The 107,557-nt window shown below is 59.6% G+C and carries 100 protein-coding genes, 1 tRNA gene and 1 pseudogene (1 of these 102 only partly in view); 54 read left to right on the top strand and 48 right to left on the bottom strand.

Annotation, left to right across the window (positions count from 1 at the left end):
* Positions 1 to 103 precede the first annotated feature (103 nt).
* Positions 104 to 1,216 (bottom strand): hypothetical protein, encoded by a 1,113-nt coding sequence (locus HB676_RS02650; protein ID WP_213736083.1) that lies wholly within the window; start codon positions 1,214 to 1,216, stop codon positions 104 to 106.
* 54 nt (positions 1,217 to 1,270) lie between these two features.
* A complete protein-coding gene (locus tag HB676_RS02645) occupies positions 1,271 to 2,707 on the bottom strand; it encodes an MBOAT family protein (RefSeq protein ID WP_213736082.1) in 1,437 nt (478 codons plus the stop codon).
* 302 nt (positions 2,708 to 3,009) lie between these two features.
* On the opposite strand from HB676_RS02645, the gene HB676_RS02640 reads away from it, so the two are divergent.
* Entirely contained in the window at positions 3,010 to 5,127 is a 2,118-nt protein-coding gene (locus HB676_RS02640) for a S9 family peptidase (RefSeq protein ID WP_346347237.1), read from the top strand.
* 36 nt (positions 5,128 to 5,163) lie between these two features.
* Positions 5,164 to 5,724 carry a flavin reductase family protein gene (locus tag HB676_RS02635; RefSeq protein ID WP_213736080.1) on the top strand — a complete coding sequence of 187 codons (561 nt, stop codon included), beginning with the start codon at positions 5,164 to 5,166 and terminating at the stop codon, positions 5,722 to 5,724.
* 183 nt (positions 5,725 to 5,907) lie between these two features.
* Here HB676_RS02635 and HB676_RS02630 read toward each other — a convergent pair whose 3' ends face one another.
* The 3 genes from HB676_RS02630 to HB676_RS02620 form a co-directional block, all read right to left on the bottom strand.
* Positions 5,908 to 6,627 (bottom strand): ribonuclease activity regulator RraA, encoded by a 720-nt coding sequence (locus HB676_RS02630; protein WP_213736079.1) that lies wholly within the window; start codon positions 6,625 to 6,627, stop codon positions 5,908 to 5,910.
* Positions 6,628 to 6,730: 103 nt separating this feature from the next.
* A complete protein-coding gene (gene araD / locus HB676_RS02625) occupies positions 6,731 to 8,470 on the bottom strand; it encodes an L-arabinonate dehydratase (RefSeq protein ID WP_213736078.1) in 1,740 nt (579 codons plus the stop codon).
* Between the two features lie 122 nt (positions 8,471 to 8,592).
* The gene (locus tag HB676_RS02620) at positions 8,593 to 10,608 is read right to left on the bottom strand and encodes a PAS domain S-box protein (RefSeq protein WP_213736077.1); all 2,016 of its coding nucleotides are present in this window, start codon (positions 10,606 to 10,608) and stop codon (positions 8,593 to 8,595) included.
* Between the two features lie 343 nt (positions 10,609 to 10,951).
* Here HB676_RS02620 and HB676_RS02615 point away from each other — a divergent pair, with 343 nt between their 5' ends.
* On the top strand, positions 10,952 to 11,143 hold the full coding sequence (locus HB676_RS02615) for a hypothetical protein (RefSeq protein WP_213736076.1): 192 nt from the start codon (positions 10,952 to 10,954) through the stop codon (positions 11,141 to 11,143).
* A gap of 102 nt (positions 11,144 to 11,245) precedes the next feature.
* Here the strand turns inward: HB676_RS02615 and HB676_RS02610 are convergent, their stop codons facing one another.
* Positions 11,246 to 11,878 carry a response regulator gene (locus HB676_RS02610; protein ID WP_213736075.1) on the bottom strand — a complete coding sequence of 211 codons (633 nt, stop codon included), beginning with the start codon at positions 11,876 to 11,878 and terminating at the stop codon, positions 11,246 to 11,248.
* 197 nt (positions 11,879 to 12,075) lie between these two features.
* Between HB676_RS02610 and HB676_RS02605 the strand changes: the two genes are divergently transcribed.
* A complete protein-coding gene (locus tag HB676_RS02605) occupies positions 12,076 to 12,444 on the top strand; it encodes a hypothetical protein (RefSeq protein ID WP_213736074.1) in 369 nt (122 codons plus the stop codon).
* Positions 12,445 to 12,575: 131 nt separating this feature from the next.
* Here HB676_RS02605 and HB676_RS02600 read toward each other — a convergent pair whose 3' ends face one another.
* The 3 genes from HB676_RS02600 to HB676_RS02590 form a co-directional block, all read right to left on the bottom strand.
* The gene (locus HB676_RS02600; RefSeq protein WP_213736073.1) at positions 12,576 to 12,896 is read right to left on the bottom strand and encodes a PilZ domain-containing protein; all 321 of its coding nucleotides are present in this window, start codon (positions 12,894 to 12,896) and stop codon (positions 12,576 to 12,578) included.
* 130 nt (positions 12,897 to 13,026) lie between these two features.
* Complete coding sequence (locus HB676_RS02595) at positions 13,027 to 13,263, bottom strand: hypothetical protein (protein ID WP_213736124.1); 237 nt, start codon at positions 13,261 to 13,263, stop codon at positions 13,027 to 13,029.
* Positions 13,264 to 13,420: 157 nt separating this feature from the next.
* The gene (locus HB676_RS02590) at positions 13,421 to 13,837 is read right to left on the bottom strand and encodes a response regulator (RefSeq protein ID WP_213736122.1); all 417 of its coding nucleotides are present in this window, start codon (positions 13,835 to 13,837) and stop codon (positions 13,421 to 13,423) included.
* A 637-nt stretch (positions 13,838 to 14,474) separates the two neighbouring features.
* Here HB676_RS02590 and HB676_RS02585 point away from each other — a divergent pair.
* The 4 genes from HB676_RS02585 to HB676_RS02570 all read left to right on the top strand — a co-directional run bounded on the left by HB676_RS02585 (position 14,475) and on the right by HB676_RS02570 (position 17,555).
* Positions 14,475 to 15,188: a Crp/Fnr family transcriptional regulator gene (locus HB676_RS02585; RefSeq protein ID WP_213736072.1), complete on the top strand. Its 714-nt coding sequence runs from the start codon at positions 14,475 to 14,477 to the stop codon at positions 15,186 to 15,188.
* Between the two features lie 195 nt (positions 15,189 to 15,383).
* Positions 15,384 to 15,776, top strand: a complete 393-nt coding sequence (locus tag HB676_RS02580) for a response regulator (RefSeq protein WP_213736071.1) — start codon at positions 15,384 to 15,386, stop codon at positions 15,774 to 15,776.
* 125 nt (positions 15,777 to 15,901) lie between these two features.
* Positions 15,902 to 16,150 (top strand): hypothetical protein, encoded by a 249-nt coding sequence (locus HB676_RS02575; protein ID WP_213736070.1) that lies wholly within the window; start codon positions 15,902 to 15,904, stop codon positions 16,148 to 16,150.
* 250 nt (positions 16,151 to 16,400) lie between these two features.
* Positions 16,401 to 17,555 (top strand): hypothetical protein, encoded by a 1,155-nt coding sequence (locus tag HB676_RS02570; protein ID WP_213736069.1) that lies wholly within the window; start codon positions 16,401 to 16,403, stop codon positions 17,553 to 17,555.
* A gap of 117 nt (positions 17,556 to 17,672) precedes the next feature.
* Here the strand turns inward: HB676_RS02570 and HB676_RS02565 are convergent, their stop codons facing one another.
* On the bottom strand, positions 17,673 to 17,882 hold the full coding sequence (locus HB676_RS02565) for a cold-shock protein (RefSeq protein WP_079607930.1): 210 nt from the start codon (positions 17,880 to 17,882) through the stop codon (positions 17,673 to 17,675).
* A 216-nt stretch (positions 17,883 to 18,098) separates the two neighbouring features.
* Positions 18,099 to 18,305, bottom strand: a complete 207-nt coding sequence (locus tag HB676_RS02560) for a hypothetical protein (RefSeq protein ID WP_213736068.1) — start codon at positions 18,303 to 18,305, stop codon at positions 18,099 to 18,101.
* Positions 18,306 to 18,696: 391 nt separating this feature from the next.
* Here HB676_RS02560 and HB676_RS02555 point away from each other — a divergent pair, with 391 nt between their 5' ends.
* Together HB676_RS02555 and HB676_RS02550 are read left to right on the top strand one after the other, a co-directional pair.
* Positions 18,697 to 19,356, top strand: coding sequence for a TetR/AcrR family transcriptional regulator (locus HB676_RS02555; RefSeq protein ID WP_249780011.1), 660 nt, complete (start codon positions 18,697 to 18,699; stop codon positions 19,354 to 19,356).
* A gap of 190 nt (positions 19,357 to 19,546) precedes the next feature.
* Positions 19,547 to 19,777 (top strand): hypothetical protein, encoded by a 231-nt coding sequence (locus HB676_RS02550; RefSeq protein ID WP_213736067.1) that lies wholly within the window; start codon positions 19,547 to 19,549, stop codon positions 19,775 to 19,777.
* 267 nt (positions 19,778 to 20,044) lie between these two features.
* Here HB676_RS02550 and HB676_RS02545 read toward each other — a convergent pair whose 3' ends face one another.
* On the bottom strand, positions 20,045 to 20,497 hold the full coding sequence (locus HB676_RS02545) for a MaoC family dehydratase (RefSeq protein WP_213736066.1): 453 nt from the start codon (positions 20,495 to 20,497) through the stop codon (positions 20,045 to 20,047).
* 106 nt (positions 20,498 to 20,603) lie between these two features.
* Here HB676_RS02545 and HB676_RS02540 point away from each other — a divergent pair, with 106 nt between their 5' ends.
* From HB676_RS02540 to HB676_RS02530, 3 genes are all read left to right on the top strand, one after another.
* Positions 20,604 to 21,626 (top strand): LLM class flavin-dependent oxidoreductase, encoded by a 1,023-nt coding sequence (locus HB676_RS02540; RefSeq protein WP_213736065.1) that lies wholly within the window; start codon positions 20,604 to 20,606, stop codon positions 21,624 to 21,626.
* Positions 21,627 to 21,658: 32 nt separating this feature from the next.
* Complete coding sequence (greA, locus tag HB676_RS02535; RefSeq protein WP_213736064.1) at positions 21,659 to 22,141, top strand: transcription elongation factor GreA; 483 nt, start codon at positions 21,659 to 21,661, stop codon at positions 22,139 to 22,141.
* Positions 22,142 to 22,227: 86 nt separating this feature from the next.
* Complete coding sequence (locus HB676_RS02530) at positions 22,228 to 23,118, top strand: LysR family transcriptional regulator (RefSeq protein ID WP_213736063.1); 891 nt, start codon at positions 22,228 to 22,230, stop codon at positions 23,116 to 23,118.
* Between the two features lie 62 nt (positions 23,119 to 23,180).
* Here the strand turns inward: HB676_RS02530 and HB676_RS02525 are convergent, their stop codons facing one another.
* The 3 genes from HB676_RS02525 to HB676_RS02515 form a co-directional block, all read right to left on the bottom strand.
* The gene (locus HB676_RS02525; RefSeq protein WP_213736062.1) at positions 23,181 to 23,933 is read right to left on the bottom strand and encodes an alpha/beta hydrolase; all 753 of its coding nucleotides are present in this window, start codon (positions 23,931 to 23,933) and stop codon (positions 23,181 to 23,183) included.
* A gap of 109 nt (positions 23,934 to 24,042) precedes the next feature.
* A complete protein-coding gene (locus HB676_RS02520) occupies positions 24,043 to 24,567 on the bottom strand; it encodes a hypothetical protein (protein WP_213736061.1) in 525 nt (174 codons plus the stop codon).
* 279 nt (positions 24,568 to 24,846) lie between these two features.
* Positions 24,847 to 26,355, bottom strand: a complete 1,509-nt coding sequence (locus HB676_RS02515; RefSeq protein ID WP_213736060.1) for an arylsulfatase — start codon at positions 26,353 to 26,355, stop codon at positions 24,847 to 24,849.
* Between the two features lie 300 nt (positions 26,356 to 26,655).
* Here HB676_RS02515 and HB676_RS33685 point away from each other — a divergent pair.
* Positions 26,656 to 26,810 (top strand): annotated as a pseudogene (locus HB676_RS33685) (transcription elongation factor); the annotation flags it as partial.
* A 1,324-nt stretch (positions 26,811 to 28,134) separates the two neighbouring features.
* On the opposite strand, the gene HB676_RS34020 reads toward HB676_RS33685, so the two are convergent.
* Positions 28,135 to 28,263 (bottom strand): hypothetical protein, encoded by a 129-nt coding sequence (locus HB676_RS34020; RefSeq protein WP_275944905.1) that lies wholly within the window; start codon positions 28,261 to 28,263, stop codon positions 28,135 to 28,137.
* Positions 28,264 to 28,561: 298 nt separating this feature from the next.
* Here HB676_RS34020 and HB676_RS02510 point away from each other — a divergent pair, with 298 nt between their 5' ends.
* The gene (locus HB676_RS02510) at positions 28,562 to 31,831 is read left to right on the top strand and encodes an autotransporter outer membrane beta-barrel domain-containing protein (RefSeq protein ID WP_249780010.1); all 3,270 of its coding nucleotides are present in this window, start codon (positions 28,562 to 28,564) and stop codon (positions 31,829 to 31,831) included.
* A 1,115-nt stretch (positions 31,832 to 32,946) separates the two neighbouring features.
* Here the strand turns inward: HB676_RS02510 and HB676_RS02505 are convergent.
* From HB676_RS02505 to HB676_RS02495, 3 genes are read right to left on the bottom strand one after another with little or no spacing between them, the layout of a single operon-like run.
* Complete coding sequence (locus HB676_RS02505; RefSeq protein WP_213736058.1) at positions 32,947 to 33,879, bottom strand: exonuclease domain-containing protein; 933 nt, start codon at positions 33,877 to 33,879, stop codon at positions 32,947 to 32,949.
* 12 nt (positions 33,880 to 33,891) lie between these two features.
* On the bottom strand, positions 33,892 to 34,404 hold the full coding sequence (locus HB676_RS02500) for an ImmA/IrrE family metallo-endopeptidase (protein WP_213736057.1): 513 nt from the start codon (positions 34,402 to 34,404) through the stop codon (positions 33,892 to 33,894).
* Positions 34,401 to 34,733, bottom strand: a complete 333-nt coding sequence (locus tag HB676_RS02495) for a helix-turn-helix transcriptional regulator (RefSeq protein WP_213736056.1) — start codon at positions 34,731 to 34,733, stop codon at positions 34,401 to 34,403. Before HB676_RS02495 ends, HB676_RS02500 begins: the two co-directional genes overlap by 4 nt.
* A 227-nt stretch (positions 34,734 to 34,960) precedes the next feature.
* Between HB676_RS02495 and HB676_RS02490 the strand changes: the two genes are divergently transcribed.
* From HB676_RS02490 to HB676_RS02470, 6 genes are all read left to right on the top strand, one after another.
* Entirely contained in the window at positions 34,961 to 35,911 is a 951-nt protein-coding gene (locus HB676_RS02490; protein WP_213736055.1) for a hypothetical protein, read from the top strand.
* Between the two features lie 70 nt (positions 35,912 to 35,981).
* A complete protein-coding gene (locus tag HB676_RS02485; protein ID WP_213736054.1) occupies positions 35,982 to 37,118 on the top strand; it encodes a hypothetical protein in 1,137 nt (378 codons plus the stop codon).
* Positions 37,119 to 37,120: 2 nt separating this feature from the next.
* Entirely contained in the window at positions 37,121 to 39,391 is a 2,271-nt protein-coding gene (locus HB676_RS34200; RefSeq protein ID WP_213736053.1) for a ThiF family adenylyltransferase, read from the top strand.
* A 325-nt stretch (positions 39,392 to 39,716) separates the two neighbouring features.
* Positions 39,717 to 40,748: a DUF4062 domain-containing protein gene (locus HB676_RS02475; protein WP_213736120.1), complete on the top strand. Its 1,032-nt coding sequence runs from the start codon at positions 39,717 to 39,719 to the stop codon at positions 40,746 to 40,748.
* 217 nt (positions 40,749 to 40,965) lie between these two features.
* The gene (locus tag HB676_RS34015; protein WP_275944904.1) at positions 40,966 to 41,091 is read left to right on the top strand and encodes a hypothetical protein; all 126 of its coding nucleotides are present in this window, start codon (positions 40,966 to 40,968) and stop codon (positions 41,089 to 41,091) included.
* Positions 41,092 to 41,193: 102 nt separating this feature from the next.
* The gene (locus HB676_RS02470) at positions 41,194 to 41,871 is read left to right on the top strand and encodes a hypothetical protein (protein WP_213736052.1); all 678 of its coding nucleotides are present in this window, start codon (positions 41,194 to 41,196) and stop codon (positions 41,869 to 41,871) included.
* A 123-nt stretch (positions 41,872 to 41,994) separates the two neighbouring features.
* Here HB676_RS02470 and HB676_RS02465 read toward each other — a convergent pair whose 3' ends face one another.
* Complete coding sequence (locus HB676_RS02465) at positions 41,995 to 44,064, bottom strand: AAA family ATPase (RefSeq protein ID WP_213736051.1); 2,070 nt, start codon at positions 44,062 to 44,064, stop codon at positions 41,995 to 41,997.
* A gap of 264 nt (positions 44,065 to 44,328) precedes the next feature.
* On the opposite strand from HB676_RS02465, the gene HB676_RS02460 reads away from it, so the two are divergent.
* From HB676_RS02460 to HB676_RS02450, 3 genes are all read left to right on the top strand, one after another.
* On the top strand, positions 44,329 to 45,378 hold the full coding sequence (locus HB676_RS02460) for a hypothetical protein (protein WP_213736050.1): 1,050 nt from the start codon (positions 44,329 to 44,331) through the stop codon (positions 45,376 to 45,378).
* 183 nt (positions 45,379 to 45,561) lie between these two features.
* The gene (locus tag HB676_RS02455) at positions 45,562 to 46,524 is read left to right on the top strand and encodes a hypothetical protein (RefSeq protein ID WP_213736049.1); all 963 of its coding nucleotides are present in this window, start codon (positions 45,562 to 45,564) and stop codon (positions 46,522 to 46,524) included.
* A 225-nt stretch (positions 46,525 to 46,749) separates the two neighbouring features.
* Positions 46,750 to 47,439 (top strand): hypothetical protein, encoded by a 690-nt coding sequence (locus HB676_RS02450; protein WP_213736048.1) that lies wholly within the window; start codon positions 46,750 to 46,752, stop codon positions 47,437 to 47,439.
* A 702-nt stretch (positions 47,440 to 48,141) separates the two neighbouring features.
* Here the strand turns inward: HB676_RS02450 and HB676_RS02445 are convergent.
* The 6 genes from HB676_RS02445 to HB676_RS02420 form a co-directional block, all read right to left on the bottom strand.
* On the bottom strand, positions 48,142 to 48,399 hold the full coding sequence (locus HB676_RS02445; protein ID WP_249780009.1) for a hypothetical protein: 258 nt from the start codon (positions 48,397 to 48,399) through the stop codon (positions 48,142 to 48,144).
* A 323-nt stretch (positions 48,400 to 48,722) separates the two neighbouring features.
* Positions 48,723 to 49,538 (bottom strand): ABC transporter ATP-binding protein, encoded by an 816-nt coding sequence (locus tag HB676_RS02440; RefSeq protein WP_213736046.1) that lies wholly within the window; start codon positions 49,536 to 49,538, stop codon positions 48,723 to 48,725.
* Positions 49,531 to 50,589: an iron ABC transporter permease gene (locus HB676_RS02435; protein WP_213736045.1), complete on the bottom strand. Its 1,059-nt coding sequence runs from the start codon at positions 50,587 to 50,589 to the stop codon at positions 49,531 to 49,533. The genes HB676_RS02440 and HB676_RS02435 overlap by 8 nt, the downstream gene beginning before the upstream one ends.
* Positions 50,590 to 51,001: 412 nt before the next feature.
* On the bottom strand, positions 51,002 to 52,108 hold the full coding sequence (locus tag HB676_RS02430; RefSeq protein ID WP_213736044.1) for an AAA family ATPase: 1,107 nt from the start codon (positions 52,106 to 52,108) through the stop codon (positions 51,002 to 51,004).
* Between the two features lie 111 nt (positions 52,109 to 52,219).
* On the bottom strand, positions 52,220 to 53,299 hold the full coding sequence (locus HB676_RS02425; protein ID WP_213736043.1) for an ABC transporter substrate-binding protein: 1,080 nt from the start codon (positions 53,297 to 53,299) through the stop codon (positions 52,220 to 52,222).
* Between the two features lie 41 nt (positions 53,300 to 53,340).
* The gene (locus HB676_RS02420) at positions 53,341 to 55,704 is read right to left on the bottom strand and encodes a TonB-dependent siderophore receptor (RefSeq protein WP_213736042.1); all 2,364 of its coding nucleotides are present in this window, start codon (positions 55,702 to 55,704) and stop codon (positions 53,341 to 53,343) included.
* Positions 55,705 to 56,156: 452 nt separating this feature from the next.
* Between HB676_RS02420 and HB676_RS02415 the strand changes: the two genes are divergently transcribed.
* Both HB676_RS02415 and HB676_RS02410 read left to right on the top strand, forming a co-directional pair.
* Positions 56,157 to 56,621, top strand: coding sequence for a LysR family transcriptional regulator (locus tag HB676_RS02415; RefSeq protein ID WP_213736041.1), 465 nt, complete (start codon positions 56,157 to 56,159; stop codon positions 56,619 to 56,621).
* A gap of 59 nt (positions 56,622 to 56,680) precedes the next feature.
* On the top strand, positions 56,681 to 57,145 hold the full coding sequence (locus HB676_RS02410) for a hypothetical protein (protein WP_213736040.1): 465 nt from the start codon (positions 56,681 to 56,683) through the stop codon (positions 57,143 to 57,145).
* A 41-nt stretch (positions 57,146 to 57,186) separates the two neighbouring features.
* On the opposite strand, the gene HB676_RS02405 is transcribed toward HB676_RS02410, so the two are convergent.
* The 3 genes from HB676_RS02405 to HB676_RS02395 all read right to left on the bottom strand — a co-directional run bounded on the left by HB676_RS02405 (position 57,187) and on the right by HB676_RS02395 (position 61,400).
* A complete protein-coding gene (locus HB676_RS02405) occupies positions 57,187 to 59,058 on the bottom strand; it encodes a tetratricopeptide repeat protein (RefSeq protein ID WP_213736039.1) in 1,872 nt (623 codons plus the stop codon).
* A 40-nt stretch (positions 59,059 to 59,098) separates the two neighbouring features.
* Positions 59,099 to 60,766, bottom strand: a complete 1,668-nt coding sequence (locus tag HB676_RS02400; protein ID WP_213736038.1) for a sulfotransferase — start codon at positions 60,764 to 60,766, stop codon at positions 59,099 to 59,101.
* A 136-nt stretch (positions 60,767 to 60,902) separates the two neighbouring features.
* Positions 60,903 to 61,400, bottom strand: a complete 498-nt coding sequence (locus tag HB676_RS02395; protein ID WP_213736037.1) for a LysR family transcriptional regulator — start codon at positions 61,398 to 61,400, stop codon at positions 60,903 to 60,905.
* Positions 61,401 to 61,810: 410 nt separating this feature from the next.
* On the opposite strand from HB676_RS02395, the gene HB676_RS02390 reads away from it, so the two are divergent.
* The 5 genes from HB676_RS02390 to HB676_RS02370 all read left to right on the top strand — a co-directional run bounded on the left by HB676_RS02390 (position 61,811) and on the right by HB676_RS02370 (position 68,776).
* A complete protein-coding gene (locus HB676_RS02390; protein WP_213736036.1) occupies positions 61,811 to 64,171 on the top strand; it encodes a TonB-dependent siderophore receptor in 2,361 nt (786 codons plus the stop codon).
* Positions 64,172 to 64,384: 213 nt separating this feature from the next.
* Complete coding sequence (locus tag HB676_RS02385; RefSeq protein ID WP_213736035.1) at positions 64,385 to 65,437, top strand: ABC transporter substrate-binding protein; 1,053 nt, start codon at positions 64,385 to 64,387, stop codon at positions 65,435 to 65,437.
* Positions 65,438 to 65,615: 178 nt separating this feature from the next.
* Positions 65,616 to 65,954 carry a hypothetical protein gene (locus tag HB676_RS02380; protein WP_213736034.1) on the top strand — a complete coding sequence of 113 codons (339 nt, stop codon included), beginning with the start codon at positions 65,616 to 65,618 and terminating at the stop codon, positions 65,952 to 65,954.
* A gap of 277 nt (positions 65,955 to 66,231) precedes the next feature.
* A complete protein-coding gene (locus HB676_RS02375) occupies positions 66,232 to 67,335 on the top strand; it encodes an AAA family ATPase (protein ID WP_213736033.1) in 1,104 nt (367 codons plus the stop codon).
* A 979-nt stretch (positions 67,336 to 68,314) separates the two neighbouring features.
* On the top strand, positions 68,315 to 68,776 hold the full coding sequence (locus HB676_RS02370; RefSeq protein ID WP_213736032.1) for a hypothetical protein: 462 nt from the start codon (positions 68,315 to 68,317) through the stop codon (positions 68,774 to 68,776).
* Positions 68,777 to 68,794: 18 nt separating this feature from the next.
* Here HB676_RS02370 and HB676_RS02365 read toward each other — a convergent pair whose 3' ends face one another.
* A complete protein-coding gene (locus HB676_RS02365; protein ID WP_213736031.1) occupies positions 68,795 to 69,031 on the bottom strand; it encodes a helix-turn-helix transcriptional regulator in 237 nt (78 codons plus the stop codon).
* Positions 69,032 to 69,168: 137 nt separating this feature from the next.
* Between HB676_RS02365 and HB676_RS02360 the strand changes: the two genes are divergently transcribed.
* The 5 genes from HB676_RS02360 (at position 69,169) to HB676_RS02340 (ending at position 72,479) form a co-directional block, all read left to right on the top strand.
* The gene (locus HB676_RS02360) at positions 69,169 to 69,732 is read left to right on the top strand and encodes a DUF4339 domain-containing protein (RefSeq protein ID WP_213736030.1); all 564 of its coding nucleotides are present in this window, start codon (positions 69,169 to 69,171) and stop codon (positions 69,730 to 69,732) included.
* A 1-nt stretch (position 69,733) separates the two neighbouring features.
* Positions 69,734 to 70,168: a superinfection immunity protein gene (locus HB676_RS02355; RefSeq protein ID WP_213736029.1), complete on the top strand. Its 435-nt coding sequence runs from the start codon at positions 69,734 to 69,736 to the stop codon at positions 70,166 to 70,168.
* Positions 70,169 to 70,184: 16 nt separating this feature from the next.
* Complete coding sequence (locus HB676_RS02350; protein ID WP_213736028.1) at positions 70,185 to 70,766, top strand: hypothetical protein; 582 nt, start codon at positions 70,185 to 70,187, stop codon at positions 70,764 to 70,766.
* 116 nt (positions 70,767 to 70,882) lie between these two features.
* Entirely contained in the window at positions 70,883 to 71,632 is a 750-nt protein-coding gene (locus tag HB676_RS02345) for a hypothetical protein (RefSeq protein WP_213736027.1), read from the top strand.
* Positions 71,633 to 71,648: 16 nt separating this feature from the next.
* Positions 71,649 to 72,479 (top strand): hypothetical protein, encoded by an 831-nt coding sequence (locus HB676_RS02340; RefSeq protein ID WP_213736026.1) that lies wholly within the window; start codon positions 71,649 to 71,651, stop codon positions 72,477 to 72,479.
* Between the two features lie 990 nt (positions 72,480 to 73,469).
* Here HB676_RS02340 and HB676_RS02335 read toward each other — a convergent pair.
* Positions 73,470 to 73,850, bottom strand: a complete 381-nt coding sequence (locus HB676_RS02335) for an HEXXH motif-containing putative peptide modification protein (protein WP_213736119.1) — start codon at positions 73,848 to 73,850, stop codon at positions 73,470 to 73,472.
* A 60-nt stretch (positions 73,851 to 73,910) separates the two neighbouring features.
* On the opposite strand from HB676_RS02335, the gene HB676_RS02330 reads away from it, so the two are divergent.
* Positions 73,911 to 74,177, top strand: coding sequence for a hypothetical protein (locus tag HB676_RS02330; RefSeq protein ID WP_213736025.1), 267 nt, complete (start codon positions 73,911 to 73,913; stop codon positions 74,175 to 74,177).
* Positions 74,178 to 74,260: 83 nt separating this feature from the next.
* Here HB676_RS02330 and HB676_RS02325 read toward each other — a convergent pair whose 3' ends face one another.
* The 5 genes from HB676_RS02325 to HB676_RS02305 all read right to left on the bottom strand — a co-directional run bounded on the left by HB676_RS02325 (position 74,261) and on the right by HB676_RS02305 (position 79,336).
* Positions 74,261 to 75,772, bottom strand: a complete 1,512-nt coding sequence (locus HB676_RS02325; RefSeq protein WP_213736024.1) for a site-specific integrase — start codon at positions 75,770 to 75,772, stop codon at positions 74,261 to 74,263.
* Positions 75,773 to 75,857: 85 nt separating this feature from the next.
* Positions 75,858 to 75,947, bottom strand: a tRNA-Ser gene (locus HB676_RS02320).
* Between the two features lie 448 nt (positions 75,948 to 76,395).
* On the bottom strand, positions 76,396 to 77,022 hold the full coding sequence (yfcF, locus tag HB676_RS02315) for a glutathione transferase (RefSeq protein WP_213736023.1): 627 nt from the start codon (positions 77,020 to 77,022) through the stop codon (positions 76,396 to 76,398).
* Positions 77,023 to 77,094: 72 nt separating this feature from the next.
* On the bottom strand, positions 77,095 to 78,024 hold the full coding sequence (locus tag HB676_RS02310; protein WP_213736022.1) for an N-acyl homoserine lactonase family protein: 930 nt from the start codon (positions 78,022 to 78,024) through the stop codon (positions 77,095 to 77,097).
* A 181-nt stretch (positions 78,025 to 78,205) separates the two neighbouring features.
* Positions 78,206 to 79,336, bottom strand: a complete 1,131-nt coding sequence (locus HB676_RS02305) for an ROK family protein (protein ID WP_213736021.1) — start codon at positions 79,334 to 79,336, stop codon at positions 78,206 to 78,208.
* A gap of 359 nt (positions 79,337 to 79,695) precedes the next feature.
* On the opposite strand from HB676_RS02305, the gene rplU reads away from it, so the two are divergent.
* The 14 genes from rplU (at position 79,696) to HB676_RS02235 (ending at position 92,696) form a co-directional block, all read left to right on the top strand.
* Positions 79,696 to 80,202 (top strand): 50S ribosomal protein L21, encoded by a 507-nt coding sequence (gene rplU / locus HB676_RS02300; RefSeq protein ID WP_213736020.1) that lies wholly within the window; start codon positions 79,696 to 79,698, stop codon positions 80,200 to 80,202.
* Between the two features lie 87 nt (positions 80,203 to 80,289).
* Entirely contained in the window at positions 80,290 to 80,562 is a 273-nt protein-coding gene (gene rpmA, locus HB676_RS02295; protein WP_213736019.1) for a 50S ribosomal protein L27, read from the top strand.
* Between the two features lie 124 nt (positions 80,563 to 80,686).
* Positions 80,687 to 81,283, top strand: coding sequence for a GNAT family N-acetyltransferase (locus HB676_RS02290; protein WP_213736018.1), 597 nt, complete (start codon positions 80,687 to 80,689; stop codon positions 81,281 to 81,283).
* A gap of 357 nt (positions 81,284 to 81,640) precedes the next feature.
* Positions 81,641 to 82,690 carry a GTPase ObgE gene (gene obgE / locus HB676_RS02285; RefSeq protein ID WP_213736017.1) on the top strand — a complete coding sequence of 350 codons (1,050 nt, stop codon included), beginning with the start codon at positions 81,641 to 81,643 and terminating at the stop codon, positions 82,688 to 82,690.
* 87 nt (positions 82,691 to 82,777) lie between these two features.
* Positions 82,778 to 83,920 carry a glutamate 5-kinase gene (gene proB / locus HB676_RS02280; protein WP_213736016.1) on the top strand — a complete coding sequence of 381 codons (1,143 nt, stop codon included), beginning with the start codon at positions 82,778 to 82,780 and terminating at the stop codon, positions 83,918 to 83,920.
* A gap of 161 nt (positions 83,921 to 84,081) precedes the next feature.
* Positions 84,082 to 85,374: a glutamate-5-semialdehyde dehydrogenase gene (locus HB676_RS02275; protein WP_213736015.1), complete on the top strand. Its 1,293-nt coding sequence runs from the start codon at positions 84,082 to 84,084 to the stop codon at positions 85,372 to 85,374.
* A gap of 76 nt (positions 85,375 to 85,450) precedes the next feature.
* Positions 85,451 to 86,092: a nicotinate-nucleotide adenylyltransferase gene (locus tag HB676_RS02270; RefSeq protein WP_275944903.1), complete on the top strand. Its 642-nt coding sequence runs from the start codon at positions 85,451 to 85,453 to the stop codon at positions 86,090 to 86,092.
* 335 nt (positions 86,093 to 86,427) lie between these two features.
* Complete coding sequence (rsfS, locus tag HB676_RS02265) at positions 86,428 to 86,784, top strand: ribosome silencing factor (protein WP_213736014.1); 357 nt, start codon at positions 86,428 to 86,430, stop codon at positions 86,782 to 86,784.
* A gap of 135 nt (positions 86,785 to 86,919) precedes the next feature.
* A complete protein-coding gene (gene rlmH, locus HB676_RS02260; protein WP_213736013.1) occupies positions 86,920 to 87,402 on the top strand; it encodes a 23S rRNA (pseudouridine(1915)-N(3))-methyltransferase RlmH in 483 nt (160 codons plus the stop codon).
* Between the two features lie 52 nt (positions 87,403 to 87,454).
* Positions 87,455 to 88,837: a peptidoglycan DD-metalloendopeptidase family protein gene (locus tag HB676_RS02255; protein ID WP_213736012.1), complete on the top strand. Its 1,383-nt coding sequence runs from the start codon at positions 87,455 to 87,457 to the stop codon at positions 88,835 to 88,837.
* The gene (locus HB676_RS02250; RefSeq protein ID WP_213736011.1) at positions 88,834 to 90,210 is read left to right on the top strand and encodes a S41 family peptidase; all 1,377 of its coding nucleotides are present in this window, start codon (positions 88,834 to 88,836) and stop codon (positions 90,208 to 90,210) included. The genes HB676_RS02255 and HB676_RS02250 overlap by 4 nt, the downstream gene beginning before the upstream one ends.
* A 190-nt stretch (positions 90,211 to 90,400) precedes the next feature.
* Entirely contained in the window at positions 90,401 to 91,612 is a 1,212-nt protein-coding gene (locus HB676_RS02245; RefSeq protein ID WP_213736010.1) for a divergent polysaccharide deacetylase family protein, read from the top strand.
* 76 nt (positions 91,613 to 91,688) lie between these two features.
* Positions 91,689 to 92,192 carry an RNA pyrophosphohydrolase gene (locus HB676_RS02240; protein ID WP_213736009.1) on the top strand — a complete coding sequence of 168 codons (504 nt, stop codon included), beginning with the start codon at positions 91,689 to 91,691 and terminating at the stop codon, positions 92,190 to 92,192.
* Positions 92,193 to 92,195: 3 nt separating this feature from the next.
* A complete protein-coding gene (locus HB676_RS02235) occupies positions 92,196 to 92,696 on the top strand; it encodes an RNA pyrophosphohydrolase (RefSeq protein ID WP_213736008.1) in 501 nt (166 codons plus the stop codon).
* Between the two features lie 124 nt (positions 92,697 to 92,820).
* Here the strand turns inward: HB676_RS02235 and HB676_RS02230 are convergent, their stop codons facing one another.
* The 7 genes from HB676_RS02230 to HB676_RS02200 all read right to left on the bottom strand — a co-directional run bounded on the left by HB676_RS02230 (position 92,821) and on the right by HB676_RS02200 (position 98,745).
* Positions 92,821 to 93,228: a F0F1 ATP synthase subunit epsilon gene (locus HB676_RS02230; RefSeq protein ID WP_213736007.1), complete on the bottom strand. Its 408-nt coding sequence runs from the start codon at positions 93,226 to 93,228 to the stop codon at positions 92,821 to 92,823.
* A 119-nt stretch (positions 93,229 to 93,347) separates the two neighbouring features.
* A complete protein-coding gene (atpD, locus tag HB676_RS02225; RefSeq protein ID WP_213736006.1) occupies positions 93,348 to 94,778 on the bottom strand; it encodes a F0F1 ATP synthase subunit beta in 1,431 nt (476 codons plus the stop codon).
* 27 nt (positions 94,779 to 94,805) lie between these two features.
* Positions 94,806 to 95,210 (bottom strand): organic hydroperoxide resistance protein, encoded by a 405-nt coding sequence (locus HB676_RS02220; protein ID WP_213736005.1) that lies wholly within the window; start codon positions 95,208 to 95,210, stop codon positions 94,806 to 94,808.
* A gap of 28 nt (positions 95,211 to 95,238) precedes the next feature.
* Positions 95,239 to 96,117, bottom strand: a complete 879-nt coding sequence (locus tag HB676_RS02215) for a F0F1 ATP synthase subunit gamma (protein WP_213736004.1) — start codon at positions 96,115 to 96,117, stop codon at positions 95,239 to 95,241.
* A 102-nt stretch (positions 96,118 to 96,219) separates the two neighbouring features.
* Positions 96,220 to 97,749 carry a F0F1 ATP synthase subunit alpha gene (gene atpA, locus HB676_RS02210; protein WP_213736003.1) on the bottom strand — a complete coding sequence of 510 codons (1,530 nt, stop codon included), beginning with the start codon at positions 97,747 to 97,749 and terminating at the stop codon, positions 96,220 to 96,222.
* Entirely contained in the window at positions 97,749 to 98,309 is a 561-nt protein-coding gene (locus tag HB676_RS02205) for a F0F1 ATP synthase subunit delta (RefSeq protein WP_213736002.1), read from the bottom strand. The genes atpA and HB676_RS02205 overlap by 1 nt, the downstream gene beginning before the upstream one ends.
* A 19-nt stretch (positions 98,310 to 98,328) precedes the next feature.
* Complete coding sequence (locus HB676_RS02200; RefSeq protein ID WP_213736001.1) at positions 98,329 to 98,745, bottom strand: hypothetical protein; 417 nt, start codon at positions 98,743 to 98,745, stop codon at positions 98,329 to 98,331.
* A gap of 220 nt (positions 98,746 to 98,965) precedes the next feature.
* Here HB676_RS02200 and HB676_RS02195 point away from each other — a divergent pair, with 220 nt between their 5' ends.
* Positions 98,966 to 99,469, top strand: coding sequence for a septal ring lytic transglycosylase RlpA family protein (locus tag HB676_RS02195; protein WP_213736000.1), 504 nt, complete (start codon positions 98,966 to 98,968; stop codon positions 99,467 to 99,469).
* Between the two features lie 243 nt (positions 99,470 to 99,712).
* On the opposite strand, the gene HB676_RS02190 is transcribed toward HB676_RS02195, so the two are convergent.
* Positions 99,713 to 101,923, bottom strand: a complete 2,211-nt coding sequence (locus HB676_RS02190; RefSeq protein WP_213735999.1) for a primosomal protein N' — start codon at positions 101,921 to 101,923, stop codon at positions 99,713 to 99,715.
* 181 nt (positions 101,924 to 102,104) lie between these two features.
* On the opposite strand from HB676_RS02190, the gene HB676_RS02185 reads away from it, so the two are divergent.
* Together HB676_RS02185 and HB676_RS02180 are read left to right on the top strand one after the other, a co-directional pair.
* Positions 102,105 to 103,076, top strand: coding sequence for a tyrosine recombinase XerC (locus HB676_RS02185; protein ID WP_213735998.1), 972 nt, complete (start codon positions 102,105 to 102,107; stop codon positions 103,074 to 103,076).
* A 146-nt stretch (positions 103,077 to 103,222) separates the two neighbouring features.
* Complete coding sequence (locus tag HB676_RS02180; RefSeq protein WP_213735997.1) at positions 103,223 to 103,813, top strand: DUF4337 domain-containing protein; 591 nt, start codon at positions 103,223 to 103,225, stop codon at positions 103,811 to 103,813.
* Positions 103,814 to 103,974: 161 nt separating this feature from the next.
* Here HB676_RS02180 and HB676_RS02175 read toward each other — a convergent pair whose 3' ends face one another.
* From HB676_RS02175 to odhB, 4 genes are all read right to left on the bottom strand, one after another.
* Positions 103,975 to 104,505: a hypothetical protein gene (locus tag HB676_RS02175; protein ID WP_213735996.1), complete on the bottom strand. Its 531-nt coding sequence runs from the start codon at positions 104,503 to 104,505 to the stop codon at positions 103,975 to 103,977.
* A gap of 36 nt (positions 104,506 to 104,541) precedes the next feature.
* Positions 104,542 to 105,945: a dihydrolipoyl dehydrogenase gene (gene lpdA / locus HB676_RS02170; RefSeq protein ID WP_213735995.1), complete on the bottom strand. Its 1,404-nt coding sequence runs from the start codon at positions 105,943 to 105,945 to the stop codon at positions 104,542 to 104,544.
* A gap of 36 nt (positions 105,946 to 105,981) precedes the next feature.
* Positions 105,982 to 106,728 carry an SDR family oxidoreductase gene (locus HB676_RS02165; RefSeq protein WP_213735994.1) on the bottom strand — a complete coding sequence of 249 codons (747 nt, stop codon included), beginning with the start codon at positions 106,726 to 106,728 and terminating at the stop codon, positions 105,982 to 105,984.
* 153 nt (positions 106,729 to 106,881) lie between these two features.
* Positions 106,882 to 107,557, bottom strand: partial view of a 2-oxoglutarate dehydrogenase complex dihydrolipoyllysine-residue succinyltransferase gene (gene odhB, locus HB676_RS02160; RefSeq protein WP_213735993.1) — the 3' portion only. Its footprint extends 575 nt past the window's final position; the window shows 676 of its 1,251 coding nt (coding positions 576-1,251); its start codon lies beyond the right edge, outside the window — the gene reads right to left on this strand; the stop codon is at positions 106,882 to 106,884.

The following is a 107,557-nucleotide window of genomic DNA, read 5'->3' as shown; positions in this document are numbered from 1 at the left end:
TCTATCGATAGTCCGTAACCCCTCACCCGGATCGCATCTGCGATGCGATCCGACCTCTCCCACAAGGGGAGAGGTGAGACGGAGTTCGCGGCGAGTGTTCGCCCTACCGCTCTGCCTCCACCCGATACGCTTCCATCTGCGCCCTGAGCTCGTCCAGCGCCGCGTTCGGTGCGTTGGCATCGACGCGATACTTTCCTTCCGCCAGCCACGACAGCACTTTCAAATCAATCGTCGGCGAATGATGGATGACATCAGCGTAATTGTTCAGATCGTGCGTGACGTCCTTGACCGCGCGAAAATCATAAAGCCGCACATTCGGAAACGACGTCAGCCGCCGGCTGACATAGGCGGTGAATCTATAGACCTGATCGAATGTCCCAGGCGACGCATCGCGCATCGCGACCCATTGCAGGATCGAATAGGGCGGAAAATAAACCTCGAAGGCCACGTCGGGATGAGCCGCGATCAGGCCAGCCATATCGCGCTCGAAATTGCGAACCCGCATGTCATAGCCGATACCGTCAGCGAGATAGGCGCTGCGAACGGGATCGGTGATATATTTGAAGGCGGCCATCGCTTTCTTCGCGTTGTAGGTCCCCGCTACATCGAAACCGGGGCGAAGCACGTTGATGTCGTCAACGTTGGCGATCGGAAATTTGAAGATCACGCCGGTGGTCAGCCATGCGACCGGCTTTTCGATCGGCGGAATCGATCGCGCCAAAATCCAGGCCGACTCGCGCGCCATCGCGCCGCTGAACAGATAGCTTGCAAATCCCCTGATATTCCGGCGATAGAGATTGGCCGGCACAAAGGCATTCGAATCGATGTCCGGCGCGTCGGGGAAGATCCAGTCGTCCAGTTCCCACACCACCCGTTTGGGGTGGCGCTCAAGGGCAGCGGCCAGCACGAAATTCTGCTCGACTGAGCTTGAGCCATTCAAGGAAAGTTTCAGCGAATGGACGCCGAGAATTCGGTCGATATCGCTCTGGCGGAAATGAATCGCCAGCGAGGTGCCTATGAAAAGCGTATCGAAATGCTGGCTCTGAATGAGGCCGGCATCCTGCATGCGGCTGTCCTGCGAATACATCGCCGCGAACAGCCGCGCGGGACGGAAGACCTGCAGCGGATCGACCACGAAATTGAGCGCGACTGCCGCGGCCATGATCAGGCCGCTCGTGCCCAGGAACTTCAGCAGGTTCTTCGAAACGTTGCTCATTTGTTTGAGCATGATCTCGTCAGAAAACCGGTGCCCACTTTTCCGGATCATGCTCTAGAACCTGAAGTAAATGAATTCGCTGTGCTGCTGGATTCCCAGAATCCCGAACGCCAGCACCGCCGCAGACACGTAGAGAAACGCGGGCCGCTTCGACCACGCACCTAACGTCTCGCCGACGGTTCGATTGGCGTGGTCATAGCCCATGATGGCTTGCGTATTCGGCGCGAACCACGCAATGGCGGCATAAATCAAAACAAAAACCGCATCCGCCATTTCGCCGCGGCTGAAGACGATCTGGGTGGGGTCGGTCATCCGCGTCAGGATCGAGAGCGCAGAGGCAATATTGTCGGCGCGGAAGAACACCCAGGCGAGCACCACTGCCAGAAAAGTTACAATCAATGCAGCGATGTTCGCCGCCCGCGCAAAGCGGGGCGCAACGGCAGGCACAAAATAAGTCCAGGCGTGATTGATGCAGAGATACAGGCCGTGCAGCGCACCCCACGCGACAAACGTCCAGGCCGCGCCATGCCAGAGGCCGCCAAGCGCCATCGTGATCATCAGGTTCACGTAACGCATAACGTGCCCGTGGCGGTTGCCCCCAAGGGGAATGTAGAGGTAGTTGCGCAGGAATTGCGACAGCGTCATGTGCCAGCGCCGCCAGAAATCGATGATGCTGGTGGCCTTGTAGGGCGAGTTGAAATTGAGCGGCAGGAAGATTCCGAACATCAGGGAGATTCCGATCGCCATGTCGGAATAGCCGGAGAAATCGAAATAGAGCTGGAATGTATAGGCGAGCGCGCCGATCCAGGCCTGATCGAAGGACGGCGTGTTTGGGCCGAACGCCAGCGCCACCAGCGGCTGGATACCGTCAGCAAGTCCCGTCTTCTTGAACAGGCCGATCGCGAAGATCATCAGCCCGCACAGAATGAGATGCGGGTTGGGCGACTTCGATTCCACCGCTTCGAATTGCGGGATCATATCCTTGTGGTGCAGGATCGGCCCCGCGATCAGATGGGGGAAATACGTCACGAACAGCGCATAATGCGGCAGCGCGTAGCGCGCGACATGTCCCCTGTAGGCGTCGACCAGGAACGCGATCTGGGTGAACGTGTAGAACGAGATTCCGACCGGCAGCAGGACGTTGACGGTCAGGCCGGTCGCGAACAGCGAATTGAGATTGGCGGCGAGGAAGCCGGCATATTTGAAATAGCCGAGCACGATGAGATCGCCACTGACGCCGGCTGTCAGGACGATCAAACGCAAGTGGCCGCTCAGGCGGCGCGCGACCAGCAGCCAACCGATGAGGTAATTAAATGCGATCGACGCCAGCAGCAGGGCGACGAATGGCCAGCCACTCGCCGCATAGAACGCCAGTGACGCCAGCGCCAGCCAGACCACCGGCGCCAGATGGCCCAACCGGCCCAGCGCGAAATAGCCGATCAAGGCAATGGGCAGAAACAGGAAAATGAAGGGGTAGGAATTGAAGAGCATAAGTCCTTGTCTCAGGCCGGCCGAAAAGCCTAACCATACATCCCGACGACCAACAAGGCGTGCCCGTCGCGGGCTGGACTTGATACCGTGTCACCCTCATGGTGAGGAGGCGCTCTTGCGCCGTCTCGAACCATGAGCTCGCGGCCATCCTTCGAGACGCCGCGGAGCCTGTTATCGGGCGCGCATTCGCGCGGCCCGTTGGCGGCTCCTCAGGATGAGGACATTACGCCGCTCTGGCAATCCGGCCGACAAACCCGATATGGATGGACGAGACACTTTCCGCTGCAGAGAACGAGGACCGGGTGACACAACCGACAGGCATTAAGCATTCAAGGCCGGCGCCGATTGCGCCGCGCCGTCCGCACTCCTTCACCACCCACGGCATCACCGTGTCAGACGATTATGCCTGGCTGAAGGATGACGACTGGCAGGAAGTGCTGCGCGATCCCTCGCTGCTCGACCAGGATATCCGCGACTATCTGGAAGCCGAGAACGGCTACACCGAGAGCCTGCTCGGCCATACCGCCGGCCTGCAGAAGACGCTGGTCAAGGAAATGCGCGGGCGCATCAAGGAAGACGATTCCAGCGTGCCGGCGCCGGACGGGCCCTATGCCTATATGCGAAAGTTCCGCGAGGGCGGGCAGCACGAAATGTACGGCCGCACGCCGCGCGACGGCGGCGAGGTCGAAATCGTACTCGACGGCGACGAACTCTCCGCCAAACATGATTATTTCAAGTTCGGCGGCGCACGGCATTCGCCGGACCACAAGCTTCAGGCCTGGAGCGCCGACATCAAGGGTTCGGAATATTTCACCATCCGCGTGCGTAACTGGGCTGATCGCACCGACCACGACGATCTGGTCGAAGAAACCGACGGCGCTGTGGTGTGGAGCGCGGATTCCAAGGCTTTTTTCTATGTGAAGCTCGACGATAACCACCGCCCGATGCAAGTCTGGCGTCATCGCCTCGGCACGCCGCAGGCGGATGATGCGCTGGTTTACGAGGAAAGCGATTCCGGCTGGTTCACCCATATCCATGAAAGCGCCAGCGGGCGGTTTTGCGTAATCGCCGGTGGCGACCACGAGACTTCCGAGCAGCGCCTGATCGACCTTGCCACGCCCGACGCGCCGTCGCGCCTGATCGCTGAACGCGAAGACGGCGTGCAATATTCGGTCGCCGATCGCGGCGATGAATTGTTCATTCTCACCAATGCCGACAAGGCGATCGACTTCAAGATCGTGACCGCGCCGCTCGCCGCACCGGAGCGCGCCAACTGGCGCGATCTCATTCCGTATCGCGAAGGCATCTACATCATCGATCTCGAGCTTTATTCCGGCCATATGGTGCGGCTCGAGCGCGCCAACGCGCTGCCCGCGATTATCATCCGCGATCTCGGCACCGGCGAGGAGCACGCGATCGCGTTCGACGAAGCGGCCTATTCGCTGGACACCATGGGCGGCTATGAATTCGAGACCACCAATATCCGCTTCAGCTATTCGTCGATGACGACGCCGTCGGAAGTCTATGATTACGACATGGCGAGCCGCGCCCGCGAGTTGCGCAAGCGCCAGGAGATTCCCTCCGGCCACAATCCTGCGGACTACGTCACCACCCGCATCATGGCAACGTCCCATGACGGCGCGCAGGTGCCGGTATCGATCCTGCACCGCCGTGATCTCAAACGCGATGGCAGCGCGCCGTTGCTGCTGTACGGCTATGGTTCCTACGGCATGGCGATGCCGGCGTCGTTCTCGGCCAATCGTTTGTCGCTGGTCGATCGCGGTTTTGTTTACGCGATCGCGCATATCCGCGGCGGCGCCGACAAAGGCTGGGGCTGGTATCTCGACGGCAAGCGCGAAAAGAAGACCAACAGCTTTGACGATTTCGCAGCCAGCGCGCAGGCGCTGATCGCGGCGAAATATACCGGCGCCAAGCGCATCGTCGGGCATGGCGGCAGCGCCGGCGGCATGCTGATGGGCGCGGTCGCCAACCGCGCCGGCGAACTGTTCGCAGGCATCGTCGCCGAAGTGCCGTTTGTCGATGTGCTCAACACCATGCTCGATGACACGCTGCCGCTGACGCCGCCGGAATGGCCGGAATGGGGCAATCCGATCGACAACGAAGCCGATTTCAAGACCATCTTGTCTTACTCGCCTTACGACAACGTCACAGCGAAAGACTATCCGGCGATCCTGGCGATGGGCGGATTGACCGATCCGCGCGTCACTTATTGGGAGCCGGCCAAATGGATCGCGCGGCTGCGCGCGACCATGACCGGCGGCGGCCCGGTGCTGTTGCGCACCAATATGGGCGCGGGCCACGGCGGCGCGTCAGGCCGTTTCAACCGCCTCGACGAAGTCGCGATCGCCTATGCATTTGCGCTGTGGGCGGTGGGGATGGCTGGGGAGAGCGGGGTGTAATACCTCGCGCACCTCAAGAGACAGAGGCAAAAAACCATGCCGCGCTATACCAAGACCGACTTCCCGGTCAGCCAGGTCCGCCGCTTTATCGAACCGGGACCGATCGTCCTTGTCAGTTCCGCGCATCGGGGCAAGACCAACATCATGACCATGGGCTGGCACATGATCATGGAATTCGAGCCGTCATTGATCGGCTGCTACATCTGGAACGCGAACCACAGCTTCGAGATGATCCGCAAGAGCAAGCAATGCGTGATCAACGTTCCGACCGCGGACCTCGCGGCAAAAGTGGTCGGGATCGGCAATAGTTCAGGGCGCGACATCGACAAGTTCGCCGAATTCGGCCTCACCGCCACGGCCGGAACAGAAGTCAGCGCGCCGCTGATCGAGCAATGCTATGCCAATTTCGAGTGCCGGCTGGTGGATTCGAGCCTGATCCGGAAATACAGCCTGTTCGTATTGGAAGTGGTGAAGGCGCATGTCGCAACGAAACCGAAATACCCGAAGACGATCCATTACCGGGGCGACGGCGAGTTCATGATCTCGGGCACCGAGACACGCAAATATCGCAAGCTGTTCAAGCCGCAGATGCTGTGAATGTGACGACACGGTCGCAGGCAAGCGTTGGGTGTGATTTACCCCGTCGTCCCGGCGCAGGCCGGGACCCATACGCCGCGGCCTCTCGGTTGGGCGATGAAGGGAGAGACCTTCTTTAACAACAGGCGTCAGTGGTTATGGGTCCCTGCGTTCGCAGGGACGACGATGCGTTGAGTGCTAACCCTACCTCCCCGTCTTCTTCCGCCACGCCGCAAAGTCCGTCAGCGTCTGCTCATCCGTCGCCGGATAGAGGCCGAAGATCGAGCGTCCGTTATGGACTTCCTCGGTGACGAAATCCTCGAACGCGGTCATCTCGAAGGCTTCGTTGGCGATCTCGTCGGCGAGATGCGCGGGGATCACGTAGACGCCGTCGCCATCGCCGAGAATGACATCGCCGGGAAACACCGGTGCGTCACCGCAGCCGATCGGCCCGTTGATCTCAATCGCCTGATGCAGCGTCAGATTGGTCGGCGCGCTCGGCCGCTGGTGATACGCCGGAAAACCGAGCTTGCCGATCTCGGCGGCATCGCGAAAGCCACCGTCGGTGACCACGCCGGCGACGCCGCGCTTCATCAGCCGCGTCACCAGGATCGCGCCAGCGGACGCCGCGCGGGCATTCTTGCGGCTGTCCATCACCAGCACCGCGCCGGGTGGGCAATCCTCAATGGCCTTGCGCTGCGGGTGGGAGCGATCCCGAAACACTTCCAGCTTGTTGAGATCCTCACGCGCCGGAATGTAACGCAGCGTAAAGGCTTCGCCGACCAGCGTCGGCTGATCCGGGCTCAGCGGATGAACATCCTGAATGCACTGGGTCCGGAAGCCACGCTTGTAGAGCGCGGTCGCGACCGTGGCGGTGCTGATGGATTTGAGCTTGTTGCGAGTGACGTCGCTGAGTTTTGTCATGGTGATATCCTTTGCTGTCATTCCGGGGCACGCGAAGCGTGAGCCCGGAATCTCGAGATTCCGGGTCTGGTCCTTCGGACCATCCCGGAATGACGACTAGTGACTAATAAATCGACGGCTCGCCGGTCGGCGCCCCGAACGATGTTTCCAGAAAGTCGAAATCGCAGCCTTCATTGGCCTGCTTGATATGCTTGGTGAACATCCAGCCATAGCCGCGCTCGAACCTGACTTCGGGCGCTTTCCATTCGGCGCGGCGCTTGGCGAGTTCGGCTTCGGGCACGTCGAGATTGATGGTGCGCGCCGCGACGTCGAGCGTGATCATATCGCCGTTATGCACCAAGGCGAGCGGGCCGCCGATATAGGATTCCGGCGAGACATGCAGAATGCAGGCGCCGTAGCTGGTGCCGCTCATCCGCGCGTCGGACAGGCGCACCATATCGCGCACGCCCTGCTTCACGAGCTTGGTCGGGATCGGCAGCATGCCCCATTCCGGCATGCCGGGTCCGCCCTGCGGGCCGGCATTGCGCAGGATCAGCACATGATCCGCCGTCACGTCCAGATTGGGATCGTCGGTCGCCTTCTTCATTGAGGGATAATCGTCGAACACCAAAGCCGGTCCGGTATGCCTGAGGAAACGCGGCTCGCAGGCGCTTGGCTTGATCACGCAGCCATCGGGCGCGAGGTTGCCCTTGAGCACCGCGAGCGCGCCCTCGGCATAGATCGGATCGGCGACGGTGCGGATCACGTCGTCACTATAGACTTCGGCGCGCGCGATGTTCTCGCCCAGCGTCTGGCCGGTCACGGTCATGACGTCGAGATGCAGATGATCCTTGATCCGGCTCATCAGCCCCGGCAGACCGCCGGCATAATAGAAATCCTCCATCAGATATTTGTCACCGCTTGGGCGCACATTGGCGATCACTGGCACCTTGCGGCTGGCGATCTCGAAATCGTCAAGCCCGATATCCTGGCCGGCGCGGCGCGCCTGCGCGATCAGATGAATGATCGCGTTGGTCGAACAGCCCATTGCCATCGCGACCGTGATCGCATTCTCGAACGCCTTGCGGGTCTGGATTTTGCGCGGCGTCAGATCTTCCCAGACCATCTCGACAATGCGGCGGCCGCATTCCGATGCCATGCGGATATGGCCGGCGTCCGCGGCGGGGATCGACGAGGCGCCGGGCAGCGTCATGCCGATGGATTCGGCGATCGCGGTCATGGTCGAGGCGGTGCCCATGGTCATGCAGGTGCCGTAGCTGCGCGCGATGCCGGCCTCGACATCGACCCAGTCCTTGTCGGAGATTTTCCCCGCGCGCCGCTCGTCCCAATATTTCCAGGCATCGGAGCCCGAACCCAGCGTCTTGCCCTTCCAGTTGCCACGCAACATCGGACCGGCCGGCAGATAGATCGCGGGCAAGCCCATGCTGGTGGCGCCCAGCAACAGCGCCGGCGTGGTCTTGTCGCAGCCGCCCATCAGCACCACGCCATCGACGGGATGACCGCGCAGCAGCTCCTCGGCGTCCATCGCCAGCAAATTGCGGTAGAGCATGGTGGTCGGCTTCAGGAACGACTCCGACAGCGACAGCGCCGGCAATTCCATCGGGAAGCCGCCGGCCATCAGGATGCCGCGCTTGACGTCATCGACGCGGCTCTTGAAATGCATGTGGCAGGGCTGCGCGTCCGACCAGGTATTGAGGATCGCGATAACGGGACGGCCCTTCCATTCCTCGGGCGCATAGCCCATCTGCATGGCGCGCGAGCGATGGCCGAAAGCCCTGAGATCGTCGGGCGCAAACCAGCGCGCGCTACGGAGCGTTTCCGGGCTTTTTTTCTTGTCTGTCATGGCGGCACCTGTTCGAGACCTTGCTCAGGTCTTCTCACAGGCGATCCATTCGGAGCAAGCCCTGCGCGTGATTTTTGCACCGCACGAGCCGTGATTTACGATGACCTTCAGGAAGCCATCCGTCAGGAAACCATGGAGTTCGCCGACAGCGCTTCGCGCAGCCGCTCCGCCAGTTCGGCCTTGCGATATGGCTTGACCAGAATGATCGATTGCGCGGGCGCGCGGCCCTGCTGGGCCAGCAGTTCCAGCGAGTAGCCGGAACTATAAATCACAGGCAGGCCCGGCCGGACCTGCCGCGCCAGATCGGCGAGTTCCCAGCCGCTCATGCCGCCGGGCATGACGATGTCCGTAAACAGCATGTCGATCTCCGGATGGGCCCGCAGTTTCAGCAAGGCATCATCGCCGTTGACGGCCGCGACCACGGAATAGCCGAGGCTTTCGATCCGCAGGATCACCGAGGAGCGGACGAAGGGATCGTCTTCGGCGACCAGGATGGTTTCATGGCCGCGCGGGACGGACTGCTCATCCGCCTTGATTTGATTGGATGGCTTGCGTCCGCCTGTCGCGACATGCGGCAGGTAGATTCGCACAGTCGTTCCAAGGCCGGGTTCGCTGTAGATCGAAACGTGGCCATTCGACTGCCTGGCAAAGCCATACACCATGCTCAAGCCGAGGCCGCTGCCCTTGCCGACTTCCTTTGTCGTATAGAACGGCTCGAACGCACGCGCGGCGACTTCCGTGGTCATGCCGACGCCGTCATCGGTCACCGCGATGACAGCGTATTCGCCGGCTTCGATCTCGGGATGAAGGCTCTGATAGGGGGCGTCAAGCGACGCCACGCCAGTCGACAGCGTCAGATGCCCGCCATTGGGCATGGCGTCCTGCGCGTTGAGGGCGAGGTTCAGGACCGACGATTCCAGTTGCGCCCGATCGGCGAAGGCCAGCACCGTATCGGCGGTCGGCGTAATCTGGATGTCGATGTTCTCGCGCAGCGTTCGCCGCAGCAGTTTGCGCATCGAATCCAGAAGCTCATGGCAATCGGTCGGCCGCGGTTGCAGCAATTGGCGGCGGCTGAACGCCAGCAATCGCTGCGTCATTTCAGCGCCCCGTTCCCCGGCCTGGCAGATGTCGTCCGCAATCCGCTGCAGGTCCTGCCGGGACTTGAGTTGCTCGCTGAGATGCTCGGCATTGCCGACGATGACGGTCAGGAGGTTGTTGAAATCGTGGGCGATACCGCCGGAGAGCTGCCCCACCATTTCCATCTTCTGCGCCTGACGAAGCTGTTCCTCCGTCTGCTTGCGTCCGGTCAGGTCATGGATGATCCCGACAAAGATCGACTCCCCGTCCTGCTGGGCCTCGCCGACCGACAGATCCATCGGGAATGTCGAACCGTCCTTGCGCAGGCCGACGACTTCCCGGCCGATGCCGATGATCTTGCGCTCGGCCGTGCGAATGAAGTTCTGGATATAGTCGTCGTGATGCGAGCTGTAGGTTTGCGGCATCAGCATTTTGACGTTTTCGTGGAAGACTTCATCGGCGCGGTAGCCGAACAGCCTTTCGCAGGCCGGATTGAACAGGAGGATGCGGCCGCGCGCGTCGATCAGGATAAATCCATCGACCGCGGTTTCCACCACGGCCGTCAGGCGCGCCATGCTCTCGCGCAGGGCCTGCTGGGTCTGGCGGAATTGCTGCAGCAATTGTTCGGAATCCCGGCCTTTTGATTCTTCTTCCTTGAGCGCCTCCTGGGCCTGGCGAAGTTCGAACGGCGAAGGAATCGTGAGCAGTTTCGGCAACAGCGGCCAGAGCATGCCGGCAGTGACGATCGACGCCACAGCCGTCGCGGCTTTGACAAGCCCTTCGATCCCGTAGATCGGCACCCACAGCGTATAGATCGACAGGATGTGCGTCAGGCCGCAGGCCAGGATGAAGATGCCGAACGACCAGTAGACCCATCCGAATTTGAGGTCGCGGCGCTTCGATACGAAAATCGCCAGCGCGAACGGGATCGAGAAATACGCCATCGCGATCACAGCATCGGAAACCACATGCAGCCAGATCAGTTCGGGCTCCCACAGCAAACAGATGCCGTGGGGAGAGAACATCGAGGAGTCGAGGATTCGTTCAAAGAAAGCCCACATGCTAACGACTGCCTTGTCTGAAGGGATCTTGTTTGAAGGGATTTTGCTTGATGCGATCAAGCGCATGGTCCGCCGCGTCGCCCCGGGCAGAAGCCTGCTTTAAACTCACGAGCACGCCACTCAGCGTTCTCGCATGACAATGGTTCGCGGCACCGAACCAGCATCCGCCGATCGCAGACCAGGCGTCCGTTATATGGGTCCACAATCGCCGCCTACTTCCGGCATGGCCGGCTATCCCATGCATCGTGCACATGGTAGTTGCAGTACCCAGCCGAAGAAGAAACACTTCCAACACCCGCCGCAATCCATTCACAACTCAGCATTGAGTCACGGAAGATCGACCGTGGCAAGAATTCTGATCGTGGACGACGAACCTGCGGTTCAGGTGACGATCCCGATCATCGTGATGTCAGGTCATCTCATGCCGCCCGATTCGACTTCAGGCCCGGATTTCCTGACCATGGCGCCCTGGCTCGGCGCGGTCCGCAGCCTGCAAAAACCGTTCAAACCGGTGGAGCTGCTGGCGACCAGTTGAAACTGGCGGCCGTTGAAAGTTGTCTTGAAGTGGCCAAGCAAACCGCAGAGCACCCGTCTGCGGCTTCCGCCGCCGCGGGCGGCATGGCCTCGTGACTCCGGCTCAGGAGGCGCGCGAGGCAGTCAGCACGATTCGAATGAGATCAGCGGCGTTCCTGGCACCCAGCTTTTTCATGATATTGGCGCGGTGATCCTCGATCGTACGCGGGCTGATGCCAAGTTCGCGCCCGGCTTCCTTGTTGGAGGCGCCGGCGGCGAAGCGCTCGAGCACTTCGCGTTCACGCCGTGTCAGCGGCTCGCGTCCGGGAAAATACAGCGCCTCGGCCTTCGCGGAATTTTGCGCCTGCCTGCGCGCATAGGCCGAGATGGCCTCATCCAGCCGCGCCACAAGTTCGTTGCCCCGGAACGGTTTTTCGATGAAATCCAGCGCGCCATTCTTGATCGCGCTGACTGCCGTGGCGATATCGCCCTGCCCGGAGATGATGAAGATCGGCGCCGGGTAATCCTCGCCGCGAAGTTCTTTCAGAACATCGAGTCCGGATTTGCCGGGAATGTGCACGTCGAGCAGGATGCAGGAGGGAGTCCGGGTTCTCGCGACTGCCAATAGCGCAGCACCGTCCGCAAAGCAGACAACCTGATAGCCGCCCGCCGACAAGACGATAGACAGGGTCTCGCGAACAGCCGGGTCGTCGTCGACCACGAAAATTTCGCCGCGGGTGGCTGATTTATCGGTCATGTGCCATCGCCCATAGAAAGGTATGACTTTCATTCGCGAGCGCACCGCGCCTGATGCGGATGCCGATCTCATCCGTATTAGTACGGGACCGATACTTAACGCACAAGTAGCAAGGGCGACATTAAAAATATCGCGAGGGAACCCCAAGAAAATCTCAAGAAAATCCCAAGAAAAGCCTGTGTGAAAGAGTGCCAGCGATGCAAAATGCAGCAGACCACGCTTCGGTCCGACCTGGCGATCTGAACGACAATTATACTCCGATCCTATCGAATCTCCGGTCCCTGCTCGAGCAGGTCAACGCGGCGATGAAGCTGATCGAAGCGGCGATCGCCAACGAAGCAGCAACCAGCCATCCGGACATGGCTACGAACGTCGTGGTGCTGGACGATGTGACACCGCGCTATGTGCGCGCGAACGCTGCACTGAGCACGTGCAATGCGGGCCTCGGCGTCGCCCTTCACCTCGTCCGCGATATCAGTAGCGCAAGACAGAAAGCGCCCAGGCCGAATGCTGGCGGTTTGCGTGACGCGTTGCGCCCGAGGACGTTGCCGGGCAAGTTGAGGTGAGCAAGCCGCGTTGTTTGGGGGAGGACCGGGGACATATTCTGCTCCCGTCACCGCAAGCGCTCGCTTCTTGCAAGTGCTAAAACTTCAAGTGCCAAAACTTCAAGTGCAGATAATTTCAGGCTTCCATAACTTCAGACTTCCATGGCGGCTTCCGATGCGCCGGCCCCTCTTTTTTTCTTCTTCCTGGCTTTGAGAAACTGGACATCGATCTCCGCACCGTTGACACGGACAAGTTCGCACCGGCGGTAGGCCAGGCCAGTCGACGACAGCAGTAAAAAGAATTCCTTGAGATTGAGGCCCTGAATAGAGCCCTCGACGGTCAAGATCGCGTCGGTGTCCGATATCGCGTTGAGGAAGCAGTCCCGGCGCCAGGTCCCGTCAATGCCCATGATACAGACGCCGTATCCGCGGCTGAACATCACGCGATCCGGCCCTTTGTAATCATCTGACATGCATTGATCCGGACGTTTCGGCCCCGACGGAGGGACCGGACATCTCTGTCTGGTGGGCGCATATCGCGCCTTCTTTGCAACCGATAGCCTTCACAACCTAACCTTGGCGTTAATTTCACCCCCCGTGAAACTACGGTGGGATTAAGGCGATGCCTCTCGCCTGCGGAAGATAGATCTTCACCGACGTGCCGTGTCCGGCTTCGCTGTCTACTTCGACTCGGCCATTGGCCGACCCGACCGCCTCCGCCAGGATTCCGATCGTTCCGGTAATGACAGTGAGGACGTTGTTGAGATCATGGGCGATACCGCCGGTAAGCCGGCCGAAGATTTCCATCCTTTGGGCGGGGAAGACCTTTTCGGCGAGCAAGGCCTTTTCGGAAGGAAGGACTTTTTCTGAAGGAAAGACTTGCGCCTCGGCGGCGGCTGCCGGCGATGACTTCCGAAGCATCGGCTTCTAAAGCATCGGCTTCTGAAGCATATTTGGGCCCCTCGCTGTGTGCCGTTCGCCCGTGATCGCCGGATCGCTATCTCGGCGGAGCGGCCGTTGCGAAAGGCGACCGCACATCGGCAAGGCATTCAAGGATCACCGTCAGCAGCGCCACTGGCGTAAACGGCTTGCGCAGGCAGCGCGTGGCTCCGAGTTCAAGGGCTATTCTGAGGAAGTCGGGAGCCGGCGTGTCGAGATTGGCGAAAGCGTAGCCGGACATCGCGATCAGCGGGACCGACGGCGCCCGCTCGTGAAAAATCCGGATCGACTCGAAGCCGCGCATATGAGGCATGAAAATATCGACGATCATCAGGTCGAAATTTACGCCTTCAAGTGCTCGAAGCCCGGCTTCGCCGCCATCGGCGATGGTTACCTGAAAGTTGTTCCGTTCAAGATGAAGCTCGATGGCCATGCAGACCATCGGATCATCATCGACAACGAGAATACGCGGCATGGCCGCACGCGGCTGCAGATCTTGCTTGGGCGGTTCGGCTGCCTCTGAATCATGCGGCACGGGAATCTCCCCCTACGAATTGAACATCCGTATTTCGGGGGCGACCGGCCTGGCCACGCCGTATGAGCCATGCCCCACAGACAAAGCGAACAGATTTCTTGTCGCTGGCAATCCGAATGCATCGCATAACGGCTTCTCCGCAGCGCTTCCGTGCTACCCGTCCCGATATTGATTGCGCTATAATTTTTGTCGCTGACGCATTCTCAGTTTCGCCTTAAGTGCGAATGGCTGTCTGCCTCCCAACATGCATAGGAACAATCTCACAACCGGAAGCATTGCGTATTCAGTATAGCCACGCGCGAGTTGTACGACCGCAAAGAATGGCTGAGCCGACAGGGCAACCGCCAAAGGACCGGCCCGCACCTCGAGGCGCGTTTCGATCATTATCCAATGCAGTCGGCATGACGAAAACGTGACGCATCTCCCGCCGCCTGTGCATGTTAGCGTGAATACGTATTCGGGGAGAGAATTTCGCGCGAGGTTGCGCGACGCAACTCACTCGACCGCGATCAGTTGAATGGTGGCGCGCAGACGCTGGTAGTTCCGGAGACCGGTCGTACTCCCGTAAGGAGGCACCATGGACTCGGTAGCTCGTTCACCCAACGGATTTTTGTCGGCGCTGACGGCTGACGATTTCGAACTGATCCGCCCGCATCTGCGAACCGCCGACCTGATCTCCAATCTGGTCCTGGTCGAAGTCGGTGAAACGCTCAAGCGTGCCTACCTGCCGCATAGCGGCGTGATCTCTCTGGTCGTCAAACTCGCAAAGGGCGAGCACGTCCAGGTCGCCATGGTCGGCCGCGACAGTATCTTTGGCGCGTTCTCTGCGCTTGGCGATCCGACGGCACTGAACGCCGCGACCGTGCTGGTGCCCGGCATCGCCCAGACGCTCGACATCGACCGCCTGCGGGCCGCGGCCGACCAGAGTGCGACATTCCGGGCAACACTGACGCGGCATGGGCTGGCGGTTTATGCCCAGATTCAGCAGACCGCGGGTTGCAATATCTCGCACACGGTGGAGTCCCGGCTGGGGCGGTGTCTGATGCAGACTCACGATCTCTCCGGCAGCGACAAACTTGTCCTGACCCAGGAAGCGATGGCGCAGATGATCGGGGCGCGCCGCAACAGCGTATCGCTGGTGGCCAATACCCTGCAGCATGCCAACTTCATCCATTACAGCCGGGGACGCATCGAGATCACCGACCCGGACGGCCTGCGAAGAACCGCCTGCGAGTGCTACGCCACGGTCAAGGCGCAGTACGACCGGTTGCTCGGTCCCCGTTGCCAGTGAGCGCATTGCCCTGCCGCAGAGGGCTGCCAGGCGCTGCCCGAAATCTGTTCAGCCCTGAATTAACGCGCTGTTTAATGACGGCTGCTAATGCTCAGGGGGCCGACGGGCACGCTTGGCGGAGAGCGTCGAAATTCTTCGCACCCCACGAAGGTTTCACTCGGGTTCGGCAGCGCGTGTACGGTGCGGAGTAGAAACATGGCCTTTGATCTGTCGATGCCCATTCTGGTGGTCGATGACTACAACACCATGATCCGGATCATTCGCAACCTGCTCAAGCAAATCGGCTTCGAAAATGTCGACGATGCCAGCGACGGATCGGCCGCTTTGGCCAAGATGCAAAGCAAGAAGTATGGCCTGGTGATTTCCGACTGGAACATGGAGCCGATGACCGGCTACGATCTGTTGCGGGAAGTCCGTGCCAGCCCGGAGCTTTCGCAAACCCCCTTCATTATGATCACGGCGGAATCGAAGACCGAAAACGTCATCGCCGCGAAGAAGGCCGGGGTCAGCAACTACATCGTCAAGCCGTTCAATGCCGCTACGCTGAAGACCAAGATGGAAGCGGTTTTCCCGGGATCGACCGCGTAGCATATCGCCGGCGATCTCCTTACGCTTGGCGCAGTGCGCGAGCCGCTACAGTACTTCTACGGCTTCGGATTTTCATACACAGCTAAGATTCAAAGACGATAGTTGCGGCAGCAGATGAGGGCCGCATGTTTACGTTCGAAACGACCGATGAGAAGGAAGTCCGGCGTTTTCGCATCGCGCAATTCAATGGCCGCGTGACAACCGCCAGATCAGGCGAAGCTGTCATTACCGGCCACGTCCGGTCGGTGCAGGAACATAAATTGAGCACACCGACACGGTGGGCCATCACCATCGTCCCCAGCGAACCCAAGATCAAAGCCGGCATGCTGCGGCCAGCCTCCCTCGCGCGTCCGTTCGCGGAAGATTATCTGTAGAGATTGATCGCAAAAGCCTGCGAAATTTCGGGCACGGTTCCCGGGTGCTGCCTCTCGATACCATCGACGGGCGGGCGAGTGCCTGAATTATCGGCAAGACCATTCATGGTTGAACGGTCCGGCGTTTGCCGGCCGCACCCTATTTTACCACTTAATTTACGGCGACCTGCTCTTATCGATCCAGACGCGGCGCCTTCCGGCGACGGGCTCATCGTTAATGCATCGTTAAATTGCGAAGAATCACGCCGCGATGAAGAAGCCCCATCGAATTCAGGATTTTCTGCAGCGGTTGACGCCGCCGACGCGCAGCAATCTCCTGAACGAGCTGGAGCGGCTGGAACTGGCCGGCGAGGATATTCCCGGCGCCGCGCCCGTCGTGGAAAAACTGCGCGCTGAATTTCGCAGTGGCGGGCAAAGCCACAACCGCCTTCCAAACCCGCAACGCTTTTTTTTCGCGCCGCTCGAACCGCTGCTGGTGAATGGCGCCCCCGAACACGCCAATTCAGGCCGCCTGCAGCGCGGATCGCTGGCCGCGCTCTGGGAGTGGATCAGCCGGGATCTATTGCCGACAATGGCGCGCGACTACGCAACTGAAATCAATGACCTGATCGCGGCCGACAAGCAGAAGGAAGCCCGGCAGGCCGCCAGTGTATTTCAAACCAAGGTCGCCAAGAGCCTTGAGAACACCCTTCGCTCGCCGGAGACAGCAGAGCAAGTCCGCGCCAAGCTCGCGACTTACACCATGTCTCGCACCGCCTATGACGACCTGACCAAGCTGGTCTGCGTGCTGCGCGCGCGCGACGCGCTGGCAAAGTTCGACAAGGCGCTGCCGGCCAATATCGATAAATTCGACGACGCGCGGATCGCCAGGATGACGCAGTTGCTGGATGGGTTCGGCAAGGATAACGCCGAAGATATTCCGTTCGCGCTGGCGCTGGTGGCGACAAGGCTGCGGACATCCTGGCACTTGATCTATCTCGCCACCAAGGCTGTGCCCAGCAAACACGCCGCCGACATCGCTGCCACGCCCTATGCCATCACAATCTCGATGGCGCTGGACAGGCTGGACGACAGACGATCGGCGCTGCGCATCGCGCTCAAAAACGGCCGTATCCTGGTCGCCAAGGAACTGCTGATCGACATTTACAACATCGAGAACGCGCTGCAGGTCCACATCGATAATTTCGAAGAATCCGAATGGGGACAGCGGCTCGAGCGGCTGATGAAGGCGACCGCCGATCTGGTCGCAACCGAAGTGAGCCGTTTCCCGGACAAGGTCGGTCATATCCTGGGATCGCGCAGCCTGCGCGGCCAGAAATCCCTCGCCGGTCGCCTCGGCTACTGGGCGAACGAGGGAGCCGCCCATCTCAAGAAGCTCGTACGGCCCGAGAAAACCCGCGTCTGACGACGTACAAACAAAAAGCCCGCCGGGATGAATCGGCGAGCTTTGGTTTCACGGCAAAAGCGTAACCGACCTCAGGGATTCCGGTACATCCGCGGTAATCCCTTTGATCGGCTCACCTCACATAGCGCGAAGGTTTTCCGCGCTGGTCTTGCCGCGAGCACTGTCGAGCTTCGATTCATATGAAAGCTTCTGGCCTTCATTGAGCGAACCCATGCCGGCACGCTCGACGGCGCTGATATGCACGAACACGTCGTTGCCGCCGTCATCCGGCTGGATAAAGCCGAAGCCCTTGGTCGCGTTGAACCACTTAACTGTTCCGGTAGCCATTTTAACTTCTCCAAGATGCGCATAAGCGCGCTGTGCCCGCACGACCTTCGCGCGAGCTTAATCCGATTTCAGCGATGTCTTGGGGAGGGGAGCCGGTTTGGCGTAGTCAACAAGGCAAACGATTATTCGAATGACCGGCATGTAAGTCACCCGGCCGGAAATAGCAAGCTAATCCGCCCGAGATGATAAAAATCTAATAAAATGAACGCGTTCAGATCAGCCGAGCCGGCTGATCTGCTCCTCGGTCACCACGCGTTCGATGTTCTCGGTCTTGCTCTTGATGCGGTAACGCGGGCGTCCATCGGCCTCGATCGGCAGGCAGGTCACGATGGTATAAACGCTGCGTTGCTTGACGCCGGCGCGACCCTGCGGCCCCTGAAGCTGATGATGAACGTCGTCGTTGATCGCGAAATTGTGAGCCATCGCCTGTGTCCCTTTTACAGACGGGCTTTTAGTCGCAACTACTTTATAACGCAACAATTCTCGTCGATCGGGCGGTGTCGGGGCAAATGGCGTGGCCGGCGGCTGCCGGGCAGGAATTAAGCCCCGCCGGACCGTGCGCGGCCTTCAAATTAGGCAGGAGAGCGCTCCATCGGGAGATCGCCCCCGATGACCCGCGAACCGCTCCGGCCGCAACGATTGCTTGCCGATTTTTTTGGTCTGGTCATCCCCCCGGGCCTGAATTCCCTCGGCTGCCTGTCCATCCGCGCACGAGCTGGCACCGTCCGACCCCAGCCAAAAAGCCGCCTGAAGTCGTCTTTTTGCAGCCTTGTTAACGAGATTTAACAATCTGACTGGTCATATTTGGTTATATTTGGATTGTATAAAGCCGGTTGGTCGCTTATTTATTACCCAAATAAGATACATTTTCTCAGGAGGCAGTTGCTGGAGGCATTTCTCAATGGCTAGACCGAGCTTACGCGAAAAATTAGCCAGCAGCGCAGTGGAGACACTGCATGCGAGCGGTTTCAACGGGTGTTCGATTCAGGACATAACCGATGCTGCCGGAGTGCCCAAAGGCTCCTTCTTCAATCATTTTGAAAACAAGGAAGCATTGGCGATCGACGCCTTGCGGCGTTATTTGGAAGGCTCCCGGGGGGATTTGCTGTTCGATAACAGCGTTCCGCCGCTCGATCGTCTCAAAAATCATTTTGGTTATCTGGCCAGTAAATTCGAGGGTTGCAGCTTCGAACGCGGCTGTCTGCTGGGCAATTTCGCCACCGAAATGACCCAGGAATATCCGCGGATGCGTGAAGAGCTCCGCCAGGTATTCGAGTCCTGGTGCGCGGCCGTTGAATCCGTATTGCGGGAAGCTCAGGCGGCCGGCGATATCGATCCGCGTCATGACCCCGGTCAGCTCGGACGTTTCCTGGTCAATGCCTGGGAAGGTGTCGCGATGCGGCTCAAGATCACCCGGGACCGCGGCCCGATCGATGAATTCTTCAATGTCACGTTCAAAATGCTGTTGAAGTAAACGTGATCTTAACGTCCGTTGACAATCTAAGTTGACCGGTCATATTGCGTGATGTGCGCCGCAACGGGATGAGGGAATTGATTGCTCTCAACTTAATGTGACCGGTCACCTTGGTTATGAATGGCCGGTAGTATCTTACTTATCCGCCCAGGCGTTGCGTGGCGCGTCCAAACACCGAAAGAGAAGCATCATGTCGAAGTTTTTCCAGAAGACCCTCGTACTCACCGGTTCCGTAGCTCTGGTGGCGCTGATGGCTGCCGCTCCGGTTGCCCCCGCCAGCGCCCAGGGCGTTCCGGCCGGGTTGCTCCGCCTCGACCCGCCGCAGGCCAGTGAAGGTCAGGTCGCCGATCTGGACCGCGCGCACGCCAAGGTTCGCAACGCCTACGCGCGCAGCAACCGCAAGGTCGTCCAGGCTCACTAAGAAATAACGCGGCATCGGCTTCAAACGCCGGCGCCGCACCAGAGGTCCCTGGGCTTGTTGGAGAGGGGCGCCTACCACTCACCGACATGCCCTGTTAAGCCGCCGCTGTGTTTCCCCTAAAGCGCAGCGGCGGTTCTTTTTTGGAACGCTCCTATAGCGTTTTCGAGCGAAGTGGATACCGGTTCGCGTGAAGAAAACGTGTCAAAACAAAAGAACTAGAGCCCGGTTCTGATTCAATCAGAACCGATAAGGCTCTAACAGACAAGATCAACTCGCCAGATTGGGCTTGCGCGGCACGATGCCGATCGGCGTAAACGTATAGACCGCTTCGCCGCGCTGGTTGTAGGCGGTCCATTTGATCTTTGCGACGCCCTGCGGCTTGGTTCGCGACGGCGTCAGCTCAACCACTTCCCCCTCGAGATGAAGCACATCGCCGGCCCGCACCGGCATCATCCAGCGCAGATCGTCGACGCCAAGCCCCATCAGGGGATGCGGTCCAAACGGCCTGACGGCAACGGTGAGCGCCATCGATATCGCCGCGGTGTGCCAGCCCGAGGCCGCGAGCCCCTTGAATGCGGTTTTCTCGGCCGCGGCTTCATCCAGATGAAACGGCTGCGGATCGAATTCGGAGGCAAACCGCTTGATGTCGTCGGCCGAGACCGACACCTCGCCGCTTTTGAAGCGCATGCCCAACGACAAATCGTCAAACCACTCGATCATCCGCGCATCTCCCCCGTCAGAGCGGCTAAGGTCATCGGGATCATATCGCCAAGAGCACCGGAACGGGAGGGTCGCAAACCGACCCGGATAGCCATAGATTACCCGCATGAAAAAAATCGGCTTTCTCTCCTTCGGGCACTGGACGCCCTCGTCCCAATCGCAGACCCGCTCGGCAGGAGACACACTCCTGCAATCGATCGACCTCGCCGTCGCCGCCGAGCAATTGGGCGCGGACGGGGCCTATTTCCGGGTCCATCACTTCGCGCGTCAGCTCGCCTCGCCCTTCCCGCTGCTCGCGGCCGTCGGCGCCAGGACCAGCCGGATCGAGATCGGCACGGCTGTGATCGACATGCGCTACGAGAACCCGTTCTATATGGCCGAGGACGCCGGTTCCGCCGATCTGATCGCCGGCGGGCGCCTGCAGCTCGGCATCAGCCGCGGATCGCCCGAGCAGGTGATCGATGGCTGGCGGCATTTCGGGTATCAACCGCCCGAGGGCCAGGATGACGCCGACATGGGCCGGCGTCATGCCGAGCTGTTCTACGATCTCTTGCGCGGTGAAGGCTTCGCCAAGCCGAATCCACGCCCGATGTTTCCAAATCCGCCCGGGCTGCTGCGCCTTGAGCCCCATTCCGAGGGGCTGCGCGACCGCATCTGGTGGGGCGCCGGCTCGAACGCGACGGCGATCTGGGCCGCCAAGCTCGGGATGAACCTGCAAAGCTCGACGCTGAAGAACGACGAAACCGGCGAGGCTTTCCACGTGCAGCAGGCGGCTCAGATCCGGGCCTACCGCGCCGCCTGGAAAGAGGCCGGCCATGCGCGCGAGCCGCGCGTCTCGGTCAGCCGCAGCATTTTCGCGCTGATGGACGACCACGATCGCGCCTATTTCGGAAACGGCCGCGAAAATGACGACCAGATCGGATTCATCGACGAGCGGACGCGCGCGATCTTCGGCCGCAGCTATGCCGCCGAGCCGCAGGTTCTCATCGAGCAGCTCAAGAAAGACGAAGCCATCGCCGAGGCCGACACGCTGCTCTTGACCGTGCCCAACCAGTTGGGCGTCGAATACAATGCGCATGTGATCGAGGCGATCCTGACCCACATCGCGCCCGCTTTGGGCTGGCGCTAACAAGTGCGGCTTGGTCGCTTAAGGGGTCCGAATTGAGCGTCGCCTTCACCAAAGAAGACAGTGCCGAAACCGCGTCGGAGACGTTGCTCCCCGACCGCCCGGTTTCGCCGCATCCGAACCTGGTGACGGAAGCGGGATTGAAGGCGCTGGAATCTGAACTCCAGCAGGCGCGCGAGGCATATGAGGCGGCGCAAAAAATCGAAGAGGTCAATGAACGCCGCCGCCAGGCGGCCATCCCCTTGCGCGACGCGCGCTACTTCGCGGCGCGTGTCCGGACCGCGGAGGTCATCGCCAAGCCGACGTCCACCGACACCGTCGCCTTCGGCAGCACGGTGACCTTCCGGCGCGACGACGGGCGCGTGCAGAAATATCGGATCGTCGGCGAGGACGAAGCGGACCCCAAGGCCGGTTCGATTTCCTTTGTGTCTCCGGTAGCGAGGTTACTGATGGGCAAAGCTGTCGGGGATGTCGTTGAAGCGGCGGGTCAGGAGATCGAGATCGTGGCGATCGCGTAGGACACCAACGCCGGTGGAGGCATATACCGTCCGGCGCAGCAAACCCGGATAACAATCAGGCGAACAGAATTAATGTATTTTCATCGATGAATCTGAGGCAGCTTACCTACTTCCGCGCCGTGGTTGAGCACCGGTCATTGGCCGCCGCGGCTGACGTGCTGAATGTTGCTCAACCCAACCTGAGCGTAGCAATCAAGCAGCTCGAAGAACTATGGGGCGTAACCCTGTTCGAGCGCTCGGGACGCGGCCTTGTCGTTACCGACACAGGTCGGGCCCTGTATGAGCGCGCCGCTGAACTACTCGGCGGCGCATCGGCGCTCGATCAGGAAATGCGGGCGATCGGGCGCGGCTTTACCAGTAGACTGCATGTCGGTTTCACGCAGATGTCGATCGAGGCCATTGCAACGATGGTCTCCAACATGCGCGATGACGGGAATGCCGTCAGTTTTTCGCTACAGCAGGGAGAACCACAGCTTCTGGAAACCATGGTGGAAGCACGGCAGTTGGATTTCGCCGTCACGCACATGCCGGTTGCCAATCCCGCGCTCGCCGTGGAAGCGTTGGCCCCCCTGACCATGGCCCTCCTCTGCCGCGAAGGTGATGACCGTTGGCAATCAGATAAAGAGGTCACACTCGATATGCTGGCCAACGTCCCGCTCATCGTGCTTCGCCGGCGTTCCGGCATGGGCATCTACGAGCGGATCGTGGAGGCGTTTTCCGTCGCGGGCATTGCCTTGTCCGTCGTGGCGGACTGCAATGACGCTTCGGCAATCTATCCCCTGGTGGAACGCAACGTGGGCGTCGGATTGCTGCCCGTTCATACTCCGCATGTGCCGCGACCGGGATTTTCAATCTACACGGTCACGCTGGCTTCGGTGCCGGGGAGTCTTGCGCTCATCTATCCTCGAGGACGCCGTCTGCTTCCAGCCGTGCAACGGGCCATGGACCTGTGCAGGACAACTCTCCGGGCGCGCTAGAGGCCGCCCGGTATCTGCGCCGCGTCCCGATGGAAGGCGGCGCAGATTCGAGACTTGCGCGCCTACTTCGCATCCTTGGCTGCTTGTTCGATCAGCCTGGCGACGGCCTGGGGCTGCGACATGTAGATGGCATGGCTGCCCTTCACCTCGATCGTGGTACTGCCGGCGCGCTTGGCCATGAACCGTTCGAGATCGGGATTGATCATGCGGTCTTCCGTTGCGACCGCATACCAGCTCGGCTTGTTGTGCCAGGCCGCATTGGTGATCGGCGTGCCGAACCCGGTAACGCTGATCGGAACCTGGGAAATCGCCATGAAGCGGGCTTCCTTCGCCGGAAGGTCCGCGGCGAAGTCGGCATGGAAGGTCTTCGGATCGACAATCACATAGCCCTCACCCGCTGGAACCGCGTTGTTCGCCGCCGGCGGCTTCTGCTTCAGCAGGGCGCCGAGGACCTCGCCGCTGTCCGGCTGGAAGGCCGCAATATAGACCAGGCCACGGACCTGCGGTTCGTTGCCTGCCTGGGTGATGACGGCGCCGCCGTAGCTGTGGCCGACCAGGATCAGCGGTGCATTCACGCGCTCGATGATGCGCTTGGTGGCCGCGGCATCATCGGCCAGCGAGGTTTCGGGTTCCTGCACGATCGAAACCGAATAACCGTCACGCTCCAGGATGTCGGCGACTGCGTGCCATCCCGAACCGTCGGCGAACGCGCCGTGAACCAGGACAACGTTCTTGATCGGCTCGGCTGATGCAATGCCGGACATGCCAAGAGCGAGGGCGGCGACTGCAACTGACGTGATAAGAAGACGTTTCATTGTTAGTTCCTTTCTGTTCTTGCTGAAAAGCCAGCTGGTTGAGACAAAACTTCCCCGGCCGGCCCAAACGGGAGCCGACGGAACGACCGATGAAGAGGCTGATCTGCCGCTAAGGAGTGTGGACTTCTCCAGACGGCGGTTTTCTCCCGTCGTCACCGACGGGAAAGGCATCGAACAACGCGAGACGGGTTTCGTTCGCGCTGTGCTGACTATCTTCCGGCGTGCGGCGCGCGCCCCGAAAGCGGCGGACGTTGCGTGACGCAGGTCCGTCGAGAAGCTCAACCGGCTTCATCAGAAAGCCGGAAAGCGGCCGGGGCGTCGCCAGGCTGGCGTTGGCGATGACGAGGCAGCGGATCTCCCTCATGTCGCCGCCTTCCGGCAACACAAGTGTGGCGCGACGCGTGCCCAACAGGGTCGCGCAGCACTTCGAGGCGCTCCACAGCGCCAATCGGATAAGGCCATCATCGCCGAGCATGACTTCACCTACGCTGAGGGACATGAGTTCGGGCCAATTCTGCGCCGAAGCCGCGACGATCCAGATCGCACCGTCATCGTCCGCCAGCGCGTGGCCCGCAAGCCGATGCCGGATTTCCTCGATGCGCGAGAAAGGTATGAGTGAGGAGATGTTTTCCATGATGAGGAGAGTGCGCCATCGCTTGCCTTGGGACCAATATTGTCTCCGTCAGGATCCTAACGAAAATCGTAAGGGTTGCCGACACGGCGGCGGACGGCGGGAGCGGGATTGAAGGTGCTGGAATTTCATCTCCAGCAGGCGCGCGAGGCGTATGAGGCGGCGCAGATAATCGAAGGCGGACGCGGGGACGCCATCCATGCGGGACCAGTTTTCCGATTAACAGAAAGGCGGTTCAGGACCGGCAATCGACTGGCTAAGGTCTTCTAGCCACGGTCGTCATCAATCAAGTTGCGTGAAATACGCATCATCGTTGGGCAGTGACGGTGGACCATGAGCTGAACCCTTCACCGCGCCCATGGCGTCCATCAGAAACAGCGACTTGGCGCTTTCTCGCGCAAGCTCTTCGATTCGCTTCTGTAGTTCAGCTACTCGCTGCGGATTTTGTTCTGCAAGATTGCTCTTCTCGTACGGGTCTTGCGCGAGGTTATAAAGTTCGATCGCGGAAGGCAGCGGCGTGCGCCAAATCAGTTTCCAATCATCGCGACGGACGCCACCACGGAACGGTTCGATATTGTAGACGACTTCCGTCCGCGGCGAAGCTTTGCCTTCACTGATCGTGGCCCAGACATCGAGCCCGTCGAGCGGTTTCCCCTTGTCGGGAGAGGCGCCGGCAAGCCCTGACAAGGTGGGGAACATGTCAACGACATGCATCATTTCTCTGACATCGCCGGGCCTGATTCGGCCGGGCCAATTGGCAAGCGCGGCAACTCGCGTGCCGCCTTCGTACAGCATGCCTTTGCCGCCCCGATATGGACCATTGTCCGCCGGCAGCTTCAACTTGGAGACATCGACATCTCCAGCGAGCATCGCGGTCTGATTGCCGCCATTGTCGCTCATGAAAACAATCAAGGTATTTTCGCGCATGCCTTGCGCGTCCAGCGCCGCGACCACTTTGCCGATCTCATCGTCCATGCAGGTGATCATGGCCGCGTAAGCGCGCCGCGTGGGATCCTCGATGCTCTTATATTCGTCGAGGTACTTTTCGGGCGCCTGGTATGGCGAATGGGGCGCGGTAAACGCCAGGTACATGAACAGAGGTCTCTTCGGATCGTGCGCTTTGATCTGTGTGACCGCATCCTTGCCCCACAACTGGGTCACATACCCCTTTTCCTCGATCGGCCGATCGTTCCGATACCAATCGAGCACGTTCGCGGATGAATGGGTGAAGTAGTCGACTTCGCCCACCATCGACCCGTAATGGTAGTCGAATCCGCGCTGGCGCGGCCAGAATTTACGATCGGCGTGGCCTAGATGCCACTTGCCGACCATTACAGTCTTGTACCCCGCCTCCTTCAATGTCTGCGGCAGCAGGCGCTCGTCGGTCGGCGGTCCGTATTTGCCCGGTGTGGGAATGACCAATGTTTGCAGCCCGTACCGGAACGGATAACGTCCGGTCATAAGAGCAGCCCGGGTGGGCGTGCACATCGGCTGGACATAAAACTCTTCAAGACGAGCACCCTCGCGGGCGAGCTTGTCGATATTCGGTGTCTTGATATCCGACCCGTGAAATCCGACATCTTTCCAGCCGAGATCGTCGGCGACGATGTAGACGATATGCGGTCGCAAGGAGGGCGACTGAGCCAGTGCAGGTGTGACCGACAGCAGCGACGGCATCGGCAGAGTTATCGCTGCAGCTATTGCTGAGCTGCCGAGCAAGAGGTCACGTCTGCCTATCCCTTTGCGGCTTTGCTTCGCGGTCTCGTCTAGATGACGTAATCCACCGCTCATTGATCTCCTCCCGTCGACGTCGGCCCATCCGTCACCAGTTAGAAATTTCAGAGCGCTCAAACCCATCGCTGCTGTCAATCGCCGGTTCAAACAACCGACAGTCACAATAGCCCAGCGCTGAAATCGACCATATCAAAGCACAGGTCGGGCCAGCGTCGTAGAACACTGATGTCGCATGGAAAGGTCCGCCATGGGTCTTTCGGGCGACTTCTGGTCTATCCCCGGCAACGGACATGCAGGACCGGCCCTGCAGGTCAGGGCGGCCAGGGGGCTAATACACCTCTTGGCCGAATATGCGCGGAAGCCGGATTGAAGGCGCTGGAATCGTAACTCACAGCGCACGCGAAGCGTACGAGGCGGCGCAGACCATCGAAGACGTCAATGAACGCCGGCACCAAGCCGCCATCCCCTTGCGCGATGCGCGCTACTTCGCAGCGCGCGTCCGGACCGTGGAGCGCTAAAGCCAACGATTGCGATCACCTCAATTGTCATTTTAACACCGTCCCACTCGATAACTATCGCGCCACCCTAACTTGATGTTGGTCAGGCAAATCAGGGAATTGGACGCCGGCTACGGCCGAGCCAGCGAACGCGCAAGCTGCAACTACCATGATGCGAATTATAATGGACATTCTCTGCCTCTCCCTTGTTAACGGAGAGAATGGCATGGACCCGTTTCGAGCGGCTTACGGAACGTAGTTTTTCGGTTGTTGAGAGGGAGGGTAAATGATTCCTAATTGCCCGGTTTTTAGTTTATTGATTGGATTCTTCGCAAAGTGCGAACCCGCGAGCAACCGTCCCGGCAGAAGCTGTTAGAAACTTTAAATTTGTTTCAGCGGTTGCGATGCATCGTTCTGGCAAAAGCCAGAGGACATCACGATGCCCCTTTTCAAATACTTTGGTACCGTAGGGTCGGCGCTGCTCGCGGTTATGTTCGTTTCAGACGCATACTTCGGTGATGACGAGGGAGAATCGCGCTTCAACGGATCACTCTATGAAAGTGCATTGTACGCGCCTCGCTTGGAAGACGCCGCTGCAGTACGGGAGCTTCACTTCACTCGAGACGTCACCCCGGCTGCCCGTGTTAAGGAAATATTCGCCCAGTTCATTCCCAACGAAGGTCGGCGAGTGAAAAGATAGTCATCCGGCTTACGCAGACGGCTGCGTTAGGACGCAATACCAAGCTTTGGCTACGCCGCCAAGAGTTGATCGAACTTGGCCGGGTCCAGTAGCTTCCCATCTCCATCGGTAACGTCGACGTTCCACCCTTCGCTCGACCAAACGCGGGCTCTCGCCGCCGCTACGAGCAAGCTGGCTCTCTCCGTTGTTACGGTTTTACCGTCTTTTTCTGCGACGATCTTGTACGACACACGCATCTCCGATCAGCATGACCGTCTCTCTCGACGGTGGGACGGTAGTTTGCCGATCGGGTGGCCATTCAGTGGCAATGCTAAGGGCAAAAGTGGCAACAGTCTCAAGTTGCGGGCCGTTGAGAACCGCCCACGACCGCCTGCACTCAACATCGTTTGAACATGACGGACTGACATGTTGGCATGAAGACGGCTTACGCCACCAAGTCGATTTCAAGAACCAGCCAGCAGGACTAATTGCATGACAAGATTTGCGATTGGGGACGTCGTCATCAAAGATAAGAGAACCAGCGTCATCATACGAGCTATCTTCACGACGGTGGAGGGGCAGCTTCGTTACGCTGTCGAGAACGAGGGCGCGCTGGAGTTCATCGACGAGGCGCGGCTATCTCAGGGCCCAAAGGGGGACTTAGCTGCCTGAGAATTCCGTAGCGACGAAAGAGAGCGACTGAGCGAACGAACTCACGCTTTGCTTGGTTCGATCGCCGGTGCAGCCAGTGAGCGCAAGCACCAGCAACACCATTCCCATGATACGCATCCGTGAATCTCCGATCTGGGCAGGCGGAGGCTATAGTCGGCTGCTTACGCAGGCCTTACGGTGCCAGCGATTTAAACCAATGCGCTTGGCACCGGAACGCGCCCTTGTCGCGAGCCAACGGCGTCGCGGCACCTGATCATTTCTGGTGTAACCGAGGCGCGACAGCTACCCGCAATAATGAACCAGCGGTACGGCCATATGGGATGCAAGGACGGCTGCGGATTGTGCCGGCCGCTGCGTCGAATATGATGGCCTGTAATCAAGGCCTGGCATGCTCCGGGTTCGCCCGGAGACCGCATTGACCACCAAATCGAAAAGTACAGATGTTGCCGGCAGCAACGTTGCGGCCGGCCGCGGGATCGGCGCAGCCGCGCTCGGACTTGGCCCGTTGCTCGCCACCGCCTTGACGATCGCCATGCCTGCACCGGGCTCTGCGCAAGTTTTTGGCGGCAATGGTGGTCTGGGCTTAGGTGGTGGTGGTGGTGGTAGCGGCGGTGGCGGTTTTGGCGGCGGCACCGGCGGCCTCGGTGGCGCCGGTGGCAGCAATGGCGGCAATGGCCTTGGCGGCGACTCGCCGGCGTACGCCGGCGCCGGTGCCGGCGTCGGCGGTGGCGGTGGCGGTTATCGAGGTAACGGCTCTCCCGGCGGCGGCACGATATCCACGCTGACCAATAGCGGCACCATCCAGGGTGGATCGGCAGGCGCCAGCCGCTCCTCGGCCGGCGGCGGTGCCGGCATTGGCGGCGGCGGCGGCTACGGCTACGGCGTTACCGCAGGCGGCGGCGCCGCCGGTTTCACGATCGGCAACGCCACGATCACCAACTCCGGGACCATTAACGGCGGTAACGGCGGTAGCGACGTCTTTAACGCTGGCAATGGTGGCGACGGCATCGGCAATGGCGGCGCCGGCGCCATCGGCAACGGCAATGGCGGCGCCGCCGGCGGTGCCGGTGGCGCCGGTGGCGCCGGCCTCAATAACCTCACCATCATGAATACCGGCACCATCCAGGGCGGCAACGGAGGTTACGCACGATTCGCGATTATCCCGGCCGGCGACGGGTTGGGCGGCAACGGCATTACCGGTTCGGGAATGACGATCATCAACAGCGGCACGATTGCAGGGGGCCTCGCCGGCGACGGTACGATGCGCGCCAACGCGATCGAGTTCACCGGCGGCGCCAATGAGATTTCACTGTCCGGCGCGTGGCAACTGATCGGTGGCATCGCGCTCGATACCACGAGCACGAACGTCACCTTCGTGCAGAACTCCGCAGTGATCCTCAACAATACCATCAGCGGAGCGGGCAGCATCGTGCAGAACGGTCCGGGTATGCTGACCTTGACCGGTGAGAACACCTATCAGGGCGCGACGGTGTTCGCGGCCGGTATCCTCAATGTCGGCAGCGCCAATGCGCTGGGGTCATCGGCAGCGCTGTTTTTCTTCGGCGGCACGCTGCAATACAGTTCGGCCAACCAGACCGACTATTCCGCGCAGTTTCAGCCCGGCCATGGCCAGGTTCAGGCTTACAGCATCGATACCAACGGCCAGAACGTGACCTATGCCAGCGCCTTCGGATCGGCCGGCGATACGCTGACCAAGCTCGGCGCGGGGACGCTGACGCTGACGGCGATCGAGACATATACCGGCGGGACGACGATCAACGGCGGCACGCTCGCGCTATCCGGTGCGGGCACGCTGGGTGCGACGACCGCAACGACCACGGTCAATACCGGCGGCACGCTAGACCTCGGCGGCACCACGCAGACGCAGGCCGGCGTGACGCTCAACGGCGGTACGCTGCAGAACGGCGTGCTGCATGCGGCGATCACCTCATTCGGCGGCACCATCAGTGGCATCGCGGACGACATGAGCCTGACGCTGAGCGGCGGCGCGACGACTTTATCGGGCACCAACAGTTTCCTCAGCACGACCGTGAGCAACGGCACCCTGACGGTGAACGGATCGCTGAACGATCCCACCGTCGGAGCCGGCGGCGTGCTCAACGGCACCGGTTCGGTCGGGGCGACAACCGTCAATGCCGGCGGCACCCTCGCGCCGGGCAACGGCACGCCGGGGACATCGTTGACGATCAACGGCAGCCTCGCGATGCAGTCGGGCGCATTTTATGCGGTGAACATTAACCCAGCGACGTCATCATTCACCAACGTCACCGGCGCCGCGACACTCGGCGGCGCAACCGTGAATGCGAGCTTCGCGACCGGCAGCTATATCGCGAAGCAGTACATGATCCTGACGGCGGCGAGCCTCGGCGGCACGACGTTCAACGCAACAGTTACGAATGCCAACCTGCCGGCGAACTTCAGTGATACGTTGAGCTATGATGCGACCCACGCCTATCTTAACCTGACTCTCAACTTCGGCATTCCCGGCAATCTCAACGGCAATCAGCAGGCGGTCGGCAACGCGTTGACGAATTTCTTCAATGCCACCGGCGGCATACCTATGGTGTTCGCCGCGCTGACATCGGCGCAGTTATCGCAGGCTTCCGGCGAGACCGCGACTGGATCGCAGCAGACCACCTTCGATGCGATGAGCCAGTTCATGGGGCTGATGACCGATCCGTTCATGAACCGGAATGGCGGGTTCGGTGCGCCGTCGCCGTCATCCGGCTATGCCGATCAAGCGAACGCCTACGCCGCGACCAAAAAGACCGACCCCTTCGCGATGTTCAACAAGGCGCCGCCGCAAACCTTCGACCAGCGCTGGAGCGTGTGGGCCGCAGGATACGGTGGCTCGCAATCAACCTCGGGCAATGCGCTGACCGGAACGAACAACACCACCAGCAGCGTCGCTGGCACGGCTGTCGGCACAGACTATCTGTTCTCGCCGAACACGATCGCAGGCTTCGCGCTTGCGGGCGGTGGCACGAGCTTCTCCGTCACCAATGGCGGCTCCGGGCGATCCGACCTGTTCCAGGCCGGCGTCTATGTCCGCCACACCGAGGGACCAGCCTATATCTCCGCGGCGCTCGCCTATGGTTGGCAAGATATCACCACCAACCGCACGGTGACCGCGGCCGGCATCGACCAGCTCCGCGCCGAGTTCAACGCCAATGCGTGGTCGGGCCGGCTCGAGGGCGGATATCGCCTTGTCGCGCCATGGGTCGGCGGCATCGGAATCACGCCCTATGCAGCAGCGCAGTTCGTGACCTTCGACCTGCCGACCTATGCCGAGCGCGTAGCCGTCGGCACCAACAATTTTGCGCTGGCCTATGGCGCACGAGATGTCACCGACGTTCGCAGCGAACTCGGTCTTCGCACAGACAAGTCCTTTGCCGTGACCGATGCGATCCTGACGCTGCGCGGCCGTGTGGCCTGGGCGCACGACTACGATCCAAACCGTTCGATCGCCGCGACGTTCCAGGCGCTGCCGGGCGCAAGCTTCACGGTCAACGGCGCGGCGCAAGCGGCGGACTCGGCGCTCACCACCGCGTCGATCGAGATGAAGTGGCGCAACGGCTGGTCGGCTTCTGCGACCTTCGAAGGCGAGTTCTCGAAGGTCACGAGCTCGTACGCCGGCAAGGGTGTCGTAAGATACGCTTGGTGAGATCCTCGCGCTCCGCCGCCTCAGATGGCGGTTCGAGAAGGGTCTGACTTTAATTGCTGAGAAACAATGGCGGAGAGGGAGGGATTGCCACGCCTTCGACAGAAACTCAATAAAACCAGGCACTTCTTGCACGCCCGAAGACACGGTGTGTACCAATCTTGTGTCCCGAAGTCGATGGAGGATCATTCCACCCAGCGAGTAATCTGCCAGCCATCTTCGCCGCTCTACTAGGTCTGAGACACTAAACCCCCCTCAGGCGGCCATTGAATCAATGCATCGATAACCTTTTGACTATCGTAAGGCTTGGCAAAGAAACGGCTATCGTCGGGCAACTCACTGAGATCGACGTTTCGAAGCCCCGACACTACAAGGATCTCAATTGGACGCCATACTCCATCTTTGTCTTGTCTTTCAGCGCGCCACGCAAGAAGGTAGGCACATCATCGATACTAGAGCAACTTTCGATTGATCACCTGCCCATGAGGTCTGAATAGCGTGAGCGTCCGACCGGTTCTTGGCATACACTTGGAAGGTGGGGGCGCCGGTCCGCGCTTGCGCTCAAGCGCCGCTCGCCTGCACGAAAAGCCGTGATGATGCGTTGCGACTGGTAGTGGCGGTCCTGTTTGAGCGCCATCGTGGAGCACTCACAGAGATATGAGATGACCGATTTTCCTTCCCTGCGGCCACCGGTGGACGCCACCGGTGCCCCTGCATTCCATGAAATGAATGAACACCCGAAGCGCTTCGAGCGCATGTCGGTGAAATTGCTCGCGCTTGACAAGCGCTTCCGAGACGCAAGCCTGTTCGGAATCGGAGGCGAAGCGCAATATGGGGCGGATGGGATCGCTCAGTGCCGCGCAGGTGGCTCGGCGATTCTATCGGCGAAATGCTATACCCTAACGACGCCCGCGAAGATCACTGAATGGTCGAATGAATTCATGCGTCATTACTCGACTCACTGGAAGGAAAAAGACGTCCGGCACTTCGTTCTAGCGACGGCGGCGACCAACGTTACCGGCGTCAGAGTTCGCCACCAGATCGAAGCAGAAGAGAAGCGTTTCGCGTCTTTGGGCATCAAGTACGAACTATGGGGTCCTGAAGAGCTGTACGAGCGACTACGAATAAGCCCCGAAGGAGTACGTCGGTTTCTCGGCGAGATATGGGCTCAAATCATCTTCGGGCAGACGAAGATCGGTGCCGATCTTCCCCGATTCGCTCCCTTCCTTGTACCCAGAGCGCCACACCCATTCGTCGGACGCGATCCCGCAGCATCCACTGCAGCGCGATCTTCGACAGACCGCTTTCGGCCTCCGGATAGCGTCGTTCGAGTTGATGCCGACCCTGGTCAGAAAATGCATCACCTGCGGGCGGCCGAAATAGTCGAAGTAGGCGAAAGCCTCTTCGTCCCGAACGAAATCGACCACCGCGGGCTTGGCAGAGAAACGGAGAAACGTCGACCAGAGCTCGGGCGCGCCGGCACGCACCAGCCGGCACAGACCAAGCATGGCGTCGACGTCGGCTGCGGCGTCGTGGAGCGCGCGCGACGGGACGCCGTTCGCCGCGGCCATCGCGCCGAGCCGGTGAGTGGGACGACCGTCGGGCTCCAGGCCCGCGCGCATAATCGATGGATGCAGCGTCGTCGCGGCCCGCATCAAGTTGAGCACGTCGGCGCGCGCGTTGCCGTTCGTGTTGGTCAGAAAGATCGGATGCAGGCATTGATAGAACGCCTGCCGCAAAAACTCCTCGTCGAACCGGATCGAATTGTAGCCGAGAAAGGTCCCCGGGCACCATGAAGTCACCATTTTCGCGATTTCGCACACCATCGAATAGTGCGACTGCCTGAAAGGGTTGTTGGCTTCGGCGAGCGTATGCCCGGTGACCAGCAAAGCCTGCGGGGACGGAACCACGTGAGGCAAGAGACGCGATTTCGTCTCAAACCGGTGGGTCTCGTTGAGGTCGGCGTCAGCCCTGACGGCGGCGAACTGAAGTATCTGGTCGAAGCGCTTGTTCAACCCCGACGTCTCAAGATCGTACAGGATAAATGCCACGACCGCTTTCGCTTACAGTCTTGCGAGCCTGAATTGCAGAGCGGCGAGACTGACGCGGAAGCGGTTGGCCATGCCGATCAGGTAGTCGTCGTCCTGGATGTCGCGGGAAGATTCTAACACCTGCCGCACGAGCCGCTCGGGCATCAGCAGTTCAGAAGCGAACGCATTGGCCTGCTTTTCGAGGGGATCGATGCCTTCGGCCGAAATAGAATCGCGCGGAATGAAATTCCTGCCCTTGTCGATCATCACCGTCGCCTCGAGCTTCGCGCGATGCAGGACCACGTGGGCCAGTTCGTGCGCGATGGTGAAGCGTTGGCGATTCGGATGATGATTCGAATTGACGCCTATCACCGGCTTGCCGTCTCGGATGAACGCCATGCCGGACAGTTCGTCGTCGAAAGGCGTGTATTCGATGCGAACTCCCAAGACCTTCGCGAGCCTGTCCACGGGAACGGGCGGCGCCTTCAATCCCAGTTTCTTGATCAGGGCACTCGCTTGCGCTCTGGCCTCGTCCAGTTCGTTCATTGCCGGCCCCCACCCGTCCGTCTCACGTAGTTCTCGATCTGCGCCCGCTGCGTGTCGCTTACGTCGCTGCCTTCGATCATCAGCGGGCCGCTCGCCTGCTCGAAGGAGAAACTGCTCGGAACGAGCTCGGTGATCGACTTGACCTGCAGCGCTTTCGCCAGCCTGTAGATCTGATGAAGCATCAGCTTCTGTCGCCCGCTTTCGATGTTGGCCAGCGACGCTCTCTTCAACCCGATCATGTCGGCCACCTCCGCCTGCTTCAGACGCAGCTCCTTACGTCGTGCCGCCAGGCTCGCACCAATGATCCGATAGATCTCCAAATCAGACATGTTGATGCAGAGAATCGAAGTTCTGGTCGGCCGTCAACAACGCAAACATTTTTGTGCTTAATAGAAACCTTACCAAAAATTAATATTGCAGGGATGCTTTTGTGGCCGAGACTCGGCTAAGTTGCAAGGAACAAGAATCTCCCCGACTTAGGAGTCGCAATGGCTGTCCCGATCCGACCTCAAACCTTGCGGCACCCGCGGAAAACGACCCGAGGCGAGCCCGCATGATGAAAAGCATAGTGACGCGGTTCCGCGCCTATCAACTTCGAGTTCCCGGCTCGTCCTTCTCACTGTTCGCGGAAGGTCACTTCACGGTCATCGAGGGGCGGCTCACCGAGTTCAGCAAGGTCGCGCTCGTGTACGAGATGCACCGGTGCGGCGTCGAGTTCGCCGATAGCTTACACATCACCAGTTGGGACGCGGACCACTGCAATCGGCACGAATTGCAGGGACTCCTCGACTTGATCCGGCCGCTCCGGATCGAGTGCCCTGGCTACGATCCCTATACCGACCATGGAGAGGGATGCCTCGAGATCATCGCCGCCTACAGGGACGCGCAGTTGAAGGCGAACCGTACGCCGACGGTCCGCCACGTCACGCCCAAGTACATCGCAGGACTGCAGAAAGCCGAGGATCTGGCGTTCGAAGACACGCTCTACAATCCGCTGCATCTCGACGCGGATTGCGCCAACAACAATTCGACGGTGAGGCACTTCCGCAAGGGCAGCTTCAACGTCCTCAGTCTCGGCGACGTCGAATCGCCGAACATCTCGGCGCGTTTGCGCCGCTCTCGGATCCTGAAATCCGAGACCGACGTGATGATCCTCGCCCATCACGGTGCCGACAACGGCTTCACCACAAAGGGCTTCCTCGCCCGCCTGGCACCGCGGCTCGCGATCTGTTCATCGAACTACGGCAACCAGTACGACCATCCGCGCGACGAGATCCGGGACCTGCTGCACGAGCAGGACATCCGGCTGATGACCACTAAAACCGGTGACGTGATCATCAAGTCGATCGGCGACCACACCGGCGCCTATCGCGCCGTCAACCTCAAGGGCAACTCGAAGGACATCTCCTCGACGATGGACTTCCGCTCGAAGAAGGGTCGGATCCTCTCCTTCAACGAAGACACCTTGCGGCAGAGATATCAGGGTCGGAGACGCTACGGCCCATAGGAAAGCGCCCAGAATCCTCAACGCGGCTTTCCGACATCCGGAGATCACCGCATAGATCGGAGATACCGAAATGACGGCCAAACTGACCTTTCATCCCCTCGGCAACGCCGACTGCACCCGCATCGACATGGCCAACGGCCGCAAGATGCTGGTCGACTACGCCGACATGCGCAATCCCGCCGACATGTGGGACGCCCGCATTGATCTGCCCGAGGTGCTCAAGGCCGACCTGCGCGCCGCGAAGCGCGACTACTACGACGTGGTCTGCTACACTCATCTCGACGACGACCACTGCTGCGGTTCGGGCGACTTCTTCTGGCTCGAACATGCCGCAAAGTACCAAAGCGAAGGCCGGATCAAGATCGACGAGTTGTGGGTGCCCGCCGCGGCGATTCTGGAAGACGGCTGCGAGGACAGCGCCCGCATCGTCCGTCAGGAGGCGCGGCACAGGTTGCGGGTCGGCAAGGGCATCCGCGTATTCTCGCGCCCGACCAAGCTCAAGGAATGGCTGGAAAAGCAGGGCCTGACGCTGGAATCGCGCGCGCACCTCATCACCGACGCCGGCCAGTACGTGCCCGGCTTCTCGATGTTCGGTCCCGAACGCGTCCAGTTCTTCATCCACAGCCCCTTCGGCTGGCATCAGAACGAGAGTGAGATCGTCGACCGCAACCAGCACAGCGTGGTCTTCCAGGCGACGTTCCGGGAGGCAGGCCGCGAGACCTGCGCGCTCTTCATGTCGGACATCGACTACGACTCGATCAACCAGATCGTGATCACGTCCAAGCGCCATGGCAACCAGGACCGTCTGCTATGGGACATCTTCAAAATTCCGCACCACTGCTCCTACAAGTCGATCGGTCCGGAGAAAGGCGTCGACGTCACCAAGCCGACCGACGAGGTCAAGTGGCTTTGCGAAACGCAGGGGCGCGAGCGCTCGATCATGATGTCGACCAGTTGGTCGATCCCGTCCAAGGGCAGCGCCGAGGATCTCGATCCGCAGCCTCCGCACCGCCAGGCCGCGGCCTACTACCGGTCGGTCGCGGATCTCAAGGACGGTCAGTTCAAGGTCACCATGGACCTGCCCTCGAAGAGCAAGCCCAAGCCGACGACCATCGAGATCACCGAACGCGGGGCCCAGCTGTTGCTGGTCTCCGCCACCGCCGCCGGCGCGGTGAGCGTGGCGGCGACCCCTGTGCGGGCGGGCTAGGCGTGACGATCCACGCGTGGTGGACCGCCTTCGGCGAGGCGACGGCGCTCGACGACGTCGCTCCCGGACCGGCCCGTTCGTTCGCGGAAGCAGTGCTCGGCGGCCTTCCGTGCACTACGTTCGTCGAGATCAAGGAAGACAAGACGACCGGATATTTCGGCGTCCATGTCGAGATCGATGTGGAGCGCCCCCAGGACCTCGCCCACCCGATCCGCGCCCGCGAGCCGATCGGAATACTCTTTCCGGCGCCGTCGGTCCGTCCGGCAGTGCTGGCGCTGCGGAACGACTTCCCCCACACGATGCATCAGAACGGCGTGCCCGAAGGGATGCCGTTCTCGCTGTGCGTCGACGATCGACCGTGGCCGGAAGCCCGCCTGACATACACGCCGACGGAACTGTCTCGGCTCGTCCAGCTTTGGCTGGCAAAGGCGGCGCGCGGCGAACTCCACGATCCAGCGCAACCGCCGGATCCGCTGTTCTACGGCGCGGACACGTCCTTGGTCCTGCCGCGCAGCGTCTTTGAGGGCGGGTCCACGACTTCCGAGTTCATGGGCTTCGTGCGAGCCGACAATCAGGGCCTGGTCTTCGCCCTTCCGTCCAAGCAGGCCCCACCGGGCGGGATCGGCCTAACCGTGATGGCTTTCGCGCTGCCGCCGCAAGCCATGACCTCGATCCGGCGCCTACCTCGAACCTTGGAAAGCCTAGCGGCCGAACTGGCACCGATCGGCCTCAAGCTGATGGACGAGATCAAGCAGAGATTGAAGGCGTGGACAGGCATCGCCGACGACGGCGTCAGGCGGATGGCCGGCCGTCTTGCAATCGTCGTCGGTCTCCCCGTGACCGCCGAAGGAGGTCGCACCGCCGACGACTTTCGGGCCTTCATCACAACCAACACCGCGGGCGAGATCGGGGTCCTGCTGGGCGTACTGCACGCGAACAACGTCGGCAAAGGCTACGTTCGCGCGTTCCCCGAAGCGCCGGTCGCGGGAGCCGCACTGCCTCTCGTGCCGGCGCAAGTCCATTTCGCCTTCGATCGGGATCTAGCGGCCTCGATCGCCGGCGCAGCGGCCGCCGACCGGAGGAAGGTCGTGCTGATCGGCGCCGGTTCGCTCGGCTCCCAACTCGGCATGGATCTCGCGCGCGAAGGCGCCTTCGAATGGACCGTCGTGGACGGCGACGCGCTCCTGCCGCACAACATGGCGCGTCACGCGCTATTGGCGGACGAGATCGGCGCGCCGAAGGCCAACGCATTGGCAAGGCAGATCTCGGCGCTGCTGAACGAGGCCCAGTCCGCGATCATCGCCAACGTCGTTGCACCGACCGAGGGACAGCAGAAGGCGCTCGATGCGGCCTATTCGGCGGCCTCCGTCATCATCGACGCGTCCGCGTCGGTCGGCGTCGCCCGTCACTTGAGCGATCTGGCGGCGGACGCCAGGCGCGTCTGCGCCTTCTTCAACCCTTCGGGCACGGCCGTTGTCGTGATGACGGAAACGGCCCGGCGCGACATCACGCTGCGCGACCTCGAGGCGCAGTATCACCGCCTCGTCCTGACCGAGCCGTCGCTGGCCGACCATCTCGACGTTCCGCAAGGCGGCGTACGCTACAGCGGTTCTTGCCGCTCGCTGACCAACAGGATCCCGGCGACTCAAGCGGCGGTCCTCAGCGCTTTGGCGGCGAGGGGCGTCGTCGAGTCGCTTTCGACCGACGATGCCAAGCTGACGGTGTGGACGCTCGGCCCGAACTGCTCGATCTCCGTCGTGCAGCGAAACGGCGAACCCGTCACGCGAGTCGAGATCGGCGCCTGGCACGTGAGCTACGATCGCGGATTTCTGGATCAGCTTTCCACGCTGCGCAATGCGCGCCTACCCAACGAGACCGGCGGAGCCATCGTGGGCATCGCCGACCACAGCCGCCAAGCTCTCCATTTGGCTCATGCGTTTCCCGAGCCGGAGGACAGTCTCGGCAGCCCGACGCGCTTCGAGCGCGGCGTCGTCGGTCTCGCCCAATCTATCGACGATGTCACTAGCCGGTCGATGCATCAGGTCAGGTATCTCGGGGAATGGCATTCCCATCCCCGCTATGCGAATGCACGTCCGAGCGACACCGACATCGCCCAACTCGCCTATCTGGGAAGCGAACTCGCGGCGGACAGGTTGCCTGGTCTCATGGCCATTGCGGCCCACTACGGGGACTTCTCGCTCCTCAGCTTCGACCCGTCTCTCTGCCAAGGCGAAGGGCGCCTCCTCAAAGTTGCCATTCACCGTGACGGGTAGAAGCTGCAGCTGACCGACGGATAGGGGACGTAAATCTCCTTGCCGCGGGTAAAGTACCCTACTGGCCGAAGGCTCCGCGGCACCATGACGATTTCGCAACCCCGTACCCGCCCGCTGCTGCCAGTTGATCGGCCGTAGAACGCGGGCCGAGATCATCCGCGCGGTATTGAGGTGTACCGTCGCATCGGCCAAGATCGCGTGGAACCAGACGGAATCGAACAGCGAGCAACCACGATGGCGACGTCTTCAAAGATCAAGATCATGATCTCGAGCAGGTGTAACGACCCCTTCCCGCTCGCCTCGAAGCCGGTCGTCCGGCTCAGCGATTATCCGCCGTCAGATCAAGAAGAAGGTCGAAGCAGAGCGGCTCCTCGGAGAGACGCCCTACGAGGTATGGATCAACGAGGACGCAGTCGCGGACGCCAGTCAGGACTCCTGGGAGGCGTGCATGTCGCAGGCGCGCGACTGCGACATTCTGGTGGCACTCTTCAACGGCAACGCCGGCTGGACGGGGAAGGACGGTACCGTCGGCATCTGCCATGCAGAGTATCAGACGGCATGGGAGCAGGCGCCAGGCAAAACGTTCGCGATCAACATCGGCGAGCCCTCGGCCCCGACGGCACCGTCTTCAGCGGCCGATAGGCTCTTTCAGGCGTACATGGAAAGGGCGAACAGATTCATCGCGTCCGCCAAGGACGGCCCCGCGCTCGAAGCGCAGATATGCAGGACGATCGCCAAGGCCACGGTCATGCTGGTCCAGCGCGGCACGAAGGATACCCGCCGCGGAAGCGGCTATCTCGGCCCGTCGCTCGAGTGGAATAGGCTTGGATACGCGGAGCGCAGCAACCAGATGATCGCCGCCGCGAGATTATCGCTCGCGATGTCCAAGTCCCGCAAGGCAGAGACGAGCGATCGGATATGCGTGCGGACGATTTCCGACAAGCAGATCCTATTCGCGCTCGGCGCCGTTCCCGACTCGATGTCGGTTCCTGCCGCGCGGGAGATGGTCGGACAGCCACACCTCGACGATCACCTTCTGGCCAACCGCCTGGCAGCGATCGATGGCGGGCCGGTCCATCTGGTCGCGTGTCACAAGGCCGCCACCGCCGCGCAATCGCAGCGAATGCTCGGCTTTCCCAACGCCACGGTCGTCGCGGCTCCGTTCGGAATCTACGTGTTCGATCCCGTTCAGGCGATCCAGCTCGTTCTCGTCTCCGGATGCGGGGACGAGATCGCCACCCGGCACGGGATACAGAAGTTCCTCGAATGGTTGGACCAATCCGATCAAAGGGAATTGCTCGTGCGGGGAGCGCAGAAGAGAAAGGCTATCGTCGCCGCGCTCGCTTCCGGCATATAGCCTCCCTAGCTCGGCGACAGCGGGGATATCCCTCCGCAATGTGTCATTGCCGTCGGGACTACCAAGCCTTTCGTCGGGGTCTTCATATCGGACCGATGCTCCTCACCGACCGCACATAAACCTGTGATGACCGCATAGATCAAACGCGGATTCCACTTCACCACGTTTTGATGGCAACGGGCGAGCCGGGCTGATTGGACCAGCGGTCGCCTCGTTCATGCTGACATTCCTCTTCAATCTACTTACCAGCTTCGGCCTGGGCGAGCCGCAGAAGGTCATGCTGCAGGGCGCTATCATTGTGGTCGCGGCTTTGACCTATTCGATGCAGCAGAGAGACCAATGAGAGGCGACCGCTTTTTCCTCGGTGGCGTTGCAAATTTGCAACAAAATAGGAGCCTGATTAAACTAGCTTGCTCGATGGCCGCTTCAAGCTCAGGACTTGCCAATGGTTGACAGAGGAAAGCGGACGCTGCGGTGGCAAGAAAACCTCGAGCGGGCGAAGCCCCCTGCGGAGCGCGAACAGCAATACCCGCCGGTGGACGTGACAAATCCGCCCCGTCACTATGAGATAACGGCGGAGGTCGCAGCGCGAGTCAACACCGAGATAGCGAACTATAACCGCGATCGAAACACGCTTTCCTTATGGAAAGTTCTTACAATCTGCCTTGAAAATAAGATCCCTATCCCTGAAAAGGTGGACAAGTTTTTCCTCAACATTTCGCACAAGCTCGTCGGATATTCGCGGGATGGCCAGAAGGAAGCACGCCAATTTATCTCGGATCTGGTGTTGGGGACCGTGAATGAAGATGGCGGACGGGGGGTGTTTCGATCTTTTCACGATACCGAAAATGAGCGAGATATCGTGCGTCGTGCCGGCGACATCATCGTCCAGAACGCCGGCAAGTTGGAGCCGGAATCGTTGGAAGCAATCTATGGGACCGTAGCGCAGGAGTTCGATGTTCAGCCCGAGCACGTCAAGAAACTGGTTCGACTTTATGAAGCGGACGCTGGCAGTTTTGGGTTTAGGGAGCTGCTGAAAGCCACCACCAGACCTCCCCAGGTGTTCGCGTCCGGCATCGACACCACCCTCGTGAACCCCGACGACAAAGGTCATTCTGAATAACCATCAGATTGAATTTTTAAGCCACTCAGCTTGAAGAAACGGCAGCGAGGTTCGCCGAAGGCGAACTTCGTATGTTATTGAAAATGCTTGTGTTTTATGTCCGCCCATTGTCGGACGCCGAAACTAGCCGGGTTTGACGCTCATCTGCGGCTGCCACCATCCCGACCAGCTTCTCCGCCAATCCCGAGGGTCCGAGCTCCAGCTCGCTTTGAGAAGCTCCATTTCCAGTTCCAGACTTTCGCGGCGCCCATCGTCCATATCCGGAAGGAGTGCGGCCAGCTTGGCGATAGCAACGTCGCGACGTTCCATCTCCGCTATGCGAGCCTCGTGCTCCTGCAATTCCCATCCGGTATCGAGCGCCAGCCATGCGCCGTCCTTAAGAGCCGAGAGCCTGGCCATGCCGACCTCACCCTTCAGTTTGGCTCCGACTGTGAGCGAGCTTGACGCGCCGCGAGCTTGCTCATTCGGTGTGCGACGGGCCGGCGCGCGCCAGCTCAGCGGAATTTTCAAGAGTTCCACCAGGGGAGAGACAACGCCATGATCAGAGCGGGCAGTAAGATTTGGGTTGAGACTCCGGCTCAAGGCGCGAACACCCTGCCAATGAAAACGCACTCGGCTTTCTTGCGACACTCCGGATCGACAAGCGATCTGGACCCTTAGATTGCAAGCCCTTGAAGCCCTCACCACAAACTTGCAGCTCAACCACCGCAGGGCGGCCCCTACATGGGCATCGGGAATAGAGAGAAGAAGTCGCGTTCTCTGTGATGTCTCCTCCTGCGACTCATGACGGTACATCCAGTGCAATACCGGCGAGGATGAGCCACACCAGTCCTTGAGCCGCATGCCTAGTTCATGCGTGAGTTTGGAAACTAGAAGAGCATTTCCGTTATTGTCCGGGTGCCCGGATCCCGAACAACTTATCGTCAGTCGGAGATTGAACAGCAAGCCGTAGCGTTGCGGCAGAAGCGACGCTGCCTCCCAATGGGGACGCACGTCGTTCCACGAGAGATACGCCTGATCTTCGGATAGTGCGGTCGATCGCACTCTCACGATCGCTTTCGTCAATCCAACTGCCGGCTTTTTCGTCTCAGCCCCAATCACCGGCAACGGGTTGAACAGCCGGTTGACCCTGCTCAAGATCATCGCAAGGCTGTGGTCGGTGACTTTCGTGTTCGAGGTGAGTGCAGCGATGATGCTTTCCCAATAGGCCCCCGACTCCAGTCCCAACGTGCAAGCGCGGGCCGCGAACGCATCGACCAGTTCCTCTTGTGTTTCCGAACCCACGTTCTGCATGATAGGATCTTCGCGATGGATGCGCCGGAAACTCTCGAAATACTGGAACACGAAAAACTGGTGCAAGAAGTCCAGCTTGCGCTCCGGGGTATCGGGCCATTCCTCGACCTCCTTCAACTGACCCTGAAAATCGCTGGCCAACAGGGCTCGGACGAACGCCGTCAACCGGTCCTCGAAGCTGAGATTGAGCGCAAGACGCGCATTAGCGCCGTCAACGGGACCGAACTGACAAGTCTTTTCTACTGCTCGCAGCATAGCGCGAGGGCCGCCTGACGCCGCCTTAAAGATGAGGCGAAACCCCTCCCGGTCGAATGACAGACCTTCGCGATTGCAGACGCCCGTGAGCAGTCGGAAGGCCTCGGCCTCGTTCAACGCACCAAGTTCGAAGTTGGACAACCTGCTCCGCAGGGCCTCGGAAATCAGGTTCAATCTGTAGGTCAGGAGAATAAAGCTAGTCCACTGCGGCGGGGCCTCCAGAATACGCAGCAAGGCGTCCGAAGCCCGCCTGGACAGATTATGCACTTCATCGAGCAGTACGACACGGCGACGCGCAAGGAATGGCGCAACTCGGGCATTCTCCAATAGGTCCTTGACCTCCTCGACCGTTGAATGCTCGCCGCATTGCAGCGCATGAAAGCTGACGGCATCGCGCCCGTGATCGCCGAACTCGCGGCAAAGATCGCATCCGCCGCAGGCCTCCCCGTCGGCCGGACTGTCGCACAGCAGGGCCTTTGCGTAGATCAAGCCTGACGTGGTCTTGCCGGTCCCGACTGGACCGGCCACCAGCACCGATCGCCCCTCACGTGTGCGAATCTGCTGGCGCATCCAGGTGACCAGAGCGTCTTGCCCGACGATTTCTGAGAACCGTCGCGGACGATATTTCTGAGCAAGATCAGTCACCTGAGTTTCCCACACGTTTGGCCATACAAACCTCAGATGGTTACAGACCCCGAGCGGTCGATCGAGGGCCTAAGCCGCGGTGGCTCAGGCCCCAGCCAAAACGAGGGGCTTGGACTAGGAAGGCGGGTTTTCCACCCAGCATCCACGTTCGCGTGATGCCTTTCTAAGGACTCCCAAATGCTTCAAGACCAGCCTCTCCCGCAGACCCCTATGCCCACGAGGAAGTTTGCGGTCCACAGCGACCAATTAAAGGCGGTCGCGCGTATGATCAGCTTGCCCAGCCGGTCAAGCGAGACGATCGCGATCACCCTCTCGACCGACGAGCTCCGGCTATCTGAATCGACCAAGAACGGTGACTTTTCGATCGCCATGACGATCACGCCAGCCCGCCCGCTGGACCTCAAGGAAGGGGACACCCTCAGCTTTGAGATCTCGAAACGGTTTCTGTCCTCGTGGGGCAAGCACTATAAATGTGAACTGTTCTTTGAATTGGACAAAGATCAAGACACGTTAGCGTGGCAAGGGCCAGAGTCCTCATTTCAGATCAATGCACCCGTTCGATTTGTCGAACGGCAGAAGCACGAAGAAGAGCCGCGTCATCTCGCCACCCTCGACGCTCAGATTCTCCGTGACGCGATTCGCTATGCCGCAATCCTGATCGACAATCGCCCTCCCAAACTCCAGGCCTACGACGGGCTCGAAATCAGTGGCGGTTCCGCAAAGAGCGGCTATCTGCGTGGCGTGTCATTGTATAAGTCCGGCAACCTGCCAGATACTTTGAAGTTCATGCTGCCCAAGCGGAATGTGACCAACACACTCGCCGCCATCGGCAAGATGCAGGGCCCGATCGACGTTACCGAGACAGACCAGGCGGTCTTCATCAAATCTGGCAACACCGAACTCTCCTGGAACAAAGCTGGCCGTCTCCAATCACTCGATCGTATCTTGGGTACCGCGATGGAGGCGACGCTCAACGTTTCCGTCACCGAGGCACTCAACAGCGTGCTGATCGCCAGCATCGGGTCCGATAGGGGCCGAATTGTTCTCGAACAGTCTGATCAAGGCCCCTCGCTTTCCCTTCTGTCGATTGCGACGTCCGCCAGATATGATGTGGCCTTAAAAGGCAAGTTCCGCGAATGCAATCTGTCTCCGGGAGCGAAACTCGAGATCAACATTGATCTTAGAGACCTGCAACAGGTACTGCTCAGCATCCGCACGCTGGATGCTGAGGTCTCAATCAGCAAACGTCTGCTTATCTTAAAATCCGTTTGCGAAGAATATAATGAGGTATCCGCTCTCGCCAACCTCGCTTGAAGCATCATCAAAGCCCATTACGCGTCAAAAGCCCCCGCCCTCAACGGTGGGGGTTTTCGTTTGTGCTACCAGCACCCGCCCAAAAGGTCTGTCCTTTCATTCATCGATTGAAACAGCAATTTCTGTCCCAGATGAGTGAATCTCTGCAGCCGCAAAACCTGCGGTGAGCAACCAGAGGTCAAAATGAGCATTGAGGATTACGGCCGAGTGCCATTCATATCGGCGAAAACACTTCGCCAGCACAAAGTCTATGAGACCGGCGATGATCGCTTCAGATCCGCCTCACGACTTAAACAAGCGCTCTTTCGCGAGGAGCACTCCTGGCCAATCGGCCGATACACGACTGCAAAAGGCACGAAACGCAAGATGGGGAACTATCTGAGCGAAGCGGCAGCGGATGAAGGCGCAAACTTCATTTCAAGCGAAATAGCAAGATTGGCCCGAAGAGAGGTCGCATACAGGGAAGACGGCGCGCTCATGGAGGAAGTTCGTCTTCGGACAAATATGTTGTCGAGTTCTCCGGCCGTGTTCAATTTTTTCGGCGGCATGAAGCTTGATCTCGATCTCGCCACGGCGACCATGCAATCAATCGCACCAGACTTTGTCGGCGAAGTCATTAATGTCCTGTTTGAACATTCGCCGGCTAGGAAAAATCCGATTTTCACTAACTGTCGAACGGCTTTCGATGTTCTACTCAAGGTAGACACAGTGGATCACCGTAATGGCTTCATTGCAATTGAATTAAAATACAGCGAGACGCTTCATGAGCCGCCAGCCGCTTTGCGTCCAAGATTCGATGAACTCTCGCGTCTGAGTGGGCTTTACAAAGATCCAGACCACCCGGCACTTCGATCTAATCCGCTTCAGCTGTTCTGGCGCCAGCACATGCTTGCAACGGCGATGATCCTAAACGGTCTGTACACCTGCGGCCGCTTCTTAATCGTCGCACCCAGTTACAACTTTCACGTCCGGGATGCAGTTAGCGAATACCGCCAGCATCTCGCTAGCAGCGACGGGGCAGTCGAATTCGATATGGTGTCATTCGAAGATCTGACTAAATGCATCGCTTGTGCGGGCGACGAGGAATTAGCTCGATCGCTTCATTCCCGGTACTGCGACTTCAAGGCAGTCGACGCGCTTATATAACCGCTTGGCGCCGCGCGGGGTTGGACGTTTTTTTCTCCGCGCGGTGCTATCTCGATGAACAATGCTCGTCGTTCGCGCGAGCAGGCACAGAAGATATCAGCTTCATTGGCGGAGTATTCTCTCTTGCACACACAGCGTCACTGCTGATCACGTCAGTGCCGCAACTGCTCCGCCAGTCGACTGAATGTTGGAGAAGCAAAGCTCCCATACGACAGGAGACACGCGATGGGCGGTCCGTTCAAAACGCCACGTTCGTGGAACCAACAAGCACTAGTTGGCGATTGGCTAGCAACAATCAAAATAGACGGCGTGCGTGCAATCTGGCACGAGGAGCGAGGCTGGCTTAGTCGAGCAGGTAAACCACTCTACAACATCCCATCGTGGCAGCCAGGATGGCCTCGCGATTGCGAGATCTTCGTCGGAAACTTTCGCGACACCGTCAGAGCGACGCTTACAAAATCCGTGAAAGACGACACCCCGACCGTTCTGCCGATGCATCTGTACGGCCTCGAACCACTCGACGCGCGGCTTCATTGGGGCACGCTAACTAACCCTACTCCCAATGAAATCCTCGCCCAACTCAAGCGCGTCAACAACCTTGAACATGAGGGTTTGGTACTTCGTCAGGCTGACTGTTGGATCAAAATAAAACCAGTGGAGAGCTACGACGTCGCCATTATTGGCGTTGTAGAAGGTCGTGGCAAGCATCTTGGTCGGCTGGGCTATGTCAAGACAATCATGGGCAACGTAAGCAGTGGCTTTTCAGACTACGAGCGCGAAGTTTTGTGGGCTGAAGCCAAGGCCGAAAAGCTGGTCGGGCAAGTCATCGAGGTCAGGTGCCAGGAAGTGAATCGGAATAACCGATTCCGTCACCCCTCCTTCCTCCGCGTGCGGCCCGACAAGCTAGCTTCATAAAACATCAACCGGCCAAAATTTTACCGCGGCGGTACGTTCATCGCTGTACCCATTACCCCGTGTTCCGGTACTTTCCACGCAACCTTGATTTATATCGCCCATCGCCCTTCTACCTGCCTGCTCCGCCGCCACCGACCCCTATCCGCCCCGCCCCCCTCTGTCTGCGTGCCTCTGCCTGCGTGCCTCTGCCTTCCCCCTTCCCCGGCGCTCCTACGTTTAGGCAAGGGTAAGGCAAAGGTTGAGCTTACATAGGCCTGGCACAGCGCGACTTATCGAGTGCCCATGCCGACCGCCCATGGTGACGCAGACCTCATCCACAATGCAGACGCGGCACTAGACATGGCCCATGCGCCCGATCGGTTGGCCAGTTTAGGCCCTGGAAGACGGGTCCTCCGACCGAGGCCGTTGCCAAAACCCAGATGACGGGTGAACAAGAACACCGACTTTCATCGAGCATACTCGCAACAACCCAGTCCGTCCCCTGAATGCAGATTCGCGATACTGTAAATATCGGATCCGGCGGAACGAACCAAATTTGGATACTTCGTGCGAGTCTTCCCAGAGCAGCGATGAGGGGTATCGGTACGTGAGGGACAACGGAAACGTAGCGTAGCCCGATAAAATCGCAAGGTGCGAAGGTCAAACAGCTCCCCTAATCGGGAGCTGTTACTTTTTCCGGGCATGTCGACTTCTCATAACCCACTACAGTAAAAATGCCAGTTGGCTCTCGTTCACCTCCACTTCCCCTTGGAGGGCTGCGAGCGACACTCCCAATAGACGCACGGCCTTCGGCACAGGCAGTAGGTTCCGAAGCAAACCCACCGATACTCGTTCGAGTTCTTCCCGATCTGAAACGGGATCAGGCAACGATTGGCTGCGAGAGATGGTCTCAAAATCAGCGAACTTCACCTTGAGCGTGACCGTCCGCTCCCGCTTGCCCTTGTCCTGGCAAGCTGACATCGTCCAAATATGCCAAGATCGAGAAATGCTCAGCCGACACGGCATTACGCGACATCAATGAGCTTGTCGATCAGAGCATTCTTACGAAAGACGAGGGGGGCACAATACCGGCTACTCGCTCAAGGAGGTCAAGACCGATGGCTGATACGCACGTACCTGAAACTTTTGAAAGCTGGAATAGCTATTTCTCGCGTCGGCGCGCGGCATAAAGATAAAATCCTATAACAATATGCTGCGCGCTAAAGACCGCCTGCGAACGCAATATCGGGCGGAATTGTCTAGCTAGTTCATCCGTAGGCCTGCCTCGGTCTGATGCATTGCTTTCATCTCCTTACCGCGGTATCCGAATGCTCTTCAAAAACGCTGCCATGCCTCGCCCCGCGCGGGATCACTGGGACGATCGTGTCAAACTGTCCATTTTCATGATCGACGCGAATGCGCTTGATTGGCATTTCATAGAGGTCGGAGAGCCGTTGCTCTGTCAGCACCGCGGACGCTGGGCCGAATGCGTACTCAGCCTCCCCAAGCATCAAAAGCGCGTCGTCGGCAACTGACAGCGCGTGCCCAGCATGATGGGTGGTGAAGATCACCGTCAGGCCGTCCTCCCGCGACAAGCGCGTCAGCCATTCGAGCACAAAGCTTTGGTTTCGCAAATCCAACGCCGATGTCGGCTCGTCCAACACGATGATCGGGGCCTCAGCGACCAGCGCACGCGCGAGCAGGACGAGTTGGCGTTGGCCGCCCGACATCTCATGAAACGGCCGTTGCGCGAAATCGGCCAAGCCGAAACGACCGAGGGCCTCTTGGGATCGTTCCAGATCTTCACGGGCGGGTTGCGACAGCAGGCCGATCTTGCGGGCGCATCCCATGACGACCATTTCGAGCGCCGTGAAGCCAAACGCCGTATCGAAGGCTTGAGGCACGTAGGCAACATCGCTCAGCACGCCAATTGAGCCTACCTTCGGTTTCAGCGCGCCGATGATGAGCTTCAATAATGTCGTTTTGCCGCGTCCATTTGGACCCAGCAGCGCGGTGATGGCGCCTTCTTGAAACTGGATCGTGTAACTTCGCAACACCCAACGACCGGTGTCATAGAAGAACCCCACATCTTCCAGCGCGACGGCATGCCTCTTAAGCATTGGTCCAGCTCCGAGCCCGGAGGCGCCAGAACAGAAACGCGAATATCGGCGTGCCAACGATGCTGGTCAGAAACCCAATTGGGATTTCTTCAGCGGCGGCGCTGCGCGCGATGTCGTCCATGACCAGGAGATAGATGCCGCCGAGAATGGCCGAAACCGGCAATAGCCGCGTGTGATCCGGCCCGACCATCAAGCGCGCGAGATGCGGAACGATCAGGCCAACCCAGCCAATACCACCGCTAACGGACACCTGGGCCGCCACGATCACGGCCACCAGCGCCATCAGCACCCAGCGCAGCAGATCGACATTGAGCCCGAGCGCACGCGCATCGGCATCGCCGAGCGACAAGAGGTTGATGCGCCAGCGAAGAAGCAGGATCAGCGTTCCTGCGAAAAGGGTAATTGCAGATACGACCAGCACCTTGTCGTAAGTCGCTGACACAAAGCTGCCGAGAAGCCAGAACATGATGGACGGCAACCGGGTGTTTGGGTCGGCCATAGTCTGCAACAAACCGGTGATCGACGAACAAAAGCCGCCGACCACGACGCCGGAGAGCACGAGTGCCAGCGTGCTGGAGCGCCCGGCCACCATAGCGAGCGAGAACGCGGCAAACAACGCCAGGAGACCAGATCCGAACGCCATGCCGACCGTCGCAGCCGTGGACCAGCCCAGCATGATCGCCGATACCCCGCCCAACGACGCCCCGGCTGTGACACCCGCGATTTCCGGGCCGACGAGAGGATTGCGGAACACGCCCTGCATGGTCGCCCCCGACAGCGCCAATCCCATACCGCAAATTGTGACAAGGAGAATGCGCGGCATGCGGATGATCTCCGTGACCACCCACGGCTTGTCGGCGTAATCTCCGGTTGCGTCAAAAGGAATTGTCATGAAGAACACGTGCGCGACCTCGCGCAGCGACAGTGGATAACGCCCGAGAGTCAGCGAGGCGAGCATCAGGGCGATCAACAGGAGAACCAAGCACAGCGAGAGCAGGTCTGATCGGCCGGCTGATCGCCAATGGGTCTGTGTCGTTGCGAACAATGTCATAGAATTCCTAAACTGACCTGGGCCGATGACGTAGCCGAGGGCCATAATATGGAAAATGACCGGCCCGGTGAAGCTCAATCCCCCATCGCCACCAATGGCGGTCAGGCTCCACTGGTCGGCTAAGCCCCCTAGTGCGTTCCGCGGGCATCGAACGCGGGGTCGAAATGGCCAGCGTGATTGTTTACTCGTGAGAGGCAAGGATCGCCGCAACGCAGGTGATCAAACGACTGCGTCATCGTTCGGCACAATTGCGAATAGGCTCGTGAGAACGATCCCTCAGGACCTATTTCGTGACAACCCATCAATGACTTGAGTCGGCGTCGGCGGAGAAGAGACCTTTGCAACGGCGGGAACGATGCTATGTCGATCACCGCCAGCCGGAAGCTCCCGATCAGCCATGTCGGTACGTGCGTCATGTGGCCGTTGCGTCCGGTACACCCCGATCAGTTCCTTTACCACCGCCGACGACGGCATAAAGCTGCGCTAATGACGTCGGCTTAGCTACTGTAACACCTGATCCATTCGCACGTAGCCAACGATTGGCCGCCTCCACGGAAAGTGGTCCGAACTCCATTTCCGAAAGGCACCGGCCCGGTCGGAGGACTGCCGGATGCATCGCGCTGAGCGGCTCGTTGGTGGTGATCAGCACGATGACGTCAAGGCCCTGTCCCATCAGGCCATCGGTGAGGTTGAGCAGGCGGGAAAAACCTTGGCCGGTCGTAGCCCGCGCCTCCGTCGTCATCAGTTCGCCGGCATCTTCCAGAATAATGAGTTTGCTGCGCTTGTTCGCTTGAGCCGCAACGCGTCCGCCGCCGAAACGTGCGACCTGGAACAGATAGGTCGGCGCGCCGCCCACGAAGCGCTCGGCGTCCGTGATAAAAGCGGCGTCGCACCACGATTGCCATTCACGCAAAAGCGCCCGCAACGCATAGGTCTTTCCCGTTCCTGGTTGTCCATGCCAGAGAATCAATCGCTCTTTCGGACATGACTTGAGTGCGAACAATTGCCCCATTCCCTCCGCGACGTTGGCGTCGTAGTTGCTTGATAAGTCGGCCCAACGGGGCGCCTCTAATTTACGCATGTACGGCACCGGCCGCTTGTCGGGGTCGGTTGCCCAGAAGGTAATCGGCACCACGGCGGTTTCTTCACCACTGTCGATCTGTTTGACCACTGAGGCGGAGGTCCGCTCGACCGCCTCAGCATCGTTACCAGCCGTAAAAATCTCGGCCCAGCCGTCCACGAGTTCGACAAGAGAAATCAGATCGGTGTCGTGCCGCAGGATCAGGCTCTTTCGCTCGCCTTCCCAGCTCTCGCTGGCGTAGAGCACCTTTTTGAACTCACCCAGCAAATCGAGCGACCAGCTATCGGCTGTCAATTTTTCATGAACGATGTGGCGGAGCGGCTTTCCCTGGACTTCCCGGAAGAAGAACCCCACGGGATTGTCATGGATCCACGGCTGAACTCGCCAGTAAATTCCCGCTCCCGCCAAATTGCCGCTCTCGGGTGTGTTTTTTTCCACGGTATTCATCCTCAATGACATGGTCGAAGGTGCACGCAGAAAAGCTCGTTGGCTTTCATGGAGAACGCCCAGACTGGACCTAATAGGCGTCCCATGCCTTTTCTCCCAGTTCTACGGTGCTGCCTGAAATCTCTCATATCCGAAGGCGCGCGCATTCTGCCGTAGGTGCAGGGCAACATCGATTTCGTGATCGCTGAGATTGTAGCCGTACCCCTCCGCATAAGCAGAGAAATAGGCCGCGCGCGTTGTGTGTGGAAGGCTGGGATAAAAAATTTCGGCGAGCCAGAATAACAGCGCCGTTTCGTCGACCGGCAGGTTGAATGGAGAGGTATGCGGTATCAGATAGATCCGCCTCTCGCGAACCGCGCGCAACGCCTGCCATACCGGATTGCCATAGATGTCGGAGAGCTCGTCATCTTCGGTGTCGCTTGGTACGAGGATGATGTCTGGGTCGTAACGCAGGATTTGCTCCGGACCAAACTCACCGGAACCAAGATCGCTCGCTACGTTGACAACGCGAAGGTCTCGAAGGAGTGATTTGAGAAAATAGTTTTTCCCACCGATCCAGACCGAAGCGGTGTCATGCGGACTCATGAGTAGCACAGTGACTGCTTGCTGTCGCGGCAATCTCGCTAGCAGCGCCTGTCGCCGCAATTGCGCCTCGCGGCATAACCGCACTGCACGGGACCCCTCGTTCAGGACTTTACCCAGAAAGTTCCAGAGCCGTTCGTCATCCCCGTCCTTTCCTGTCCAGTCGAGTTCGACAAGACCCGGATATCCGGCAGCATACAACGCCCGCGAATGATTGCGCCAGACGATAACAGCATCGGGGCCCGAGCGCAAAACCAGCTCAGGATCAGGGATGACTCCGATAACCGACAGGACAGGCAGCGATGAAAGCCCTGGGAAGGCGAATCGAAAGGCGCCGTTGTTCTCGGACAGCGGCGCGTACTTGGAGACGGCGCGGACATTTTTCAAGCTGCCTACAATGGCTGCGTAGGTTGACAACACCGGCGCGAGAACAGCAACTCTGGACGAGCCGCTTATATGCACAGGTTTGCCTGCGTCACTCGATGGCGCGGATGTTGGCCTGACGTCGACATGCGGAGGCAACAACCCGCTGGCCATGCAGAACGCGGCCAAAACAATGAATGTGCCCACACTGAGATGCCTCGTCACTGTCTCAGTCAAAATGCATTTCCCTATCACCACGACCGGGGGCCCACTATCTGTCAGAACTTGATCTGGCCCGAAAAAGCGACGGTTAGCGGAGCCCCGACGAATAGGTTGTTCATCCAATATGCGTGGTTGGTGAGATTCTTTACGCTGAGGCGATAGATAGCCTCCTGTCCGCTCGGGAGCGTTGTTCTGTAACGCAGCCCGATATCTTCGGTCACGAAGGGATCAATCCAAACAGAGTTAATGGCGTCTGCGGCCTGCTTACCAAAGTAGTAAGCACCACCGGTCAGGGTCAACCCACGAAGAAACGGTAAGTCGTATTCGAGTGTCGCTTTGGCCATTTGATCCGCAACATTCACCGGCCGTTTATTGTCAGTCGCGGGGTTGGCAGTCTTTACCACCGTGGCGTCCATCAATGTCACGCCGCCCAGGATTCGAAAGCCGGTAGTGATGTTGCCCGTCGCTGTTAGTTCAAGCCCCTGATGGACCTCGCGGCCGTCGGAGACATAGGTAAATGTCCGATCGGGATTGGGTTGCGCGAATTGGTTTGCTTTGTCGATATTGAACCATGCTGCGGTCCACAATACCCCGCCGACATTCGCCTTCGTGCCGAACTCATACTCCGTACCGACGTAAGAGGGCAAGATTTGGCCAGCATTGGTATAAATCGCGGGGAGGTCCGGGACAAACGTCCCCGGCAGCAGAGATTCGCTATAGGTTGCATAGGTCGAAATCCACGACACAGGTTTATAGATCAAAGAAAAAGTCGGACTAACCCTCGATTGATCAACTGCCGAAGTTAATGCGAATGGCGGAGCGGCGTTGTTGAAATTTTGGTTTGAGATATTGGCGTAGTTAACGCCAAGCAGTGCCGACCATTGGTCATTGAATTTTATGCTATCACCGAGCACGTAATTGGTCTGGAAGCTCGTCGATAACTTCTCTTCCTGTCCAAAATAAGAAGTGAGCGGCACGATATTCGCCGGTGGCGTATAAACGGGCCCTTGGCTGATATTATAAAACGTGTCCGTAGAAGTTGTGTCCCCCGAGTCGGCGCCAACGAAGTAAGTGGCTTGATTGGCATAGACTCCTATCGTCACTTTGTGTTGAATGAATCCTGTCCCAAAATCTGCGTCCAAAAAACCATATTCCGAATGCGCAACGCTGCGAGTAGCGGCATTCCCGAATATGAACTGATCATAGGTGCCCTTATTATCGTCCCAAAAATTCTGAATGCTGGTCTGCGGTGACGATTTGTCCTGTTTGTACGAATAGGCAGTTCTTAATGTAAACACGTCGTTCAATTTTGAATTGAACTTTCCTTCCACTCGGTCGCTTATTACATTGTAAGTCGCCCAGGGCTGAGCCCACAACTTCGCCGGGTCGGGTACAGTCTTGTAATTGAAGAGACTGGCGCCACTCGGTAGCGTCTGTGTAAACCAAGCCATACCCTGAGTTAGCGTCTGATCCTGGTGCGAACCGACAATTTCTAACTTTGTGTCAGGGGCTATGTTCCAATCGAGGACGCCTGTGATGAGTCCTCTCTTTAACTTCTGCGGATCGACTGGCAATGTGCCATCTTGTCCAACGATATTGAGCCGGTAAGCAAATGTCCCGTTCTTGTCGAGCGGCCCGCCAGCATCGAGATGGACATAACCGGACGTATTGCCGTAATCACCAAGAGTGACGCTATAGTAAGGAATGGGCGTCGGCGTTTTGTAGACGTAATTGACAACGCCACCAACATCAGTGCCGCCGTAGAGAAAACCGGTCAGCCCGGTAATGATTTCGATCCTTTCTTTGTCCTCAACTGGGATCGACTGTGACCCAAAAGTGCCGGTCCTTAAGCCGTCGATCGCCTGACTGGTTACCGTAAACCCTCTCAAATTTACAAACGTGTCCAACGTCTTGGTGTAAGGAGTTTGCACCTGAGTCACCGGGCTGATCCGAAATGCGTCTTCGGGAGACAAAGCCTGGATGTTCTCCAGCATATCCGCAGAAATAACGTTGACGGAATACGGCGTATCAAGAATAGGCACTCGCCCGAACGGACCGAAATTGCTGATCGTGCTCGGTTTATATCCCTGCGCCTCACTGCCCTCCCGCGTCCGATAGGCCTCCGCGGCGGCCGCCTGCTGTGCTGCTGCCGCAGCAGCCTCCCGCGCCGCTGCGCCATTTGCCGGGGCGCTTCGACGTGCCGCACGACGTGGTCGTCGCGGCTTCGCCCCCTGACCAGAGGGTGATTCCGGAGCTGTTGCGGTAGGCCGTTGCGTTGGCGCTTGGACAATCACGGGCGGCAGCCCCGGTTGTTGCTGCGGCTGCTCCTGGCCAATTGCCTGCCTGGACACGGCCACGCTCATCGCCGTGGCGCAAAGAAACGCGGCGCGCCGCGCGCGCATCGTTTTTGATTTAAACACTGTATCCCCCAGCCCAATTCCCGCATTGACGCGGACTCGGTGCTTGGGAGCAGGCGCGCGCATCCCCCGATGCAGCGTGCATCACTCTTGAATCAACCGACCGCTTCCCTTGCCCCCAATGTTGCGAACGCCACTTGCGGCTGCTTCGTTATGTTCACAAGGATACTACGAGGTTATTGTAGTCAGACAGGAAGTCAACCGTCATATCGAAAATATTGCCCTATCAGGCATCGGGGTCACTTGGCTGTGGGGAGCAGAGCAACTACGCGCCGTTCGCGTCACAAAGAACGGACGTATTCCAGCATTTTGGACGCAGCTCAAATGTGCTGATTTGTTTGCAATTGCGACGCGTCCGTATTTGCTGGAGATCAGGCGAACATCGCTGGCTTTTCACAACGATCTCTGCAAATAGTGAAGAGTCTTCGTGGCTGCGTTGCTCTTAGGAGCTATGGTTGTCGGTTTGGATGTTTCTTCGACTTGATTTTGCGGGGGGCAATGGCTCGATAGGTCCAGCTCGAGCTACTATCCTCGAGGCCATTGACCGCTTCGGTTCTATTTCTGCGGCGGCGCCCGCCGTGGATCTCAGCTCTCGCCAGCTCTGGACACTTGTCCAAATCCTCAATTCGCTATTCGAGGAGCCGCTGATCGAGATTCGAAGAAGCGGTCGTAGTAGCGGCGCCATTCTGACCCCGCTGGGAAGGGAAGTACTGGCGCACTTCCGAAAAATAGAGCGGGTTGCCAACAAAGCACTTGCAACGCGTTTCCGCAAGTTCGAGAAACTGGTTGGGGCAGACCCTGGAGCCCCGCCGCCTATACCGCGCTTCGCCCAAATAGCCGATCCAAACACCATTCAAGCGTCGAAGAAAAATCCTGCTACCAGAATAAAGAAATTTACAGGCATAAAGAGGAAAACGTAGAATTAGAATTTCGATCGCCAGATCTCAATAAGTGGATCCTACAAATTTCGAGCGCTCTGATGTCGTCGATCTGGATGTTTCTTCAAATTGACTTCGGTGACGTAGATGACCAATCCACGTCCATAGGGCCGCACCGCGCTAACATATTAGAGGCCGTCGACCGCTTCGGTTCCATCTCGGCAGCCGCACTCTCCATCAATCTTACTTTTCGCCGACTTTGGGCGGCGGTTCAGACAATAAACAAGCTGTCCGACAAGCAGCCTTTAATTGGGATTCGGCGGACTGGCCGAAGCAGCGGAGCGTTTCTGACTCCACTTGGCAAGGAGGTGTTGGCGCAGTTCCGCGAAATCCAGCGGGTGGCCAACGAGGCACTTGAACCACACCTCGTCGAATTCGAGAAACTGGTCGGGCTCGACCCCCATGCTCAGCCGCCTGTACCAAATTATCTCCAGATCAACGATCCCGACACCATTGCGCGGAAGAAGAAGCCCATGTCGCGGCCCAAGACCAGGAAAAACAATTAAAAAAAGAAGAAGCGAAGAAACGGGTTAAAAAGATGAGTTGTCTATCCCAACCCTGCGAGTAGAGGCCCGAGGAGCGGTTCGTGCAGACGCCAGCGTCCGATCGCGCTATTATAGATCGGTTGGCGTACTTGCGCTGCACTCGCGGTGAGAACCGGCCGTTCCGTTTGATGGAAAGCAAGACATCGCGGGTCCCAGTCTAGCCCGCAATGGGCAACGATCCTCCGCGCTTGGCCTTCCAGGTCGGCCACGACGTCTTCATAGCGGACGTCGAGGATGCGGCCCGGCGGCAATACACGGTGCCAATGCGCCATCAGTGCCCAGTAATGGCGATAATACCGACCAAGTTCAGCCAAATCGTAAGTGTGGTTTTGTTCCGCAGTAAACAATATAGAAAAGCAGGACAGGCAGGTGTCGAGCGGATCTCGCGCAGTATGGATGATGATCGCGTTCGGGAGCGCCAGATGGATGAGGCCCGCAAACATAAAATTTCCCGGCATCTTGTCGGTTATGCGGATGGCGCCGGGGGCAAGCCGCCCTAGTTCGGCGAGGTAGCGCATGCCGAGATTGGCATAGTCCTCATCGATCATCTCCGACACGCACTCCGGAAAAGCCGCGCCAAACTTCGTTTGGATTCCTTGCACGGCGTTGGAGAAAGACGTCAGTTCACCGCCACCACATATTTGTGGGTGGCTGGCAAGAATCTGCTCAACCAGCGTTGAGCCGGATCGCGCCATGCCGACGATGAACACCGGAACCGACGATGGGTTGCCGGCATTGTGCCTCGCGCGGACCAGCTCACGCGCGAACGCCGCGCGAATACGATCGAACATGCCCAACGTGGCGGCTTCATCATACGCAATCTGCCGACGCTTGAGCGCATTGCCATCCAGCCATCGGGTGAAGGCTTCCGCATGCCGCCCCAGATCCTCATAGGCCCTGCCCAACGCGAAATGCAGTTCGATCCGGTCGCTGACCGGAAGCGTGGCGCTGTCCGCGGCTAATTTTTCCAAGGCTTGTAGATGCGGATCCCCGGCGGCGTAACGCGCAATGTCGCCCAAGTCTCGTTGGTACTTGGCTTTGCGTGGTTCAAGCTTAACAGCTCGCTGCAAAGCCGCACGTGCTTCCGCCAAGCGTCCGAGCTGCAGCAGTGTTAAGCCAAGATTATTGTGCGTCTCGGCATAGTGTGGCTGCAGCGCAAGCGCACGATTATAGCTCACCAGCGCCTCCTTAAATCGCTTCAGCTCTTGCAGGGTAAGGCCACGGTTACAAAGTGCCTCAGCATAATCCGGCCGCACGGTAAGCGCGCGATCGTAGCTCGCCAGCGCCTCCTCAAACCGCTTCAACTGATGCAGGGTAACGCCGCGATGGGAAAGTGCCTCGACATAGTTCGGACGCACTGCAATCGCGCGGTCGTAGCTTGCCAGCGCCTCCTCATACCGCTTTAACTCTTGAAGAGCGTAGCCACGATTGGAGAGCGCCTCGGCGTAGTCAGGCCGCACGGCAAGCGCGCGATCATAGCTCGCCAGCGCCTCCTCAAACCGCTTCAGCTCATACAGAGTTACGCCGCGATTGGAGAGCGCCTCAGCAAAGTCCGGCCGCACGGCAAGTGCGCGGTCGTAGCTCGCCAGCGCCTCCTCAAATCGCTGTAGCTCATGCAGGGTGAGGCCACGATTGGAGAGCACCTCGGCATGGTTCGGTCGTACCTCGAGTGCGCGCCGGTAGCTAGCCAGCGCCGTTTCCTTTTTTCCCTGGCACGATTGAACGACCGCGAGAAGATGAATCGCTTCAAAGTGGTCTGGATCGGTGTTTATGATTTGTTGGAATACCTGCTCGGCCTCAAGGAACTTCCCTCCGTGGTACGCAGAGATAGCGCGGCTGAACGCGTGCGATAGGTTAAATGTGAGCTTTGCCATCGAACAATACCGTGCGTTTTGTGTGCAGGAGAATACTTGCCTACCCCAGCTCAGCGAGTAAAGGCGCGAGAGACTGCGCGTGCACACGCCAGCGTCCGATAGCACTACTGTAGATCGGCTGGCGCACCTGCGCAGCACTCGCGGTAAAGATCGGCCGCTCCGTTTGATGAAAGGCAAGGCATCGCGGGTCCCAATCTAGCCCGCAATGGGCAACGATCCTCCGCGCCTGGCCTTCCAGGTCGGCCACCACGTCTTCATAGCGAACGTCGAGGATGCGGCCGGGCGGCAACACACAGTGCCAGTGCGCCATGAGCGCATGGTAATGGCGATAATACCGGCCGAGCTCAGCCAAATCGTAGGTGTGATTCTGTTCCGCCGTAAACAACATTGAAAAGCTGGATAAGCAGGTATCGACCGGATCGCGATGGGTGTGGATGATGATCGCATTCGGCAGCGCCAGATGTATGAGGCCTGCGAACATGAAATTTCTAGGCATCTTGTCAGTTATGTGAACAGCCCTAGAGGCAAGTCGCTCGAGTTCAGCGAGGTAGCGCGTGCCGAGATCGCGATAGTCCTCATCTTTCATTTCCGCCACGCACTCCGGAAAAGCCGCGCCGAACTTCGTTTGGTTGCCTTGCACGACGTTGGAAAAAAGCATCAGTTCTCCACCTCCACATACGTGTGGGTGGCTAGCAAGAATCTGCTCGACTAGTGTTGAGCCCGATCGGACCATACCGACGATGAAAACTGGGACCGGCGAAGGATTGCCGACACCTTGTCTCTTCCGGATCAGCTCGGGCGTGAACGTTGCGCGAATATGATCCAGCAAGCCTAGCGTAGCGGCTTCATCATACGTGATCTGCCGACGCTTGAGGGCATTGCCGTCTAGCCATTGGGTGAAGGCTTCCGCATGGCGGTCCAAGTCCTCATAAGCCTTGCCCAATGCGAAATGAAGTTCGATCCGATCGCCGACGGGAAGCTGGGCGCTGTCGTTGACCAATTTCTCCAATGCGGCCAAATCCAAGCCCCCTTCGACGTAACGGGTGATCTCCGCCAAGTCGCGCTGGTATTTGGCCCTTCGTGGTGCCAGCTCGATGGCCCGTTTGAAAGCTACACGGGCTTCTGTCAGGCGCCCGAGCTCCCTCAGTCCCAAACCAAGATTGTTGTGGGCCCCGGCGTAGTCCGGCTGCACTTTTATCGCGTGGTGATAGCTCTCCAGCGCCTCCTCAAATCGATTCATCTCACGCAGGGTGACACCGCGATTGGACAGTGCCTCAGCATAGTCTTGCCGCACGGTAAGCGCGCGATCGTAGCTCGCCAGAGCCTCCTCAAACCGTTTCAGCTCATGCAAGGTAACGCCACGATGGCACAGCGCCTCGGGATAGTTCGGCCGCACCGCGAGCGCGCGGTCGTGGTTCGCCAGTGCCTCCTCGAATCTCTTTAGCTCATGCAGGGTGACGCCGCGATTGGACAGCGCCTCAGCATGATCCGGCTGCACCTTGAGAGCGCGGTCGTAATTCGCCAACGCAGCGTCGTTCTTGCCCAGCCTTGATTGGACAACCGCAAGGAGGTGAAACGCATCAAAGATATCATCCCTGACGCTTATGATTTGATGGCATATTTGCTCGGCCTCAAAGAGTATGCCTGCATTGTACGCCGAAATAGCGCGACTGAAGGCCTGTGACAGGTTGGGTGTGGCTTTTACCATACGAATAATGCCATGAGCGTTTGGGTGCTCAATCCCCGTTATCGTGGTGCCGGCATTCCCATGTCTGCATAGCCGAACGTAGCATGCGAGATGGGCTCTTTCTGGCGCGATACGCCTCAAGTCCGTCGGATGTCAATCAACGTCGATGTTCCCGACGAGATGACTTGGGTAACTTCTTAACAGCTTTCTTCGCGCCTTGCTTGCTCTTGAGCCGCTGGGCGGATTTTTTCTTCGCTGGAGTGGTGCTTGGATCGATGATTTGGGCGTAGCGAGGTATCACGGTGGGCGCCTTGTCAATCCCAACGACCTTCTCCAATTCACGAAAATATGGCGCGGTCGATTCATTGATGACCCGCTCAATCTCCCGAAAACGCGTCAAGACTTCCTTACCTAGCGGGGTAAGAAAAGCCCCTGCCGTTCTGCCGCCTCGTCGCGTTTCAACGAACGGTTTGTCGCATAGCGAGTTGAGGGTGCGAATGACGCGCCACGTCCGATTAAAAGTAATGTCGACAGCGACGCTCGCGGCTGAGATTGACCCAAACCGGTCGATGGCTTCCAAGATGTTGGCACGCTGGATGCCCACCCCATAGCTTCCCTGACAGAAGTCCAAGTTGAAGGAAAAGAAGATTCCCATTTGCACATCCCCAAGTAGCTGCGTGCCAGATCTTAGTAACGTGAGTAGCACTTTTTTCTGATCTGTATCGCAGCTTTAGCGGAATAGGCGCTGAGCAAAGGGGCAGCCCACGCGATGTAGGATGCTCCTTCCCGAAAGGCAGATCTATTGACTGACTGCCGGCCAGCCGAAGATCGTCCAGAATCATTTCCAATATTGTGCTTGACACAATATTGGGAACAATTAGCGTCCGTCATATCTCTCCTGATATAGCGGTGTGCACGGGGGTGCTCACCGCAATGACGGCGAGGCGAGGTAGTGGGGGTTGTTCTTAAAGAGCGGTTCGCATCGATGGATGTGCGCGCTTGATTTCAGTACCCGGCCCCGTCAACGCGAGAACCGAGCTTTGGGGGTATTCAGTGTCGAGATCGATGAAGGCGCGCCGCGCCGCGCTTCTTTGCGCCACGGCGATGAGCGTGGCCGTATCCAGGCAGGCGATGGGCCAGGAGCGGCAGCCGCAACCGGGGTTGCCGCCCGTCATAGTCCAACCGCCGACACAACGGCCTAACGCAACAGTTCAGGAATCACCTTCAGGTCAGGGGGCGAAACCGCGACGAACGCGCCGGGCGACACGTCGAAGCGCGCCGGCAAATGGCGCAGCGGCGCAAGAAGCTGCAGCTGCTGCGGCGCAGCAGGCTGCGGCGGCGCAGGCCTACCGCACGCGGGAAGGCAGTGAGGCGCAGGGATATAAACCGAGCACCATCAGCAATTTTGGGCCGTTCGGGCAGGTGTCGATTCTCAATGCGCCGTATTCCGTCAACGTCATTTCTAGCGAGATGATGGAAAATATTCAGGCTAGGTCTACGACGGACGTATTCCAAATCAGTCCTGTGGTTCAGGTGGCCACCCCTGACACAGATCTAGGCCAATCGCGTGTAAATCTGCGGGGGTTTCAGAACTTCTCCTACTCCATCGACGGCTTGCGGATCCCCACTTTTAACACAGGGGCCGATTCAATTGAGGACAAGGAACGGGTCGAAATTCTCACTGGTTTGAGCGGCTTTCTGTACGGGGGCGTCGATGTTGGTGGCATGGTCAACTATGTCTACAAGAAACCGACCCCTGTTCCCTATTACAGCGTCACAGCAGGCGACTACGGATACACGTCCGGCTATGTCCATCTCGATGCCGGCGGACCGATCCCGCTCAAGAATTTCGATTACGGCACATTTGGCTACCGGCTAAACATTGTCGGACAGGACGGCGGATTGCCAGCCGCCCCGCAACAAGAAAAAAAATTCCTAATCACCGGCGTCTTCGATTGGAACATCACCCCTGACACGAAGCTTGAACTTATCGCCTCGCATCACGATCAGACGCAGACCTTTGGAGCGAATTGGCTCAATAACACGTTAGCGAACGGAGCGAGTAACTTCGACTATAAGACTGTACCCAACCCCGCCCAGCTTTGGACTCAGCCGTGGGCCCTTGCCGACCTCAAAAACGATCGTCTCGAAGTGAAGTTCGATTCAAAACTAAACGACGTGTTTACAGTCAGGACTGCTTATGCATACGAGCATGACACACTGAATCTACCTTACGACGTTCTAAATTTCTTTGCTCCGACTCTCGCTCTTCCCAACCAATATCGCCAAAATATATTCCTCGAAGGCCGAGAGCTCTTAGTAACCCACTCGGAATATGCTTTTCTGGACTCAGAGTTCCAGACTGGCGCCATCCAACATAAGATAACGGCTGGCGCTTATGGCAATCAAACGACCAACTATTTAGGGTCCGGGGCCGGGTTCTCAACTTCTACCAATACCCTCTACAATATCAGCCAAGGACCCGTTTATACCGCCGGGCCGCCAATCCTCACGCCAACCGCTCCAAATTTCGGACAGTTTTTACTCAGGTCGTCTACGGATATGCAGACCAATCTCGTGATCGGCGACAGCATAAAATTCGACGACCATTGGTCGGTGCTGCTTGGCGGGAACTACGCGACAATCGGTGAACAGAACTTCCAGACCGTCTTTCCGCCGTACGTACTGCAGTCGGCAATTAATCAGTCAAAACTGACTCCGACTTATTCCTTGATCTACAAACCGGTGTCGTGGGCTACGACCTATGCCACCTATAGCGAATCCCTGCAGCCCGGGCAGAATGTAGGGCCGGGTTTCACCAATTCCGGTCAAATTCTGCCGCCATTTCTCGGCAAGGAATACGAGATTGGCGCCAAGGCCGACGTCGGTGGCGTCCTACTGACGGCGGCGTGGTTCAACATCAATAAGGCAAACCAGTTTGCGCAGGCCAATCCAGTCGGGCTACCAACTTTTGTCCAGGACGGCCGCGAAATTCATCAGGGCGTCGAACTGACCGCAACGGGCAACATATTTCCTGGGCTGCGCGTCCTGGGCGGCGTCACCGTAATGGATGCCAAAGTCGAGCAGGCCGCCCTTGCTATCGACGATAACAAGCAACCGGTGAACGTGGCCGATAACTTTGCTAAGGTGACACTAGAATATGACTTGCCGTTCCTGCGCGGCTTGACCCTTACCGGCGGCGCCTACTATGTCGGCAAGTCGCCTGCGGATGCCGTCAATGTGGTGTGGCTTGATCCCTATGTGACCGAGGACATCGGCCTGCGCTACCGGACCATGCTTCCGGCCGGCCAGGAATCGATTTGGCGCCTCAGTGTCAAAAACCTCACCAATCACGCCTACTGGATCAACAACACTTTCGTGGGTGCTCCGCGAACCATCGCCTTTTCGGGGACGATCAAGTTCTGACGGATGACGCTCTGATCAATGAGGCGAGCCTAGAAGCGGATTTCGTCCCAACTAATCGACGTCATCATGTGAGTGGAACTCACGCGCCCGGAGAGAGCCATGAAGATGCAGCTCGGCAAGCCTTCCTAGGTTGCTTCGTTTTGATGGCAGTGACGAGCCAAGCGTTGTGCGTAGAGGAATACGAAAATTGTGACAAGCCGTTTGAGTACAGGCGTGGTCATCATCCTGGCTCTGCTCGGCGCGGGGATCGGCCTGTTTCCGCCCCGCGTGCCGGCGAATCGATCGCCCAGGCCGGGCACCGATGTGAGCGGACACACCGCGGATATAACCAGGCGACCGCGAAGCGTTGCAGTTCTCGCGCCGGTACTATCACCTTACGCAGCCGTCGCAGGTGGTACGGACACCGTCCGGGCGGTTTCCAACATTGTTCGGCGCAATGAGGACAGCGGCGCTTTCCATTTTGTCTTTCCGCGGCTTGCGGAACTGCCGCTGCTGTCGCTCGGCGGAGCCGCTCCAGATCCCGAACTGGTCTTGCGCCTTGAGCCAGATGCCGTTCTTGCTTGGCGCGTTCAGTCGGACGCGTTGGACGCGACCGGATATGCTGGCTTGGTCCAATTTGAATTGAAGGGTAAGGAGGGCTCTGCCGAACGGATCTGGGAGCTTATCGGCAAATTTCTGGGCGACGAACCACGAGCGACGCGGCTTTGGCGGAATGCGCAATCGCAACAGCAAGCCCTGCGGGCACGACTGCCGCACGCGAAACCAATCAGGGTGTTGATCATCAGTCCGAATGACAGCGCATCGACCTGGATCGGCCGGAAGGACTACTTCCTCAGTCCGTTGCTTCAAGGCCTCGGCGCCGAGAACCTGACCGGTGACCTAGGCGCTAGCGGTCCTGTCGGGCTCGAACAAATCCTGTTCTATGAGCCGGATATTATCCTCGTGCCAAGCTTTGTCGACGATGGTGACATCTCCGACATCTATAGCAATCCGGTATGGCAGTCGTTGCGCGCAGTCCGTGAAAAGCGCGTTTATCTGATGCCGCACACGTCAATGTTCAACCTACCGGTCGATGGGACCGCGCTATCGTTCTGGCTGGCTGAAATTCTTCATCCGGTCGTGCCTCATATGGCGCGCGATGTCTATCGCACCGTCTACAGCAATACTTATGGCCGCAGCCTCAGCGACGATGAAATCGACGCCGTTCTGCATCTGAAGAAGAACGCCCACTCTTTTGGCTATGCGAGATTTGGAGCAAGCCAATGAGATCAGGAGGATAACCAATGGGAACGATCGCCTGGATCGGTCAAGGCCTTGCCCCACGAAGCCAACACTCTTCCTTACCCAGACTGCCGTCATTACCACACCATGCCATGCCATGCGGCTTAATCGAGACGGACACATCACGGTTCGCACACGTTGGTCTCATAAGAGGAAGGCTCCCATGACACGAAAGATCCCAACTTTGGTAGTTGCATTTGTAATTCTGTTGAGCCTCAGTGGAATTTCCCGCGCTGCGGATTTCATAGGCTGCATTGGGGAATATCGTGGGCCCAGCGGGTGTGCTGGAGCTTTGAAAGCGCTTCGTATGCTGCCCAAGCCCGACTATTGGCGCGATTGCAATTTTGCGAAGGCAAATCCAATCTTTTCCGACGACAACGCCGCTCATGATTTTTGCGCCAGCAAACATATGCGCGTCGAAGGGGAAGTGCAGAGGTTCTACAATGGCGGGGGCGACGCCTGTGGATACATTATCGATCGGGTAAAGTGTGTTCCTCAGTAATAGGCGGCTTTGGCTCGGCGCGAGGAACCGGTCAGAGCATCTATGGTTTTAGGCTTGTTCTCCAGCTGGGCGTTGTCCATCGAAGCATGCTCTTCCTTGCGCGCACGTTTGTCGCCATTGCCAGATAGGCGCCCGCGGGCCACGTGTAGATGTTCAGCAATCCAGCTTACGTACAGAATTTTCTTGACCGGGCCAAGGCACTACAAGCGGACGTTGACGTTCATGGAGGTTTTTGGCCAACCTTCAATTTCGACTATGTCATGTGAGGATAAATACCGTGGAAAAAAGCATACCCGAAAGCGGCAATATGGCGGGAGCAGGAGTTTACTGGCGCGTTCAGCCATGGATTCATGACAATCCGGTGGGGTTCTTCTTCCGGGAAGTCCAGGGAAAGCCGCTCCGCCACATCGTTCATGAAAAATTGACAGCCGATAGCTGGTCGCTCGATTTGCTGGGTGAGTTCAAAAAGGTGCTCTACGCCAGCGAGAGCTGGGAAGGCGAGCGAAAGAGCCTGATCCTGCGGCACGACACCGATCTGATTTCTCTTGTCGAACTCGTGGACGGGTGGGCCGAGATTTTTACGGCTGGAAACAGTGCTGAGGCGGTCGAACGGACCTCCGCCGCCCTATTCAAGCAGATTGAGAGCGGCGAAGAGACCGCCAAGGTGCCGGTTACGTTCTGGGCGGCCGACCCCGATAAGCGGCCGATGCCGTTCATGCGTAGACTGGAGGCGCCCCGTTGGGCTGAGTTGTCAGGCAACTACGACGGCAATGTCGCGAAGGGAATGGAGCGGTTGTTCGCGCTCAAGTCATGTCCGAAAGCACGCCTGATCCTCTGGCATGGCCAACCAGGAACGGGAAAGACGCATGCGTTGCGCGCGCTTTTGCGCGAATGGCAGTCTTGGTGCGACCCTGCATTCATCACGGACGCCGAGCGCTTCGTCGGTGGAGCGCCGACTTATCTGTTCCAGGTCGCGCGTTTCGGCGGCGGACGCGTTGGGGCTCAAGCGAGCAAGCGCAGCAAACTCATTATTCTGGAGGATGCCGGCGAGCTGATGACGACGGAGGCGCGGGCCATGATCGGCCAAGGTCTTTCCCGTTTGCTCAATCTCACCGATGGCCTGATGGGACAGGGTCTTAACGTCATGGTGCTGATCACCACCAACGAACCGCTCAGCACGATGCATCCGGCAGTCGTCCGTCCGGGCCGGTGCCTTACGGAAATGGAGTTCGGAGCACTTTCCGTGGAGGCGGCCAATCGTTGGCTGCGTGCGAATGGATCAGACGTGACAGTGGTCACACCGACGCCATTGGCGGAACTTTACGCCGCCAGCAGCGGAGGGGAAATCAATCGCGGGGTGCGGAACGCAAATGCCGTATGACGCAATGCCCGAAGACTTAGGAGCTTCGTCTTGGCGGCGATCAGCGTAGCGCCCGGTCCCTTAGGCTCGCAAAGATCTCTTCTTGAACCGAGAAGACGCAGATCAGCGGTGGGCGGACGGTCCGAAAGTCCGACATGAATCGCCCGTCAGAGAAAGGTGCCATCTCTCCAATGATACAGATGCCCTTCATGATCGTCGTCGGATTATTGGAGTGCCTGCCGTGACATCGTTCGTAAGGACGCCCGCCGAATGGAAATCAGGGCCGACTGGATCTGCTCTCGCTTTGCTTGATCGTCCTATTGGTCGCCTTGATGTTAGGGTCGCTGACGCTCGGCCGCTATCCGCGTCGCTACGCGAGGTCGCGCACGTCTTCTTCACAACAGTCCCCTTTGGGACAACTGGCGACTACGCCGACAAGCCGTGGGTGGCGTTGAAATGTCGCATGGATCCGTCAGAAGGCTAAGACTATCGGTTCAGGCAGAGCCGCCAATCGGCCGGTTGTTGGGCTTCGGAGCCAGCGTATTCGTTTGTCCAAGGCGATTGACCCGTGGTCGAGAGCGCGTCGCCGAACATTCTAAAAGAAGAACCGCTAGATAATTCTCTCGATTTGAATGAGTGACCGTGCCTCGCAAGGCGCGATCAGCACCACGATCGCGTTGGTCCTGATCGGTGGGGGCTGGGAGATTGATCCTGTCTCACGCGTTTCTTCATGCCCGGGCATGTCCAGGCTTGTCCCAGGCATCCATCTCTTATGGTGGCAGCAGCGAGAAAGACTTGGATGGCCGGGACAAGCCCGGCCATGGAGAGTAATCAACCTTCCAGCAACACGATGATCTCGTCGGCCAGACCCGACTGCTGAGGAACGAAGCCGGTTCGTCTTCCTTGGCGACTACATCGATCGAGGCATAGACAGTAGCGGCGTTCTTGATCTCTTGATCGCCCTTCAAAAGTGGTCACCTGATGAGATGAGATTATCTGCTTGCTGGGTAACCACGAAGCTATGTTGCTCGCGGCAATTGAAAGTGAAATGAACGAGGCACGGTGGCTTCGAAACGGCGGAGATCAAACACTGCGCAGCTTTCGCGCAGCGAGAGCGGTCGACATTCCCGACAAATACCAAGCCTGGTTGCGATCACTCCCAAAGTTCTATGATGATGGTCGGCGCTTCTTAGTTCACGCTGGCGTCCATCCAGACCGGCCGCTTGATCAACAGGACGAGCACGATCTACTCTGGATTCGCGAGCCGTTTCTATCGGACGGGAGGGATTATGGCCGCTTGATCGTCCATGGACATACTCCGATCCGTGGTGGGCTGCCGGACCAACGCCCGAACCGTATGAATCTCGACACCGGGGCCGTGTTTGGACGGCCGCTGACGGCAGCTATTTTTACCGATGAGAATACGGCACCGGAACGGTTTCTGACCGCGGGGCCCAATTAGCAGCCGCACGGTTGGAGACTAGAAGGGCTTCTTGCGCACCCTTTTGGGCGGTGGCTTGAGAAACTCGGCAGCTTCGACTTCCAGCACCTCCGCCAGCTTGCTGATGATCTCCAAGCCGACGAACGTTCCGCCCTGCTCCAGCTTGCTCATGTAGGTTCTGTTCACGCCGGCTTCATAGGCCAAATCCTCTTGGGACAGCCCCTTGGCGTTCCGGAAGCGGCGTAGATTGGCTGCGAATACTTGGCGAAGGTCCATGCCTCAGCCAACCAAGCTGTCGCTTATTAACCCACCGCTTTAAACAGACAAAATTCTGGACTTTGCGCCGGCGGAAACATTAGAACTACTCGGCTGAATCCAAGCCACGCGAAACAGCATCAAGATTGGGGGCTGATTTGACCGACACCACGACGAGCGACGAGACATGGTTTTATGCGCAGGGCGGCCAACGCAAAGGCCCTGTACCGGCCAGCAAGCTACGCGAACTCCTGGCAGACCAGACGATCGATGGAGAAACGCCGATCTGGCGTAAAGGCTTGGCCGACTGGCAGCCGCTGCGAACCACGGAAATAGGCGTGCAGCTCAAGGATACCCCGCCAGCCATTGCCGCAAACCACGTCAACAACGGCTTGGTTTGGACGCTCGCCGTCGCACCAATTGCATATGTGTTCGTCGATATCGCAATCCTCGGCTTCCAGTTTAAGCACCCGTACGAAGACTACGAATTCTTGTCGAAGCTCTCTTGGCTCATTCCTCTTCTGGTAAATGGCGGGCTGTGCCTTCTTGACGAACAGCAACTCAAGCGCGCCGGCTACAGCTCCGGATGGATGACGTTCTTTGCCCTGTTGTTGGCGCCCGTCTACCTCTTCGTGCGCGCGCAACGCCTGCGGCAGACGCCGACCTATGGCTTCGTCTGGATCGGATCGTTCATCGCCTCGATAATTCTGCGAGCAATGTGACATGCATCCGAGTTCTCAACCTCCTGCGGACGACACCACTTTCATCATCTTCCTGGGCTTAGGTTTCCTCATTGTCGGCATCATCTACATCATGCCGAGCATCGTGGCATTCCGGCGCAACCACCCGAACCGTTGGATCATCCTCGTCATCAATATCGCCTTCGGCGGCACCGTCATTGGCTGGGGGATCGCGCTGGTCTGGGCGATGCGGGCGGCTCATCGAGTTGGCTCTACGAGCAGCGGTGGCGAGTCCGGGCTTAACCTCTTCATCAACGATGCGAAAAAGATTCAGGTCGTCGAGCCGCCAGCGATATCTCATCCATCCGTCGCTCAGGAGCTGGAACGCCTCCATGATCTCCTTACACGAGGTGCAATATCCCAGGCCGAATTCGATGATCTGAAAGCTAACCTTCTTGGCAGCGCGACTCGACGTTGAGATGGGACAAATGAAAATGCGATTGATTATTATGCTCCTGCTATCCGTCTTCTGTGTTGGCCACCTCACCGCAGAGGAACTCTCCTTCTACAAAAAGGAGACGGATAATTGGTGGACCGTGTTCGGCGGCGCCGACACGGAGACCGGCCAAGCTACTTGCTGGGGCCGTGCGAGCAAAAAGGATGGATCGCTTTTTGAGCTCCATCGCTCCCTGGTTGACGGTGAACTCTGGGCCTTCGTCCACAACACCGAGTGGGAAATTCAAGGTCCCGACCAGGGCTCGCTGCGCTGGAATTTCTTCAGTGACCGGAAAGACGGCCTGATCGCCGGTGCCAATTTCGATTACGTCCTCAAAGACAAGAATACGATCCTAATTCTGCAGATTGAGCCCAAACAATTCTCCGAGGCACTGTGGAATGCTCGATATTTCACCCTCGTGATGCCGGGGAATGTGGCTAACCTGTCGCTCAGTTTTGAGAGCAAGGGCGGTTCGATGCTCACATCGCTGGCGGAGTGCGTCAAGCAGAACGAGAAGAAGTACAAGAATTTCAAACCGTCCCTCGAAAAAATCCCGGATGCGGTCAAGGAACAGCTCTAGGCGCCGCCCCCGTTTTCCCACCCGTCGGATCATCCATGTACTCAGCGCTATAGCATTGCGGATCTCCCGAGCCAGGTTGATCCGTGTTATCGGGGGTAATGCAGTTTCACCGCTATATGACCACCGACGCGTTCGCACACAAGATTGACTCCCTTCACGCTTTTCATGGTCGGAAAGTCGGGTCAAGCTTGCTTGAATACCTCGAAAAGCAGGGCTTGCTCTGCCCGCGGATGCGCATCCGCTATCCTGACCCGGTGGCACGCCGATTTTGGCTGATGGCGCACGAACATTGGGGACCGCGCCAGTTACGCCATCCAACCGAGCCGGACGGGCCACGCTGGGATGCAGCCGTCGAGCTGGATGAGGCGTTTTATCGGTGGCGAAATAGCTTGGCTTACGGTCCGTCCGTCAATCCGCTCGACGATCTAGCACCGCGGTTTTCTGAGTTTATTCAGCGCCCGTCGGTCGCAACGTTCGAAGCTTGGCTGGATATGCGCGTCGACGTGAGCAATGACGTCGAGACAAACATGTTCGACGGGATAAATGTCGAGACGTATTATTCGACATGGCAAGTCCTGTTGGCTGCCGAGGTGGCAGGCGCCGGGGTACACATCAGAATTAATCTCGGCGACGAAGCTATTTTACGGCGCGCCGTGGAAGCGCTGGGAGCTGGCAGGCTTCCTGATGGTTCAGGGCCTTCCTATGATTTTACCCCGTTCCATGCGGCGCGCGGATTTGCGGACCATCAAGTGTCCTTGGACGCGATCGTTTGGTTCGCTGAGGAGCGCTCGCGTCTTCTGTCGGAAATCATCAAGGGACAAGGGCGGACGCTTTCGGCTCAGCGCGGCGCAAAGCGCGCAGTATGAACAAGAGACGACCGCGTTGTCGGAGGCAACGGTTGGCCGCCTTGCCGTAACTGTCGATCAACTCGTTGCTGCAATCCGATTTCTCGCAGAACGTTGGTCCGAATGGAAGAGGGAGGGTCGTCCGCTGATTGCGGACGCCTATCAAGCCGTTTTAGAGAAAGCCGTCATATTGGCACGACGAACCGGCGACTTGAAGTTCGCTGAGTTGCGGGACCGCATCGGACGGGTCAGCGGATGGTTCAAGCCGGCTTTGGATGTCATCTGGCCGGATTGGGCGGCGGAAGAGAAAGAGCGCGTACATCTGACGCTTAAGGCGTCGCTGGCGACGGCTGGTTCAACGGGTGTTTCGGATGCGGACATCGCCGCTTTTGTGGATTTCCTGGCGAAGGAAGGCCAAGAGGCATTCTTCTGGCGGCTCCGATCATTCGTGGAGCATGCGCTGCGCGGCAACGAATTCGCGATCGAGGGCATGAAAAGTGATGTGCAGGGACTATCCGTCGTCGTCGAGCACATTGCGGTTGCCCTGGGCGGCACCGGCACCCAGCTTTTTCAGAAGTTCAGGCAACTCTGGAAGGATCCGCAGGTCCTGCGTCTGCTCGATCGCAATGACGTTACGGATCTCCGTAAGCAGTACACGTTCCCGACCAACTGGTCGGCGCAGAAAGCGGCGTTTCAGGCTCTACGCGCCGAACCGAGCGGAGAGATCGTTGCCGACCTGGTAGCGGCGCACCGGATCCGCGCTTCCGTCCATGAAGCGCTGCCGGAAGGCGATCACTTCGAGCTGGAGGCATTCTTCGTGGGTTTGATACGCACTGCGCTGCTTACTTTTCTACAGGTCCGCGGCTAGGCGAAGCGACCAGTCTTAACAAGGCCGACAGTGCGCGCAAACCGCTACTGGCGGCGGACGGTATGTGCTCATATGGTTCAAGGGATCGCCCCAGCGCAAGGACCTGCTGCAGTGTTTCGAGCATTCATATGCCGACCCTTTTTCTAACGCGGTATTCCGTCAATATTGATGTGGTCGACAATCTTGCTCCATCCGGGCTCCATGCGACACCCGAGCCCGGATTTGCGCGCAAGAATTCTGAAACCTCGTCCAAACAGCCGAACTCGACGGCATCCATGTTTGAACCTCGATGATAGATCTTCTTCCTTCATTAAATTTGATCACGCGAAGCAAGGCGGCATCCAATGAATAATGCGGCGATAGTCCCGAACACTGAAGCGGTCGCTCGAAAATGCTACGCCAATACTTTCGACAAACGCGTGGTGGTGAACAATCTCCGCTCGATTGTGGTTGAAGCCATCGTAAGCGCAATGCTTCCGGATTGGCGGTGGTGCGCTCACGATTGGGCTGGGTGGGATTTTGAACATTCTGACGGTCACCGCCTGGAGGTCAAGCAGTGCGCTGCTTTGCAGACATGGGAATCGGATAAGCCACCTCGGCCGGTATACGACATACGTGAGAGGACGGGCTATCATGATAATCACGGTTGGACGGCGCAAAAGGGACGATACGCGCACGCCTACCTTTTCGGATATCATCCGAATGTAACGCCCGAAGCGGATCACCGGGACGCATGGCAGTGGGAGTTTTACTTAGTCGCCACCTCAGCGCTCCCGAATTCAAGGACGATCTCATTGAAGCATGTTAATCTCTTGACGACGGCGTTCCAGGTTGCCGAGCTTCCTGCTCGAGTTCGCGAATTTCGAAGCAGCTTACAACCGTGAGCCGCTTCCTTTAGCCAATTGATCCGCCAGTTTTCGTCAATCGAGGGTTTTGGAATTTGTCCGGCGTTGGCACAACGTCAGCCGAGATGTGCCGCTTGATCCCCGCCTACTTCCGAGCTTTCAGCCTCGTCGCAAAGGCTCGGCCAATTGGGGTAAGGTCTTGGCTCATCGTCAAGCCTTCAACCTGAAGTACATCTTCATCAATCTGATCGCAACGACGTTGGGCATACCTGAACTGTCCCTCACTCAAAGTTGCGGAGTGCATGAGGGCGGCAAAAAAGTCCTGAATGACTCGAAACACGTACAAAGCATGCAGCACGCCACGAGTGGGACGGACTTCCTGCCGCCACGGCGAAAAATGAGCTTCCTTCTCGGCCGCAATCAACGCGATCTGTTCTTCAATCAGTGTGAGCTGTAGGTGCATGCACTCGTGCAGAATTCCTTCGGCTAACCGAAGATCATCATTGGGTCTGCCTTCTCGCTCTATCGACGTGGCGAAAGCTCAGGACTTGATCTCGACGCAACTGCGTCCCTGTTTGATCCAAGCGTGGAACTGGTAGATGCAAGAGACATTCTAGAGAAGCTCGACTACGCGGCTGCAAAAAAACAGAAAGGGGCAAAAGATCTATTGGACCGCATCAAGAACGCGTTAGCGAAATTATTGCCCGACGTGGAAAGCGCGTCAGCGATCACTCTGTATGGTCCGATTCAGCCCGGAGCAAAGGGTCAAAAATCTGGAGTTCAGGTCAAAACGCCTTATGGCGAGGTGCCACTTGAAGCGCTTAGCTTGGCCTCCCGCGCGTCTCGCGGCTGATAAGCTTTTGTCAGAAAGCTTACCGATGGGCAGAATCGAATAGCTACATTGGACCGAACCTACCACTCAACGCGGCCCACCGTTCATGAGTCAAGTGGTGGAATTTTACTTAGTTCGCGCAGCATCGCTTCCGGCGGGAATTCGCCATAGGTGTCTGCGACTGTTTTACGACCATGGCCGGTCATAGCATCAAGAATATCGACTGCCAGCCCGTTACGGCGGCCTAGCGTCTTGAGACGATGACGCCAGGAATGATTGGGTGAAATTCGCTTGTCCGTCACGCCGAGTGACCTGATCCAACGACTCAGTACCTTGGTCCCCGTGCCGCCGCGGCTGCCGAAACGGTCCGGCGCTAGATCGACGAACAGCGGCCCTTTCTTGATCGAAGCTGAAAACTTCAGGAAACCTTCTTCCCTCAACGCCGAGTGAATGGGCACCACGCGCTCCGAGTTTACGTTTTTTAGCGACCCGGCTTCCGCAGCGAAAGCAATGCACCATATGCCGTCGATCTGCTTGATGTCCTCGGAGCGCAGCTGACAAATTTCTGCAATTCGCGCACCCGTGTAGGCACAAACCCAAGGCACCCACCGCTTATGCGCCTCCTTCGATGTACGCGCCGCGCGCAGGACGAGCTTGGCTTCCTCGTCCGTGTATCCTCGCCTCTTCTCGGTTGACCGACTTTTCAGATCGATGTTGATGCGAGCAGCAGGATTGGTATTGAGCTTGCGGTTATCGACCGCCCATTGAAAAATTGCTCGAGCGGGGGCCAGCTTGCTATCGCGAATGGTCTTCGCCGCCCGACCCTTTGCGAGGAGATCTGCTTTCCAGCTTACAAGATCGTCAGCGCTCACTCGTCGTGCATCATCGTGGCCCACAAATTCCGAAAGCTCCGTCATGACACGGCGCCAACTGTACTCCGTCTTTTCGTTCGGCTTCTTCTCCACGAGCCAACCCAGAATGACCGCTTCGAAAGTAAGTGGTGCGGCTGGCGTCCGAGGTTTCGACGGTTCCCATCCACCCGAACTGATGTCCTGTTTGCCGAGCAGGTAGGCTTCATGAGCCTGGATAATCCGTTGCACCTGGATCGACGCGGCCCGAACCAGCCGTTCGCGATCCTCGGGGCGAGGAGTTATGCCTCTTCCAATTACGTGCTCATCGACAAGCGCGTAGCATATGTTTTGTTGTTCGAGCTGCTTCCAGTCGGCTGGGCTCAGCGCTTGCGTGATGTCGGTGTAGACGTCATGCGTGTCAGACGCGATCCAGAGCCTCGCCCCAACTTCGACATCCCATCGCAAAGGCTGGTAAGGATCCGCTTCCAGTCGGCGTCGAAGTTGCTCGCCAATTTCCGAAGCGAGTCTCGCGATATCATCCGGTGACAACTGACGCTGGCCAAGGCGCAGATTAGCCCAACGCTCTTCGACTTCAGCCAACTTCAACGCATGAAGGCGTTTGGCCTCGCCAGGGTCGCGAGTCCCCAAACTGAAGTGCTCTTCCCGCTTCCCGATTAGGCTGCGGAGATCGTCCGGAACACGTTTCCGAAACCAATAATAGCCGCTGCTGGGATGCTTCTGGGGTCGAGTCATTGCAAGCGCCATGTGTGCCACCCGTGTGTACTATTCGGGCGGCGAAAAGCCTATAGCAATCAATGACCTGTTGATTTTATTAGATTTCTTGTGCCGATGGCGGAGAGGGAGGGATTCGAACCCCCGATAGGCTTGCACCTATGCCGCATTTCGAGTGCGGTGCATTCGACCACTCTGCCACCTCTCCAGGCGCCATGACGGGCGGTCAAAAGCCCTTTGGTCGGGGCGTGTTCTAGGCGAGGTTGGCCGGGCAGACAAGGCGCGGGACGCGAAATTCCCATGCGCGCGGCAGCAAACCGCCGCCGGATGAAGGGTGGGACCGCCAGACGCGAAAAAAACCGGCGGTCCCGTGTCGCGTCATTGAAATTCTGGCCGGGAAGTGCGGCTTCGCGGGCCAACTGAGCGACAGATGAACCCTAGCAATCCCGTCGCGCGCGGCAACGCGATCCCGTTTTTAACCTAACCGGTCAAGGTTACCCGGCCCGATTCGCCGGGATTCACCAGTTCTCGTGGCGGCTTGATTCGAAGTTAGAGCCTTATCGGTTCTGATTAAATCAGAACCGGGCTTTAATCTTTTGTTTTGACGCGTTTTCTTCACGCGAACCGGTATCCACTTCGCTCGAAAACGCTCTCGTTCACAGCGGTAGGCGCTCCCGGCGAACCCAGCCCTGAACGGAAGGCCGTTCCCACTGCGCTTTCGCATAGCGAACCAGCGCAAGTGGAACCTGATCGCCATTCACGATCAGCCGGTTAAGCATTAACGCCAGATCCACATCGGCAATCGACCAATCGCCGCACAGATTGTCGCCGCCATGGCCGAGCAATTCGGACGCCCCCGCGCAGAGCTTTCGCGAGGCCGCCTGTGCCGCAGCGGAGAGCGGCGTCGAGACTGGCCGTTGATAGAAGATGGTCGGTGTCGGGCGCTCCAGTCGGATCGGCAGAAAATCGCTTCGCAGCCAGGCCTGAACCTGGCGCGCTCGCGCCCGCCGCTGCCGATCGCTTGGAAACATCGGCGGATCGGGAAAGGCCTCGTCGAGATATTCCACAATGGCTGACGATTCCGACAGCGCGAAGTTACCGTCGATCAGCGTCGGCACGCGCTGCGTCAGCGATATCAACGCGTAATCCGGATCGTTATTGGCGCCTATGTCGAGATCCACCGTCTGAATTTTAAACGGCAGCTTTTTCTCGGTCAGCGCGACAAACACCGACATCACATAGGGAGATGTGAACTTCGAATCCGCGTAGAGCAGCATGGCCATGTGTCACGTGATGTCCGCCAATGCGAACACCATCGTTCATAGCGGTTTGGAGCTTGCGTGAAAAGTAGCGCCTCAATCGTAGAAGGCCGGGATCAGCTTCAGCTTGTCGGCCTGCTCCTTGTCATGATTGATGAAGAACGATGCCTTGTAGGTTGCGATCATCTTCTTCACTTTTTCCATCGACGCGATCGAGGCGGCCTTGTCGGTATTGAGCGCCGGAACGATATCTTTCTCGAAATTCTCTTCCAGATGCACGACATCGCCGGACAGGATGATGAAGCCGGAATTCTTTAGATGCACCAGCAGTGACTGGCTGCCGGGGGTGTGCCCCGGCGTGGCAAACAACGTCACGCTGCCGTCGCCGAACACATCGGTATCGCCGTCGAGCAGATCGAGCTTCTTCGGGGTCCCCATCAGCTTGCGCGCCAGCGCCATCAATTGATTGATATTGTCGCTCGGCCCGTTGCCGGAATGTATCCAGTTATACTCGGCGCGCTGAATCAACACGGTCGCCCTGGGAAACAAGGCCATGTTGCCGATGTGGTCGCCATGGGTATGCGATACGGCAACCCGGCCGATATCGTCCGGCTTCAGCCCGATTTCGGCGAACTGATCCGTCAGCGTCTTGTCGAGGTGATAGACGATCAATTTGGGCAGCGTGGACCAGCCCTTGGGATCGTTATGCGCGGACTCCGGCACACCGGTATCCCAGAGCAGCCAATCATTGCCATGCTTCATCAGCCAGCAGGTCGACGAGAACTGGATACTGCGTCCGACGTTGGCGCCCGGCGTCCATACCGATTCGTCATTGGCCAGCGAGCGGCCGCAATCGATCCGGAAAAGCTTGTCGGCGAAGCCGGCCTTGGCGGGATCGGGTAGTTTCGACCCGGCCCTCGCCACTGCTACGCCTTGTTGCGGCTGTTGGGCAGCGGCTGCGACCGCTACAGCGACGACGATAATGGATGCACCGGTCACGGTACGAACAAGACTGATCCAGTTCATCACGACTTGGCTCCCGCGCAAGCTATTGGAGCGACCTCAATGGCGCCGCCGATCGGCGCACATGTGATCCAATTGCTGGACTTACCTTGTCAGTGACGATCCCTAAGGGTCTCGCGTGGAATTGCGCCCGTTTATCCGTTCTTGTCTTACGAGTTCTTGTCTTATGGAATTTTGACGCGCCTCACTCCTTGCTCTTCTTTTCTTTCTTGTCGTCTTTCTTCTCGTCCTTTTCTTTCTTGTCGTCCTTGTCCTTTTCTTTTTTGCGGTTGGTGAAGCGCGCGTTGCCGAGGCCGGTGCCGATGGTCAGCACGCCCCAATGGTCGACGTCCTGCATGAACGGCACTTCGGAAAGGCCCTGCGCCACGCCGTCATTGTGCATCAGGATAGCGGTGTCATGATCGCCGATCGCCGGGATCGCCTCGACCAGACTCGCGGGCAGATTGAATTTGCTGCTTTCCCAATTGCCCGGAAGATTCTGCGCGCCCTTCTCGATCGAGCCGTCGTCGTTGATTACCCCGGGACAGGAAATCCCGATGAACGGCGCCAATTTCAGGCCTTCGGTGTCGGCCGCCAGGATCAATTCTTTCAGCATTTTCACCAGCCGCTTCACCGCACCTTCGCGGGTCGGCTCGTCATCGGCATGGCGCCAGAGTTCTGACTTCCACACCGATGCCTTCGACAGATCGGGCACTTTCTTCCAGCGGGTCTCGACCACGCCACAGCGAATATTGCTGCCGCCGATATCGACCGCGAGGATGCTGTCATGGGCTTCGAAAATCCATGACGGCGCCAGATGCAGGCAGCCGATCAGGCCGGCCTCATCGGGATCAAAGCGGATCGGCACCAGATCGATCTTGTGCCCCTCGGCCTTGAGCAAAAGATCAGTGCGCGCGATCGCGAGTTCGCCGACCCGGCTTTGGCGAAAGCCGCCACCGACCACGATGCGCTCGGTATCGGCCCAGGCCTTGGTCTTGAGAAAGCGCGAGGTCACATAGGCCAATTCCCCGGCGAATTCCTCGATCGCACCGTGCACCAGCGCGGCGGCAGCGATATCGTCGCCCACCAGCGCTTCATCGAGCGTGCCCTTGCCGATCTCCTCGGCGGATTTTTTCCCTAAGGGATCCTCGCCGTTCTTTTTCAGCGGCTTGCGCAGCGTATCCAGGATCTTTCGGAACGCGCCCTTGCTGGCGCGGTCGCCCAGAAAGCCGTCATCGTCTTTCAGCTCGATATTAAAGCTGTCGACTTCGACAGACGGCAAACGAGCAGCGCCGTGCCGGGCGATACCGGTGGTCGTTAATGTGTCCTCAGCCATTTGTGCCCCTGCCGATACCAGAATGTGGGACAACGGCCGGGGAACCCGTTGGTTGCATGGGCGGAAATCGCGGCTTGGCGGCCGGCCAAACCCCGCCGGCAAATTGGCCCTAAGATGCCAAATCCCTCATATTTGGCTCATTTCTGACCTGCTTTTCCTTGACTCGGGTCGCCCAGCGGCTATAAGTCCCGCACCCGGCGCGGGAGATTTCTCGCGCTGTTTGTTTTTGCGCGGCTTTGAGGGGTATTTCCCGATAAGGGATGTTGCTCCGATCGCGCGAAAATTGAACCCATAACGACTGAAGAAAAAGCCGGCCCGGACGTGTCCGAGGCCGGGATCGAACACGAAGGAATTAAACGATGTTCGCAGTCATCAAAACCGGCGGCCGGCAGTACCGCGTCGTTCCGGATGATGTGCTCGAGATTGGCAAGATCGCCGGCGATGTCGGAACGATCGTGCAGCTTGGCGAAGTTTTGCTGGTCGGCGGCGAATCGCCGGTGCTCGGCGTGCCCACGGTGCCCGGCGCCTCGGTTGCGGCCGAAGTGCTGCAGCACAAGCGCGGCCCCAAGGTCATTTCGTTCAAGAAGCGCCGCCGCAAGAATTCGCGCCGCAAGCGCGGTTATCGCGACGAGATCACGGTGCTGCGTATCACCGAGATCCTGACCAACGATAACAAGCCGACCATCGGACCGCGTCCGAAGCGCGAGAAGCCGGTTGTCACCCCTTCGACGGATGGTGACAACGAGGCGCCGAAGGCCGCCAAGAAGAAGGCCGCGCCGAAAAAGCCGGCTGCGAAGGCTGCGGCTAAACCGCGCGCCAAGCCCGATGCGAAGAAGGCTCCGGCCAAGAAGACTTCTAAAAGCTAAGACCACTAAAACGTGAACTGCGACATAAAGTGAAATGATTCCGTCAAGGAATCGATTTAGAGATTAGATAGAAGCTGGAGACGGGCCATGGCTCACAAAAAAGCAGGCGGTTCATCGCGCAACGGTCGTGACTCGGCCGGCAAGCGCCTCGGGATCAAGACCTATGGCGGCGAACATGTGATTCCCGGCAACATCATCGCGCGTCAGCGCGGCACCACCTGGCATCCCGGCCTTAATGTCGGCATGGGTACCGATCATACCCTGTTCGCCAAGGTCGAAGGTCGTGTCGAGTTTCGTGCAAAAGCCAACGGCCGCACCTTCATATCGGTGGTCCCGGTAACTGAAGCTGCGGCCGAGTAAACGGTGGACACCATGCGTCCGCCGGGTCCTGTTGAACCGGCGGAGCACCAGAAGGCTCCAAAGGGGAGGCGGGAAACCGGCCTCTCCTTTTTATTTGGTTATTTGTTCCGACCAGGAGCCCGACATGTTGCAGGATATCCCGACCCCGACCTTGCGCGAGGCGAGTAGCTGCGTCCTCGAGACCGAACGCCTGATGTTGCGCAGGCCGACGCTCGCGGACGTAAAGGCGATCGCGCGTCTCGCCAATGATCGTCGCATTGCGGAGAATTCCCGCCGCCTGCCGCATCCCTATTCGCAGGACCATGCCGTCGCCTTCGTGCGCGCCATGGCCGGCGACAAGCCGGAAACCGCCTTCCTGATTGAAAACAATCACACGCCGGTCGGAATGGTCGGCGTCAACTGGCGTGAGCCGGAAGCGCCGGAACTCGGCTACTGGCTCGGCGTGGAATATTGGGGCCAGGGCTTCGCCACCGAAGCCGCGCGCGCGGTGATCGACTTCGCGTTCGAGGAATTCGATATCGAGCACCTGATGTCAGGCGCGCGGGTCGCCAATCCGAACTCGCGCAACATCCTGGAGAAATGCGGCTTCCAGTGGAGCGGCGTCGAACTGCATCGCTTCGAGGCGCTGGGATCGTCAAGCCCGGTCGATCGCTTCCGTTTGTCGCGCGGCATCTGGGCCTCGCTGAAGAACTGGAACAGTTCAACGCGGCACCCACGCTAAACGCGCAACAACCAACGCTGTCGTCCCGGCCTTGCGCCGGGACCCATAGCCGCCGGCGGTGGTTGTGCGAGTGGTATTAGCGGCTCTGCTTTAATCGATAGATCACGCGGTGTGGGTCCCGGCGTTCGCCGGGACGACGAGGGGAGTTGTTGCGCTCCTGATTAATTGCCTCAACATTCCCTCTGCAATACCCATAGATGATCAGCCGCTTGCGCAGGACAGTTGGTCTTCGCGGCGTTTCAGACCACGCCGAGCGCATGTCCGGAGGCCTCAAAAAGGCCCGAAAATTAAGGCTTTTCGCTGATATCCCGGACATCAAGGGTTGCCGCCACAGCGCCCCTGCCTTACCTGTAGAACATGAAATTCCTTGATGAAGCAAAGGTCTATATCCGCTCCGGCGACGGCGGGAACGGCTGCGTGGCGTTCCGCCGCGAGAAGTATATTGAGTTCGGCGGCCCCTCCGGCGGCAATGGCGGCCGCGGCGGCGACGTCATCATCGAAGTGGTCGATGGACTGAATACGCTGATCGACTATCGCTATCAGCAGCACTTCAAGGCGCAAAAGGGCACCAACGGCCAGGGCAAGGACCGTCACGGCGCCAACGGCAAGGCGATTACGCTCAAGGTGCCGGTCGGCACGCAGATCTTCGATGAAGATCGCGAAACCCTGATCCATGATTTCACCACGCTCGGCGAAAAATTCGTGCTTGCCGAAGGCGGCAATGGCGGCTTCGGCAACGCGCATTTCAAATCCTCGACCAATCGCGCGCCGCGCAACGCCAATCCCGGATTGGAGGGCGAGGAGCGCTGGATCTGGCTGCGGCTGAAACTGATCGCGGATGCCGGTCTGGTCGGCCTGCCCAATGCCGGCAAGTCGACATTCCTCTCCGTCGTCAGCGCCGCCAAGCCGAAGATCGCCGACTATCCCTTCACCACACTGCATCCGCAGCTCGGCGTGGTCGATGTCGACGGCCGCGAATTCGTGCTGGCGGATATTCCGGGCCTGATCGAGGGCGCGCATGAAGGCGCCGGCCTCGGCGATCGCTTTCTCGGCCATGTCGAGCGCTGTCGTGTATTGCTGCATCTGGTGGATGCGACCTGCGAACATGCCGGCAAGGCTTACAAGACGGTGCGCACCGAGCTCGACGCCTATGAGGGCGACCTTGCCGACAAGATCGAGATCGTCGCGCTCAACAAGATCGACGCGGTGACACCGGAAGAATTGAAGGCGCAGCGCGACCGGCTCAAGCGCGCCGCCAAGAAAACCCCGCTGCTGATCTCCGGCGTCGCAGGCACCGGCGTGAAAGAAGCGCTGCGGGCACTGGTCGAATTGATCGGCGAGGCCCCGGTATCGGCCAAGGCCAAGGGCGTCGCCAAAGCCGAGCCTTGGGCGCCGCAAACCACCTAGACCTCTTACCGCAAGCATGATCTATCCGAACAAACGCTGGAATCATGCGTCAGCTCGTCGATCCGCTCCGCTGCAAAGTCTCACGTCATGGCCCGCCCCAACCTGAAGAAATTCCGACGCATCGTCGTCAAGGTCGGCTCGTCGCTGCTGATCGATTCCGACGCCGGCGAAGTGCGGGCGGAATGGCTTGCCGCGCTCGCGGCCGATATCGCTAAATTACATGGCGAGGGCCGTGAACTCCTGATCGTGTCTTCCGGCTCGATCGCGCTGGGACGCAGCCGGCTGAAGCTGCCGCGCGGCGCGCTGAAGCTCGAGGAAAGCCAGGGCGCCGCGGCGGTCGGACAGATCGCACTGGCGCGGATCTGGTCGGAAGTGCTCGGCCATCACGGCATCGGCGCCGGACAGATCCTGGTCACGCTGCAGGATACCGAAGAGCGCCGCCGTTATCTCAACGCCCGCTCGACCATCGCCAAACTGCTGGAATGGCGCGCGGTGCCCGTGATCAACGAAAACGACACCGTCGCCACCAATGAAATCCGCTACGGCGACAATGACCGCCTCGCCGCCCGCGTCGCGACCATGGCGAGCGCGGACCTCTTGATCCTGCTGTCGGATATCGACGGCCTCTATGACGCGCCACCGGGCCGCAATCCCGACGCGAAGCTGATTCCGATCGTCGAATCCGTCACCTCGGAAATCGAGGCGATGGCAGGGGCGGCCGAATCCGAACTGTCGCGCGGCGGCATGTACACCAAGATCGAGGCCGCCAAGATCGCAACCACCGCCGGCACCCATATGCTGATCGCATCGGGCAAGATCGAGCACCCCCTGCAGGCCATCGCCGACGGCGGGCGCTGCACGTGGTTTTTGACCCCGGCCAATCCGGTGACCGCGCGCAAGCGCTGGATCGCAGGCTCGCTGGAGCCAAAGGGCACGCTGACCATCGATGCCGGCGCGGTCAGCGCACTCCGTGCCGGCAAGAGCCTGTTGCCGGCCGGCGTGATCCGGGTCGACGGGCAATTCGCCCGCGGCGACGCCGTGGTGGTGCGCGGTCCCGATACCCATGAAATCGGCCGCGGCCTCGTCGCCTACGACTTTGAAGATGCCGAGAAGATCAAGGGCCGCTCCTCGCCCGACGTGATGACGATCCTGGGCATCTCGGGGCGAGCGGAAATGATCCACCGCGACGACCTCGTCATCGGCCCGAGCGGGGCATTGCCCGCAGGCTAGGCCCAAGCGCCAGCTCGGCCAATGGCCCAACGGCCCCTAAACCAGCCCCCAGATCAGACGCCGCCCGCCAGCCATGCCCGTTCCGCACCTCGCAAAACAGGGATTTCCGTGCTAGGACATGGCCTTAACTGAAAGCCAGAACCGACAAGACAAGAACTGACATGAATGCGCCGCTGAAGGCGATCGACGGAAACGCCGATTTACCTGCCCTGATGAACGATCTCGCTATCCGCGCGCGCGCCGCCGCGCGAACGCTGGCGCTTGCATCGCCGGAGCAGAAAAACCAGGCGCTCGATGCGATCGAGCGCGCCATCCGCGCGCACGCCGCTGAAATTCTCGCCGCCAATGCCGAAGATGTCGCCGAAGTCCGCGCCAGTGGCGCGACGTCCGCCTTCATCGATCGGCTGACGCTGACACCAGCGCGCATCGATGCGATGGCCGATGGTGTTGCGACCGTGCGTGCAATCGCCGATCCCGTCGGCATCGTGACCGAAAGCTGGCAGCGCCCCAACGGCATGACCATCGAACGCGTGCGCGTGCCGCTGGGTGTGGTCGCGGTAATTTTCGAAAGCCGTCCCAACGTCGCCGCCGATGCCGGCGTGCTGTGTTTGAAATCCGGCAACGCGGTGATCCTGCGCGGCGGCTCCGACAGTTTCCGCTCCTGCCGTGCGATCCATACTTGTCTGGTTGAGGGATTGCGCGAAGCCGGCCTGCCCGAAGCTGCGATCACGCTGGTGCCGACCCGCGACCGCGCCGCCGTGGGCCTTCTGCTCGGCGGTTTGAACGGCGGCGTCGATGTCATCGTGCCGCGCGGCGGCAAGAGTCTGGTCGCGCGCGTCGAGGCCGAAGCGCGCGTGCCGGTGTTCGCGCATCTGGAAGGCGTCAATCATGTCTATGTCGATCACGCCGCTAATCTCGAAATGGCCAAGTCGATCGTGCTGAATGCCAAGATGCGCCGCCCCGGTGTGTGCGGCGCCGCCGAAACCTTGCTGGTCGATCGTGCCGCGGCCTCGGCCAATCTCAAGCCGCTGGTGCAGATGCTGATCGACGCCGGTTGCGAAGTGCGCGGCGACGATGCCGTGCAGCGAGCAGATTCGCGCGTAAAGCCCGCTTCCGACGAAGACTGGGACACCGAATATGAAGACGCGATCATTGCCGCCAAGGTGGTCGATGGCGTCAGCGAGGCGATCGCTCATATTCACGATCACGGTTCGCACCACACCGATGCGATCGTGACCGACGATGAAGCCACCGCGCGGAAATTCCTCAACGAGGTCGATTCGGCGATCGTGCTGCATAACGCATCGACCCAGTTCGCCGACGGCGGCGAATTCGGCTTCGGCGCGGAGATCGGCATCGCCACCGGGAAATTCCACGCCCGCGGCCCGGTTGGCGCCGAGCAATTGACCAGCTTCAAATATCGCGTGCACGGCACCGGGCAGACCCGGCCGTGAGCGCCTGCATGTTTTCAAGCGAACGCCCGATCTCACGACAGCGGAACGATTCCGGTTTGTGCATGCGGTGGCGCCGTTGAAGCCAGCTTCCGTCGCGTTGCATTCAGTTGCTTCAGAGATCCCGCTTTATACCAACGGCATGCGTATCGGCCTGCTCGGCGGTTCCTTCAATCCGCCGCATGACGCGCACCGCGCCATCAGCCTGTTTGCGATCAAGCGGCTGAAGCTCGATCGCGTGTGGTGGCTGGTAACCCCCGGCAATCCGCTCAAGGATGGCGGCGCCTTGCGCGATCTCGACGAGCGCGCCGAGGCCGCGCAACGCGTGGCCAATGATCCGCGCATCGATGTCAGTTGTCTCGAATCCGTCATCGGAACGCGCTACACTGTTGACACCATTGAATATCTGCGACGCCGCGCTTCCGGCCTGCGCTTTGTCTGGATCATGGGCGCGGATAATCTGGCGCAGTTCCACCGCTGGCAAAACTGGCGGCGCATCGCTTCCGAGGTGCCGATCGCTGTGATCGACCGACCGCCACAAAGTTTTCGCGCCTTGGCCGCGCCCGCTGCGCAGGCCCTCGCGCGCTACCGGTTGCCTGAAAATCAGGCCGGCCGACTGGCGGACCAGCGCGCGCCCGCCTGGGTCTTTCTCACCGGCATGAAACTGAGCCTGTCATCGACCGGCCTTCGGAACCAGGACGGTAGCTGGAGGACAAAGTAACAGGATGGCGCCGGCAGGCATCAATTTACCTGTAGATTATCTGCATCCCCATTGTCTCCGAGGTTCGTGTGGGGATGCAGCCGTAAAGGATCGCGAGCTTCGGAAACGGGGTACTGGATATTGAAACCATTAACCCCACATGCATAGTATGGTTGGCGGGCGCCTAGGATTCGGCGTTCGCGATACAGTGAAAGGAATGGTCCCTGGCCACATCTGTATTGTCCAAGTCTGTTTTACCGAAGGTTCCCAAAGCCGCTAAAGTCAAAGCGGCCGCTGAGATCAAGGCACCTGCCAAGGAATCTGGTAAGCGTAAAACATCGACGAAAACTGCGGCCTTGAAGGCGCAACCCGACGCCGACAAGACCCTGAATATGATCCTCTCCCGCCTCGAAGATATGAAGGCGGAAGAAACGGTCACCATCGACCTTCGCGGCAAATCTGCATTTTCCGACTACATGATCGTCACGTCGGGCCGGGCCAACCGGCACGTCGGCGCGATCGCGGAGAATGTCGCCAAGGGCCTCAAGGAAAACGGCATCAAAAGCATCCATGTCGAGGGCTTGCCCAATTGCGACTGGGTGTTGATCGATTCCGGCGATGTGGTCGTGCACGTGTTCAGACCCGAAGTGCGTGAGTTCTACAATCTTGAGCGAATGTGGACTCAGGGACCGGCGGCGGTGAAGGCGGTCTGACGATCCGGCCGATGTAAATCGGTTGAGCGCATGCAGGGGTGCAGCGCGCATGCCGCAAAAGCGGAGTGGCTTTTGCGGAGAGGATGCGTGCAATTTAAACGCGGCCAATTTGCCGCCTCCCTTTGTTGATCGAGCATGCGCCTCATCGTCATCTCAATCGGCCGGCTGAAGCAGGGTCCGGAACGGGAACTGGCCGAGCGCTACCGTGAGCGATTCGACGACATCGGCCGCAAGCTGGGCTTTCGCGGCCTCGATATTACGGAAATTCCTGAAAGCCGATCCCGCGACGCGGCCACCCGGATGACCGAGGAAGCCGCGGCGATTTCGGCCGCAATCCCGGCGAAATCCGTGCTGGTGGCACTTGATGAGCGCGGCGACAATGTCGACAGCGCCACCTTTGCAAGGCATCTTGGCCGCTGGCGGGACGAACAGGTGGCCAACACAATTTTCACAATTGGCGGCGCGGACGGACTTTCGCCCGATTTGCGGCGCATGGCAAAGCTCAGAATCGCGTTCGGCTCGGCGACCTGGCCGCACCAAATGGTTCGCGTCATGCTTCTCGAACAGATTTACCGGGCCGCGACCATTTTGTCGGGGCACCCCTATCACCGCGCCTAGCGCGGGTAACTCCAACTACTAACCCAAGTGCAAAAGCACTGATTCGGACCTGATGCTGTCAGCGCGGAAACCTCCTGGCCACCCCGACACCGCCCGCCGCGGTCAGCTTGCTTCGGTCCGCATTCCCCTTTCCATCGCGCTGTTATCAGCGAGTTTTGCCGGGATGAGCCTGTTGCCTGCGACAGCACAGGTCGCCGAAGCAACGCCGCAGGCATCGGCCGCTTCCCCCGATGCCATCAAGCAGCGCGAGCAGGAACTCGAGGCCGCCCGAACTCAGCAAAAAAATGCTGCGGATCTCCAGCAAAAACTCAAAGCGGATATCGCCGCGATTGGTCAGGACCGCAGCAAACTCAATGCGCAGTTGATCGATATCGCAGCCCAGGTCCGCAGTGTCGAAACCCGGATCGGCGACGCCGAGGCGCGGCTGCGCCCACTCGACAGCCGCGAACAACAAATCCGCGGCTCGCTCGATTCGCGCCGCTCCGAAATCGTCGAGGTGTTGGCCGCCCTGCAACGCGCCGGACGACGCACGCCCCCAGCCTTGCTGGTGCGGCCGGAAGACGCGTTGCAATCGCTCCGCACCGCCATGTTGTTGGGCTCCGTGGTGCCCGAACTGCGCGGCCGCGCTGAAAAACTATCCGGCGACCTCACCGAGTTGATTGACCTGCGCAAGACCATCGCCTCGGAGCGCGATCGGCTCGGAGTTGATCGCGACAAGCTGCGGGACGACCAAACCCGGCTCGCGGCGCTGGTCGATGAGCGGCAGCGCAAGCAGAGCTCGGCCGAAAAGGACCTCGAAGCCGAGGGCGCGCGCGCGGTTTTACTCTCGAAACAGGTCGACAGCCTGCAGGGCCTGATCGCCAAGATGGAACAGGACCTCAAGAGCGCGGCGAAAGCCGCCGCCACGGCTAACCTGCAGGGCGCCCCGGCCACCATCAACGGCAAGCCCAATCTGGCAGCGCTCAAGGACCGCGCCCGGATGAGCCCGGCCATCGCGTTCGCCTCGGCCAAGGGCCTGTTCGCGTTGCCGGTTAACGGCACCAGGATTCGCGAATTCGGCGGTTCCGACGGTGCGGGTGGCGTAGAAAAAGGCATTTCTTTGGCAACCCGGGTCGGAGCGCAGGTCACAACCCCGTGTGACGGCTGGGTTGTTTACGCCGGTCCCTTCCGCAGCTACGGACAACTCTTGATCCTGAATGCCGGGGGCGGGTATCATGTGCTGATCGCCGGGATGGAGCGCATTTCGGTCAACATTGGCCAGTTTGTACTTACGGGGGAGCCGGTCGCAACGATGGGGACGACGTCCCAGGTTGCTTCAATTCTCGCGACCAACGCGAGCCAGCCCGTGCTCTATATCGAGTTCCGTAAGGACGGCACTCCCATTGATCCAGGCCCATGGTGGGCCGCAAATGAAGGCGAAAAGGTTCGCGGATGATGCGCAAGACTTCTGTAATTCTCCTTAGCGCCGCCACTGGCGCGGCACTGACGCTGTTCGTAACCCAGCCACGTTCGGTGATGATGGGATCGAGTGCGCGTGCCGCCACCTCGGACACCTATCGCCAGCTCAATCTGTTCGGCGATGTGTTCGAGCGGGTGCGCAGCGACTATGTCGAGAAGCCGGACGACAGCAAGCTCGTCGAATCCGCGATCAGCGGCATGCTGAGCGGTCTCGATCCGCATTCCAGCTATATGGACGCCAAGAGCTTCCGCGACATGCAGGTGCAGACCCGCGGCGAGTTCGGCGGCCTCGGCATCGAAGTCACGATGGAAGACGGTTTGATCAAGGTGGTGTCGCCGATCGACGATACCCCGGCGTCGAAGGCCGGCATCATGGCCAATGACATCATCACCAATCTCGACGACGAAGCGGTGCAGGGTCTCACCCTCAACCAGGCCGTCGAAAAGATGCGCGGCCCGGTCAACACCAAGATCAAGCTGAAGATCATCCGCAAGGGCCAGGATAATCCGATCGATGTCACGCTGGTGCGCGACAACATCCGGGTCCGCTCGGTGCGCGCGCATGTCGAAGGCGACGATATCGCCTATATCCGCATCACCACCTTCAACGAGCAGACCACCGAAGGCCTGAAGCGGGAAATCGGCAATCTGAGCACCCAGATCGGCGACAAGCTGAAGGGCTACATCATCGATCTGCGCAACAATCCCGGCGGCTTGCTGGAAGAGGCGGTGACGGTTTCCGACACCTTCCTCGAGCGCGGTGAAATCGTTTCGACCCGCGGACGTAACGCTGAGGAAACCCAGCGCCGCGCCGCACATCCCGGCGATCTGACCAAGGGCAAACCGGTGATCGTTCTGATCAACGGCGGCTCGGCATCAGCGTCCGAAATCGTCGCCGGCGCGCTGCAGGACCATAAGCGTGCCACGCTGGTCGGCACGCGCTCGTTCGGCAAGGGCTCGGTGCAGACCATCATTCCGCTCGGCTCCGGCAACGGCGCGCTGCGGCTGACGACGGCGCGCTACTTCACGCCGTCGGGCAAGTCGATCCAGGCCAAGGGCATCGTTCCCGATATCGAAGTGCTGCAGGATGTGCCCGACGAGTTGAAGTCCCGTACCGACACCAAGGGCGAAGCTTCGCTGCGCGGTCATTTGAAGAACGACGGCGACGAGAAGACCGGTTCGCAATCCTACGTGCCGCCGGACGCCAAGGACGACAAGGCCCTGAAGATGGCAAACGATCTGCTTCACGGCATCAAGTCCACCGCCGCCAACACGACCACGCCTGCGGTCGCTCCGGCGACTGGCGACAAGGCCGCGGTCGACAAGCCGGCCACCGAAAAAGCGAACTGATTTAATTTCGCTGGATTCTGTGAAAAGGGCGGCCTTCGGGCCGCCCTTTTTGTTGCCGGGTTCCGTATACCGAAACCGCACCTGAAGCGGCTTTTGCGGGGTCCCCGACAAGGCCGTATCCACTGCCGGCCGTACTGCCAAGGATTCGCCCCGCCGTGGTATCGTCGTCCCCGTTGATTCGGGGAGACTGATGGCAGAGACGGCCGACGATCTGAGCACGCCGCTTGGACAGACAACGGTGCGCCGGAAGCGCCGGTTTCGGCTGCCCTTTACGGGTATGCAGGCCCTCGCCGTGCTGCTCGGGCTGTTTCTGGCTACCTTCGCGGGTTTTGCCATCTTCGGCGAGAACCCGTTCGGCGGCGAGCCGATGACGCGCATCGCCATCACGCCGTCGGCGCCGACAGAAGAAAAAATGGCCGCGGCGCCCGCGACGGCTTCTGAGTCCAGCGCAAAACCGGCGGCCAAGCAGGCCACACCGTCCGAACAGAAAACCGTCACCATCATCGACGGTTCCAGCGGCGCGCGGCATGACGTCGCGATCGGACCGGGCGACGGCCCGGGGTCGGAAAAAGCCGAAGCTGACGCGCCGCCCGCCATGATGGCTGGGATCGATCCGCGCCTGCTCGAAAAATCACGCTATGGCATGATCCCGGTCGCCGCTGATGGACTGAAACCGTTCACCGTCTATGCCGCCGACGCCGACCGCACCAAGGCGGCCCGGATGCCGGTGGTCTCGATCGTGGTCGAAGGGCTTGGCATCGGCGCCGCCAAGACCGCCGAGGCTATCGTGAAACTGCCACCCGCGGTGACCTTGGCGTTCACGCCCTATGGCGCGGACCCCACCAAGCTGGCTGAGCGGGCGCGGGCACAGCGCCACGAGATCCTGCTGCAGATTCCGATGGAGCCGTTCGATTATCCCGACAATGACCCCGGCCCGCAAACCCTGCTGACGACACTGCCGGCGGAACAGAATCTGGACCGGCTCACCTGGCATCTTAGCCGTTTCCAGGGCTATGCTGGGATCGCCAATTTCATGGGCGCGCGCTTCGTCGTCACCGACGCGGTAATGCAGCCGCTGATCCGCGAAGCCGCCAAGCGCGGGCTCGGCTATTTCGACGACGGGCAGGCGCCACGCAGCGTCGCCCCCTCCTTGGCTGCCGCCCAGGCAATGCCGTTCGCCAAGGGCGATTTCAGCATCGATGCGGTGCCGACCGCGGTGGAAATCGACCGGGCGCTGGCAAAACTTGAGAATCTGGCCCGGGAACGCGGCGTCGCGGTCGGCACCGCCTCGGCGTTGCCGATTTCGATCGAGCGGATTAGCGTATGGATCAAGGCGCTCGAAAGCCATGGCATCATGCTTGTGCCATTGACAACCGCGATGCTGAAATCAAAATCGGGCTAAGGCAATTGGGGCGGCACGACTTTCCAGAAACCCGCCAGACCAGTCCGCCGGCGTAACTGCAAGAGGCTTTGACGGAATGCCGCGTTACGAAGACCTGCCCTATCGAACATGCGTCGGCATGATGCTGATCAACGCAGCGGGGCTGGTCTTCATCGGTCGCCGCGCCGGTGGCGTCGAACATGTCGACGACACCCATGTCTGGCAAATGCCGCAAGGCGGCGTCGATCCCGGCGAAGACACCTGGGCCGCGGCGAAGCGCGAGCTCTATGAGGAAACCAGCGTCCGCTCGGTGGAGAAGCTCGGCGAGGTTGCCGACTGGCTGATCTATGACATCCCGCGCACCGTTGCCGGCCGTGCCTGGAAGGGCCGCTACCGCGGCCAGCGGCAGAAATGGTTCGCGGTTCGCTTTACCGGCAAGGATAGCGAGATCAATGTCGCCAGCCCCGGCGGCGGACACAAGGCCGAGTTCGTCAACTGGCGCTGGGAGCCGATGAAAAATCTCCCCGACCTGATCGTTCCGTTCAAGCGCCCGGTCTATGAACGTGTGGTGAAGGAATTCGCGAAGCTCGCGGGCAGTTAATTCTTGTCAGACAATAAACCCTACCGCCCCAATGTCGGGATCGCGCTGTTCAACGTCTCCGGTCACGTCCTGATCGGACGGCGCTTTCGGGATGACGGACCGGAAATCATTCTTCCCGGCCTGGAATGGCAGATGCCGCAGGGCGGCATCGACGCCAACGAGAATCCGCGTGAAGCCGTGATGCGCGAACTCTGGGAAGAAACCGGCGTGACCCACGCCGGTTATCTCGGAGAAACCGATTGGCTGACTTATGAGTTTCCGCCCTTCGACGGACCATCATCGCATCGGCTCGCCAAATTCCGCGGCCAGCGCCAGAAATGGTTCGCGCTGCGATTTACCGGCTCCGATACGGAGATCGATCCGCTGACGCCGCGTAACGGCCAGCCGCCGGAGTTCGACCAATGGCGATGGGAGCGGCTTGAATGCGTCGCCGATCTCGTGGTGCCGTTCAGGCGCGATATCTATCAAACGGTAGCGCAGAGTTTTGCTGAATTCGCCGGGTGATGTGGCTTGTCCCGTTTGGGGGAGTGAGCCAGTTCTTCAAGCAGGCGACGAGAAACACACCCGGCGCAAATAACGTAATCAGGAAATTTTACAGAGCCGGGGGCTGAGGCCGGCGCTTGCAATCTTAATGCAGCGCCGTTGTATTGAGTTCGTTCTGGATGCTCTTGAAGTGATCGAGCCGCTCGACCTCGCGGTCGAGTTCGGAGCCTTCCTTCTCAGCGAGCTTGGCTTCCATACCGGCAATCTGTTCGGCGAATTTGGTCCGGTCCAGATCCTGCAGCGAGGTCGCGACATCGGCCAGCACGGTGAGGCCCTTGTCCGACACTTCCGCCAGACCGCCGAGCACGATGATCTTCTGCTTGGTGCCGCCCGTTGACACGGTCAGGATACCCGGCCGGATCGCCGCGACGACCGGCGCATGCCCGGCCAACACGCCGAAATCACCCTCGACGCCGGGAACGTCGACCTGATCGACCTCGCCGGAGAAGGCGAGTTTTTCGGGCGAGACGAGATCGAAATGGAAGGTGGCCATGGACTTGCTCTCTCGATTGTCACCCGCGGGCCCGACCCGCGGGCCCATCACTCAACAATTTTCTTTCGATGGATTACCGGGCCACTACGACTCTTGCCCGGCAATGACGAAGTGACGACTTAGGCGGCTTCGGCGGCGAGCTTCTTGCCCTTCTCGACCGCTTCATCGATGTTGCCGACCATGTAGAACGCGGCTTCCGGCAAGTGATCGTACTTGCCTTCGCAGATGGCGCGAAAACCCTTGATGGTGTCGGCGAGTTCGACGAACTTGCCCGGCGATCCCGTGAAGATTTCAGCGACGAAGAACGGCTGCGACAGGAAGCGCTCGATCTTGCGCGCGCGGGCGACGGCGATCTTGTCCTCTTCCGACAATTCGTCCATGCCGAGAATCGCGATGATATCCTGCAGCGACTTGTACTTCTGCAGCACCTGCTGAACCATACGCGCGGTCTGGTAATGCTCTTCGCCGACGACGAGCGGCGACAACATGCGCGAGGTCGAGTCGAGCGGATCAACCGCCGGGTAGATGCCCTTTTCGGAGATCGCGCGGTTCAGCACCGTGGTCGCGTCCAAATGGGCGAACGAGGTTGCGGGCGCCGGATCGGTCAAGTCGTCGGCCGGCACGTAGATCGCCTGTACCGAAGTGATCGAACCCTTATGCGTGGTGGTGATTCGCTCCTGCAGCGCGCCCATGTCAGTGGCCAGCGTCGGCTGATAACCCACCGCCGAAGGAATACGGCCGAGCAGAGCCGACACTTCCGAACCCGCCTGCGTGAAGCGGAAGATGTTATCGACGAAGAACAGCACGTCCTGGCCCTGATCGCGGAAATGCTCGGCGACGGTCAGACCGGTGAGGCCGACGCGGGCGCGGGCGCCCGGCGGTTCGTTCATCTGGCCGTAGACCAGCGCGCATTTGGAGCCTTCGCCGCCGCCCTTCTTGTTGACGCCGGATTCGATGAACTCGTGATAGAGATCGTTGCCTTCGCGGGTACGCTCGCCAACACCGGCGAACACCGAGTAACCACCGTGGGCGCGCGCGACGTTGTTGATCAGTTCCTGAATCAGCACGGTCTTGCCGACGCCGGCGCCGCCGAACAGACCGATCTTGCCGCCCTTGGCGTAAGGCGCCAGGAGATCGACGACCTTGATGCCGGTGACGAGAATTTCAGCTTCCGTGGACTGGTCGGTATAGAGCGGCGCTTCCTGATGGATCGCGCGCCGGTCCTCGGCCTTGACCGGACCTTCTTCGTCGACGGGCTCACCGATCACGTTCATGATGCGGCCGAGCGTTCCAGCGCCGACCGGCACCATGATCGGCGAACCGGTGTCGCTGACTTCCTGACCGCGGACCAGACCCTCGGTGGTGTCCATCGCGATCGTGCGCACGGTGGACTCACCGAGATGCTGCGCGACCTCGAGCACCAAGCGATTGCCGCCGTTCTTGGTTTCGATCGCGTTCAGAATGGCCGGCAGATGTCCTTCGAACTGCACGTCGACGACGGCGCCGATGACTTGCGTGATGCGTCCGGTCTGATTGGCGGGTGTAGCCATAAAACTCTCTCCTTGAAGTCCTAAAACTTAAATGACGGTCAGCTTGACCGGGATATTGCCCTTGGTTGCCTTCGAGTACGGGCAGACCGTGTGGGCTTCCTCAACCATTTGCTGGAGCTTTTCCTTGTCAGCGCCAGGAAGTGCTACCTTCAACTCAACGGCGAGGCCGAAGCCGCCGTCCTTCTGATCCAGCGTCACCTCGCAGGTTACCCGCGCGGCCTGGCCATCGAGGCCATGTTTCTTTGCGACCAGCAGAATGGCCTGGCCATAGCAGGACGAATAACCCAGCGCGAAAAGCTGCTCGGGATTGTGTCCATCGCCGGCGCCGCCGATTTCCTTGGGCGCAGCCATCGCCAACGCCAACCCGCCATTGTCCAGCATCGCACGGCCGTTACGGCCGCCCTTGGTGGTCGCTGATGTCACATAAGCCATGGAATGCTCCCTGTTGACATGCTTGCTGCTAGATCGCCTCGGCGCCGGAGATGATTTCAATCAGCTCCTTGGTGATCATCGCCTGACGGGTTCGGTTATAGATCAGCGTCTGCTTGCGGATCATGTCGCCCGCGTTGCGGGTGGCGTTATCCATCGCGCTCATCTGCGCGCCGTAGAACGAAGCGTTGTTTTCGAGGAGCGCGCGGAAAATCTGCACCGCGAGATTGCGCGGCAACAGGGTGTCGAGGATTTCGTCCTCTTCCGGCTCATATTCGTAAGATGTCGCCGGGCCGGCATTGGCGGAGGGCGCTTCCACCACCAGCGGAATGACCTGCTGCGCGGTCGGCACCTGCGAGATCACCGACTTGAAGCGCGAATAGAACAGCGTACAGACGTCGAATTCGCCGTTATTGAAGCGCGCGATGACTTTGTTGGCGATGTCTTCGGCGTTGACGAAACCGAGCTGGCGGACCGAACGCAGTTCGACGTTTTCGATGATCTGCTTTTCGAAGGTCCGGCGCAGTTGTTCAAATCCCTTGCGGCCGACGCAGAAGAATTTGACCTCTTTGCCCTGATTGATCAGCGTCAGCGCGCGCTCACGCGCCAGACGCACGATCGACGAATTGAAAGCGCCGGACAGGCCGCGCTCGCCGGTGCAGACCAAAAGCAGATGCGCCTGATCCTTGCCGGTACCGGCCAGCAACACCGGCGCGCCGGGCGAACCGGCGGCCGAGGTCGCGATATTGGAAATCACCGCATCCATTTTTTCTGCGTAAGGCCGCGCCGCCTCGGCGGCGGTCTGCGCGCGGCGCAGCTTTGACGCTGCGACCATCTGCATGGCCTTGGTGATCTTCTGCGTCGCCTTGGTGGAGGCGATGCGGACCCGCATGTCTTTAAGTGAAGCCATTCTTAGATCACCCCGGCGATCCGATCCTTGATCCGACCGCAAGCCCCTCTTTCATCATGTCCCGGCCGTGTGCCGGGTCACGATGGCCAATCAAGAAAACTATTAAGCGAACGTTTTGGCGTAACCCTCGACCACGGCCTTGAGCTTCGCGGCGGTGTCGTCGCTAAGATCGCGGGTATCGCGGATGGTATTGAGGATATCGACATTCTTGCCGCGCAGCAGCGACAGCAGACCGTCCTCGAAGCTGCGCACCTTGGCGACCGGGAGCGCATCGAGATAGCCGTTGACGCCGGCATAAATCACGACGACCTGCTCTTCCATCTTCAGCGGCGAGAATTGCGGCTGCTTCAGGAGTTCGGTCAGGCGCGAACCACGATTCAGCAGGCGCTGCGTCGAGGCATCGAGGTCGGAACCGAACTGCGCGAACGCCGCCATTTCGCGGTATTGCGCCAGCTCGCCCTTGATCTTGCCGGCGACCTTCTTCATCGCCTTGGTCTGCGCCGAAGATCCGACGCGCGACACCGACAGACCGACGTTCACCGCCGGGCGGATGCCCTGGAAGAACAGATCGGTTTCAAGGAAGATTTGACCGTCGGTAATCGAGATCACGTTGGTCGGGATGTAGGCCGACACGTCGTTGGCCTGGGTTTCGATGACCGGCAGCGCCGTCAGCGAACCCGCGCCGTGATCGTCGTTCAGCTTGGCCGAGCGCTCGAGCAGACGGGAATGCAGATAGAACACGTCGCCGGGATAGGCTTCGCGGCCCGGCGGGCGGCGCAGCAGCAGCGACATCTGACGATAGGCGACGGCCTGCTTCGACAAATCGTCATAGATGATGACGGCGTGCATGCCGTTGTCGCGGAAATATTCGCCCATGGTGCAGCCGGTGAACGGCGCGATGTATTGCATCGGCGCCGGATCGGACGCGGTGGCCGCAACAACGATCGAATATTCCAGCGCGCCCTGCTCTTCGAGCACCTTGACGAACTGGGCGACGGTCGAACGCTTCTGGCCGATCGCGACGTAAACGCAATACAGCTTGATCTTCTCGTCGCTCTGCGCGTTGAGCGGCTTCTGGTTCAGAATGGTGTCGAGCGCGATCGCGGTCTTGCCGGTCTGGCGGTCGCCGATGATCAGCTCGCGCTGGCCGCGGCCAACGGGGATCAAAGCGTCGATCGCCTTGAGGCCGGTTGCCATCGGCTCGTTGACCGATTTGCGCGGAATGATGCCGGGCGCCTTGACGTCGACGCGCATGCGCTTGTCGGACTGGATCGGGCCCTTGCCGTCGATCGGATTGCCGAGCGCATCGACCACGCGGCCGAGCAAGCCCTTGCCGACCGGCGTATCGACGATCGCGCGGGTGCGCTTGACGGTCTGACCTTCCTTGATCTCGCGGTCGGCGCCGAAGATCACGATACCGACGTTGTCGGTTTCGAGATTCAGCGCCATGCCGCGGGTGCCGTTTTCGAACTCGACCATTTCACCGGCCTGGACGTTGTCGAGGCCGTAGACGCGGGCAATGCCGTCGCCGACGGACAACACCTGTCCGACTTCGGAAACTTCAGCCTCCTGGCCGAAATTCTTGATCTGGTCCTTGAGGATCGCGGAAATTTCCGCGGCGCGGATGTCCATCAGCCTGCCTCTTTCATCGCGTGCTTGATCGAATTGAGTTTGGTGCGAAGCGAACTATCCACCATGCGGCTGCCAAGCTTGACGACAAGGCCGCCGATGATCGAAGGATCGACTTTCACGTTGAGCGCGACGTCCTTGCCCGTCACTGATTTCAGTGCGGTCTTGAGAGCGTCGAGATTCTTGTCACTGAGCGTTTCGGCGACGGTCACGTCGGCCGTCGCTTCGCCCTTGAACTTCGCCACCAGCGCGCGGAAAGCGCGGATCACATCGCTCACGGCGAACAACCGGCGATTGGCGGTGAGAACTTTGAGGAATTTGGCGGAAATGCCCGATATCTGGGCCTTATCGAGTATCGCGGCCAACGCCTTCGACTGCGCGTCTGCCGAAAACACCGGGCTGCGAACCAGACGCTTGAGATCCGCGCTGTCGGCCAGCATCGCGTCAAACCGATCGAGATCGGCCTTTACCGCATCGATGGATTTTTCATCGCGCGCCAGTTCGAACAAGGCCGTTGCATAACGGCCGGACACTCCGGAAACGGACGGATCTTCTGCAGCCACAAGCACGCTCTTTTAGCTGTCAAACTCGCAAGGGAAAAAACCGTCGCCAAGATGCGGCGCCTAGCGATCCAAGCCCTTGGAATTCAAGTGGGACTTCGATTTTCGACCGGCACGGACGTACCGGGATCGTTAAAATCGCGGCTTTGCTAACATAGCAGGAGCGCAGGTGCAACATGACGAAAGCGGCTGGCGATGCCTTGTCGCACGGGCTGTCGCGGCAGCGACGGACGGCCGTTTTGCAGAAAATCAGGCGCCGCGGATTCGGCTGTCCCGCCACATTCGAGGCGAACGCCCGATCATGCCGACCCGCTATCGTTCCAACGGCAAACGCATAGCCCCATGAAGTCTCCAACGGGGAACGGTACGCCGCCCCAAGCCATTCGATTTGCGCATTACTTGACGAAAACTCGGCGTCATCGACGATGACTTCGATCATCAGTATTCGCGAGTATTAAATAGTTAATAAATTGTTAATCGCGATCACTGTCACAAGCGCCAGGATCGTCTGTACTCGATAACAAGATGTTTCAGGGAGAGATAAAGCAATCTACTGCCCCTTTTATGCCTCATTAGCCCACCAAACGGCAAACCTCAACTTTGGAGCGGGGGTTCCACTTGCCACATATGTGGCAATACTATTGTCGAGGGACATATATATGGTAACTAGTAAAATTCAGGCGCTCGGAAATGCATTCCGGTTCCGCGTGGCGCTCACTTTTTTTGCCGCCCTTGCTCTGATGGGCGGAAACGTTTCCGAGGCTTCGGCCCGAACTCGCCACCACCATTACAGCCATCATCACTTCCACCATCACGCCAGCAACGCTTCGCGGACCGACAGCTCCTGGCGCGACGCCAATGCATCGATCGCCTCGTCGGGCGGCCGCACCTTCTCCGGCATGGCCTCTTTCTATGGCAATGAATCCGGCAGCAAGACCGCCTCGGGTCAGCGCTTCAACCAGAACGCCATGACCTGCGCCCACCGTTCGCTGCCGTTCGGCACCCGGCTCAAGGTGACCCATGGCGACCGCAGCGTGGTCGTCACTGTCAACGACCGTGGACCGTTCGTCCGTGGCCGGGTTCTCGATCTGTCAACGGGCGCAGCACGTGCTGTCGGCCTGACCGGCGCTGGCGTCGGCCGCGTTGTCGCTGAGGTCCTGTAACTTCCTGGGGCTTCCAAGAGCCCTGTTGTTGCATCAAGTCCAGTAAGCGTTGCGTGGCGTAACGGCCGCAGAACCTGCTGCACGCCGAAAACAGGCCTGCCGTCGCAAATGACGGCAGGCTTTTTTCTTTCGTCATTCCGGGATGGTCCAAAGGACCAGACCTCAGATGTGCAATTGCACATCGGGGAATCTCGAGATTCCGGGTTCGATGCTGCGCATCGCCCCGGAATGATGGCTGCGCCGTCACAGAAAACTCTGCGGATCGACGTCGACTTCGAGCTTGAGATTGCCCTTGGTCTTGGGGCCGGCAGCGAGCCACTCGCGCAAATATTCCGACAGGTCGACATTGCGCAGCGATTTCACCAGCAACCGGAACCGATAACGGCCCTTGATCACCGCCAGCGGCGCCTCTGCCGGTCCCAGTACCTGGATGCGCTCATCGATCGGCGCGATCGAAGCAAGCTTGCGCGCGAACCCTTCCGCTGTGGGCCGATCACCGGCTGAGACGATCAGGCTGGCCAGCCGGCCGAACGGCGGATAGCCGGTACGCTCGCGCGCCTCGATCTCGCTGGCGTAAAACGCCTCGCGGTCGCACGCCACCAGCGCCTTCATCACGGGATGTTCCGGCTGATGGGTTTGCAGATAGCCGACGCCGCGGCCCTGATCGCGCCCGGCCCGCCCGATCACCTGATTGAGCAATTGGAATGTGCGCTCCGCGGCGCGCGGATCGCCGTTGCTCAAACCCAGATCCGCATCGATCACGCCAACCAGATTGAGCCGCGGAAAATTATGGCCCTTGGCGACCAATTGCGTGCCGATGATGATATCGACGCGCCCCTCCGCGATCTCGTTCAATTCGCTGCGCATGGTTTCGATCGAGGTGATCAGGTCGCTCGACAATACCATAGTGCGCGCATTCGGAAACAGGCTGGCGGCTTCCTCCTGCAGGCGCTCGACGCCGGGGCCGACCGCGACCAGCGATTCCTCCGCCGCGCAATGCGGGCAGACCTGTGGCCGCGGCATCGAGAAGCCGCAGTGATGACAGACCAGCCGCTGGCGAAAGCGATGATCGACCAGCCACGCATCGCAGATGGTGCAGGCGAAGCGATGACCGCAGCCACGGCATAAAGTCAGCGGCGCATAGCCGCGGCGGTTGAGAAACAGCAAAGCCTGTTCGCGCCGCTCGATCGCAATGCCGATATGCTCGGCCAGACGAGGCGAAATAAAACGTCCGCGCGGCGGCGCTTCGCGGCGCAGATCGATCGCCTCGATATGCGGCATATGCTGGCCGCCGAACCGCGACGGCAGCACCACGCGCTGATAGCGGCCCTTGCGCGCATTGACTTCGCTTTCGACCGACGGCGTCGCCGAGGCCAGCACGATCGGAATCTTGGCGATATGCGCCCGCACCACCGCCATGTCGCGGGCGTGGTAATGCGCGCCTTCATCCTGCTTGTAGGCCTGGTCGTGCTCCTCATCGACCACGATCAAGCCAAGATTGGCGTAGGGCAGAAACAGCGCCGAGCGTGCGCCGACCACGACCGGCGCTTCGCCCGCCGCGATCGCCGCCCAGTTGCGCTGCCGCGTACGTGGTGTGAGCTCGGAATGCCATTCCAGCGGACGTACGCCGAAACGCAACGCGAAGCGGTCGAGGAACTGTCCGGTCAGCGCGATTTCCGGCATCAGGATCAGCGACTGCCTGCCACGGCGGATGGTCTCGGCAACGGCCTCGAAATAGACTTCGGTCTTGCCGGATCCCGTAACGCCATCGAGCAGCGCGACATGAAAACTGCCATTGGCCGCGAGCGCGCGCATCGCATCCACAGCGGTGCGCTGCTGGCGGGAGAAATCCGGTTCGGAAAAGGACGGGTCCGGCGCGGGCGGCGCCAGGGCGCGTGGCATCGGCTCGGTGGCCAGCGTGCCTTCGTCGACCAGACCATCGACCACGCCGACACTGACGCCGGCTTCCTTGGCGGCATCCGATTTGCCGTGCAGCAGGCCATCCGACAGGATTTCTATCAATCGCCGCCGCGCCGGCGTGAGGCGCTTGGGCACTTCGCCGACCAGCCGCACGCCCATCCGCACCCGCTCGGGGCCGAGATGTTCGCCCATCCGCAACGTCATGCGCATCACCATGCCGCGCGCCGACAGCGTGTAATTGGCAACCCAATCGACAAGCGCGCGCAGTTCCGCCTTCAATGGCGGCACGTCGAGCTTTTCGCCGACCTCCTTGAGACGATTGTGCAGGCGCGGATCGGGATTAGCGTTCTCGGCCCAGACCACCGCGATCACCTCGCGCGGCCCCAGCGGCACGCACACGACATCGCCCGGCTTCAACTCCATGCCGCGCGGCACGCGATAGGAATAGGCCTGATTGAGCGCGACCGGCACCAGCACGTCGACGACGCGCGCCGCCGCTGCGGATGAGGTGCTGGCACGCGTGGAATGGTCCATAGGAGAATCAGGCTCGAAATCCAGGAGGAGGCCTAACTTAAGGTCGCCGGCCGCCCGGGGCCAGTGTCTCGCTGCCAGCCGGGGCCAAGTTAGCGAACGGTAAACGAAAGAGGTGCGATATAATCCCTCGGAATCATCGCGTGCCGACAACACTTCAAGTGGCAATCCCAGGGACAATCTGATGTCCAAGCCAGTTCCCGCATTTGCACCCATTGAACTCGCCTGCGCCGACGCTGGTGTCACGCTGCAGATGACGCGTTGGCTGGGGCATTTGCGCGCCGAACGCCGGTTGTCGCCGAAGACACTGGAGGCCTATGCCCGCGATCTCAGGCAGTTCCTGCAGTTTCTCGGCGAGCATTGGGCCGCGCAGGTGACGCTGACGCGTTTTGCCGCGCTTGAAGCCAGCGATGTCAGGGCGTTCATGGCGATGCGGCGCGCTGATGAGATTGGCGGACGCTCCCTGATGCGCGCGCTGGCGGGCCTGCGCTCGTTCGGGCGCTTTCTGGAACGCGAAGGCAATGGCAAGGTCGGCGCATTATCTGCCATTCGCGCGCCGAAGGTCGGCAAGAGCCTGCCGAAACCGATCCATATGGCCGCGGCCAAGCGCTTTGCCGATGCCGACGAGCGCGCCGGCGAAACCCGCGATCCCTGGATCTGGGCGCGCGACGCCGCCGTGATGGCGCTGTTGTACGGCTCGGGCCTGCGTATCTCCGAGGCGCTTGGATTAAAGCGCCGCGACGTGCCGTTGCCCGGCGCGGGCGATGTATTGGTCGTCACTGGCAAGGGCAACAAGACCCGCATGGTGCCGGTGCTGCAAAACGTGCTGGCGCTGGTTCAGGAATATGTCGCGATGTGCCCGCATTCGTTACCGGCGGAAGGGCCGATCTTTGTCGGCGCCCGCGGCGGGCCCTTGAGGGCGCGAATCATTCAGCTCACCATGGAACGGCTGCGCGGCGCGCTGGGCCTGCCCGACAGCGCGACGCCGCATGCGCTACGGCATTCTTTCGCAACCCATCTCTTGACTCGCGGCGGCGATCTGCGCGCGATCCAGGAATTGCTCGGCCACGCTTCGCTGTCGACCACGCAGATTTATACCGGCATCGACAGCGAACGGCTGCTGGAAGTCTATCAGACCGCGCATCCCCGCGCCTGAACGCCCCGCCGGAAAACGCTTACACACTCTTGTCTTGACGCGTTTTCCTCACGCGAACCGGTCCCCGCTTCGGTGGAAAATGCCATGGCCTCTTGCGCCGCCGAATTTGTTCGGCAATCGTGGCCTTCTCAGGCAGGGAGAGAATCATGAGCGCGCACGAAAGCATGGAGCAGGCGGACCAGGCCAAGGAAGCCTCACACGAAAATCGCAATATCGCATTGCTGATCGCAGTGATCGCGCTGTGTCTGGCCCTGTCGGAAACACTCGGCAAAGGCGCACAGACCGAATCGATCAGCAAGAATGTCGAGGCTTCCAATTTGTGGGCATTCTTTCAGGCCAAGAGCATCCGCCGCACGGTGGTCCAGACCGCTGCAGAGCAGGCAAAATTAAATGAGACTACCGCCGCCGACGATGCCGCCAAAGCAACGTTGCAAAAGCAGATCGACAACTGGCAGAAGACCGCCGCGCGGTACCGCTCCGAGCCCGAGACCGGCGAAGGGCAGGACCAGTTGTCCGAACGCGCCAAGCACGCCGAGGAAGAGCGCGATCTTGCCGAAGCGAAGTATCATCACTTCGAACTGGCCTCCGCGGCATTCCAGATCGGAATCGTGCTGGCTTCGGCGACCATCATCACCGGCATCGTCGCGCTGTCCTGGATTTCCGGCTTGCTGGCGCTCGGAGGCATCGCATTCACAGCCCTCGGCATCTTCATGCCGCATCTGCTGCATCTGCCGTAAATATTGTTTAAAGGTCGGTGGCGCTTGCATCCTTCGAGACGGCGCTTTCGCGCCTCCTCAGGATGAGGTCCGAGCTTGGATAAAGTCTGAGAATCCTCATGGTGAGGAACGCGGCAATGCCGCGCGTCTCGAACCATCGGGCGTGAACAAAGGCTGAAGCCCTACCGCGCTTCGCGCACGCTCTTGCGGAAGCGCTGGATCAGCCGCAGTGTCCGCGATGACCAGCCGTCGCCATCACCGCGCAGGATTTCCATGATTCGGATCTTGACCGGTTCAACCAGCGCAGTCGCCTTGGCGCGCAGCGCCGTCACGAACTCATAGAGCCTTTCGAACCAGGCCATCTCCAGCAATTTCGGCCGCGTCACGTCGAACACGAACGCGGTGACGCCGACGCCGAGCAGTTTTGCAACGATGATGGTGAGGATCGCGCTGATCCAGTATTCATGGGTCAGCAGCCAGAGCCCGACCAGCTTCAGCGGGAACAATGGAATCACCGGCACGATGAACACGATCAGCGTCATCGCCGGCGACAGCGTATCGACGCGCTCGGCGAGCCATTGCTTGAAAGTGTGCAGGGGGAATTTAGACACCACCCAGGCCACGATCGGCTCAAGGTGGTCCCACAACCATGCTTCGATCAGGAAGATGACCGCAAGCAAAACCCAGATCGGCTGAAGTAGGCGGCGCAGCATGTATGTTATCCTAGCCCGACTCGCGCCGGGCTCCGATCACATATGTATCGCTCGCTTGCCGACCGCAAGCGCGGCTTCCTTGACGGCTTCCGAGCGGGTCGGGTGGGCGTGGCAGGTCCGTGCCAGATCCTCGGCGGAACCGCCAAATTCCATCAATACGGCCGCTTCGTGGATCATTTCCCCGGCTTCGCGGCCGACAATGTGCACACCCAGCACCCGGTCGGTCTTCGCATCTGCGAGAATCTTCACGAAGCCGTCAGTGGTCTGGTTGACCTTGGAACGGCCATTGGCGGTAAAGGGGAATTTGCCGACGGTGTAGGCCACGCCGGCCTGCTTCAGCTCTTCCTCGGTCTTGCCGACCGCCGACACTTCCGGCGTTGTATACACAACACCAGGGATGACATCGTAATTCACATGGCCGGCCTGGCCTGCGAGAATTTCGGAAACCGCGACGCCTTCGTCCTCGGCCTTGTGCGCGAGCATCGGTCCCGCCACGACGTCGCCGATCGCGTAGACGCCTTTCACATTGGTGGCAAAATGCGAATCGATCTGCACCCGGCCGCGATTATCGAGCGCGACGCCGGCTTCCTTCAGGCCGAGGCCGTCGGTGTAGGCCACGCGGCCAATACAGACCAGCACGACATCCGCCTCCAGCGTTTCCGCCGTTCCGCCCGCGGCCGGCTCGATCTGCGCAGACAAGGTTTTGCCCGAGGTATCGACACCGGTGACCTTGGCGCCGAGCTTGAATGCAAAGCCCTGCTTTTCGAGGATGCGCTGGAATTGCTTGGCGACTTCGCCGTCCATGCCCGGCAGAATGCGGTCGAGAAATTCCACCACGGTGACCTGTGCGCCGAGCCGGTGCCACACCGAGCCAAGCTCAAGCCCGATCACGCCGGCGCCGACGATCAACAGCTTGCCGGGCACCTTATCGAGCGACAGCGCGCCGGTTGACGACACGATGCGCTTCTCGTCGATCTCGATGCCCTTCAGCCGCGCGACATCCGAGCCGGTGGCGATGACGATGTTTTTGGTCTCGACCGTCTGCATCTTGCCGTCGCTGCCGGTGACCTCGACCTTGCCGGTGCCGAGAATCTTTCCCTTGCCATGGATAACTTCGATCTTGTTCTTCTTCATCAGGAACTCGACGCCCTTGACGTTGCCGTCGATGCCCTGCTGCTTGAAATTCATCATCGAAGGCAGGTCGAGCTTCGGCGCGGAAACGCTGACGCCCATTTTCGCAAAGGAATGCCCGGCCTCCTCGAACATCTCGGAAGCGTACAACAGCGCCTTGGACGGCATGCATCCGATGTTGAGGCAGGTGCCGCCGAGCGTGGCGTTCTTCTCGACCACGGCGACTTTCATGCCGAGCTGTGCGGCGCGGATCGCGCAAACATATCCGCCCGGACCGGTGCCGATAACAACGAGATCGTAAGTAGCCATGATTGAAGTCCTGTAGCTGAATTAAGGTGACAGGTATTAGCGCCCGCCCGACACATCAAGGATGGCGCTGGTCACATAGGATGCTTCGTCCGACATCAGCCAGACGATGGCATTGGCGATTTCATCCGCGGTGCCGACGCGTTTCATCGGCACCATATGACTGAGCTTGTGGGCGCGATCAGGCTCGCCGCCACTGGCGTGAATGTCCGTATCGATCAATCCCGGCCGGATCGCCGCAACGCGAATGCCCTCGCCGGCGACCTCGTGTCCAAGCCCGATGGTGAAAGAGTCGATGGCGCCCTTCGATGCCGCGTAATCGACATAGGTATTGGGCGAGCCCAGTTTCGCCGCCACCGACGACAGATTGACGATGACGCCACCCTTGCCGCCATGGCGCGTCGACATCCGCTTTACCGCTTCGCGGGCACACAGCATGCTGCCGGTGACATTGACCGCCATCATCTGCGAGATGCGTTCGGCCGACATCTCGTCAACGCGCGATGTCCGTCCGACAATGCCGGCATTGTTGATCAGCGCGCCGAGCGTTCCGAATTCGTCGGCAGCCTTGAACAGCGCCAGGATATCGCTCTCGCGACTGACATCGCACTTCACCGCGATGGCTTTGCCGTTCTTTGCCTCGATGGCGGCGACCACCTCGCGGGCGGCCGCTTCGTTGCTGGCATAGCCGACGCAAACCCGAAAGCCACGCGCGGCGGCCGCGATCGCGGTCGCGCGGCCGATGCCGCGGCTTCCGCCGGTGATGATGGCTACTTTGTCGGTCACATTTTCCCCCGTACGTCTCGAACCATGATCACGCGATCGATCAAGCCGCGTTCTGTCTTAACGGCGCGCCGGCATTGATGCCCATACCGGCAGCGCACGGCGATATGCGATTGAATCGCCGGGCACGGATTGGATTCGAACGCCACGGATTCCTCAGAGGTCCAGCACCAGCCGCGCCGGATCCTCAAGGCTCTCCTTGACGCGCACCAGGAACGTCACCGCTTCCTTGCCGTCGATGACACGGTGATCGTAGGACAGCGCCAGATACATCATCGGGCGGATCTCGACCTTGCCACCGATCGCGACCGGGCGATCCTGAATCTTGTGCATGCCGAGAATGGCCGACTGCGGCGCATTGAGGATCGGCGTCGACATCAGCGAACCGTAGATGCCGCCATTGGTGATGGTGAAGGTGCCGCCCTGCATCTCGTCGATCTTGAGCTGGCCGTCGCGTGCGCGGCGGCCGAAATCGGCGATGTTCTTTTCGATGTCGGCGATCGACTTGAGGTCGCAATCGCGCACCACCGGCACCACGAGGCCCTTGTCGGTGCCAACGGCGACGCCGACGTGATAATAATTCTTGTAGATCAAATCCGTGCCGTCGATCTCGGCATTGGCCGCCGGGATATCCTTCAGGGCCTGCACGCAGGCCTTGGTGAAGAAGCCCATGAAGCCCAGTTTGCTACCGTGCTTCTTCTCGAACACGTCCTTGTACTGGGTGCGCATCGCCATGATGTGGCTCATATCGACCTCGTTGAAGGTCGTCAGCATCGCAGCGGTATTCTGCACGTCCTTGAGGCGGCGGGCGATGGTCTGGCGCAGCCGGGTC

This window comes from Bradyrhizobium sp. dw_411 (assembly GCF_018449695.1).
Lineage (GTDB): Bacteria > Pseudomonadota > Alphaproteobacteria > Rhizobiales > Xanthobacteraceae > Bradyrhizobium.
This window is presented reverse-complemented; position numbering and strand designations above follow the sequence as displayed.

Excerpts from the sequence above, each read along its gene's own strand:
- HB676_RS02650 (WP_213736083.1), bottom strand. The coding sequence starts at position 1,216 with ATGAGCAACGTTTCGAAGAACCTGCTGAAGTTCCTGGGCACGAGCGGC.
- HB676_RS02645 (WP_213736082.1), bottom strand. The coding sequence starts at position 2,707 with ATGCTCTTCAATTCCTACCCCTTCATTTTCCTGTTTCTGCCCATTGCC.
- HB676_RS02635 (WP_213736080.1), top strand. The coding sequence starts at position 5,164 with ATGCCGCGCTATACCAAGACCGACTTCCCGGTCAGCCAGGTCCGCCGC.
- HB676_RS02630 (WP_213736079.1), bottom strand. The coding sequence starts at position 6,627 with ATGACAAAACTCAGCGACGTCACTCGCAACAAGCTCAAATCCATCAGC.
- araD (WP_213736078.1), bottom strand. The coding sequence starts at position 8,470 with ATGACAGACAAGAAAAAAAGCCCGGAAACGCTCCGTAGCGCGCGCTGG.
- HB676_RS02620 (WP_213736077.1), bottom strand. The coding sequence starts at position 10,608 with ATGTGGGCTTTCTTTGAACGAATCCTCGACTCCTCGATGTTCTCTCCC.
- HB676_RS02610 (WP_213736075.1), bottom strand. The coding sequence starts at position 11,878 with ATGACCGATAAATCAGCCACCCGCGGCGAAATTTTCGTGGTCGACGAC.
- HB676_RS02605 (WP_213736074.1), top strand. The coding sequence starts at position 12,076 with ATGCAAAATGCAGCAGACCACGCTTCGGTCCGACCTGGCGATCTGAAC.
- HB676_RS02600 (WP_213736073.1), bottom strand. The coding sequence starts at position 12,896 with ATGTCAGATGATTACAAAGGGCCGGATCGCGTGATGTTCAGCCGCGGA.
- HB676_RS02590 (WP_213736122.1), bottom strand. The coding sequence starts at position 13,837 with ATGCCGCGTATTCTCGTTGTCGATGATGATCCGATGGTCTGCATGGCC.
- HB676_RS02585 (WP_213736072.1), top strand. The coding sequence starts at position 14,475 with ATGGACTCGGTAGCTCGTTCACCCAACGGATTTTTGTCGGCGCTGACG.
- HB676_RS02580 (WP_213736071.1), top strand. The coding sequence starts at position 15,384 with ATGGCCTTTGATCTGTCGATGCCCATTCTGGTGGTCGATGACTACAAC.
- HB676_RS02575 (WP_213736070.1), top strand. The coding sequence starts at position 15,902 with ATGTTTACGTTCGAAACGACCGATGAGAAGGAAGTCCGGCGTTTTCGC.
- HB676_RS02570 (WP_213736069.1), top strand. The coding sequence starts at position 16,401 with ATGAAGAAGCCCCATCGAATTCAGGATTTTCTGCAGCGGTTGACGCCG.
- HB676_RS02565 (WP_079607930.1), bottom strand. The coding sequence starts at position 17,882 with ATGGCTACCGGAACAGTTAAGTGGTTCAACGCGACCAAGGGCTTCGGC.
- HB676_RS02560 (WP_213736068.1), bottom strand. The coding sequence starts at position 18,305 with ATGGCTCACAATTTCGCGATCAACGACGACGTTCATCATCAGCTTCAG.
- HB676_RS02550 (WP_213736067.1), top strand. The coding sequence starts at position 19,547 with ATGTCGAAGTTTTTCCAGAAGACCCTCGTACTCACCGGTTCCGTAGCT.
- HB676_RS02545 (WP_213736066.1), bottom strand. The coding sequence starts at position 20,497 with ATGATCGAGTGGTTTGACGATTTGTCGTTGGGCATGCGCTTCAAAAGC.
- HB676_RS02540 (WP_213736065.1), top strand. The coding sequence starts at position 20,604 with ATGAAAAAAATCGGCTTTCTCTCCTTCGGGCACTGGACGCCCTCGTCC.
- HB676_RS02530 (WP_213736063.1), top strand. The coding sequence starts at position 22,228 with ATGAATCTGAGGCAGCTTACCTACTTCCGCGCCGTGGTTGAGCACCGG.
- HB676_RS02525 (WP_213736062.1), bottom strand. The coding sequence starts at position 23,933 with ATGAAACGTCTTCTTATCACGTCAGTTGCAGTCGCCGCCCTCGCTCTT.
- HB676_RS02520 (WP_213736061.1), bottom strand. The coding sequence starts at position 24,567 with ATGGAAAACATCTCCTCACTCATACCTTTCTCGCGCATCGAGGAAATC.
- HB676_RS02515 (WP_213736060.1), bottom strand. The coding sequence starts at position 26,355 with ATGAGCGGTGGATTACGTCATCTAGACGAGACCGCGAAGCAAAGCCGC.
- HB676_RS34020 (WP_275944905.1), bottom strand. The coding sequence starts at position 28,263 with ATGCGTATCATGGGAATGGTGTTGCTGGTGCTTGCGCTCACTGGCTGC.
- HB676_RS02500 (WP_213736057.1), bottom strand. The coding sequence starts at position 34,404 with ATGAACGAACTGGACGAGGCCAGAGCGCAAGCGAGTGCCCTGATCAAG.
- HB676_RS02495 (WP_213736056.1), bottom strand. The coding sequence starts at position 34,733 with ATGTCTGATTTGGAGATCTATCGGATCATTGGTGCGAGCCTGGCGGCA.
- HB676_RS02490 (WP_213736055.1), top strand. The coding sequence starts at position 34,961 with ATGAAAAGCATAGTGACGCGGTTCCGCGCCTATCAACTTCGAGTTCCC.
- HB676_RS02485 (WP_213736054.1), top strand. The coding sequence starts at position 35,982 with ATGACGGCCAAACTGACCTTTCATCCCCTCGGCAACGCCGACTGCACC.
- HB676_RS34015 (WP_275944904.1), top strand. The coding sequence starts at position 40,966 with ATGCTGACATTCCTCTTCAATCTACTTACCAGCTTCGGCCTGGGCGAG.
- HB676_RS02470 (WP_213736052.1), top strand. The coding sequence starts at position 41,194 with ATGGTTGACAGAGGAAAGCGGACGCTGCGGTGGCAAGAAAACCTCGAG.
- HB676_RS02460 (WP_213736050.1), top strand. The coding sequence starts at position 44,329 with ATGATCAGCTTGCCCAGCCGGTCAAGCGAGACGATCGCGATCACCCTC.
- HB676_RS02455 (WP_213736049.1), top strand. The coding sequence starts at position 45,562 with ATGAGCATTGAGGATTACGGCCGAGTGCCATTCATATCGGCGAAAACA.
- HB676_RS02450 (WP_213736048.1), top strand. The coding sequence starts at position 46,750 with ATGGGCGGTCCGTTCAAAACGCCACGTTCGTGGAACCAACAAGCACTA.
- HB676_RS02445 (WP_249780009.1), bottom strand. The coding sequence starts at position 48,399 with ATGTCAGCTTGCCAGGACAAGGGCAAGCGGGAGCGGACGGTCACGCTC.
- HB676_RS02440 (WP_213736046.1), bottom strand. The coding sequence starts at position 49,538 with ATGCTTAAGAGGCATGCCGTCGCGCTGGAAGATGTGGGGTTCTTCTAT.
- HB676_RS02435 (WP_213736045.1), bottom strand. The coding sequence starts at position 50,589 with ATGACATTGTTCGCAACGACACAGACCCATTGGCGATCAGCCGGCCGA.
- HB676_RS02410 (WP_213736040.1), top strand. The coding sequence starts at position 56,681 with ATGTCGTCGATCTGGATGTTTCTTCAAATTGACTTCGGTGACGTAGAT.
- HB676_RS02405 (WP_213736039.1), bottom strand. The coding sequence starts at position 59,058 with ATGGCAAAGCTCACATTTAACCTATCGCACGCGTTCAGCCGCGCTATC.
- HB676_RS02400 (WP_213736038.1), bottom strand. The coding sequence starts at position 60,766 with ATGGTAAAAGCCACACCCAACCTGTCACAGGCCTTCAGTCGCGCTATT.
- HB676_RS02395 (WP_213736037.1), bottom strand. The coding sequence starts at position 61,400 with ATGGGAATCTTCTTTTCCTTCAACTTGGACTTCTGTCAGGGAAGCTAT.
- HB676_RS02390 (WP_213736036.1), top strand. The coding sequence starts at position 61,811 with ATGAAGGCGCGCCGCGCCGCGCTTCTTTGCGCCACGGCGATGAGCGTG.
- HB676_RS02380 (WP_213736034.1), top strand. The coding sequence starts at position 65,616 with ATGACACGAAAGATCCCAACTTTGGTAGTTGCATTTGTAATTCTGTTG.
- HB676_RS02365 (WP_213736031.1), bottom strand. The coding sequence starts at position 69,031 with ATGGACCTTCGCCAAGTATTCGCAGCCAATCTACGCCGCTTCCGGAAC.
- HB676_RS02355 (WP_213736029.1), top strand. The coding sequence starts at position 69,734 with ATGCATCCGAGTTCTCAACCTCCTGCGGACGACACCACTTTCATCATC.
- HB676_RS02350 (WP_213736028.1), top strand. The coding sequence starts at position 70,185 with ATGCGATTGATTATTATGCTCCTGCTATCCGTCTTCTGTGTTGGCCAC.
- HB676_RS02345 (WP_213736027.1), top strand. The coding sequence starts at position 70,883 with ATGACCACCGACGCGTTCGCACACAAGATTGACTCCCTTCACGCTTTT.
- HB676_RS02325 (WP_213736024.1), bottom strand. The coding sequence starts at position 75,772 with ATGGCGCTTGCAATGACTCGACCCCAGAAGCATCCCAGCAGCGGCTAT.
- yfcF (WP_213736023.1), bottom strand. The coding sequence starts at position 77,022 with ATGGCCATGCTGCTCTACGCGGATTCGAAGTTCACATCTCCCTATGTG.
- HB676_RS02310 (WP_213736022.1), bottom strand. The coding sequence starts at position 78,024 with ATGAACTGGATCAGTCTTGTTCGTACCGTGACCGGTGCATCCATTATC.
- HB676_RS02305 (WP_213736021.1), bottom strand. The coding sequence starts at position 79,336 with ATGGCTGAGGACACATTAACGACCACCGGTATCGCCCGGCACGGCGCT.
- rplU (WP_213736020.1), top strand. The coding sequence starts at position 79,696 with ATGTTCGCAGTCATCAAAACCGGCGGCCGGCAGTACCGCGTCGTTCCG.
- rpmA (WP_213736019.1), top strand. The coding sequence starts at position 80,290 with ATGGCTCACAAAAAAGCAGGCGGTTCATCGCGCAACGGTCGTGACTCG.
- HB676_RS02290 (WP_213736018.1), top strand. The coding sequence starts at position 80,687 with ATGTTGCAGGATATCCCGACCCCGACCTTGCGCGAGGCGAGTAGCTGC.
- obgE (WP_213736017.1), top strand. The coding sequence starts at position 81,641 with ATGAAATTCCTTGATGAAGCAAAGGTCTATATCCGCTCCGGCGACGGC.
- proB (WP_213736016.1), top strand. The coding sequence starts at position 82,778 with ATGGCCCGCCCCAACCTGAAGAAATTCCGACGCATCGTCGTCAAGGTC.
- HB676_RS02275 (WP_213736015.1), top strand. The coding sequence starts at position 84,082 with ATGAATGCGCCGCTGAAGGCGATCGACGGAAACGCCGATTTACCTGCC.
- rlmH (WP_213736013.1), top strand. The coding sequence starts at position 86,920 with ATGCGCCTCATCGTCATCTCAATCGGCCGGCTGAAGCAGGGTCCGGAA.
- HB676_RS02255 (WP_213736012.1), top strand. The coding sequence starts at position 87,455 with ATGCTGTCAGCGCGGAAACCTCCTGGCCACCCCGACACCGCCCGCCGC.
- HB676_RS02250 (WP_213736011.1), top strand. The coding sequence starts at position 88,834 with ATGATGCGCAAGACTTCTGTAATTCTCCTTAGCGCCGCCACTGGCGCG.
- HB676_RS02245 (WP_213736010.1), top strand. The coding sequence starts at position 90,401 with ATGGCAGAGACGGCCGACGATCTGAGCACGCCGCTTGGACAGACAACG.
- HB676_RS02240 (WP_213736009.1), top strand. The coding sequence starts at position 91,689 with ATGCCGCGTTACGAAGACCTGCCCTATCGAACATGCGTCGGCATGATG.
- HB676_RS02230 (WP_213736007.1), bottom strand. The coding sequence starts at position 93,228 with ATGGCCACCTTCCATTTCGATCTCGTCTCGCCCGAAAAACTCGCCTTC.
- atpD (WP_213736006.1), bottom strand. The coding sequence starts at position 94,778 with ATGGCTACACCCGCCAATCAGACCGGACGCATCACGCAAGTCATCGGC.
- HB676_RS02220 (WP_213736005.1), bottom strand. The coding sequence starts at position 95,210 with ATGGCTTATGTGACATCAGCGACCACCAAGGGCGGCCGTAACGGCCGT.
- HB676_RS02215 (WP_213736004.1), bottom strand. The coding sequence starts at position 96,117 with ATGGCTTCACTTAAAGACATGCGGGTCCGCATCGCCTCCACCAAGGCG.
- atpA (WP_213736003.1), bottom strand. The coding sequence starts at position 97,749 with ATGGACATCCGCGCCGCGGAAATTTCCGCGATCCTCAAGGACCAGATC.
- HB676_RS02200 (WP_213736001.1), bottom strand. The coding sequence starts at position 98,745 with ATGATCGAAGTCATCGTCGATGACGCCGAGTTTTCGTCAAGTAATGCG.
- HB676_RS02195 (WP_213736000.1), top strand. The coding sequence starts at position 98,966 with ATGGTAACTAGTAAAATTCAGGCGCTCGGAAATGCATTCCGGTTCCGC.
- HB676_RS02190 (WP_213735999.1), bottom strand. The coding sequence starts at position 101,923 with ATGGACCATTCCACGCGTGCCAGCACCTCATCCGCAGCGGCGGCGCGC.
- HB676_RS02185 (WP_213735998.1), top strand. The coding sequence starts at position 102,105 with ATGTCCAAGCCAGTTCCCGCATTTGCACCCATTGAACTCGCCTGCGCC.
- HB676_RS02180 (WP_213735997.1), top strand. The coding sequence starts at position 103,223 with ATGAGCGCGCACGAAAGCATGGAGCAGGCGGACCAGGCCAAGGAAGCC.
- HB676_RS02175 (WP_213735996.1), bottom strand. The coding sequence starts at position 104,505 with ATGCTGCGCCGCCTACTTCAGCCGATCTGGGTTTTGCTTGCGGTCATC.
- lpdA (WP_213735995.1), bottom strand. The coding sequence starts at position 105,945 with ATGGCTACTTACGATCTCGTTGTTATCGGCACCGGTCCGGGCGGATAT.